Origin of the sequence: Sphingobium cupriresistens (assembly GCF_004152865.1) — a bacterium.
GTDB lineage: Bacteria > Pseudomonadota > Alphaproteobacteria > Sphingomonadales > Sphingomonadaceae > Sphingobium > Sphingobium cupriresistens.
Map to the genome: position 1 here is coordinate 1 of NZ_SEOO01000019.1, position 83,034 is coordinate 83,034.

The 83,034-nt window shown below is 65.1% G+C and carries 84 protein-coding genes, 1 pseudogene and 1 riboswitch; of the genes and pseudogenes, 33 read left to right on the forward strand and 52 right to left on the reverse strand.

All coding sequences use genetic code 11. The features are described 5' to 3' along the window. Positions 1-128 precede the first annotated feature (128 nt). A pseudogene (locus EWH12_RS12405) lies at positions 129-494 on the forward strand (cryptochrome/photolyase family protein); the annotation flags it as partial. Here the strand turns inward: EWH12_RS12405 and ybaL are convergent. The 3 genes from ybaL to EWH12_RS12415 all read right to left on the reverse strand — a co-directional run bounded on the left by ybaL (position 491) and on the right by EWH12_RS12415 (position 2,772). Next, complete coding sequence (gene ybaL, locus EWH12_RS12410; RefSeq protein WP_066604006.1) at positions 491-2,128, reverse strand: YbaL family putative K(+) efflux transporter; 1,638 nt, start codon at positions 2,126-2,128, stop codon at positions 491-493. The pseudogene EWH12_RS12405 and the gene ybaL sit on opposite strands and share 4 nt — an antisense overlap. Positions 2,129-2,195: 67 nt before the next feature. After that, a complete protein-coding gene (locus tag EWH12_RS22905) occupies positions 2,196-2,321 on the reverse strand; it encodes a hypothetical protein (RefSeq protein ID WP_277986027.1) in 126 nt (41 codons plus the stop codon). Positions 2,322-2,376: 55 nt separating this feature from the next. Continuing rightward, the gene (locus tag EWH12_RS12415; protein WP_066604008.1) at positions 2,377-2,772 is read right to left on the reverse strand and encodes a hypothetical protein; all 396 of its coding nucleotides are present in this window, start codon (positions 2,770-2,772) and stop codon (positions 2,377-2,379) included. A gap of 330 nt (positions 2,773-3,102) precedes the next feature. Between EWH12_RS12415 and EWH12_RS12420 the strand changes: the two genes are divergently transcribed. After that, positions 3,103-3,360, forward strand: coding sequence for an RNA-binding protein (locus EWH12_RS12420; RefSeq protein ID WP_129926781.1), 258 nt, complete (start codon positions 3,103-3,105; stop codon positions 3,358-3,360). Here EWH12_RS12420 and EWH12_RS12425 read toward each other — a convergent pair. Then, positions 3,311-4,561 (reverse strand): nSTAND1 domain-containing NTPase, encoded by a 1,251-nt coding sequence (locus EWH12_RS12425; protein ID WP_165363625.1) that lies wholly within the window; start codon positions 4,559-4,561, stop codon positions 3,311-3,313. The genes EWH12_RS12420 and EWH12_RS12425 overlap by 50 nt on opposite strands. Before the next feature lie 105 nt (positions 4,562-4,666). Here EWH12_RS12425 and EWH12_RS12430 point away from each other — a divergent pair, with 105 nt between their 5' ends. From EWH12_RS12430 to EWH12_RS12445, 4 genes are all read left to right on the forward strand, one after another. Next, entirely contained in the window at positions 4,667-5,542 is an 876-nt protein-coding gene (locus EWH12_RS12430) for a DDE-type integrase/transposase/recombinase (RefSeq protein WP_129926783.1), read from the forward strand. A gap of 226 nt (positions 5,543-5,768) precedes the next feature. Further along, a complete protein-coding gene (gene rplU / locus EWH12_RS12435; protein ID WP_066604011.1) occupies positions 5,769-6,134 on the forward strand; it encodes a 50S ribosomal protein L21 in 366 nt (121 codons plus the stop codon). Between the two features lie 34 nt (positions 6,135-6,168). Beyond that, positions 6,169-6,438, forward strand: coding sequence for a 50S ribosomal protein L27 (gene rpmA / locus EWH12_RS12440; RefSeq protein ID WP_066604014.1), 270 nt, complete (start codon positions 6,169-6,171; stop codon positions 6,436-6,438). A gap of 304 nt (positions 6,439-6,742) precedes the next feature. Then, positions 6,743-7,318 carry a GNAT family N-acetyltransferase gene (locus EWH12_RS12445; protein WP_129926784.1) on the forward strand — a complete coding sequence of 192 codons (576 nt, stop codon included), beginning with the start codon at positions 6,743-6,745 and terminating at the stop codon, positions 7,316-7,318. A 14-nt stretch (positions 7,319-7,332) separates the two neighbouring features. On the opposite strand, the gene EWH12_RS12450 is transcribed toward EWH12_RS12445, so the two are convergent. Continuing rightward, positions 7,333-7,866 (reverse strand): GNAT family N-acetyltransferase, encoded by a 534-nt coding sequence (locus tag EWH12_RS12450; protein ID WP_129926785.1) that lies wholly within the window; start codon positions 7,864-7,866, stop codon positions 7,333-7,335. A 31-nt stretch (positions 7,867-7,897) separates the two neighbouring features. Beyond that, positions 7,898-8,749 (reverse strand): metal-dependent hydrolase, encoded by an 852-nt coding sequence (locus EWH12_RS12455; RefSeq protein WP_066604032.1) that lies wholly within the window; start codon positions 8,747-8,749, stop codon positions 7,898-7,900. A gap of 54 nt (positions 8,750-8,803) precedes the next feature. On the opposite strand from EWH12_RS12455, the gene EWH12_RS12460 reads away from it, so the two are divergent. The 4 genes from EWH12_RS12460 (at position 8,804) to EWH12_RS12475 (ending at position 12,700) form a co-directional block, all read left to right on the forward strand. Then, positions 8,804-9,421, forward strand: coding sequence for a TetR/AcrR family transcriptional regulator (locus tag EWH12_RS12460; protein WP_066604035.1), 618 nt, complete (start codon positions 8,804-8,806; stop codon positions 9,419-9,421). A 30-nt stretch (positions 9,422-9,451) separates the two neighbouring features. Then, positions 9,452-10,549: a GTPase ObgE gene (gene obgE / locus EWH12_RS12465; RefSeq protein ID WP_066604038.1), complete on the forward strand. Its 1,098-nt coding sequence runs from the start codon at positions 9,452-9,454 to the stop codon at positions 10,547-10,549. Positions 10,550-10,649: 100 nt separating this feature from the next. Continuing rightward, complete coding sequence (gene proB, locus EWH12_RS12470) at positions 10,650-11,777, forward strand: glutamate 5-kinase (RefSeq protein ID WP_066604040.1); 1,128 nt, start codon at positions 10,650-10,652, stop codon at positions 11,775-11,777. 26 nt (positions 11,778-11,803) lie between these two features. Further along, the gene (locus EWH12_RS12475; RefSeq protein WP_129926825.1) at positions 11,804-12,700 is read left to right on the forward strand and encodes an NAD-dependent epimerase/dehydratase family protein; all 897 of its coding nucleotides are present in this window, start codon (positions 11,804-11,806) and stop codon (positions 12,698-12,700) included. 11 nt (positions 12,701-12,711) lie between these two features. Here the strand turns inward: EWH12_RS12475 and EWH12_RS12480 are convergent, their stop codons facing one another. Next, on the reverse strand, positions 12,712-13,230 hold the full coding sequence (locus EWH12_RS12480; protein WP_129926786.1) for a CvpA family protein: 519 nt from the start codon (positions 13,228-13,230) through the stop codon (positions 12,712-12,714). Positions 13,231-13,241: 11 nt separating this feature from the next. After that, on the reverse strand, positions 13,242-14,609 hold the full coding sequence (radA, locus tag EWH12_RS12485) for a DNA repair protein RadA (protein WP_129926787.1): 1,368 nt from the start codon (positions 14,607-14,609) through the stop codon (positions 13,242-13,244). 89 nt (positions 14,610-14,698) lie between these two features. Here radA and EWH12_RS12490 point away from each other — a divergent pair, with 89 nt between their 5' ends. The 3 genes from EWH12_RS12490 to EWH12_RS12500 all read left to right on the forward strand — a co-directional run bounded on the left by EWH12_RS12490 (position 14,699) and on the right by EWH12_RS12500 (position 18,309). Beyond that, positions 14,699-15,397: an endonuclease/exonuclease/phosphatase family protein gene (locus tag EWH12_RS12490; RefSeq protein ID WP_129926788.1), complete on the forward strand. Its 699-nt coding sequence runs from the start codon at positions 14,699-14,701 to the stop codon at positions 15,395-15,397. Between the two features lie 66 nt (positions 15,398-15,463). Beyond that, the gene (locus tag EWH12_RS12495; protein WP_129926789.1) at positions 15,464-17,800 is read left to right on the forward strand and encodes a patatin-like protein; all 2,337 of its coding nucleotides are present in this window, start codon (positions 15,464-15,466) and stop codon (positions 17,798-17,800) included. Between the two features lie 29 nt (positions 17,801-17,829). Then, positions 17,830-18,309, forward strand: a complete 480-nt coding sequence (locus EWH12_RS12500; protein WP_129926826.1) for a hypothetical protein — start codon at positions 17,830-17,832, stop codon at positions 18,307-18,309. A gap of 4 nt (positions 18,310-18,313) precedes the next feature. Here the strand turns inward: EWH12_RS12500 and EWH12_RS22910 are convergent, their stop codons facing one another. Further along, positions 18,314-18,766: a 4a-hydroxytetrahydrobiopterin dehydratase gene (locus EWH12_RS22910; RefSeq protein ID WP_269076437.1), complete on the reverse strand. Its 453-nt coding sequence runs from the start codon at positions 18,764-18,766 to the stop codon at positions 18,314-18,316. On the opposite strand from EWH12_RS22910, the gene EWH12_RS12510 reads away from it, so the two are divergent. From EWH12_RS12510 to EWH12_RS12540, 7 genes are all read left to right on the forward strand, one after another. Beyond that, on the forward strand, positions 18,662-19,069 hold the full coding sequence (locus tag EWH12_RS12510; RefSeq protein ID WP_066604047.1) for a metallopeptidase family protein: 408 nt from the start codon (positions 18,662-18,664) through the stop codon (positions 19,067-19,069). The genes EWH12_RS22910 and EWH12_RS12510 overlap by 105 nt on opposite strands. Further along, positions 19,066-19,665, forward strand: coding sequence for a heme ABC exporter ATP-binding protein CcmA (gene ccmA, locus EWH12_RS12515; protein ID WP_066604050.1), 600 nt, complete (start codon positions 19,066-19,068; stop codon positions 19,663-19,665). Before EWH12_RS12510 ends, ccmA begins: the two co-directional genes overlap by 4 nt. Then, complete coding sequence (locus tag EWH12_RS12520) at positions 19,662-20,309, forward strand: heme exporter protein CcmB (protein ID WP_129926790.1); 648 nt, start codon at positions 19,662-19,664, stop codon at positions 20,307-20,309. Before ccmA ends, EWH12_RS12520 begins: the two co-directional genes overlap by 4 nt. A 100-nt stretch (positions 20,310-20,409) precedes the next feature. Continuing rightward, positions 20,410-20,634 (forward strand): hypothetical protein, encoded by a 225-nt coding sequence (locus EWH12_RS12525; RefSeq protein ID WP_066604055.1) that lies wholly within the window; start codon positions 20,410-20,412, stop codon positions 20,632-20,634. A 140-nt stretch (positions 20,635-20,774) separates the two neighbouring features. Next, the gene (locus EWH12_RS12530) at positions 20,775-21,665 is read left to right on the forward strand and encodes a DMT family transporter (RefSeq protein ID WP_129926791.1); all 891 of its coding nucleotides are present in this window, start codon (positions 20,775-20,777) and stop codon (positions 21,663-21,665) included. Positions 21,666-21,746: 81 nt separating this feature from the next. Further along, a complete protein-coding gene (locus EWH12_RS12535; protein ID WP_129926792.1) occupies positions 21,747-22,697 on the forward strand; it encodes a cupin-like domain-containing protein in 951 nt (316 codons plus the stop codon). A 107-nt stretch (positions 22,698-22,804) separates the two neighbouring features. Next, a complete protein-coding gene (locus tag EWH12_RS12540) occupies positions 22,805-23,344 on the forward strand; it encodes a hypothetical protein (protein WP_129926793.1) in 540 nt (179 codons plus the stop codon). A 14-nt stretch (positions 23,345-23,358) separates the two neighbouring features. Here the strand turns inward: EWH12_RS12540 and EWH12_RS12545 are convergent, their stop codons facing one another. After that, positions 23,359-23,637 (reverse strand): chorismate mutase, encoded by a 279-nt coding sequence (locus tag EWH12_RS12545; protein ID WP_066604061.1) that lies wholly within the window; start codon positions 23,635-23,637, stop codon positions 23,359-23,361. Between the two features lie 105 nt (positions 23,638-23,742). On the opposite strand from EWH12_RS12545, the gene EWH12_RS12550 reads away from it, so the two are divergent. Both EWH12_RS12550 and EWH12_RS12555 read left to right on the forward strand, forming a co-directional pair. Continuing rightward, a complete protein-coding gene (locus EWH12_RS12550; RefSeq protein ID WP_129926794.1) occupies positions 23,743-24,771 on the forward strand; it encodes a polyprenyl synthetase family protein in 1,029 nt (342 codons plus the stop codon). Positions 24,772-24,962: 191 nt separating this feature from the next. After that, positions 24,963-25,742 (forward strand): TSUP family transporter, encoded by a 780-nt coding sequence (locus EWH12_RS12555; RefSeq protein WP_066604064.1) that lies wholly within the window; start codon positions 24,963-24,965, stop codon positions 25,740-25,742. Between the two features lie 21 nt (positions 25,743-25,763). Here EWH12_RS12555 and EWH12_RS12560 read toward each other — a convergent pair whose 3' ends face one another. Then, positions 25,764-27,374, reverse strand: coding sequence for an ATP-binding protein (locus tag EWH12_RS12560; RefSeq protein WP_129926795.1), 1,611 nt, complete (start codon positions 27,372-27,374; stop codon positions 25,764-25,766). 161 nt (positions 27,375-27,535) lie between these two features. Between EWH12_RS12560 and hrpB the strand changes: the two genes are divergently transcribed. The 5 genes from hrpB to EWH12_RS12585 all read left to right on the forward strand — a co-directional run bounded on the left by hrpB (position 27,536) and on the right by EWH12_RS12585 (position 34,193). After that, positions 27,536-29,989, forward strand: a complete 2,454-nt coding sequence (gene hrpB, locus EWH12_RS12565; RefSeq protein ID WP_129926796.1) for an ATP-dependent helicase HrpB — start codon at positions 27,536-27,538, stop codon at positions 29,987-29,989. A 55-nt stretch (positions 29,990-30,044) separates the two neighbouring features. Further along, complete coding sequence (locus tag EWH12_RS12570) at positions 30,045-30,323, forward strand: ETC complex I subunit (RefSeq protein ID WP_129926797.1); 279 nt, start codon at positions 30,045-30,047, stop codon at positions 30,321-30,323. Between the two features lie 120 nt (positions 30,324-30,443). Next, a complete protein-coding gene (locus EWH12_RS12575; RefSeq protein WP_066605577.1) occupies positions 30,444-30,686 on the forward strand; it encodes an acyl carrier protein in 243 nt (80 codons plus the stop codon). A gap of 104 nt (positions 30,687-30,790) precedes the next feature. After that, complete coding sequence (gene spt, locus EWH12_RS12580) at positions 30,791-32,053, forward strand: serine palmitoyltransferase (protein ID WP_129926798.1); 1,263 nt, start codon at positions 30,791-30,793, stop codon at positions 32,051-32,053. 121 nt (positions 32,054-32,174) lie between these two features. Next, on the forward strand, positions 32,175-34,193 hold the full coding sequence (locus EWH12_RS12585) for an ATP-binding protein (RefSeq protein ID WP_129926799.1): 2,019 nt from the start codon (positions 32,175-32,177) through the stop codon (positions 34,191-34,193). Here the strand turns inward: EWH12_RS12585 and EWH12_RS12590 are convergent. The 28 genes from EWH12_RS12590 to EWH12_RS12725 all read right to left on the reverse strand — a co-directional run bounded on the left by EWH12_RS12590 (position 34,150) and on the right by EWH12_RS12725 (position 65,731). Continuing rightward, positions 34,150-35,028, reverse strand: a complete 879-nt coding sequence (locus tag EWH12_RS12590; protein ID WP_066604078.1) for a hypothetical protein — start codon at positions 35,026-35,028, stop codon at positions 34,150-34,152. The genes EWH12_RS12585 and EWH12_RS12590 overlap by 44 nt on opposite strands. A 111-nt stretch (positions 35,029-35,139) precedes the next feature. After that, positions 35,140-35,787, reverse strand: a complete 648-nt coding sequence (locus EWH12_RS12595) for a DUF938 domain-containing protein (RefSeq protein ID WP_066604081.1) — start codon at positions 35,785-35,787, stop codon at positions 35,140-35,142. After that, positions 35,784-37,358: an aminomethyl-transferring glycine dehydrogenase subunit GcvPB gene (gcvPB, locus tag EWH12_RS12600; protein WP_129926800.1), complete on the reverse strand. Its 1,575-nt coding sequence runs from the start codon at positions 37,356-37,358 to the stop codon at positions 35,784-35,786. The genes EWH12_RS12595 and gcvPB overlap by 4 nt, the downstream gene beginning before the upstream one ends. Further along, positions 37,355-38,713, reverse strand: coding sequence for an aminomethyl-transferring glycine dehydrogenase subunit GcvPA (gene gcvPA / locus EWH12_RS12605; protein ID WP_129926801.1), 1,359 nt, complete (start codon positions 38,711-38,713; stop codon positions 37,355-37,357). The genes gcvPB and gcvPA overlap by 4 nt, the downstream gene beginning before the upstream one ends. Before the next feature lie 132 nt (positions 38,714-38,845). Continuing rightward, the gene (gene gcvH / locus EWH12_RS12610) at positions 38,846-39,217 is read right to left on the reverse strand and encodes a glycine cleavage system protein GcvH (RefSeq protein WP_066604088.1); all 372 of its coding nucleotides are present in this window, start codon (positions 39,215-39,217) and stop codon (positions 38,846-38,848) included. Positions 39,218-39,241: 24 nt separating this feature from the next. Continuing rightward, a complete protein-coding gene (gene gcvT / locus EWH12_RS12615; protein WP_129926802.1) occupies positions 39,242-40,393 on the reverse strand; it encodes a glycine cleavage system aminomethyltransferase GcvT in 1,152 nt (383 codons plus the stop codon). Between the two features lie 178 nt (positions 40,394-40,571). After that, a riboswitch (glycine riboswitch) is annotated at positions 40,572-40,671 on the reverse strand. Between the two features lie 53 nt (positions 40,672-40,724). After that, entirely contained in the window at positions 40,725-41,885 is a 1,161-nt protein-coding gene (locus tag EWH12_RS12620; protein WP_129926803.1) for a deoxyguanosinetriphosphate triphosphohydrolase, read from the reverse strand. A 54-nt stretch (positions 41,886-41,939) separates the two neighbouring features. Beyond that, the gene (locus EWH12_RS12625) at positions 41,940-43,829 is read right to left on the reverse strand and encodes a tetratricopeptide repeat protein (protein ID WP_129926804.1); all 1,890 of its coding nucleotides are present in this window, start codon (positions 43,827-43,829) and stop codon (positions 41,940-41,942) included. Positions 43,830-43,957: 128 nt separating this feature from the next. Further along, positions 43,958-45,403, reverse strand: a complete 1,446-nt coding sequence (gene ftsZ, locus EWH12_RS12630; RefSeq protein WP_129926805.1) for a cell division protein FtsZ — start codon at positions 45,401-45,403, stop codon at positions 43,958-43,960. A 107-nt stretch (positions 45,404-45,510) separates the two neighbouring features. Then, entirely contained in the window at positions 45,511-46,794 is a 1,284-nt protein-coding gene (gene ftsA / locus EWH12_RS12635) for a cell division protein FtsA (protein ID WP_088184765.1), read from the reverse strand. A gap of 5 nt (positions 46,795-46,799) precedes the next feature. After that, the gene (locus EWH12_RS12640) at positions 46,800-47,759 is read right to left on the reverse strand and encodes a cell division protein FtsQ/DivIB (RefSeq protein ID WP_242496041.1); all 960 of its coding nucleotides are present in this window, start codon (positions 47,757-47,759) and stop codon (positions 46,800-46,802) included. Then, a complete protein-coding gene (locus EWH12_RS12645) occupies positions 47,752-48,702 on the reverse strand; it encodes a D-alanine--D-alanine ligase (RefSeq protein WP_066604109.1) in 951 nt (316 codons plus the stop codon). Before EWH12_RS12645 ends, EWH12_RS12640 begins: the two co-directional genes overlap by 8 nt. Further along, a complete protein-coding gene (gene murB, locus EWH12_RS12650; protein WP_066604111.1) occupies positions 48,699-49,613 on the reverse strand; it encodes a UDP-N-acetylmuramate dehydrogenase in 915 nt (304 codons plus the stop codon). The genes EWH12_RS12645 and murB overlap by 4 nt, the downstream gene beginning before the upstream one ends. Continuing rightward, the gene (locus EWH12_RS12655; protein ID WP_129926806.1) at positions 49,595-49,792 is read right to left on the reverse strand and encodes a hypothetical protein; all 198 of its coding nucleotides are present in this window, start codon (positions 49,790-49,792) and stop codon (positions 49,595-49,597) included. Before EWH12_RS12655 ends, murB begins: the two co-directional genes overlap by 19 nt. Continuing rightward, on the reverse strand, positions 49,792-51,219 hold the full coding sequence (murC, locus tag EWH12_RS12660; protein WP_129926807.1) for a UDP-N-acetylmuramate--L-alanine ligase: 1,428 nt from the start codon (positions 51,217-51,219) through the stop codon (positions 49,792-49,794). The genes EWH12_RS12655 and murC overlap by 1 nt, the downstream gene beginning before the upstream one ends. Positions 51,220-51,343: 124 nt before the next feature. Further along, positions 51,344-52,525, reverse strand: coding sequence for an undecaprenyldiphospho-muramoylpentapeptide beta-N-acetylglucosaminyltransferase (murG, locus tag EWH12_RS12665; protein WP_066604115.1), 1,182 nt, complete (start codon positions 52,523-52,525; stop codon positions 51,344-51,346). Continuing rightward, on the reverse strand, positions 52,522-53,724 hold the full coding sequence (locus tag EWH12_RS12670) for an FtsW/RodA/SpoVE family cell cycle protein (protein ID WP_129926808.1): 1,203 nt from the start codon (positions 53,722-53,724) through the stop codon (positions 52,522-52,524). Before EWH12_RS12670 ends, murG begins: the two co-directional genes overlap by 4 nt. Positions 53,725-53,771: 47 nt before the next feature. Further along, the gene (murD, locus tag EWH12_RS12675) at positions 53,772-55,106 is read right to left on the reverse strand and encodes a UDP-N-acetylmuramoyl-L-alanine--D-glutamate ligase (protein ID WP_129926809.1); all 1,335 of its coding nucleotides are present in this window, start codon (positions 55,104-55,106) and stop codon (positions 53,772-53,774) included. Between the two features lie 3 nt (positions 55,107-55,109). Further along, entirely contained in the window at positions 55,110-56,183 is a 1,074-nt protein-coding gene (gene mraY, locus EWH12_RS12680; protein ID WP_066604121.1) for a phospho-N-acetylmuramoyl-pentapeptide-transferase, read from the reverse strand. Next, positions 56,183-57,577: a UDP-N-acetylmuramoyl-tripeptide--D-alanyl-D-alanine ligase gene (locus EWH12_RS12685; protein WP_129926810.1), complete on the reverse strand. Its 1,395-nt coding sequence runs from the start codon at positions 57,575-57,577 to the stop codon at positions 56,183-56,185. The genes mraY and EWH12_RS12685 overlap by 1 nt, the downstream gene beginning before the upstream one ends. A gap of 114 nt (positions 57,578-57,691) precedes the next feature. Beyond that, complete coding sequence (locus tag EWH12_RS12690; protein ID WP_129926828.1) at positions 57,692-59,146, reverse strand: UDP-N-acetylmuramoyl-L-alanyl-D-glutamate--2,6-diaminopimelate ligase; 1,455 nt, start codon at positions 59,144-59,146, stop codon at positions 57,692-57,694. Continuing rightward, entirely contained in the window at positions 59,146-60,849 is a 1,704-nt protein-coding gene (locus EWH12_RS12695) for a peptidoglycan D,D-transpeptidase FtsI family protein (RefSeq protein WP_129926811.1), read from the reverse strand. Before EWH12_RS12695 ends, EWH12_RS12690 begins: the two co-directional genes overlap by 1 nt. Continuing rightward, positions 60,849-61,499 carry a colicin transporter gene (locus EWH12_RS12700; protein WP_066604127.1) on the reverse strand — a complete coding sequence of 217 codons (651 nt, stop codon included), beginning with the start codon at positions 61,497-61,499 and terminating at the stop codon, positions 60,849-60,851. Before EWH12_RS12700 ends, EWH12_RS12695 begins: the two co-directional genes overlap by 1 nt. Then, positions 61,496-62,452, reverse strand: coding sequence for a 16S rRNA (cytosine(1402)-N(4))-methyltransferase RsmH (rsmH, locus tag EWH12_RS12705; protein ID WP_129926812.1), 957 nt, complete (start codon positions 62,450-62,452; stop codon positions 61,496-61,498). Before rsmH ends, EWH12_RS12700 begins: the two co-directional genes overlap by 4 nt. After that, entirely contained in the window at positions 62,449-62,946 is a 498-nt protein-coding gene (locus EWH12_RS12710) for a division/cell wall cluster transcriptional repressor MraZ (protein ID WP_066604133.1), read from the reverse strand. The genes rsmH and EWH12_RS12710 overlap by 4 nt, the downstream gene beginning before the upstream one ends. A gap of 186 nt (positions 62,947-63,132) precedes the next feature. Next, on the reverse strand, positions 63,133-64,344 hold the full coding sequence (locus EWH12_RS12715) for a GldG family protein (RefSeq protein WP_242496042.1): 1,212 nt from the start codon (positions 64,342-64,344) through the stop codon (positions 63,133-63,135). 41 nt (positions 64,345-64,385) lie between these two features. Further along, positions 64,386-64,694, reverse strand: a complete 309-nt coding sequence (locus tag EWH12_RS12720; protein ID WP_129926829.1) for a hypothetical protein — start codon at positions 64,692-64,694, stop codon at positions 64,386-64,388. A 41-nt stretch (positions 64,695-64,735) separates the two neighbouring features. Continuing rightward, on the reverse strand, positions 64,736-65,731 hold the full coding sequence (locus tag EWH12_RS12725; RefSeq protein ID WP_066605594.1) for a cysteine synthase A: 996 nt from the start codon (positions 65,729-65,731) through the stop codon (positions 64,736-64,738). A 204-nt stretch (positions 65,732-65,935) separates the two neighbouring features. On the opposite strand from EWH12_RS12725, the gene EWH12_RS12730 reads away from it, so the two are divergent. Together EWH12_RS12730 and EWH12_RS12735 are read left to right on the forward strand one after the other, a co-directional pair. Then, positions 65,936-66,907: a cell wall hydrolase gene (locus EWH12_RS12730; protein ID WP_129926814.1), complete on the forward strand. Its 972-nt coding sequence runs from the start codon at positions 65,936-65,938 to the stop codon at positions 66,905-66,907. A gap of 360 nt (positions 66,908-67,267) precedes the next feature. Then, positions 67,268-67,396, forward strand: a complete 129-nt coding sequence (locus EWH12_RS12735; RefSeq protein ID WP_066604140.1) for an entericidin A/B family lipoprotein — start codon at positions 67,268-67,270, stop codon at positions 67,394-67,396. Positions 67,397-67,583: 187 nt separating this feature from the next. Here EWH12_RS12735 and tatC read toward each other — a convergent pair whose 3' ends face one another. The 9 genes from tatC to EWH12_RS12780 all read right to left on the reverse strand — a co-directional run bounded on the left by tatC (position 67,584) and on the right by EWH12_RS12780 (position 74,796). After that, on the reverse strand, positions 67,584-68,363 hold the full coding sequence (tatC, locus tag EWH12_RS12740) for a twin-arginine translocase subunit TatC (RefSeq protein ID WP_066604143.1): 780 nt from the start codon (positions 68,361-68,363) through the stop codon (positions 67,584-67,586). Then, on the reverse strand, positions 68,360-68,821 hold the full coding sequence (tatB, locus tag EWH12_RS12745) for a Sec-independent protein translocase protein TatB (protein WP_066604145.1): 462 nt from the start codon (positions 68,819-68,821) through the stop codon (positions 68,360-68,362). The genes tatC and tatB overlap by 4 nt, the downstream gene beginning before the upstream one ends. Before the next feature lie 27 nt (positions 68,822-68,848). Then, positions 68,849-69,091 (reverse strand): twin-arginine translocase TatA/TatE family subunit, encoded by a 243-nt coding sequence (locus tag EWH12_RS12750; protein WP_066604147.1) that lies wholly within the window; start codon positions 69,089-69,091, stop codon positions 68,849-68,851. 27 nt (positions 69,092-69,118) lie between these two features. Further along, on the reverse strand, positions 69,119-69,712 hold the full coding sequence (gene scpB, locus EWH12_RS12755) for an SMC-Scp complex subunit ScpB (protein ID WP_129926815.1): 594 nt from the start codon (positions 69,710-69,712) through the stop codon (positions 69,119-69,121). After that, positions 69,709-70,485, reverse strand: coding sequence for a segregation and condensation protein A (locus tag EWH12_RS12760; RefSeq protein WP_066604150.1), 777 nt, complete (start codon positions 70,483-70,485; stop codon positions 69,709-69,711). Before EWH12_RS12760 ends, scpB begins: the two co-directional genes overlap by 4 nt. Positions 70,486-70,487: 2 nt before the next feature. Continuing rightward, positions 70,488-71,501 (reverse strand): beta-N-acetylhexosaminidase, encoded by a 1,014-nt coding sequence (gene nagZ, locus EWH12_RS12765; protein WP_066605597.1) that lies wholly within the window; start codon positions 71,499-71,501, stop codon positions 70,488-70,490. Positions 71,502-71,568: 67 nt separating this feature from the next. Beyond that, positions 71,569-72,291, reverse strand: coding sequence for an SPOR domain-containing protein (locus EWH12_RS12770; protein WP_066604152.1), 723 nt, complete (start codon positions 72,289-72,291; stop codon positions 71,569-71,571). A 10-nt stretch (positions 72,292-72,301) separates the two neighbouring features. Continuing rightward, positions 72,302-74,026 carry an arginine--tRNA ligase gene (argS, locus tag EWH12_RS12775; protein ID WP_129926816.1) on the reverse strand — a complete coding sequence of 575 codons (1,725 nt, stop codon included), beginning with the start codon at positions 74,024-74,026 and terminating at the stop codon, positions 72,302-72,304. A 161-nt stretch (positions 74,027-74,187) separates the two neighbouring features. Next, on the reverse strand, positions 74,188-74,796 hold the full coding sequence (locus EWH12_RS12780; protein WP_066605600.1) for a hypothetical protein: 609 nt from the start codon (positions 74,794-74,796) through the stop codon (positions 74,188-74,190). 188 nt (positions 74,797-74,984) lie between these two features. Here EWH12_RS12780 and ispH point away from each other — a divergent pair, with 188 nt between their 5' ends. From ispH to rnhA, 3 genes are all read left to right on the forward strand, one after another. After that, complete coding sequence (gene ispH, locus EWH12_RS12785; protein ID WP_129926817.1) at positions 74,985-75,944, forward strand: 4-hydroxy-3-methylbut-2-enyl diphosphate reductase; 960 nt, start codon at positions 74,985-74,987, stop codon at positions 75,942-75,944. A 3-nt stretch (positions 75,945-75,947) separates the two neighbouring features. After that, positions 75,948-76,925: a homoserine kinase gene (gene thrB / locus EWH12_RS12790; RefSeq protein ID WP_129926818.1), complete on the forward strand. Its 978-nt coding sequence runs from the start codon at positions 75,948-75,950 to the stop codon at positions 76,923-76,925. Positions 76,926-77,030: 105 nt separating this feature from the next. Beyond that, entirely contained in the window at positions 77,031-77,477 is a 447-nt protein-coding gene (gene rnhA, locus EWH12_RS12795; protein ID WP_129926819.1) for a ribonuclease HI, read from the forward strand. Between the two features lie 94 nt (positions 77,478-77,571). On the opposite strand, the gene EWH12_RS12800 is transcribed toward rnhA, so the two are convergent. Together EWH12_RS12800 and EWH12_RS12805 are read right to left on the reverse strand one after the other, a co-directional pair. Then, positions 77,572-78,354 (reverse strand): nucleotidyltransferase family protein, encoded by a 783-nt coding sequence (locus tag EWH12_RS12800; RefSeq protein WP_129926820.1) that lies wholly within the window; start codon positions 78,352-78,354, stop codon positions 77,572-77,574. Between the two features lie 100 nt (positions 78,355-78,454). After that, the gene (locus tag EWH12_RS12805; protein ID WP_479725513.1) at positions 78,455-79,984 is read right to left on the reverse strand and encodes a peptidoglycan DD-metalloendopeptidase family protein; all 1,530 of its coding nucleotides are present in this window, start codon (positions 79,982-79,984) and stop codon (positions 78,455-78,457) included. A 232-nt stretch (positions 79,985-80,216) separates the two neighbouring features. On the opposite strand from EWH12_RS12805, the gene EWH12_RS12810 reads away from it, so the two are divergent. After that, positions 80,217-81,122: an O-fucosyltransferase family protein gene (locus tag EWH12_RS12810; RefSeq protein WP_129926821.1), complete on the forward strand. Its 906-nt coding sequence runs from the start codon at positions 80,217-80,219 to the stop codon at positions 81,120-81,122. A gap of 2 nt (positions 81,123-81,124) precedes the next feature. Here EWH12_RS12810 and EWH12_RS12815 read toward each other — a convergent pair whose 3' ends face one another. After that, positions 81,125-81,865, reverse strand: a complete 741-nt coding sequence (locus EWH12_RS12815; protein ID WP_129926822.1) for a BNR-4 repeat-containing protein — start codon at positions 81,863-81,865, stop codon at positions 81,125-81,127. A gap of 55 nt (positions 81,866-81,920) precedes the next feature. Next, positions 81,921-83,034, reverse strand: a 1,114-nt coding sequence (locus EWH12_RS12820; protein WP_129926823.1) for an IS1634 family transposase, incomplete at its 5' end; no start/stop codon positions are given.

Sequence of the window (83,034 nt, forward strand, 5' to 3'; positions counted from 1 at the left end):
GGACATGCTTAGCCAAGCACGTCTCACGACCAAGGCCTGGCACCAATTCCTCGATGACTTTATCAACGATCCCGAGCTCGCCGCGCGCTTCAAGGCCCATAAGCCGCGGTAACAATCGGACGGTTACGGTGCATGTCTGGTATCTGGAAGTCTATGCCGACGCCTATGAATGGGTCGAGCTGCCCAATACGATCGGCATGAGCCAGTTTGCCGACGGCGGCCTGCTGGGATCGAAGCCCTATGCGGCGGGCGGCGCGTATATCAACAGGATGTCGGATTATTGCGGCACATGCCGCTATGACGTGAAGCAGCGGATTGGCGAAGATGCCTGTCCGTTCAATGCGCTCTACTGGGATTTCCTGGCGCGTAACGAGAGTGCGCTGGGACGCAATGTCCGGCTCGCCATGCCATACCGCAACTGGGCGCGGATGGACGAGCAGAACCGCGCCGCCACGCGGGCGCAGGCGGCGCGGTTCCTGGCTTCACTGGATTAGGCCGCGCCGCACAGCGCCAGCATCCGGTTGGCCAGTTCACGTTCGCCCATCACGACATGGGGGACGCCCAGCCCCTGAAGATAGTCGACCTCCGCATCGCTGTGCGCGCGGGCGACGACATCCAGATCAGGATTGAGGTGGCGGGCATGTTCGTGGATCGCCCCGCCCTCAAAGCCTTCGGGCACCGCGATCAGCAGGCGGCGCGCCTTGGTCACGCCGGCGGCGTTGAGATGGCGGTCCTCCAGCGCATTGCCGCGCACAACGGACAGGCCGGCCTCCTGCGCCTCATCCGCCTTCTCCGGGTCATCCTCTATCACGATGAAGGGGATGTCGCGCCGGGTGAGGCCAAGCGCGATCAGCTTGCCCACACGGCCATAGCCGATGAGTATGATATGGCCGACCGCGGGCCGGGCCGCAGCGACCCGTGCGGCTTCATCGTCCACCTCCTCCTGCTTGCGGTCGCGCACGACCAGCGAGAAGAGGATGGGATTGAGGAAGATCGACACGATCGCGCCGGCCAGGATCAGGTCGCGGGCGTCGGCCGGGAGGACGCCAAGCCCGGTGCCGAGCGAGGCGAGGATGAAGGAAAATTCGCCGATCTGCGCCAGGCTGACCGCGATGGTGAGCGCTGTGTCGTTGGGATAGCGGAACAGGCGGACGATGGCATAGGCGGCGATCGATTTGCCCACGACGATGATCGCGACGGTGGCCAGCAGCGGCAGCGGCTGTTCCCACAGGACGGCGGGATTGAACAACATGCCCACCGACACGAAGAACAGCACGGCGAAGGCGTCGCGCAGGGGGAGCGTTTCCTCCGTCGCGCGGCGGCTCAGGGGCGTTTCGCCCAGGATCATGCCGGCGAAGAAGGCGCCCAGCGCGAACGACACGTCGAACGCATAGGCCGCGCCGAACGCCACGCCCAGCGCGATCGCCAGGACCGCGAGGCGGAACAGCTCGCGCGATCCGGTGTGGACGACCCAGTGCAGCGCCCAGGGGATGACGCGGCGGCCCACCACCAGCATCAGCGCGACGAAGCCCGCGACCTTGAGCAGGGTGCCGACCAGCGGCGCGATCAACGCCCCCGCGCCCCCGCCCGCGTCGGCGCTGTTGATGACGTTGGCGAGCGCGGGCAGCAGGACGAGCGCCAGGACCATCACCAGATCCTCCACGATCAGCCAGCCGACCGCGACGCGGCCGCGCCGCGTTTCGACCAGGTCGCCGCCCTGGAGGGCGCGCAGCAGGACGACGGTGCTGGCGACCGAGAGCGCAAGGCCAAAGACGATCCCGCCCATCAGCGGCCAGCCCATGAGGTGAGAGAGGCCCATGCCGAGCAGGGTCGCCACCGCGATCTGCACCAGCGCGCCGGGCACCGCGATATTCTTGACCGAAAGAAGATCCTTGAGCGAAAAATGCAGGCCGACGCCGAACATCAGCAGGATGACGCCGATTTCGGCCAGTTCGTTGGCGAGGCCCGCATCGGCGACGAAGCCGGGGGTGAAGGGGCCGACCATGATGCCGGCGACGAGGTAGCCGACCAGCGGCGAGAGTTTGAGGCGATGGGCGATAGCGCCCATGATGAAGGCGACGACGAGACCGGCGACGATAGTGCCGATCAGGGGCGTGTGATGGGGCATGGGTGGCTTTCGATATGCGGCTGCCGACGGCGCGCTATGGGCCGCGCCGTCGTACAGTCTAACATGATTATTCTCGGACGGTCATCATCACCGCGGACAGACCTGCGGCGGCGACGGCCAGACCGGACATGACGGCGGGCATGAACCACCAGGGCGGGCGGCGACGGGTGCGCCGTGCTTTCCTGCGAGCCATGGGATGCTCCTTCTTCCGACGAATGCCCGCAAGGTGCGGGCGAAGACGCGAATCGTCAGGAAGCGGCAGGCGGCGCACGGGCGCGACGGGTGCGCGCCGGGGCGAAGGAACGGGGATTTTGGGAAGGACGAGCGGCGGAAGCGATCCGCCTAACGTGAAGGCCGGCCAGCAGGATGATCGCGAGGGCGAGAGCGAGAATCAGGGGCGGCGCGCCGTCGCCATCGGGGCGCGGCGCAGCGACTAACTGCGCGGCGGCCTGGGCGCGCGCCTTGAGCACGACGTCAGTGGTGGCGGGATTGAAAGCCGATCCCGTGGCGCGGCTGAGCGGTGGCCCCAGCGGCGCCAGCGCGGACAATAAAGTCACCAGAATCAGCGTCCACAAGGCGATCAGGACAGGCAGGCGCAGGATCGCGACCTTCCCATTCCATCCCTGCCCCATGGCGTGCCGCATATATAGTCGCTATCCCTTGTTCGCCGCCAAGATAGGCCTGGTGACGCGGTAAAACCACCCCCATCCTGCGCCGGGTAGTGTCTCAGTTTGAATTTTGACGCCTGCCCTGTCGCATCCGGCCGTCACTTCTTGTATGCTTAGCGGACAGGATGGAGGCGATATGGTAGGCTGGGAAAAGATATTGGCTATGCCGGGCGCGAGTGGCACCGCCGCCGACTTTGCTAGAATGACATCATTGTCGGAGGGGCATATCCGCCGTGTGCTTAATCACATGACTACTACCAAACAGGTTGCGCTTGTGAGTTCCTCTCCCAATGTGTGGCGCGTCTGATGCCTAAAGGCCCCCACGGAGAGAAGCGCCCCGCCGATGTGATCGGCAACGCCATCAAAATCGCCCGTATTGCTACGGGCGAGGAAGAGGATGAACGCGAGCCGCTCAAATCTGCCGCCGCCGAGCTAGGCAGCAAGGGCGGCAAGGCGCGGGCGCGATCCCTGAACGAAGCGGAGCGCAGCGCAATAGCGAAGAAGGCTGCATCTGCTAGGTGGAAAAAAGATTCCCCTGCTCCGGTTGAGAAAGAGCGTTCATAGCATCCTCGGACAGGAAGCCATCTGTAATTCCGCGCATAATGACGTAAGGCTGCATCGCAGGATTGCGAAAGCGATAGCGATGGGTTCGCGCGCCGCCCTGTTGAGTTAACACGTTGCCTCTCTTGGCACTCGCCAATTCTTTTAGATTATCGTTAAAATACTCGACTTTAGTCTCTTTCTTGAGAACTGATGACAGCGGGATTTCAACTTCTTTTGGTGTAAAGTAACCTACCTCATCAGACTGCGCCATCGCACACGCCATTAGAATCTGTCTATACCTTGCACGTGTATGATTGCTGTGAGTAGCCACTTGATATTCTGTCTTTAGGCTATTTTGGTTACTATTCACGACAGCATCAATTGCGGCGTCTGCATCGGCCTCACTAATTCTTAGCGACCTGCGATTTATGGCAGATAGAACAGCTTCCCGGCCTAAGCCATGAGCAAAGGCTGGCAAGCCTTTCGTGAGATTGATGATCTTCCATTTCGCATCGCCTTCAATCGTCATTCCCAGTTGCCGAATACGACCTTCCACAATGTCTTTGGTTTCTTCGGTGTCCATGCGGGGCATAAGCACCTCCTCTGTGCACCGAGTTATGGATTGATGGCCTTCAATGAGATCAGCCACGCTATCACTGATGCCGACTATAATGACGGTGGCTTTGATGCCATCATCCGATAGAGCCTTGATAGTTTCTGCCATCAATCGCGATGTATCTTTGTCTTGAACAAGGTTAAACTCGTCTATTACGATAATAGGAATATCATTTTCATTAAATAATGATAATTCACGCACGACATCTGACGGCTTAACCCCTTCTGAATAAAGATCAGATACAGTGTTCAGTCTCTGGCCATCTTCAGTATCTGCGATGAACTTTATTTCTCTAAAAACTTCCATCCATATTGTTGAAAATGTATCTGATGAGAATGCTGCCTTTCTAACATAACGCACTACAGAGGTTCGAACCGGAACCATTAGTTTGATAATTTGGGATATGGAGGTTTTACCAACACCCGGTTCGCCATAAATAATGGCATGGCGCCCGCGTTCTCCGATCACATCAAGCAGCTTTATTATCTGTTCACGACGCCCGGCGAACATATCAGCCAAGGTGATCGGGGCAGATGGCGTAAATAGCTCCGACGCCTCAAAACGCTTCGCTCGCCAATCATCCTCGGTCATCGCCTGCTTTGCCATATAAATGCCCTTACTTCTCTTAGTAAGGTGCATACTAAGGGAAGTGACGGTTGAAAAGGGTGAAATATGCTTGCAGATTTGAATTAAGTTCATTATGAAATCGATATGAACAAGCTGCCCCACGCCAAGCGCATCCAAATCCTCGCCATGCTGTGCGAAGGTTCCTCCATGCGCTCGATCAGTCGCGTTGCAGACGTGTCGATCAACACGGTTTCGAAGCTGCTGGTCGAAGCTGGCGAGGCAGCTCTGGCGATCCATGACGAAATGGTCCGCAACGTGAAGGCGTCGCGTATTCAGTGCGATGAAATCTGGTCGTTCTGCCATGCCAAGGAAAAGAACGTCGCAACGGCGAAGGCCGCGCCGGAAGGCGCTGGCGACGTGTGGACGTGGACCGCCATTGATGCCGATACGAAGCTGATCGTCGCCTATCATGTCGGCAATCGTTCTGGCGAAGATGCCATGTATCTCATGGATGATCTGCGCGGACGCCTCGCCAACCGCGTCCAGCTCACCACAGACGGGCATCGCGCCTATCTAGAGGCGGTGGAAGGGGCTTTCGGTGCGGACGTGGACTTTGCCCAGCTTGTGAAGCTCTACGGCCCTACGATTGCCGCGCCAGGCCGCTATAGCCCCGCTGAGTGCATTGGCGCGAAGAAGGTTCGCGTCGAAGGCAATCCCGACATCAAGCATGTCTCGACCAGTTATGTGGAGCGCCAGAACCTCACCATGCGCATGTCCATGCGTCGCTTTACCCGCCTCACCAACGCATTCTCAAAGAAGCTGGACAACCACATTCACGCGCTGGCGCTCTACTTCGTGTTCTACAACTTCACCCGCATCCATAAGACGCTGCGCATGTCGCCTGCGATGGCTGCTGGCATCACTGATCGCCTCTGGGCGCTGGATGATGTTATTGCCAAGATTGACGCCATGGCACCGGCCCCCAAGGCGCGCGGGCCTTACAAAAAGCGGGAGGCATGATATATAGGTGGCGAGCCAGCGGAAGCCGCGTCGTCACTTCGGGTGGTCGTGCGCCTAGGTCCGCTGGCTCGCCTGCCAAAATTCAAACTGAGACACTACCCTGCGCCGCCATCGGTTGACAGGTGCGAGTCATTCCACTAACGGGCCACATTCCCGCGCGGGTCGGCTAAGGCGTCATGTCTTTGGTGAGCTGCGTAAAGCAGATTTGAACGAGAAGAGACAAGCCATGTTCGCTATCGTGCGCACAGGCGGCAAGCAGTATCGCGTCGCCGCCGGAGACAAGATCGTCGTTGAAAAGATGGCTGGCGAAGCCGGCGACCAGGTGACGCTGGGCGATGTCCTGCTGGCCGGCGAAGGCGGCGACCTGAAGGACGTAGCCAAGTTGACCGTTGCGGCGGAAATCATCGCGCAGGCGAAGGGCGAGAAGGTCATCGTCTTCAAGAAGCGTCGCCGTCACAATTATCGCCGCAAGAACGGCCATCGCCAGAATCACACGATCCTGCGCATCCTGTCGATCGGCGGCGAAAGCAAGAAGGCCGACAAGGCCGCCGCCAAGACCCAAGACGCAGCGCCGGCTGCTGCCGAAGCCTGATCGCTTCCGGCCAGATATTCCAGGAGTTTAGACAATGGCACATAAAAAAGCTGGCGGTTCGTCGCGCAACGGTCGCGATTCTGAGTCGAAGCGCCTTGGCGTGAAGAAGTTCGGCGGTCAGGAAGTGATCGGCGGCAACATCATCATTCGCCAGCGCGGCACGCGCGTCTATCCGGGCCGCAATGTCGGCATCGGCAAGGACCACACGCTGTTCGCGCTGAACGAAGGCCGCGTGGTATTCCACACCGGCAAGCTTGGCCGCAAATATGTGTCGGTCGATGCACTGGCCCAGGCGGCCGAATAACGGACGATCGATGACGGATCGTCCCCCGCAATAGGGGCGATCCTCCCGGTAGGGCTTTGACAGCAACTGCCGGTTTTCGAGGGAAACAAGGGGCGCTCCTTTCATGGGAGCGCCCCTTTTCCGTTGCCCGTTCCTTGCCGGAACGATGCTGACAGACAAGGGTGCATTTCTCTTCCGATTTCCCTCAAGCCTCTGGAACTCCACGTCTTCTCGCGCGTCTTGCGGGCGGGGATTCATCCAGAACCGCGCGTCGCGAAGTCGTCATGATTGGCGGCTAAGGGCGCAGACAAGAGGAGAGACGAGAATGTTTGCCCGTACCCCCCGCCTGCTCCTGCGTCCGGGCTGGATGGAAGATGCCGCCACGCTGGCCCAGACGATCAACGACCCGGCGATTCTGCGCAACCTGTCGCGCGCGCCCAGCCCCTATGGACTGGACGACGCGCAGGCGTTTCTGGCCCTGCCGCAGCATCCGCACCTGCCGCGCCTGCTGGCCTTCACCCGCACCCAGGGCGCGCCGCGCCTGGTCGGCGGATGCGGCGTGCATCTGGACGAGGATGGCGCGCCGGAACTGGGCTATTGGATCGCCCGTCCCTATTGGGGCCTGGGCTTTGCCACCGAGGCCGCCCGCGCCGTGCTGGGCATGGCGCGCGCCAACGGCGTCCGCGCCATCCGCGCCAGCCATTTCGCCGACAATCGCGCGTCGGGCAACGTCCTGCGCAAGCTCGGCTTCCGCTTCACCGGGCAGACCGCGCGGCGCTACAGCCTGGGCCGCGACGCTATGGTCGATTGCCTGTTGTTCGAGGAAGGCGATGCGGGGCGGCAGGATAATGACCCGGCCATGGACCTGTACCGCGATGCAGTGGTGCCGATGGCGGCCTGATTGGGCGCCTCCCTTTACAGGGGAAGCGCTTTAGGTCGATCGAACAGCCGCGTCGGCTTCCCGCCCAGTTCGGTGTCGGTCAGCATCTGGAAACCCAGTTTCTCGGCGACCTTGATCGAGGCCATATTGCCGGGATCGATGATGCAGCGGATAGACGGCGCTTCCAGATTGGCGTCGCTCCAGGCGAGGATCGCCTGCATCGCTTCGGTGGCGATCCCCCTGCCCCAGGCTGGCGGACCGAGCACCCAGCCGGCTTCCGGCACGCCCTCCAGTTCGGCAAGGCCCCTTTCGGCGTTCAGCAGGCCCGCTTCCCCCAGGAAGGCGCCGCTGTCGCGCTCCTCGATCACCCACATGCCATAGCCGAGCAGCGACCACATGCCGGCATAGCGCAGGATGCGGAACCAGACCGCCTGGCTGTCGAGCGGGACGCCGCCAATGTGGCGCACGACGGCCGGGTCGGCCCAGAGCGCGCGGCAGGCGTCATAATCCTCGACCCTGTGGGGGCGGAGGATCAGGCGGGTGGCTTCGAGTGCGGGGGCATCGGTCATGCGCCGATAAGAGCCCCCTGCCCGCGTCCGGTCAAGCGGTCGAAGGCAATGCGCCGTCCGGCTGCGCATTGGCGTAGGGGCTGTCGGCGAGAGCGATGAGCGCGCGGTCGTCGATCGCCCACGGATGGAAGCCGGGCAGGAAATAGCCCAGCCACGGCCGCACGACCCGGCGCACGATACCGGGCCGCACCAGCGCATAGCGCAGCAGCCCGCCCCAGGCGCGTCGCCCGGTAATGCCGTCCTGCCGCAACAGGTCCATCATCCCGCGAGCGCGGTGGTGGAGGAAATGCCTGGTCACGACCAGCATCATCGCCGTCTTGACCCACCAGCGTTTGACGCGGCTCCAGTCGCGCGTGGCATGGACCCAGGTGTCGTGCGCCACGCCCTTATGCTCGATCTCCTCGATCGCGTGCCAGCGCCACAGCGCCGCGCTCTCCGGGTCGGCGCCGTCGAGATGGCGCGGGTCGCGAAGCAGTTCATGGGCGAGGATGGCGGTGAAATGCTCCAGCGCCATGGTCGCGGCCAGGCTGGCGATCGGCGGGCGCTGTTTGGCCAAGTCCAGCACCATCGTCACATCGGCGTCGAGGCGGGATACGTCATAGCCATGGTCGGTCACCTGCCGGTTGAAGGCGATATGTTCGCGGCTGTGGACGACTTCCTGCTTGGTGAAGGCGGCGATCTCGCCCGCCAGCCGGTCCGGCGCGCCGTCGCGGAAAGCGCGGACGCTTTCGATGAAAAAGGCTTCGCCGCGCGGGAAGGTGATCGACAGCGCATTGAAGAAAGCCGTGGCGATCGGGTCGCCGTTCAGCCAATGTCGCGCTGTTGCACGGTCTCGCCCGAAACGGCGGTCGCGCGGCGTGATGGTGAGGTCGGTCGGGGTCATGGGGATGTCTCCGGTCGTTACTTACATTGATGTAAATAAGAGTTGCTTACAATCATGTCAATAAAACGCGCGCGCCTCAGCCCGGATGAAAGCCGCCTCATCGCCGTGGAGGCGGCCCGCGACCTGCTGATCGAGGCGGGTCCGCAGGCGGTGACGCTGAAGGCCGTGGCGGGGCGGGTCGGACGGACGCACGCCAATCTGCTGCACCATTTCGGATCGGCGGCGGGATTGCAGAAGGCGCTGGCGGCGCATCTGGCCGACACGATCACCGCCAAGATCGGCGAGGCGGTGGACGCGGCGCGGCGCGGCGAGGTCAGCCCGCGCACGATCGTCGACATGACCTTCGATGCGTTCGATCGGGAAGGCGCAGGCGCGCTGGCGAGCTGGATGCTGGCGTCAGGAAATGAGGATGCGCTGGACCCGGTGGTGGAGGCGATCCACCGGCTGGTCGACAAGCTGGCGGCGAGCGCGCTGACCCCGCATCTGGCCGAACTGATCCGGGACAATACGCTGATGCTGGTGCTGCTGGCGCTGGGCGATTCGCAGCTGGGCGGCGCGATGGCCGCCGCGCTTGCCCTGCCGCGCGAAAAAGCGCGCGAAATCGCCACGCGCAGCCTGACTTTCGCGCTGATGCAGGAGGCTGCTGCCATAGCGGCGCAGGCCAAGGTTTAACTTTTCCCCTTTTGCGGTTATGGGCCGCCCATGCATTTTCTCGATCAAGCCAAAATCTATATCAAATCCGGCTGGGGCGGCCCCGGCGCGGTCAGTTTTCGCCGCGAAAAATATGAGGAATATGGCGGTCCCGACGGCGGCAATGGCGGCAAGGGCGGCGACATCATCTTCGAAGCGGTGCAGGGCCTCAATACCCTGATCGACTTCCGCTATACCCAGCATTTCAAGGCGCAGCGCGGCACGCCCGGCATGGGCAAGAACCGCTATGGCGCAGGCGGCAAGGATCTGATCATCAAGGTGCCGGTCGGCACCCAGATATTGTCCGACCCCAAGCCGATCGAAGGCAGCGAGGACGAGGACGGCAATTGCGACTATGAGGACCAGGACGTCCTGGCCGACTTCACCGAGGTCGGGCAGCGCGTCACCTTCCTGCGTGGCGGCGACGGCGGCCGGGGCAACATGTCCTACAAGACCAGCACCAATCGCGCGCCGCGCCAGCATGGCACGGGCTGGCCGGGGCAGGAAATGTGGGTGTGGCTGCGGCTGAAGCTGCTGGCCGATGTCGGGCTGGTGGGGATGCCGAATGCGGGCAAGTCTACGCTCATCAATCAGGTGACCAACACCAAGGCGAAGGTCGGCGCCTATGCTTTCACCACCACCAAGCCGCAACTGGGCGTGGTGTTGCACCGCGACCGCGAGTTCGTGCTGGCGGATATTCCCGGCCTGATCGCCGGCGCAGCCGAGGGCGTGGGCATCGGCGATCGCTTCCTGGGGCATATCGAGCGGTGCCGCGTGCTGCTGCACCTGATCGACGCGACCACCGACGATCCGATCGAGGCCTTTCATATCGTCACCGAGGAATTGGCCGCTTATGGCGAGGGGCTGGACGAAAAGCCGCAGATCGTCGTGCTCAACAAGGGCGACCTGCTGGGGCAGGAGCTGATGGAGGATATTGCCGGCCAACTGCGTGACGAGGCGGGCGTCGAGGACGTGTTCATCATCTCCGGCGCGACCGGCGAGGGCGTGGGCGCGCTGCTCGACGCGGTGCTGCTGGTAATGGACGAGGATGCGCGCGACGCGGAAAGCGAGGGCGCGGACGAGGGCGACGGGACATGGTCGCCGATCTGACGGCGCCATAGCCCTACCTCCCTTTGGTTCGAGCCTGTCGAGAACCATGCGCGAGGGTTCTCGACAAGCTCGAACCGAACGGATGTTGTTTTAGACCGCCATGAACGCCTTCTCCGGTTTCCCCCCTGCCCTCGTCCGCCGCCTGGTCGTCAAGATCGGCTCCGCGCTACTCGTCGATCCGGCGGGCGCGGTGCGGGTGGACTGGCTGCGCACGCTGGTCGCCGATGTCGCGGTGCGTCGCGCGGCGGGGCAGCAGGTCATCATCGTGTCGTCGGGCGCGATCGCGCTGGGCGCGCGGCGGCTGAAGCTGCCCAAGGGCGGGCGCGGGTCGTTGGAGGATGCGCAGGCCGCGGCGGCGACGGGGCAGATCGCCCTCTCGCAATGCTGGGCCAGCCTGCTCGACGAAAAGGGCATCACCGCAGCCCAAATGCTGGTGACGCTGGACGACCTGGAAAATCGCCGCCGATACCTGAATGCATCAGCCACGCTGGAACGGCTGATGGCGCTCAATGTCGTGCCGGTGGTCAATGAGAATGACAGCGTGGCGACGGCCGAAATCCGCTTCGGCGACAATGACCGGCTGGCGGCGCGCATCGGACAGGCGGCACGGGCTGACGCGGTTGTGCTGCTTTCCGATGTTGATGGGCTTTACACCGCCAACCCGCACGCCGATGCCAGCGCCATGCTGATAGAGACGATAGAGACGATCGACGCGCGGATCGCTGCGATGGCCGACGACGGGTCGGCGTCCGGCATGGGGTCGGGCGGCATGGTGTCGAAAATCCAGGCGGCGCGGATCGCGACCGGTGCGGGCGCGCATCTGGCGATCATTTCGGGCAAGGTCGACGCGCCGCTGTCGCATTGGGCAGGTGGCGGCAAAGGGTCGATCTTCCTGGCCGCCCAAGGAAAAGGCGCGCGCAAGGGCTGGCTGGCCGGTCGTTTGACCACGCGCGGGCGGATCATCGTCGATGCAGGCGCGGAAAAGGCGTTGGACAAGGGCAACAGCCTGCTGCCCGCTGGCGTCGCCAGTGTCGAAGGCGTATTCGATCGCGGCGACGTGGTCGACATCGTCGCGCAGGACGGCCGGGTGATCGCGCGCGGGCTGATCGAATATGACAGCGAGGCCGCCGTGAAGATCGCGGGCAAGCGCAGCGAGGATATCGCTGCGCTGCTGGGTGAAATGCCGCGATCGGTGCTGGTCCATCGCGACCATATGGCGATGGTCTGAGAGACATGCAGCAGATGCGGATCGCCATGACGGGCGCGACGGGGTTCGTCGGCGCCGAGACTTTGGAGCAGGCGTTGGCGGACGGACTGCGCGTCAATGCGCTGACCCGCCGGGCGCAGCCGCCGCGCGCGAAGCTGAAATGGGTGCATGGGTCGCTGGACGATGCCGCCGCGCTCGATGCGCTGGTGCGCGACGCCGATGCGGTGATCCATATCGCAGGCGTGGTGAACGCGCCCGACCGCGAGGGTTTTGAGGCGGGCAATGCGCGCGGCACGATGGCGGTGGTCGATGCGATGCGGAAACGCGGGATCAAGAGGCTGATCCATGTGTCATCGCTGGCGGCGCGCGAGCCGGGCCTGTCCGACTATGGATGGTCCAAGGAACTGGCCGAGAAGCATGTGAAGGCGAGCGGGCTGGATTGGACGATCGTCCGCCCGCCAGCGATTTACGGGCCGGGCGACAAGGAAATGCTGGAGCTTTTCCGCATGGCCAAGCGCGGCATCATGCTGCTGCCGCCGGGCGGGCGCTTGTCGGTGATCCATGTGCGCGATCTGGCGGCGCTGTTGCTGGCGTTGACGCAGGAGCGCGAGAACAGCCTGACGCGCACTTATGAGGTGGATGACGGCACGCCGGGCGGCTGGGATCATCAGGATTTCGGGGCCGCGATCGGCCAGGCTGTAGGGCGGACGGTGCGGACCTTCGCCACGCCGGGATGGCTGCTGAACATCGCGGCGCGGACCGACCGGATGGTGCGCGGTAAAAAGGCCAAGCTGACGCCGGATCGGGTCGATTATTTCTGCCATCCCGACTGGGTCGTCGCCAAGCGCAAGCAGCCGCCCAAGCGGCTATGGTTGCCGCAAGTGAAGACGCAGGATGGGTTGACGGCGACGGTGGCGGCCTATCGGGAGAAGGGGTGGCTGTAACCGAACGGAGGTTACTGGTTTTCCATCGCAGGCTTCTTCGCCCGCTGTTCCGCCAGAAATTCGCTGATCGCCTGGCCGCTGGCGTTGAGCAGCGGGTAGGTGCGGGCGTCCGACAGCCAGTCGGGGCGGCGCGCGCCGCTGCCGTAGAATGTGTCATAGACCAGGCTGAAGGCGAGAAAGAGCAGGGTCGCGCCGATCAGCCCTTTGACCGCGCCGAAGCCGCCGCCCAGCACCCGGTCGACCGGTCCCAGCACCGATTGGCGGGTTCGGCGGCCGATGGCGTGGGCGATCATCTTGCCCGCGCCGAAAGTGACGCCGAACACCAGCACCAGCGCCAGGATCGCCGCCCCGCTGGGGGCGCCAACAAAGGGCGTCAGCACTTCGGCGACGGAGGCGTGGAACAGGCGGATGCAGAAGATCGCCAGCACCCAGGCGATGAGCGAGAGGGTTTCCAGCACGAAACCACGCATGAGGCCCAGCACGGCGCAACCCCCGATGGCGAGCAGGACGGATATGTCGATGGCGTTCATTGCCAGCGTGGCTATCCGCGTCCCAGCATCTGGTCAACAAGCTGCGCGAGGGTACGGAAACCACTGACTGCGATTCCCTTCACCCCGTCGGCCGCGGCGGCGGGGAGGAAAGCGCGGTTGAAGCCGAGCTTGGCCGCTTCGCGCAGCCGCAGCGGGGCATGGGCGACAGGGCGGATTTCGCTCGATAGCGCAATCTCGCCGAACAGGATAACGTCCGACGGCAACGGCTTTTCCGACAGGGCCGACACCAGAGCGGCGGCGACGGCCAAGTCCGCGGCGGGATCGGACAGGCGATAGCCGCCCGCGACGTTCAGATAGACTTCGCAGGTCGAGAAGCTGAGGCCGCAGCGCGCCTCCAGCACGGCCAGCACCATGGCCAGCCGCCCGCTGTCCCAGCCGACCACCGCACGCCGGGGCGTGGCGCCGCTCGACAGGCGCACGACCAGCGCCTGGATTTCGACCAGCACCGGCCGCGTCCCTTCCAGCGCGGGAAAGACGGTCGCGCCCGTCACCGTCTCGTCGCGCTGGGTCAGGAACAGGGCCGAGGGGTTGGCGACTTCCTCCAGCCCCTCGGCCACCATGGCGAAGACGCCAATCTCGTCCGTGCCGCCGAAGCGGTTCTTGATCGCGCGCAGGATGCGATATCGGTGACTGCGCTCCCCTTCGAACGCCAGCACGGTGTCGACCATATGTTCCAGTACGCGCGGGCCGGCGATGCTGCCATCCTTGGTCACATGGCCAACCAGGATCAGCGCGGTGCCGCGCTGCTTGGCGAATTTGATGAGTTCCTGGGACGAGGCCCGGACCTGGCTGACGGTGCCCGGCGCGCCCTCGATCAGGTCGCTATGCATGGTCTGGATCGAATCGATCACCAGCAGGGCGGGCGGCGGCCCTTCGCTCAGGGTCGTCAGGATGTCGCGCACCGACGTCGCGCTGGCGAGCATGACCGGCGCATTGCCCAGGCCCAGTCGCTGCGCGCGCAAGCGGACCTGGTCGGTCGCTTCCTCGCCGCTGATATAGGCCACCGATAGACCGCGCGCGGCGACCCGCGCCGCTGCCTGCAACAGCAGGGTCGATTTGCCGATGCCCGGATCACCGCCGATCAGCGTCGCGGAGCCCGCGACGATACCGCCGCCCAGCGCCCGGTCGAACTCCGCGATGCCGGTGCTGGTGCGCGGCGGCAGTTCGACCTTGCTGTCGAGGCCGATCAGCGCGATCGCGCGGCCGCCATTTTGCAGATCGTGGCGCGAGGAGAAGACGGTTTCGGCCGCTTCCTCGACGATGCTGTTCCACTCGCCGCAATCCTCGCACTGGCCCTGCCAGCGGGCCGCGACGGCGCCGCATTGCTGACAGACGAATTTGCGCTTTGCCTTAGCCATGGTCACGATATGGCGGGCAAGTGCGAACAATGCAAGAACATCGATCGCGCCGCTGGAAACATCCGGCGCGCTGGCGCATTGTTACGGCCATGAAAACTATTCGCGTCGCGAGCTATAATATCCGCAAGGCCATCGGCACCGACCGGCGGCGGATGCCCGAACGAGTGCTGGAGGTGCTGGCGGAGGTCGACGCCGATATTATCGCTTTGCAGGAGGCCGACCGGCGTTTCGGCGTGCGGTCGGCTGCTATCCCGCCACGGCTGATGGACAGCCAGAGCGATTATAAAGCGGTGCCGCTGGACGTGCAGGCCGATTCGATGGGCTGGCACGGCAATGCGCTGTTGGTGCGCAAGAGCGCCGAACTGGGCGCGCATGACGTGCTGCACCTGCCCTATCTGGAGCCGCGCGGCGCGACCATGGCGGAGGTGACAACGGGCGGCGCGAGCGTGCGCGTGTTCGGGATGCATCTCGACCTGTCGGGACTGTGGCGACGCAAGCAGGCCGCCGCGGTGATCCATGCCGCGGCTCAGGGCGCGGCGATGCCTACGGTGCTGATGGGCGACTTGAATGAATGGAGCGCGGGGCGTGGCTGCCTGGCCGACTTTGCGCGGCACTATAGTTTCGCGCCCTGCGGCCGGAGCTTCCATGCGCGGCGGCCGGTGGCGCGGCTCGACCGGATCATGCATTGCGGCAAGCTGACGCTCAAGGATTGCGGCGTCCATGAAAGCGGTGCGGCGAGGAAGGCGTCGGACCATCTGCCGATCTGGGCCGAGTTTGCGGTTGGGTAGCCGCTGCCTCCGTTGTTTTGACTTGTCGGCCTCGACAAGTCCGCCGCCCTCTGCGACGTTTGCCCCATGAAGGAGCGGGAATTGCGCCTGGCGCTGGTCTGCTACGGCGGCATCAGCCTGGCGATCTACATGCATGGCATCACCAAGGAGGTGTGGCATCTGGCGCGCGCCAGCCGCGCCTTTCATGAGGGCGCGCCGGGCGACGGCGGCGGCAGCGAGGCGGTCTATGCCCAGGCGCTGGCGGCGATGGAGGCGGCCAGCGGCGTGCGGCTGCGCGTGATGCCGGACATCATCGCGGGCGCCAGCGCGGGCGGGATCAACGGCATCTTCCTGGCGCAGGCGATCGAGACGGGTCAGTCGCTGGAGCCGCTGACACGCATGTGGCTGGACAATGCCGATGTCGACCGGCTGCTGGACCCCGACGCGCGCCCGGCCCGCGCCATGACCAAATTCTGGGCGACGCCCCTGGTCTGGATGGCGGCGCGGCGGCCAGGCGATGCGGTGGAGCGCACCGTGGCCCCGGACACGCGCGAAGAAGTGCGGATGAAACTCTCCCGTTTCATCCGGTCGCGCTGGTTCGAGCCACCCTTTGGCGGGGAGATATTCTCCACCATGTTGGTCGACGCCTTTGACGCGATGGCGGCGACCGGCAATGGTCCGCCGCTGCTACCCGACGGGCATCCGCTGGACCTGTTCGTCACCGTCACCGATTTCGAGGGGCATCCGCAAAGCCTGAACCTCAACAGCCCGCCGCAGGTGATCGAGACCGAGCATCGGCTGTCGATCGGCTTCAAGGCGCGCGGACGCGGGGAGCGACCGTTCGCCGATCCGGCCGAACTGGTGTTCGCGGCGCGCGCGACCGCCAGCTTCCCCGGCGCCTTCCCGCCCTTCACCGTGCGCGAACTGGACCGGGTGTTGAAGCGCCGCCATCGCGCCTGGCCGACGCGCGATGCCTTTCTGGGCCGCGCCCTGCCCCGCCATGCCGCGCGCGGGACAGCCGAGGACGCGGTGCTGATCGACGGATCGGTGCTGGCCAATGCCCCCTTCGCGCAGGCGATCGGCGCGCTGAAGAACCGGCCGTCGCGGCGGGAGGTGGACCGGCGCTTCGTCTATATCGATCCCAAGCCGGGGCACCGTTCCATCCGCCTGAACAAGGAGGGCGAGCAGCAGGATGCGCCAACTGGGGCGGACACGCCGCTGCCTGGCTTCTTCCGCACGATTTTCGGCGCGCTGTCGGACATTCCGCGCGAACAGCCGATCCGCGACAATCTGGAGGCGATCGACCGGCACAGCACGCGCATCCGGCGGATGCGGCGGATATTGGACGCGCTGCGTCCCGGCATCGAGGTGGAGGTGGAGAGCGCGATCGGCAAGATGCTGTTCCTGGACCGGCCGACGCCCACGCGCCTGTCCGCCTGGCGCGCCAAGGCGCAGCAGCGGGCGGCGAGCGCGGCGGGCTTCGCCTATCCGGCCTATGGGCACCTGAAATTGTCGGGCATTGTCGAATCGCTCTGCGCGCTGCTGTTCCGCCTGAGCGGCGAAGACAGCGCCATGATGCGCGAAAGCTATCGCCAGGCGATCTGGGCCGATATCCGCAAGGATGGCGCCGACCAGTTGAGCGCTGAGAGCGGTTCGGCCTCCGCCCCGGTCGCCTTCTTCCGCGCCCACGACCTGGCCTTTCGCATCCGCCGCCTGCGCTATCTGGCGCGGCGACTGGCCGACACGCTGGAACTGGACGCGCAGGCCGACGATCCTGCGGTGCAGGGGATGCACGACGCCATCTATGGCGCGCTGACGCTCTATGCCGAATGCGAGGATAGCGACTTTCATGGCCCCGACGTCGCCGCGGCGGCCAAGGCGGTGTCGACCGATGCCGCCGCCGCGCTGGCGGCGGTGGCACAGGCGTGGGGGTTGAAGGCGCGGGACGAGGCGGCCGACCAGATGCTGGCGGACGCCTTCGCGGCGCTGCCCAAGACGGGGCGGCGGACGATGCTGCTCGCCTATCTGGGCTTTCCCTTCACCGATATCGCCACCCTACCGTTGCTCCAGGGTGACACTCTGGATGAATATGATCCGGTGAAAGTCGACCGGATTTCGCCGGAAGATTGTGGCGCGATACGCGGCGGTGGCGCGGCCGCCACACTCAAGGGCATTGAATTCAACAACTTCGGCGCGTTCTTTAGCAGGGTCTATCGCGAGAATGACTATCTGTGGGGCCGATTGCACGGCGCCGAGCGGCTTCTGGACATCGTGATTTCGGCAATGCCCGCAGCAAGCCGCCTTTCGCCCGACGCTCTGGCCGACTATAGGCGGGCCGCGTTTCTGGCGATCCTGGACGAAGAAGAGTCGCGGCTGCCCCATGTAGCCGATTTGATCGCCAGCTTGCGGGAGGAGATCGGGTGAGCGGGCGTTTGGGTCTGGTTCCTGTGGTGCTGATGCTGGCCTTGGTCGCCGGTTGTCGCGGCTCGTCCGCCGACAATGCCCAGGCCGACAATCGCCCGTCGCAGCCAGTCGCCACCGTCGCCTCGATCGAACCAGAAGCCGCCCCCCTGCAGCCCCCCGTCGAACCCGTCATCGCGCCGGTGAAGGCGTTACCGGTCGTAACCGTGCGCGCGCAACCGGCGCCGCGCAACGCGCTGGACCTGCCGCCGTCCGACGATGGCGGGTCGGCGCTGCCCTTTCCGCAGGAAGTCACCAGCTTCATGGTGGGCCGCGACGGATGTGACCATTTTCGTGGCGAAGAACCCCATGACGCCGAACGGCGCGCCTATATCGCCGAAAATATCGCCGAATTGTGCAGCGGCACCGACGCGAAGCTGGCGATGCTGCGGCGGCGCTATGCGGGCGATCGGTCTGTGACGGCGGCCTTGCGGGGTTATGAGGACCGGATCGAGGGCGTCTCCAACTACTGAATGCTCAATCCGCCAGCGCGTCGATCGCATGGGCGAGGTCGATGTCGCGTTGTGACAGGCCGCCCGCGTCATGGGTGGTGAGAAGAATGTCCACCCTGTTATAGACATTCGACCATTCGGGATGATGATCCGCCTTTTCGGCCAGGATCGCGACCCGCGTCATGAAGCCGAAGGCGCCGACGAAATCGGTGAAGGTGAAGCGGCGCGATATGCCTTCCGGCTCCGCCACGCTGGTCCATTGCGGCAGGTCGGCCAGCGCGACGGCGCGATCCTCTTCGCTCAGTTTGCCAATCATGTCCCTATCCTCATGAAATGCCTTGGGGCCTGAAATGCCTTGGGTTATGTGGCAGGCATGTCGCACCCCGGTCAACCGCTCCGCTTCGCCCCGACCCCCCAGGAGATCGAGACGCTCGCGCTGGAGGCGCTCAGTCGCCTGCCCGACCCGTTCAACGCGCATCTGTCCGATGTCGTGCTGTTCGTGGAGGAGTTCGCGCCAGCCGACATCTTGAAGGAAATGGAGATTGACGACCCGTTCGGCCTGACCGGCCTGTATAGCGGCCGTCCGGTGGGCCAGGAGGCGCAGACCGGGGACGTGCCCCCGACCGTACATCTGTTCCGCCGCCCGCTGCTCGACGAATGGGTCGAAACCGGCGTGCCGCTCGACGCGCTCATCACCCATGTTGTGGTGCATGAGATCGGCCATCATTTCGGCCTGTCCGACATCGATATGCATGTGCTGGAGGATATGGTCGCCTCATGAGCGGGGCGGCGCTGCGCCTGCACGGGCTGGCCTGTTTGCGCGGGGGGCGGATGCTGTTCCGGGACGTTGATTTGTCGCTGACGGCGGGGGGCGGCGCGTTGCTGACCGGTCCCAATGGCGTGGGCAAGTCCAGCCTGTTGCGAGTCATCGCCGGGCTGCTGCCGGCCTTTGCAGGCACGGTGGAGCGAACCGGCGGGATCGCGCTGACCGACGAGCGTCTGGCGCTGGACGCCGACCTGCCGTTGCGCCCAGCGCTCGATTTCTGGGCTAGGCTGGATCGGGCCGACGGCCAGGCGGTGGCGGCGGCGCTGGACGCGATGGCGCTGACAGCGCTGGCCGAGGTGCCGGTGCGGATGCTGTCGACCGGGCAGCGCAAGCGTGCGATGCTGGCGCGGGTGATCGCCAGCGGGGCGGCGATCTGGCTGCTGGACGAGCCGGGCAACGGGCTGGACACGGCGTCCACGGCGTTGCTGGGCGCGGCGGTGGCGACGCATCTGGCGGCGGGCGGGATCGTGGTCGCAGCCTCCCACCAGCCGCTGCCGATCGACGCGCCGGTGCTGATCGTGCTCGGCGACTATCAGGCGGAGCCGGCATGAGGCTGCTCTGGCTGCTCGCCGCGCGGGATTTGCGCCAGGCCTGGGCGTCGGCGGGGCTGTGGCTGCCGGTCGCGTTCCTGCTGCTGGTCGCCAGCCTCTACCCCTTTGCGGTCGGGCCGGATGCCGCGCTGCTGGGGCGCACCGGCGGCGGAATGCTGTGGATCGCCGCGCTGCTCGCCAGCCTGTTGCCGGTCGACCGGCTGGTCGCGCCGGACCGGGACAGCGGCGTGCTGGACCAGATCGCGCTGCGCGGCATCGGCGAGGAAATGGTGGTGATCGCCCGGCTGGCGGCGCATTGGCTGGGCTTCGGCCCGCCGCTGATGCTCGCTACCCTGCCCGCCGCGACGCTGCTGAAGCTGGACGGGGCGACGATCATGCAACTGGAGATCGGGCTTTTGATCGGCACGCCCGCGCTGGCGGCGCTGGGGCTGCTGGTGGCGACGCTGACCGCCGGGCTGCGATCGAGCGGCGCGCTCGCGGGATTGCTGGCGCTGCCGCTGGCGGTGCCGCTGCTGATTTTTGGCGCGGGGACGCTGGGCGATGGCAGCGGCGCAGCGCTGAAGTTCTTGGGCGCGGCGTCGCTGCTGATGGTGGCGATCACGCCCTTCGCTGGCGGGGCGGCGATCCGGGCGGGGCGGGAATAGGCATTTCGCGACGTGACTCCCGTTCATTGACGAACGGCGGCGAATCTGGCAATTTCCCTTACGGCAGCCGAGAGAACATCGGCGCCAGGAGAGGATGCTCATGAACCGAATTCAGACGAATTCCGGCAATATCTTTCATGCGCTGCTGATGCGATGCCTGGCTGACCGGCATCAGCCGACTGACGAGGAGATCGACCTTGTCGCGGGCAAGATATGGCATGAGAGCCGCGGATCGGCGACCGGCCAGCCCTGGCTGGACGTAGCGCGCGGCAGCGATGCGCACCGGCAGATGATCCAGGCGGCGACGATGGCGCTTACCCCCTAAGCGCGAGAGACGGCGCCGCTGCGATAGCCAAGGCGGGTCACCTGCCCAATCGCCATTTGCAGGGATGAGAGGGCGAGCCTCTGTCCCCTCCTCCTTTGCGCCTGCTCGACATCGCCCTGCCCTTGCGCCAAAGGCGGCGGATGTTCGGTATCGTCGCATCCATCCTGTTCGTCCTGATCTGGTCAACCGGCTTCATCGTCGCGCGGGCGGTGGTGCCGCATGGCGCGCCGGAACTGATCCTGGCGGTGCGCCTGACCGCAACGACGCTATTGCTGGGCGGGGCGGCTCTTTACGCGCGGCAGGCGTGGCCAAGGGGCAAGCGGCTGGGACTGCATCTGGCGGCGGGGGCGATGCTGCACGGCCTGTACCTGACCGTCAGTTGGTGGGCGGTCGGCCGCGGGATGCCGGCCGGGATCATGTCGCTGCTCGGCGCGACCCAGCCTTTGATGGTGGCGGTGGCGAGCGTCGCGCTGATGGGAGAGCGGTTGCCGGGGCGCAACTGGGTCGGGCTGGCGATCGCAATCGGCGGGGTTGTGTGCGTGCTGCTGCCTGCGCTGGAGCGCAGCAGCGCGGGGGCGACCGGGCTGGTCCCGGTGGTGGCGGGGGTGATCGCGGTGATCGCCATGACCGGCGGGACGCTGATCCAGCGCGGCCAGATTGCGGGCGACCCGATCCTGATGTCCGGCGCGGTGCAGAATTTGGGCGGGGCGATGGTGGCGATCGCCGCGACGCTGATCGTGGCCGAATGGCGCTGGGACAATGATCCTATGTTGTGGATCGGCCTTGGCTGGTCGGTGCTGGGGCTGTCGGCGGCGGGGCTGTCGCTGCTGGTGTGGCTGGTGCGGCATCAGGGGCCGACGCGCATGTCGATGCTGTTGCTGCTGGTGCCGCCGCTGGCCGCGATCGAAGCGTGGCTGCTGTTTGGCGAGCGGCTGGGGCCGGTGCAGATCGTGGGTTTCGCGCTGGCGCTGGGCGGCGTATTGCTGGGCCGGTCGCAGGGCAGGAAGGCCGAGTTGGTCGAGCCGGCCTGAACGGCGCGGTCTTGGAATAGCCCGTCACGCAACCGTCATTTTCTGCAACATCGCTGTCATGAGCGCGCGATAAGGGGCGGCATGAGCAAGCGCCCGCCTTCCCTTCCCGCCCAGGCCCATGACATGCGGATGCAGATGGCGCTGCGACAGATTGATTTCGGCGCAGCGCCGCGCCTGGCTGCACCCGCGCCCGCCCTCAAGCCGCAGGCTGCCGAAGATAGTCTGGCGCTGAAGCGGCGCGACTGGCTGCTGTCGGTGCAGGAGCGGCAGCGGGCGCTGTCCCCCTATGCTTCGGGCCTGTTGACCGCCGAAAATCTGTCGGGCGAGGATTTCCTGCACAGCTTCTACGCGCCGGGGCGGCCAGTGCTGATCAAGGGCGCCATGGCGGACTGGCCGGCGCTGGAGCGGTGGACGCCTGATTATCTGGCCGAAACGATCGGCGACGCGCAGATCGAATATCAGGGCGGGCGATCAGGCGCGCAGGATTATGAGCTGAAGAAGGATCGGCACCGCAAGCGCGCGCCCTTCCGCCAGTTCATTGCCCTGGCGCGGGCGGGTGGCAACGACGCCTATCTGACCGCGTCGAACAGCGCCGCCAATGCGCCGGCGCTGGCGCCGCTGGCGGCGGACCTGGGACATCTCGACGCCTATCTGACGCGCGCGCCGGGTATGGTCTGGATCGGCGGCGAAGGCACGTTCACGCCGCTGCACTTCGACCTGACCAACAATCTGCTGGCGCAGGTGACGGGGACCAAGCGCGTGATCCTGATCCCGCCGTCGCAGACGCAGCGGCTGGCGCACACGTCGCATGTGTTCAGCGATGTACGCGATATTACCGATCCCGCGCGGTTGGCGCTCTACCAGCAGGCGCAGGACGTGCTGCGCTATGAGGTGCTGCTGACGCCGGGCGACCTGCTGTTCGTGCCCATAGGCTGGTGGCATCAGGTGCGGTCGGAGAGTTTCGCGACCATGCTGACCTATACCGGCTTCCATTGGGACAATGGCGGGCATGAGAGCTATCCGGCTGGGTAGTCGCCCAATGGCCCGACCTCATTCTTCCCACCGAAACGGACCGGGTTGCGTCTTCGCCCAAAGGCTCCATCACCTATGCTTCCGCTGTCGAAACGACAGGGGGAACGATGATGTTCGCGATTCGCTTAATGGCCATTGCTTGTTGCGTAACGCTGCCTGGATGTGCCGGTCTTGTGACGGCGTGGAAAAGTGATCCGTTACAGGTCTATGCTATGGAGAATCCGGCCGTTTACACAATGACCGGCGATCGCCGGACGGCCGTGTTGATGGACACGAATACGGCAAGGCGCTTCTGCGCGGAATCTCTGCCGGATGCCGCGGTCGCTTATGGCGCGACATCCACTGCCGGACTCACAGCGAAGGGAATAGACGCAAAATTCTCCGACGCCGTGACCGCCACTTTGCTCCAGACGTTTCAGCGAACACAGGATGCTGAAATCTATCGTCAGATGGGTTGGAATAGCTGCCTGGCCTGGGCGCAGGGCGCGATCACATCCGAGCAATATCATGCGCTTTTGCAGCTGATGGTCACAGGCGGTCTGGATACCATGAAAAAACGCGCGGAACCTGCCCCAATAGCGGCGCCAGCGCCATCTCCGGCGGCCGCAGGCGCCGGGCCAGTCAAAGCCCCGGTCGGCAGAGACTGACCGCCAGTAAAGCCCTACCCCTCGCGCAATTGTTCGTGGTGGCGGATCACCTCGTCGATGATGAAGCGCAGGAATTTTTCGGTGAAGTCGGGATCGAGCTTCGCATCCTGCGCCAACTGGCGCAGGCGGGCGATCTGGCGCTCTTCTCGGCCAGGATCAGCGGGGGGCAGATCGTGAGTCGCCTTATGCTCGCCGACCGCCTGGGTGACCTTGAACCGTTCGGCCAGCATGAACACCAGCGCCGCGTCGATATTGTCGATGCTTTCGCGATAGCGGTTCAAAGTCTCGTCCACGTGGGGCCTCCGGTTCCAGATGGCGCGCTTTTTGCCGCATCCGGCGCGTCGCGCAAGCTATTCCCGCTTGCCTTTCACATTTTGCATCGCCACATGGGCGCGGTCATGACAGCACCCGCCCCCGGTAACGTCCACCCGATCGGCCGCGCCAACAGCGCCCCCTCGCTCGCCCCCATCATGGCGCTCGTCGCCGACGGCATGAACCAGGTCAATGCCGTGATCCTGGACCGGATGCAGTCGCGCATCCCGCTGATCCCGGAATTGGCCGGCCACCTGATCGCGGGCGGCGGCAAGCGATTGCGGCCGATGCTGACCTTGGCCTGCGCCGACCTGGTCGGCTATGCCGGGTCGCGCCATTACAAATTGTCCGCCGCGGTCGAGTTCATCCACACCGCCACGCTGCTGCACGACGATGTCGTCGACGGATCGGGGCTTCGGCGGGGGCGCAAGACCGCGAACATCATCTGGGGCAACAGCGCCAGCGTGCTGGTGGGCGACTTCCTCTTCTCCCGTTCCTTCGAGTTGATGGTGGAAGCCGAGTCGCTCAAGGTGCTCAAGATCCTGGCCAATGCGTCGGCGGTGATCGCGGAGGGCGAGGTCAACCAGTTGACCGCGCAGCGCAAGATCGACACCAGCGAAGAACAATATCTGGACATTATCGGCGCCAAGACCGCCGCCCTGTTCGCCGCCGCCTGTCGCATTTCCGCCGTTGTCGCCGACCGCGACGAGGCGGAGGAGCAGGCGCTGGACGTTTATGGCCGCAATCTGGGCATCGCATTCCAGTTGATCGACGATGCGATCGATTATGAATCGGACGGCGCGACCATGGGCAAGGATGCGGGCGACGATTTCCGCGACGGCAAGGTGACGTTGCCGGTGATCCTGGCATATGCGCGTGGGGATGAGGCGGATCGCGCTTTCTGGAAGGCGGCGATCGCGGGCCACAAGATCAGCGACGAAGACCTGACCCATGCAACCGGCCTGCTCCGCCAGACCGGGGCGATCGCCGACACGCTGGCGCGCGCGCGCCATTATGGCCAGCGGGCGATTGACGCGCTGGGGCGCTTCGAGGCCGGCAAGGCCAAAGCGGCCCTTACCGAAGCGGTGGAGTTCGCTATAGCGCGCGCCTATTGAGGGAATAAGCGGGTTTGCTCGTTTCCTGTCGCGATACTGACTTTAATGGTCCGTTCGTCCTGAGTAGCCACTGAGCGAAGTCGAAGTGGCGTATCGAAGGATTGAGCTTGGCGCGGATGCTTCGATATGGGGCTTCGACTTCGCTCAGCCCCTACTCAGCACGAACGGGAGCATAATAAGGCTTCCTGGTCTTGATCCTGTCCCCCGAAACCATCGCCTTCCTCATGGCCGCAGCAACGATGGCCGGGTGCATCGACGCGATGGCGGGCGGCGGCGGGCTGATTACTCTGCCCGCGCTGATGGCCGCTGGCATACCGCCGGTGCAGGCGGTGGCGACCAACAAGCTGCAAAGCTGTTTCGGCACCTTTGGCGCGTGCGTCGCCTATGCGCGGCGCGGGCATATGGACCTTAAAACCTACAAGGGGCCGATCATCGCCGCCTTTGTCGGGTCGGTGGCCGGAGCATGGCTGTTGCAGCGGGTCGATCCGTCGATCCTGGCCGGGCTGATGCCCGCGCTGCTGGTCGCGATGGCCGCCTATTTCACCTTCTCGCCCAAGCTGGGCGACGCCGATCGCCATGCGCGGGTCGGCATGGCGGGCCTGACGGGCCTTGTCGGCGTAGTGGGCTTCTATGACGGCTTTTTCGGGCCGGGCGCGGGCGCCTTCTACACCACCATCTTGCTGGCGCTCGGCGGCCTGTCGATCCTACGCGCGACGGCCCAGACTAAGGCCGCCAATTTCGCGAGCAATGTCGCGGGCCTGCTGACCATGGTCGCGGGTGGCCATGTGATCTGGGTCGCGGGCCTGTGTATGGCGGTGGGCAGCCTGTTCGGCGGGCAGATCGGGTCGCATCTGGCGATGCGGTTCGGGTCGCGGCTGATCAAGCCGCTGCTGATCATCATGTCGCTGGCGCTGACCGCCAAGATGCTGCTGGACCCGCAGAACCCGATCCATATCTATCTGTTCGGATGATGCTCCGGCCGTATCTTTTGCCTATTCCGCCTGCAACAGCGTCGCGACGCGGCGGTGCAGTTCATCCATAGCGAAGGGCTTGGTCAGCACTTCCATGCCATGTTCGATGTGACCATGGTTCAGCACGGCGTTTTCGGCATAGCCGGTGACGAACAATATCCGAAGATCAGGACGCAGCGTGCGGGCGGCGTCGGCGACCTGGCGACCGTTCAGCCCACCGGGCAGGCCGACATCGGTGATGAGCAGGTCGATCCGGCCGCGTGATTCCAGGATGCGCAGGCCCGATGGTCCGTCCGCCGCCTCCAGGCAGGCATAGCCCAGATCCTGCAGCGCATCGACGATCAGCATCCGCACCGACGGTTCATCGTCGATCACCAGCACCGTCTCGCCCGCCTCCGCCTCGACAACCGGCTCGGCGATGTCGGGCGAATCCACATCCTCCTCGCCGCGATGGCGGGGCAGGTAGATGCAGACCATCGTGCCATCGCCGGGTTCGGAATAGATGCGGACATGGCCGTTGCTCTGCCGCGCGAAGCCATACACCATGGAGAGGCCAAGACCCGTCCCCTGGCCGATCGGCTTGGTGGTGAAAAAGGGGTCGAACACCCGGTCCAGGATCGCCTTGTCGATGCCGGTCCCGGTATCGCTGGTGCAAATGGTGACATATTGGCCCTGCGTCAGGCCATGATCGCGTGCGGTGCGATCGTCCAGCCAGCGATTGCCCGTCTCGATCGTGATCTTGCCCCCGGCGGGCATCGCGTCGCGCGCGTTGATGCAGAGGTTGAGCAGCGCATTTTCCAGCTGGTTGGCGTCAACCAGGGCGGGCCACAGGCCAGAGGCGGCGATCGTCTGCACCTCTATCTGCGGGCCGACGGTGCGGCGGACCAGTTCGGAAAAATCGCCCAGCAGCCGATTGACGACGGTGGGCTTGGGGCTGAGCGTCTGGCGGCGGGAGAAAGCGAGCAGGCGATGGGTGAGCGCGGCGGCGCGGCGGGTCGCGCCCTGCCCGGCGGTCAGATATTTGTCGATATCGCCCGTCCGCCCCTGCGCCAGCCGGACGCCGATCATTTCGAATGCGCCGGAAATGCCGGCCAGCAGATTGTTGAAATCATGGGCCAGACCGCCGGTCAACTGGCCGACCGCCTCCATTTTCTGCGCCTGGCGCAGCGCGCCTTCCGCTTCCTCCTGCTCCGCCAGCGCTTGCGCGATGCGGGCTTCGAGCGTGTCGTTAAGGTCGCGCAGCGCTTTTTGCGCCTTCACTTGCGCGCTGATATCCTTGAACAGCACCGCGACCTGCCGGTTTTCAAACGGGCCTACGCGGAAGGAGGAGACGTCGAGATAATGGCCTGTCTTTTCCAGTTCGCGCTGGAAACGGATCGGCTTGCCCGTGCGAAGCACGCTACCGTATAATTCGACCCAGCCGTCCGCTTCGTCCGGCACCATTTCGCGCAGCTTTTGCCCCACGACATTGGGAATGCCGGCATTACGTTCATAGGCGGCGTTCGCCTCGACATGGATATAGTCGCTCAAGGGACCATGGGGACCATCGAAAAATTCGATGATGCAGAAGCCGTCCTCCATCGTTTCGAACAGGATGCGATAGCGTTCCGCGTCCCCGATCAGGCTGTCCATTCCCTTTATCGTCCCTTCGTATGCGCGGCATTCCTGTTCGCGACCGACGAACATGGATCAACAGCTTTGGCCGCGGAACGTGTCGCAAGGCAACTGTTTCCACGATGGCTCGCATTTTGCGCGACTTGCGGTTTGTGGCAATCAGCGCGAGAGGAGGCGCGATGAGCGACCTGCCGATCCACGATGTGCTGCCCGACCTGCTCGCCGCGTTGCGGACGGGCGTCAATGCCGTGCTGGTGGCGCCGCCGGGCGCGGGCAAGACGACGGCGGTCGCGCCGGCGTTGCTGGACGAGCCATGGTGCACCGGACAGGTGTTGCTGCTGTCGCCGCGCAGGCTGGCGGCGCGGGCGGCCGCGGAGCGGCTCGCCGAGATGCTAGGCGAGCAGCCGGGCGACACGGTCGGCTATGCGACGAGGATGGACAGCAAGGTGTCGGCGCGCACGCGGCTGCTGGTGCTGACCGAGGGTATTTTCGTGCGGCGGATACAGGATGATCCGGAACTGGCGGGCGTGTCTGCGGTGCTGTTCGACGAAGTGCATGAGCGAAGCCTGGACAGCGATTTCGGCCTGGCTTTGGCGCTGGACGCGCAGGGGGCTTTGCGGCCGGATTTGCGGATCGTGCCGATGTCGGCGACATTGGATGGGGCGCGCTTTGCGGAGCTGCTGGATGGCGCGCCGGTGATCGAGAGCAAGGGGCGTATCCAGCCGCTGGAACTGCGCCATATCGGGCGCGCGGCGGAAAAGAAGATCGAGGATGAGATGGCGGTTGCGATCCGCCGGGCTTTGGCGGAGGAGGCCGAGGGCGACCTGCTGGCCTTCCTGCCTGGCGTGCGGGAGATCGAGCGGACGGCGGAACGGATCGAGGGCATCGCCGAGGTGCATATGCTGCATGGGTCGCTCGATCCCGGCGCGCAGCGGGCGGCGATCCGGCCGTCCCGCTCCGGCGCGCGAAAGGTCATTCTTGCAACCAGCATCGCCGAAACCAGCCTGACCATCGACGGGGTGCGGATCGTGGTGGACAGCGGGCTGGCGCGGCGGCCGCGTTACGACCGGGCGGCGGGCGTGACGCGGCTGGTGACCGAACGGGCGAGCCAGGCGTCAGCGACCCAGCGCGCGGGTCGCGCGGCGCGGCAGCGGCCCGGCGTCGCCTATCGCCTGTGGGAGGGGGCGGCGAGCGCGGGGATGCCGCCTTTCGACCCGCCGGAGATTTTGGAAAGCGACCTGTCGAGCCTGTTGCTCGATTGCGCGCTATGGGGCGTGAGCGATCCGGGCGCGCTGCGCTGGCTAGATCCGCCGCCGGCCGCAGCGGCAGAGGAAGCGCGCAGGCGGCTGACCGTGCTGGAGGCGCTGGACGAGGACGGACGCATCACGCCGCATGGCAAAGCGCTGGCGACGCTGCCCCTGTCCCCGCGCATCGCGCACATGCTGATGCGCGCGGGCGAGATGGGGCTGGCGGAGGTAGCGGCCGACGTCGCCGTGCTGCTGGGCGAGCGCGGCGTTGGTGGGCAAGACACGGACCTGACGTTGCGGCGGCAGCGCTGGCGGCGCGAGAGCGGCAAGCGGGCCGACGCGGCGCGGGGGTTGGCGCGGCGCTGGGCGAAGCTGGTGAAGCGTGGGCCGGGCGATGGCGGCGGCGATCATGCGATCGGCCTGTGCCTCGCCCTTGCCTTCCCCGATCGCGTCGCCAAGCGCCGCTCCGCCGATGGCGCGAACTGGGCGAGCGTGGGTGGGCGCGGCTTCCGGCTCGATCCGCTGTCGCCGCTGGCGCGCGAGGACTGGCTGGCGATCGGCGAAGTGCAGGGCAGCGCGGCGGGCGCGCGGATATTGTCCGCTGCGCCGATCGCCGAGGCGGACGTGATCGCTCTGTTCGGCGCGCATATCACCGAGTACCGCACCGTGAAATTCCGCCCGGCCAATGGCGGGATCGAAGCGTTGCGCGAGCGGCGGCTGGGCGCGGTGCGGCTGTCGTCAGGGTCCGATGACCGCCCCGATCCGGATGCCGTGGTCGCGGCGCTGGTCGATGGCGTGCGGCAGAGCGGGATAGACCTGCTCCCCTGGTCGGAGGCGGCCCAGTCATTGCGGATGCGGGGCGGCTTTGCCGGGATCGAAGCGCTGTCCGATACGGCCTTGATCGCGACGCTGGATGATTGGTTGCCGCCACTCCTGATGGGCAAGCGGCGATTGTCGGACATCGACCGGTCCCTATTGTCAGGCGTGCTGGAGGGTTTGATCGGCTGGGATGGCAAGAGCGAGCTCGACCGGCTTGCGCCGGCCGACTTCCGCTCACCAGCAGGTAGCCATCATGCGATCGACTATGCGGCCGAGGGTGGGCCACGAGTGGAATTGCGCGTGCAGGCGCTGTTTGGCCTTGGAGAACATCCCACTGTGGGCAGCCAGCGCATTCCGCTCGTCCTGTCGCTGACTTCGCCGGCCGGACGACCGATCCAGACGACGCGCGACCTGCCCGGCTTCTGGGCGGGCAATTGGCGCGACGTGGCCAAGGAAATGCGCGGCCGATATCCGCGCCATCCCTGGCCCGATGATCCGGCAGCGGCGAACGCCACGTTACGCACCAAAAATGCCGAGGCCAGAGGACATGGCCCCCGGAAGTCTTGACTTAGGCGCGCGCGCTGGTGCAACGCAGCATGACGAATTACCGGAGTCTTTCGCGATGAGCGCGCGCATTTACCAGATCCAGAAGAACGCCCTCCAGTCCGGCAAGGCGCTGACCCATAAATGGGTGCTGGAATATGCGCCCGCCGAAGCCAAGCAGGCCGATCCGCTGACTGGCTGGGCCGGTTCGGGCGACACCAGGCAGCAGTTGAAGCTGAGCTTTCCGTCGCAGGAAGCCGCGATCGCCTATGCGGACAAGGAAGGCGTTGCATACACCGTCATCGCAACGCCGCCCAAGAAGCTGAAATTACAGGCCTACGCCGACAATTTCCGGTAAGCGGTCTTTATCGCGCCTCTCAGATCGGGCGCGATGCTGCCCGATTGACGCCTTATTCGCTTGCCATAGGGCTGGACGGAGCGGCAAATGCCGCGCTTTGACGGAAAGATTTTCACGATAATGACGGATCGCAACGCAATTTTCGACAGCATCGCGACGCAGGTCGCGCCCTTCAACAAGAAGGGTGTCGAACTGACCGAAGCCACCACCTTTGCCGGCGACCTGGAATGGGACAGCCTGACGGTGATGGATTTCGTCGCGGCGATCGAGGATGCGTTCGACATCATCATCACCATGAACATGCAGGCCGAAATCGAAACCGTCGGCCAGTTGGTGGACGCAGTCGCCAAGCTGAAGGGTTAAGCCCCCTCCCTGTCCCCGTTCGGTTCGAGCCTGTCGAGAACGATGCGCTTGGTTCTCGACAGGCTCGAACCGAACGGAGGTTTAGAACCGAACGGATTTTATATATGACCGACGCCGCCGCCACCGCGAACGATGCGCACACCCCGGCAGAAACGCCTGCCGCGCGCGACCTGTTTTCCAAGTTCGATCCCTTGATCGCCGAGCGCGAGGCGCTGCTGGCGACGGGCGTGCGTGATCCTTTCGCGATCGTGATGGACGAGGTGAAGTCGCCGACCCAGGCCGTCATCAAGGGCAAGGACACGATCCTGCTCGGCACCTATAATTATATGGGCATGACGTTCGACCCCGATGTGGTCGCAGCTGGCAAAAAGGCGCTGGACGAGTTCGGCGCCGGCACCACCGGCAGCCGCGTGCTGAACGGCACCTATCAGGGCCATGCCGAAGTCGAAACCGCGCTGCGCGAATTTTACGGGACCAGCGGCGCGATGGTCTTTTCGACCGGCTATCAGGCCAATCTGGGCGTCATTTCGACGCTGGCGGGCAAGGGCGACTATGTCATTCTGGACGCCGACAGCCATGCGTCCATCTATGACGGTTGTTTCCTGGGCGACGCGGAAATCGTCCGTTTCCGCCACAACAGCGTCGAGGATCTGGCCAAGCGCCTGGCTCGCCTGCCCGCCGACGCGCTGAAACTGGTGGTGCTGGAAGGCGTCTATTCGATGCTGGGCGATGTCGCCCCCCTGCCCGAAATGGTCGCGGCCGTGCGACAGCATTCCAATTGCATGATACTGGTGGACGAGGCCCATGGCATGGGCTTTTTTGGGCAGAACGGCCGGGGCGTCTATGAGGAGCAGGGCGTCGAGGCCGATGTTGATTTCGTGGTCGGCACCTTCTCCAAGTCGGTCGGCACCGTCGGTGGCTTCTGCGTCTCCAACCATCCCAAGTTCGAGATTTTGCGGCTCGTCTGCCGCCCCTATGTCTTTACCGCGTCGCTGCCGCCCAGCGTCGTCGCCACTGCGGCGACCAGCATCCGCAAGCTCATGCACGCGGGCGAAAAGCGCGCCCATCTATGGAAGAACAGCCAGCGCCTGCACAAGGGGCTGACCGACCTCGGCTTTACCCTAGGCACGAAGACGCCGCAGTCGGCGATCATCGCCGTGATCCTGACCGACCAGACTCAGGCGGTAGCGATGTGGCAGACGCTGCTGGAACTGGGCCTTTACGTCAACATGGCGCGCCCGCCCGCGACCCCGGCCGGCACCTTCCTTCTGCGCTGTTCGCTGTGCGCCGAACATAGCGACGAACAGGTCGAGCAGATCATCGGCATGTTCGAAGCCGCAGGCAAGGCGACCGGGGCGATCACTTAATCGCGCCGCTGCTGTACGAAACGCCCAACCGATCGCTTCGCGCGACCGAATGAGAATATGCCGTGGAACTTTTGATTGATGATGTTTCGCGGTTAAGCTTGTTGGTCTAGTGTAACGGTCCATGGCCGACAGCGACCATCAGTTTGCAAGGGACCAGGACGGGTGGGCCAGAGGCTGGCGCGCGCTGACGCGGCGCGTGCTGCCGCTGCTGCTCGCCGCCTTGTTGATCGGATCGCTGGGCGCGCTGCTTTATAGCGCCAGCGATGCGTCGCGCGAACATGCCCAGGCGCTGGCCGAACAGCAGAGCAGTTTCGAGGTGATCGCGCTGGCGCGCGGCTTTGAGGCGCGCATGGCCCGCGCCGAAGTCACGCTGGCGCGCTATGTCATCAGCCTGGAGCCCGATACCGGGCGGCTGTTCCAGGACCAGTGGCGCGGCGCGGCCAGCCAGTTGAAGGCGCTCAGCTACGCCACGCGCCGGTCGGGCTGGCAGCATGGCAATGTCGAAACGCTGCATTATGCCTTCATCCAGCGCGGCAAGACGCTGAGCGAAATCGGCCTGCGCACCACATACGACCAGAAGATGGCGGCGCTGGGCCGTTTTCATCAGGCGGGCAAGACCCAGGATCTGCGGCGCATCACCGCGCTGCTGGACCTGGTCATCAAGGCGGAGAATGACCGGCTGCGCGAACGCAGCCTGGCGGTGACGCTGGCGGGCGACCGCAGCGAATGGGTGGGCAAGACGTCGCGGCTCGTGGGGCTGGCGATGCTGGTGTGCATATTGTTCGGCGTCTGGTTCGCCAACACGGCCTTTCGCGAACGGCGCACGGCGCGGCGGCTGGCGGAGGCGGAAACCGAGCGAGCGGACCGGCTGGAGGCGGCGGTCGCGGCGCGCACGGCCGAACTATCCTATGCCTATGAGCAATTGAAGCTGGAAGCGGCGGAGCGGGCGGCGGCCGAACATGATCTGCGCCAGATGCAGAAGATGGACGCGGTCGGCCAGTTGACCGGCGGCATCGCCCATGATTTCAACAATATGCTGGCCGTCGTGGTCGGCGGGCTGGAACTGGCCAAGCGCAAATTCCGGTTGAAGCCCGAAGAAGCCAGCCGGCATCTGGACAATGCGATGGAGGGCGCCAATCGCGCGTCCGCGCTGACGCGCCGGTTGCTGGCCTTCGCCCGGTCCGAACCGCTGCTGCCCAGCGCGGTCGATCCCGATGCGCTGCTGTCGGGCATGGCCGACCTGATCGACCGCACGATCGGCGACCAGATCACCGTCCGCTTCGCCCAGGGCGCGAGCGGCTGGTGCATCTTCGTCGATCAGCATCAGATGGAAAATGCGATCCTGAACCTGTGCGTCAATGCGCGCGACGCGATGGACGGACGTGGCCAGTTGACGCTGGCGACCGGCCAGACGGCGTTGGCGGCGCGCGAGATTGGCGAATGCGCGGCAGGCGACTATGTCACGGTGACCGTCACCGACGATGGCTGCGGCATGACGCCGGACGTGCTGGCGCGTGTGTTCGAACCCTTTTTCACCACCAAGCCGGTCGGCAAGGGCACGGGCCTGGGCCTCAGCCAGATTTTCGGCTTCGTGCGTCAGTGCCGGGGCGAGGTTCGCATCGAATCGGAGCCAAGCCAGGGCAGCAGCGTGCATCTCTACCTGCCGCGGTCCATCGTCGCCGGAGAAGTCGCCAATGGGGAGGTCAGCTTGGCGCGGGCGCCGGTGGAACAGCCCCCGACCCGCATTTTGGTGGTGGAGGACGATCCCCGCGTGTTGAACCAGACGATGGCGGCGCTCAGCGAACTGGGCCATCTGCCGATCGCCTGCGACCATCCGGCCAAGGCGGCCAAATTGCTGGCCAATAATAGTGATGTCGGCCTGATCATCAGCGACGTGTTGATGCCCGACATGACCGGGCCGGAAATGGTGAAGGCGCTGCCGGCCCGCTTCCGCCATCTGCCGGTGCTGTTCGTCACCGGCTATGCCGGCGACGCCAATGACAGCGCCGATTTCGAGGGGCATGAGGTGCTGCGCAAACCCTATACGCTGATGGCGCTGGGGCAGGCGTTGACCCATACGCTCAGCAGTCAGGCTCTCAGCGAATCGCGCCACCCCGGAACAGCCGCGGCAGCAGAATGACAGCGCCGAGCAGCGGCCAGCGCCGCTGCCAGGGCTTGATCGCGATCTGCGTGCCCGCGTGGCGATTGATCTTCCAAGCCAGATAATCGATGCCGCCGGCATAGGTGAAGCTGGCCTTGGCCAGACGGATTACCGACAGGCGCTTGCCGCGCCGCTGGAGGCTGCGCCAGTGCGCGGGCGTATCAGCTGGCGAGGATGGCAGGCCATCGGCGAGCGCGGCGTCGCCAACGCGGCGATAGCGATCGGGATCGGCATCGACGATCGAGAGGGAGCGGCCCGTCTTTTCGGCGCGCAGTTCGGCGTTATAGGTCAGGGTGAAGCCGGTGCGCCATAAGGCGAGCGCATCGCCCTGCCCCTCCGCCATCGGCCGCGCCAGCGACAGCAATGTCGGCGCGGCCTGCGCGACGGCGGCGATCGCGCGCTGGCGGGCGAGGTCGTCGGCGGCCCAGAGCAGGCGCGAGGGCTGGGCGAAGCGCGCCCAGACCGAGACATTGTCGGCCTCCATGCTGTTCAACCGAGCGAAGTCGGCTTCGGACAGCACGGCATATTTGGCGATCAGCCCCTGATGTTCGAACGGGAAGACATTGGGCGGGATCATGCGGTTGGCGCGCGCCAGCCAGCTTTTGCCATAGGCGGCGGGATAGTCCGACACGATCAGGTAGAAATCGAGCATCAACCCGTCGAGATTCTTCTCCCGCAGGCAGGAGCCGTAGAAGAGAACCGCGCGGGCCGCCTGCGGATATTTGGCTGCCAGTGCGCCCGCCATGGCGGCGGCGCGGGGATCGGCCGGAGCGCTGAGTTCGGCGGTGACGAGGGGGAGGAGTTGGCTGGGCATTGGAGCGTGCAAAAGAGGCTGAACCTATCGTCCGTTCGGGCTGAGCCTGTCGAAGCCTTACCCTGCTTGAAAGGAGTACGGCCCTTCGACAAGCTCAGGGCGAACGGATATTTAGAGCCATCCCTTACGAAAGAGCAATGACAGGTTATTCGCGGGCATGTCGATCAAGCGATCGAAGCGCAAACCCTGTACGTCCGCTGCCGTAACCACCTCCTCCAGCCGGCGCAGTCCCCAGCGCGGATCGCGTGCCTTGAGCGAAGCGTCGAAGGCGAGGTTGGATGGCGCAGTATCTACGCCATCGCAAATATAGGGGCCGTAGAGATAAAGCAGGCCGCCGGGCGGCAGCGCCTGCCCTGCGCCCTTTAGCAGCCCTAATGTCGCGGCCCACGGGCTGATATGCGTCATGTTGATGCAGAGGATGGCGTCGGCCTGTGCGATCGGCCAGTCGCCCGCAGCGTCCAGCAGGATCGGCGGGTGGAGATTAAGCAGGTCCGCTTCGGCGCGCCAGGCCGCGATCGACGCCAGCGCAGCGGGATCGGGATCGCTCGGCTGCCAGTCGAGCGAGGGGAAAGCGACAGCGAAGTGGACAGCATGTTCGCCGCTCCCGCTCGCCACCTCCAGCACCAGGCCGGAAGACGGGAGCTGGTCGCGCAAGACCGCGACGATGGCGTCGCGGTTGCGCTCGGTCGCGGGCGCGTAGCGTTTATCCGCGACGGCGGGGCCGGAACCGGGTTCCCACGGCTCCGGCCTGTCGATCATTCGGCAGCGACCGCCAGCGCAGGGTCGGTCCAGGTGAGGACCGGCTTGCGCGCCGCGAGGGTTTCGTCGAGGCGCCGGCGCGGCGCGTGATAGGGCGCGCCCTTGAGCGCTTCGTCCCCCGCCTTGGCGCGTTCGGCCAGACTGCGCAGCGCCAAGATGAACTGGTCCAGCGCCGCCTTGCTTTCGGTTTCGGTCGGTTCGACCAGCATCGCGCCATGGACGACCAGCGGGAAATACATGGTCATCGGGTGGAAGCCTTCGTCGATCAGCCCCTTGGCGATGTCGAGCGTGGTGAAGCCCTCGGCCAGCCCCTTGTCGCTGAACAGCGCCTCATGCATACACGGGCCGCTGTCGCCGAAGGGCGCGTCCAGCACATCGTCCAGGCTGCGCAATATATAGTTGGCGTTGAGGACGGCGTCCTCCGCCACCTGGCGCAGTCCGTCCGCGCCGTGGGACAGGATATAAGCCAGCGCGCGGGTGAACATGCCCATCTGCCCATGGAAGGCCGACATGCGGCCGAAGCTCTGCGGCATCTCCTCGCCGACATTCTCCTCCTCGATCAGGTGGATGCTGCCGTCCGCCATGCGCGCGGTATAGGGGAGCGGGCCGAAGGGCGAGAGCGCTTCGGACAGCACCACCGGGCCGGAGCCGGGGCCGCCGCCGCCATGGGGGGTGGAGAAGGTCTTGTGCAGGTTGATGTGCATCGCATCGACGCCCAGGTCGCCGGGGCGGACCCGGCCGACGATGGCGTTGAAGTTCGCGCCGTCGCAATAGACGAAAGCGCCGGCGGCATGGACCGCGTCGGAAATCGTCTTCATGTCGCGTTCAAACAGGCCGCAGGTGTTTGGATTAGTGATCATCACCGCTGCGACGTCGGGGCCGAGGCGGGCCTTGAGCGCTTCCAGATCGACGCGGCCTTCCGGGGTCGCAGGGATGTCCTCCACCTTGTAGCCGCAGAAAGCGGCGGTGGCGGGGTTGGTGCCGTGCGCGCTTTCGGGGACCAGCACGACTTGGCGCGCATCACCGCGCGCTTCCAGTGCGGCGCGGATGCACAGCAAGCCGCACAATTCGCCATGGGCGCCCGCCTTGGGCGTCATGGCGACGCCATGCATGCCGGTCAGTTTGATGAGCCAGACCGCCAGTTCATTGATGACGCCCAGCGCGCCCTGCACCGTCGATTGGGGCGCGAGCGGATGGAGGTCGGCGAAACCGGGCATCCGCGCGACCTTTTCATTGAGGCGCGGATTATGCTTCATCGTGCAGCTGCCGAGCGGGAACAGGCCCAGGTCGATGGCGTAATTCTGGCGGCTGAGGCGCGTATAATGGCGCACCGTTTCCTGCTCCGACAGGCCCGGCAAGCCGATGGCGTCGGTGCGGGCGAGTTTGCCGAGGCGGCTGGCGACGCTGGGTGCTGGCGCGAAATCGACGCCGGTCGTAGCGGTCGAGCCGATCTCGAAGATCAGCGCCTCTTCCAGCATCAGCGCGCGATTGCCGGTGGCGGTTGCGGGGGCCATATGGGCTTCCTTGACGGGGGTGGGCGCGGTGGGGCGACCTTCCTTGAGCATCGTCATGCCAGTTCCTCCTCCAGCGCTGCGGCAAGGCTTTCGATATCCTCCGCCGTGACGGTCTCCGTGACGGCGACGACAAGGCCGTTGCCGATCGCAGGCGTCTGCGGGAAGAGGCGGCCGAGCGAGACCCCGGCCAGCACGCCCTTGTCGGCCAGGGTGCGCACGACGTCGCGTGCGTCTTTCGACAAGATCAGGGTAAATTCGTTGAAGAAGCTGTCGTTCAGCAGCGTGACGCCCGGCACCTTGGCCAGGCGATCGGCGGCTTGGCAAGCAAGGCCATGGTTCAGCGTCGCGAGTTCGCGCAGGCCGCGTTCGCCCAGCAAGGTCATATGGATACTGAAGGCCAGCGCACAAAGCCCTGAATTGGTGCAGATGTTCGACGTCGCCTTCTCCCGCCGGATATGCTGTTCGCGGGTCGAAAGGGTCAGCACGAAACCGCGCTTGCCCGCCGCGTCCACCGTCTCGCCGCACAGGCGGCCCGGCATCTGCCGGACATATTTCTGCTTACAGGCGAACAGGCCCAGATAGGGGCCGCCAAATTGCAGGCCGACGCCGATCGACTGGCCTTCGCCCACGACGATGTCCGCGCCCATGGCGCCCGGCGCCCGACAAGCGCCCAGCGCGACCGGCTCCGTCACCACAGCAACCAGCAGCGCGCCCGCCGCATGGGCGGCGTCGGCGAGCGGGGTCAGGTCGGCGATGCGGCCGAGAATGTCGGGATATTGGACGACGACGCAGGACGTATCCTTGTCGATGCCCGCGATCAGCGCGTCGATGTCAGTCGCGGCGTCCAGCGTGGGCGCTTCATGGGCCAGCGCGTCGCCGGTGAATTTCGCCATCGTTTTGGCGACCGAAACATAATGGGGGTGCAGGCCCGACGACAGGATCGCCTTGCCCCGCTTGGTGATGCGCCGCGCCATGCCGATCGCTTCCCAGCAGGCGGTGGAGCCGTCATACATGGAGGCGTTCGCCACGTCGCAGCCCAGCAGGCGCGCCACTTGCGTCTGGAATTCGAAGAGCACCTGCAACGTGCCCTGCGCGATTTCGGGCTGATAGGGGGTGTAGGCGGTCAGAAACTCGCCGCGCTGAATCAGATGATCGACGCTGGCGGGGACATGATGCTTGTAGGCTCCTGCCCCCAGGAAGAAGGGCGCCTCCCCCGCCGACAGATTCTGCCGCGCGAGCGCCGCCATATGGCGCTCGACCGCCAGTTCGCTGGCGTGGGGCGGCAGGCCGGCGATGGCGCCGGTCAGCCTGGCTTCGGCGGGCACATCCACGAACAGATCGTCGATGGACGCCGCGCCGATGACGGACAGCATGTCCGCGCGGTCAGTGTCGGTTAGGGGTAGGTAACGCATATCATACAACTCCCCCCTCGCCCCATCATCTCCCTTCCCGCTTGCGGGAGGGGCCGGGGGAGGGTCTGTTACGGAGATGACGCCACACGCCCTCCCCTAACCCCTCCCACAAGCGGGAGGGGAGCTATCAGGTCAAAGTGCCGCCACGAACTTCTTGTAGACGGCCTCGGTCATCAGGCCTTCCAGTTCGCTGGCGTCGGTGATGCGCAGCTTGAAGAACCAGCCATCCTCTTCGGCATCGCTGTTCACCAACGCGGGTTCATCCTCCAGCGCGGCGTTGGATTCGACCACTTCGCCCGAAATCGGCGCATAGACGTCGGACGCGGCCTTGACCGATTCCACGACGGCGGCGTCGTCGCCCTTGTCGAAGGTCGCGCCTTCAACAGGCAGTTCGACGAACACGATGTCGCCCAACTGCTCCTGCGCATAATCGGTGATGCCGACGGTGGCGATTTCGCCCTCGACATCGATCCATTCATGCTCTTCGGTGAAATAACGGCTCATTATGCTTCTCCCCTCGGAAAAGGATTAAACTTTGCGGCGGTAACGATGCGGAACGAACGGCATCGGCGCAACCGCCGCGGCGATGCGCTTGCCGCGCACTTCGATCTCCAGTTTTTCGCCGATCACGGCATGGGGCAGGCTGACCCAGCCCATCGCGATCGGTGCGGCGACGGACGGCGCGAAGCCGCCGGAGGTGACTTCGCCCACCAGCACGTCGCCAGCATAGATTTGCGCGCCTTCGCGGGCCGGCAGGCGGCCTTCGATCTTGAGGCCCACCCGCTTGGCGCCAGGGCCGTCGGCCAGTTCCTTCAGCACGCGGGCATGGCCGATAAAGCCCCCCTCCTCGCGACGGCGCTTCTGAATGGCGAAGCCCAGGTCCGCGCCGATCGTGCTGACCGAGGGCGAAAGGTCATGGCCGTAGAGCGGCAACCCCGCCTCCAACCGCAGCGAATCGCGCGCGCCCAGGCCGATCGGCTTCACCTGCGGCAGCGCGCACAGCGCATCGGCCAGAAGGGTGACGTCATCGGCGGGGATGCTGATTTCGAACCCGTCCTCGCCGGTATAGCCCGAACGGCTGATCCACAGCGGAACGCCGCGCCAGATGAAAGGTCCGGATTGCATGAACAACAGGTCGGCGGTTTCGGGGATGAGCGTGGCGAGCGCCTCGCCCGCTTCCGGCCCCTGGAGCGCCAGCAGCGCCTGGTCGGCCATGTGGTTCATGACGACCGCGTCGGGCAAATTTTCGATCATCCAGCCGATATCGTCATATTTGGTCGCGCCGTTGACAACCATATAGATGGCCGCGCCGTCGAACGCCTCATCGCCCAAGCGCGACACCATGAGATCGTCCAGGATGCCGCCCTCCTGATCGAGCAGCATCGAATAGCGCTGGCGAAAGGGCTTCAGCCCCTTGATATCGCTGGGCAGCAGATATTCCAGCGCGTCATCGACGCCGTCGCCGGAAAAGCTGAGCTGGCCCATATGACTGACGTCGAACAGGCCGGCATGTTCGCGAGTCCAGGCATGTTCCGCCATGATGCCTTCATATTGGATCGGCATGTGATAGCCAGCGAAGCCGACCATCCGCGCGCCACGGGCACGGTGCCAGGCATCGAGCGGCAAGGCCTCCAGCGGCAGTTCCTCTGCGATTGTGGCGATATCGTCATTGCCGGACATGAAGCGTCCTTTCCGTGCGGGGTTGATGGCGACCGATGCAAAGGCCCGGAGTCGGACCTGTCTTATCTGCCACCCCCTCTGTCACGGAACCTGAGAGCTTTGACCAGCGGCCTTGCGGCCACATGGCTTACCCCTTCGGTGGGACAGTCATGCGACTGTCCGCTTTCCAGAGTGCCTTGCGCGCGATGCGGTCCTTTGACCTGAGAGATTCCGGGGCGGTTGCTCCTTCGGTGACGGGGTGGCCTCCAAGGCTTCCCATGCTCTCCCGCATCATGCCCGACGAACGAATCCGCCGGAGACCTGTCCGCATTGCGTCAATCGCAGGGGCGCGTCAATCGGCCAGCGCCATCGCCCCATAGATTTCCGCATGGCGCTTTTCGGCGTAACGGTCGGTCATGCCGGCGATGAAGTCGGCGATGTGGCGGCTGCGGGTGGGTTCCTGCCCGACGCAGTCGTCACGCCATTCGGGCGGCATGAGCGCGGGATCGGCCTGATAGGCGCGAAACAGGTCGGTGACGATGACGCGCGCCCGGTCGGCGGCGGCGAGCTGTTCGGGATGATGATAGAGGGTGGCGTACATGAAACGCTTGAGGTCGCGCTCCTGCGCCGCAAGGTCCGGCGAGAAAGCGACCAGGGTGCGGCCGAGCGCGCGGACATCCTCGACCGTCTCCACGCCCGATGCGGCGATGTTGGCGCGGGTCGATTCGATCAGGTCGGTGGCCATCACGCCGATCTGCTCGCGCACCAGCTCGCGCAGCAGCCGGTCCTCCGCCACGTCGGGATAGCGTGCGCGCACGCGGTCCCAGCAACCGCGCACGAAGGGCACCTCCATAAGCTGCTCCAGCGTCAGCAGCCCGGCGCGCAGGCCATCGTCAATATCGTGATTGTCATAGGCGATGTCGTCGGCAATCGCCGCCAGTTGCGCCTCCAGCGAGGCATGGCTGGTCAGGTCGAGCGGGAAGAGCGCGTCCAGTTCGCGCATCGCCCAGCCGGGCTTAGCGATCGGGCCATTATGCTTGGCCAGCCCTTCCAGCATTTCCCAGCTGAGGTTGAGGCCGGCAAAGCGCGGATATGGGCTTTCCAGCAGCATCAGCGTGCGCAGCGTATGGGCGTTGTGGTCGAAGCCGCCATGATCGTCGAGCGCGACCTCCAGCGCATCTTCACCGGCATGACCGAAGGGCGGATGACCGATGTCGTGGGCGAGGCACAGCGCTTCGGTCAGATCCTCGTTCAGCCCCAAAGTGCGCGCGGTGGTGCGGCCGATCTGGGCAACCTCCAGACTGTGGGTCAGGCGGACGCGGAAATGATCGCCGTCAGGCGAGACGAACACCTGCGTTTTGTGGCGCAGGCGACGGAAGGCGATCGAATGGATGATGCGATCGCGGTCGCGCTGGAAGACGTCGCGCGGTCCGCGCATCTCGCCGCCCGCTTCGGGATGGAGGCGGCCGCGGCTGGCGGCGGGATGGCAGGCATAGGGGGCGAGGATCGTCATGACGGCCCTCTTAGAGCCTTCTCCAGTTAGCCGAAACAGCCGACTGCAAAATGCTTATTCGCCCCCAAGCTTCTCCACGACCTCCCCTGCTTCGCTTTTCCAGGCGAAGGCGTCGGCGCCGTCGGCCTTCAGACTGGCCTCCAGTTCCTTGGCGCGGGCGAAGCTGGCGAAGGGGCCGACCAGCAGACGATTCGTCCGCCCCCATCCGGCGCTCCAGCCGTCCTGTCGGGACAGAATCGTATATTTTTTGCGCAGATTGTTCATGGTGAAGCCCAGCGCCGACTTGCTCTGCCCCACTCCGACCTGCAGCCAGTTACGCGAGGGATTGTCGGCCAGGCGCTTCTTCTCCTCGGCGTCCTTCTTCGCCTTGGCGTCGACGTCCGCCTTGGCCTTCGCGGCCGCCTCCTTCTTCGCCTTGTCGGCGGCGGCCTTGGCCGTGGCCTGTCGCTCGGCGCGGCGGGCAGCCTGGATCGCGGCGATTTCGCTGAGGTCGACAGCGGCGACGCTCGACTGACGCTCGGCTTCGGGCACATCGATCGCGCGGATGATGTCCGCCAGCGTGCGGGTGGCTTCCGGGTCTGGTTGAGGCGCCGAGGGCGGCGGCGCGGCGGGGAGCGCCTGCACCATAGCGGCAGGAGGCGCGGCGGCAGGCGCACTCGACACGGCAGTTGCGGACGGAACCGATGCCTGGGCCAGCGCGATCGCGTTGAGTTGCGACCCGGCGTTGGCGGGCGGCGGCGCGCGATCGATCGAATCGAAGCCCGGTGCGGGCGGTCCCTGAACGGTGGCGTTGGGCGTAGCGGGCGATGCGGATGCCTGACGAACAGGCGCCGGTTCGGGTGGGGCGGCTACGGACGAAGGGGGCAAAGGCTGCACGACCGGGGACGGTGGCGGCGCGCTGGGTTGCTGCCGCGCAGGTGGCGGGGTCGGCGTGGGTTCCGGCGCGGACTGGATCACCTTGGGCGGCGTCGTCTGGGCCTGGGCCAACCGCGGCTGGGCAGGACGACGGGACGCCGCAAGCCCTTCGGCGCGGGCAAGGCGGGCGGCTTCGCGCTGCTGGCGGCGCTGTTCGGACCGGCTGAGCGGCTTGGTCTTGGCCGGAGTGGCGGAGGCGACGGCGACCGGCGCTGCGGCGACGGCGATGCCGGGCGCAGGCGGGGTCGGCGTGATCGCGGCGATGCTGGCGCCGATCTGCGCCGGGAAATGGCCGAAATGCACCGCCGCGGCCTTTTGCGCGGCGGTCAGATAGGGCATTTTCTGCATATAAGGCGTGATGGCGGCGGCGAGTTGCGCGGGCATGGTCTGTTCCGCCACCTTCTTCGCATCGGCCTGCTTGTTGTTCATCGCAAGGATGAACGCGCGGTAACGCCAGGCGGCGCGGTCGCTCTTGTAGAGCAGCGGTTCGAGGATCTTGTCGGACGCGGCCACCTGCCCCGCGATGCCGAGCGAGGCGGCGTAGCGGCGCACCGTTTCGTCATCATTGGGGGTGCGTGCAAGCGCGGCCTGATAGTCGCGCTGAGCGCCGGCCTGATCGCCGGTCATATCACGCGCCAAGCCGCGGTCGGACAGGATCGTGGCGTCGGGATAGCCCAGCCGCCCGGCCTGGTCGAACAGGCGCAGCGCTTCGGCCGGGTTTTGCAGCTTGAGCATCACCCGCCCCAGTCCGGCCTTGATCCGGCCATTGCCGCTTTCGATCGCGTCGGCACGGGCGAAGAAGCCGGTGGCCGCGCGCGGATCGTCCAGCGCCAGCGCCGCCTCCCCCGCGCCGATCAGCGCGACCACGTCGCGCGGGTTGGACGCGAGGCGCGCCAGATTGCTGTTGAGGTCGGCGGCGCCAAGCGGGCGGACCAGTTGCGATTGGTCCAGCTGCGCGTGCGCAGGGGCCGCGAGCAGCAGCGCGCCCGGCAGCCAAAGACCGAGAATCCATGGAGAAGTGCGTGTCACATCCGCGCCTTAGCCCATCCCAGGATGAATGGGAAATTAGCCCAACGAAAAAGCGCGCCGGGTCGCCCCAGACGACCGACAGCGCGCTTTTATCCTAGCCGCGACACAAGTCGCGCGCCCATTCCGCCTTACTGGTTGTTCTGGCGATTGAGGAAGCGGGGGATGTCCACGCCCGGCGCGCCGTCGTCCGCAGCGCCCGGCGCCTTGTCCGTGCCGCGGGTCAGGCCCGCCATCCGCTCGAACAAGGTGCCGCCGGTGGCGACGCGCGGTGCGGGCGCGGCGGGGGCAGCCGGTTCGGCGCTGTCTGCGCCCAGGATCAGTTCGTCTTCCGCCGGATCTTCATCGGAAAAGACCGCCGCCGGTTTAGGGGGGGCGAAGGCTGCGGGTGCGGCAACCGGCTGTGCCGGCGCCGGCGCGGCTGGCACGTCCAGTTCCAGCGTTTCGGGCTGCGGCGCAGGCGCCGGGGCGGGCGTCGGCGCAGGAGCTGCGACAGGCGCGGGTTGTTGCGCGACGGGCGCGGGCTTGGGCGCTGCGGCTTGCGGCACGGACACGGAGGGACGGTTGGCGAAGCTGAAGGGCTGAGTCAGCGGCGCGGCATGGTTGCCGATGTCATTGTCGATGCCGGTAGCGACCACCGACACGCGGATCTTGCCGTTGAGATTGTCGTTGAAGGCGCTGCCCCAGATGATGTTCGCGTCCGGGTCCACCAGTTCGCGGATATGGTTGGCGGCTTCGTCCACTTCCATCAGGCGCATGTCCTCGCCACCGACGATCGAGACGATCACACCCTTCGCGCCGCGCATCGACACGCCGTCGAGCAGCGGGTTGGCGATCGCCTTTTCCGCGGCCTGGAGCGCCCGGCCGTCGCCTTCGGCTTCGCCGGTGCCCATCATCGCCTTGCCCATTTCACCCATGACCGAACGGACGTCGGCAAAATCCAAGTTGATGAGGCCGGGCATGACCATCAGGTCGGTGATGCCGCGCACGCCCTGCTGCAGCACTTCGTCCGCCATCTGGAACGCTTCCTTGAAGGTCGTGTTCGGGTTGGCGATCAGAAAGAGATTCTGGTTGGGAATGACAATCAGCGTGTCGACATGCTTTTGCAGCTCGTCGATGCCGCTTTCCGCAGACTTCATGCGGCGATTGCCTTCGAAGGTGAAGGGCTTGGTCACGACGCCAACGGTCAGGATCCCGCGTTCGCGGGCCGCCTTGGCGATGACCGGCGCTGCACCTGTGCCGGTGCCGCCGCCCATGCCGGCGGCGATGAAGCACATATGCGCGCCTTCCAGCGCCTGTTCGACCGACGCGATGGTTTCCTCCGCCGCCGCCTTGCCGATTTCAGGGCGCGAACCAGCGCCCAGTCCTTCGGTGATTTGCGGGCCTAGCTGGATGCGGCGTTCGGCCGGCGATGCATTGAGCGCCTGCGCATCGGTGTTGGCCACGATGAAGTCCACACCCTCGACATGGGCGGCGATCATGTTCGCGATGGCATTGCCGCCCGCGCCGCCGACGCCGATCACCGCGATCCGCGGCTTCAGTTCGTCCACATGCGGTGGGCTGATTTCAATGCTCATAAATAGTGCTCCCTCAGCTTCCTCGTCAGGAAGCAACGCCGTCATTAAATGTTAACACCAGAAAATAGGGGATTTCACCACCTAATTTCGTCTTCGTCCAATTTCGTTCAATAGTTTGTCTTCATCGCACGCATCATGCGTTGCCACCAGAGCGGGGCGCCCAGACGATGCACCGTTTGCGGCGCGGGCGCCATCGTGCGGAGATCAACCGGGTTGGAAGCGCCGTAAAGCGCGAGTCCCGCCAATGTCGCGAAGGCGGGCCCACTATGCGCTTCGGGCATCGCAGACAAGCCCCTGGGTCGCCCGATCCGCACGGCGCGGCCCAGCGCGCCCTGCGCATAATCGGCAATGCCCTTCATTTCCGCGCCGCCGCCGGTCAGCACCACCTGCCGCCCGGTGGAGTTAAAGCCCATGCCGGCCAGCGCTGCATTCACTTCGGTCATGATCTGGTTCAGTCGTTCGCAGATGACGCCGACCAGCGCGGCGCGGGTGATCTTGCCCCCTTCCGCGTTCGGCCCTGCGGCCTGTCCCGGCACCGCCATTTCGCCATGGGGCGGAGCGATCTCGATCATCTCGCGAAAGTCGCGAGGATTTTGCATGGCCGAGCCATAGAAGCATTTGATCCGCTCCGCCTGGCTGCGGCGGATGCCGAAGGAGGAGGCGATATCGTCGGTGATGTCCGACGCGCCCAGCGGGATCGAGTGCAGGCCGACCAGCATCCCGCCCGCATAGAGCGAGACGTTGGTGACCCCCGCCCCAATCTCCACCAGCGCGACGCCAAGGTCGCGTTCCTCTTCCGACAGACAGGCAAGGCCCGTCGCGATCGGCGCGGCGACGATCGAATTGACGTTGAGATAAGCGCCCCGCACGCACAGGTCGAGATTGGCGAGCGGCGCGCCGTCGGCCAGCACGACATGAATATCCACGCCCAGAAGGTCGGCGTGCATCCCCAGCGGCTTTTTCACCGGCACCTTGCCATTGATGGTGAAGCAGGTGGGCTGGGCATGGAGGACGATGCGGCCGTCGGGGTCGATGCCCTGCTGGCCCGTGGTCAGGAGATCGTCGATATCGGGCTGCTCGATGCGGTATCCGCCCATATCGCGCTCGACTGTGACGACGTCGCTGACCAGGCTGCCGCCCGAAAAGCTGACCCAGACATCCTCGATATTGGTGCCCGCGACCCGCTCCGCCTGCTCGATCGTTTCGCGCACGGCCAGTTCGGTGCGCTCCATGTCGGCGATGAACCCGCGCCGCACCCCCCGGCTTTCGCGCTGGCCGGTGCCCAGTATCGCCAGTTCGCCCGTGTCGGTCCGCCCCGCGATCAACGCGGACACCTTCCACGATCCGATGTCGATCGCGGTGATGAGCTTTTCGACCTTGGGCTGCGCCATGGGACTTAGCCTTCCTCGCCCGGCGTCGCGGCGGCGACATCCTTGGCCGCGCCATCCTTCGTGGCGTCATCCATCGGCTTTTCCTCCACCTGGCCCTGCGGCAGGCGCAGGACGAAGCGATCGGGATCGCGCATGTCGAATTTGACGATGCCGCGACCCAGCAGGCGATTGACGCCATCCATCCGTGCGAAATTCACCAATGCGCCCGCCGAATCCTTGTCGCCCTCCGGCAGGGAGAGCGTCTCACCCGACTGAAAGCGCAGATCCCAGCGCCGGTTCCCGACCCAGGTCGCGCCGGCCAGCATCGGCTTCAAGGCCGGGGCGTTTTCCATCAGCCGGTTGAGGCCCGCCGTCTGGCGATTGGCGTTGGGGCCGACGACCAGCGGCAGGTCGGGCATCGCGCTGGCGGACACCGACTGCAACACCACGCCCGACACGTCGATCAGGTGCAACTGGCCGCCATGCTGCCACACCGCGACAGGATCACGCTCGACGATGTCGACCACCAGCGTATCGGGCAGGCGGCGGGAAATGCGCGCATCCTTGACCCAGCCGAGCTTGAGCATCTCGCTGCGCACCCTGGACAGGTCGAGCGAGAGCATGGAGCGATCCACCTGCCCCAGCGCGATATTATAGACGGACAGTTCGTCCATCCGTTCAACGCCGCGCACTTCGACCTTGTCGACTTCGAAGCCCGCGCGCGCCGCGATGTCCGCCGCCTGCTGCCGCGCCATGCCGGGCAGGCCCATGAAGATGGCGATAGCGATGACAATCGCGCCGAAGATGCCGACGATCGCCCAACTGGCCATGCGTTGCAGCGTGGCTTCGCTGACCGGGAGCATCTCGACCAGCCGGTCCAGGCCGCTCTGGCGCTTCAAGGTCCGGCCGCGACCGCCGTTCGTGGCCCTGCCCTTTGCGCTGCTCAGTCGCGCGGTGCCGCCGCGCCTGATCCGTGCTTCAGCCATCTGTGCTTCCCCCGGCGCGGTTCAGCGCCTCCTCGACAATAGTCTCTACCAGCGTGGCATAGTCAATGCCCAGCTTCGCGGCCTGTTCGGGGACCAGACTCAAGGGCGTCATGCCCGGCTGGGTATTGACTTCCAGCAGGAACAGCCCTTCGATCCCCTGCGTGTCGTCCCAGCGGAAATCGGCGCGCGACGCGCCCTGGCAGCCCAGCAGCTGGTGGGCGCGCAGCGCGATCGCCTTGCAGGCTTCGGTGATTTCGGGCGGCAGGTCGGCGGGGCAGACATGTTCGGTCATGCCGTCGGTATATTTGGCGTCGAAATCGTAGAAGCCGCTCTTGGGGCGCAGTTCGGTGACGAGCAAAGCCTCGTCGCCCAGCACGGCGGTCGTCAGTTCGCGGCCGCGAATATAGGGTTCAGCCAGCAGTTCGGGGAAATCCTGCCACGGGCCGACGCTGTCGCGGGCGATGGGGTTGCCATAATTGCCCTCCGCCGTGACGATCGCGACGCCGACCGAGCTGCCTTCATTGACAGGTTTCAGCACATAGGGGCGCGGCAACGGATCGGCGGCGAAGAGGCTTTCGCTTTCCACGATCTGGCCGCCGGGCATGGGGATGCCGTGGGGCACGAGCGCCTGCTTGGTCAGTTGCTTGTCGATCGCGATGACCGATGTGGCGAGGCCGCTATGGGTGTAGGTGAGGCCCATCAGGTCCATCATGCCCTGCACCGTGCCGTCTTCGCCCGGAACGCCATGCAGCGCGTTGAAGATCACGTCCGCCCTGGTCTCCGCCAGGCGGGCGGCGACATTGCGGTCCATGTCGATGCGGGTGACTTTGTGGCCGCGCGATTCCAGCGCCTTGGCGACGCCCTCGCCCGACGACAGCGAGACGGGGCGTTCCGCCGACCAGCCGCCCATGAGGACGGCGACATGCCAGGGGCCACGGGTCACTTCACGATCCCGACGCGCTGAATTTCCCATTCCAATTCTATTCCACTTTTGTCTTTGACCCGGCGGCGGACTTCTTCGCCCAGCGCTTCGATGTCAGCGCTGCTGGCGTCGCCGCTGTTGAGCAGGAAATTGGTGTGCTTCTCGCTGACCTGCGCGCCGCCCAAAGCCAAACCGCGACAGCCTGCTTCGTCCACTAACTGCCAGGCCTTGTGCCCGTCGGGGTTCTTGAAGGTCGAGCCGCCCGTCTTGCTGCGCAGCGGCTGGCTGTCCTCGCGCGCGGCGGCGATGCGGTCCATTTCCGCCTGGATCGCAGCGGGTTCGCCGGGTTCGCCACGGAAGGTCGCGGACACCACGATCGCGCCATCGGTCAGGTTGGAATGACGGTAGGTATAGGCAAGGTCACGGTTCAGGAGCGTCACCTGTTCGCCCGACCGCAGCACGACCTCGCACGACAGCAATATGTCGCGCGTCTCGCGGCCATAGGCACCGCCGTTCATGCGCACGAATCCGCCGACCGTGCCGGGGATGGAACGCAGAAACTCCAGGCCCGCTATGCCCGCGTCGCGCGCGGTCGAGGAGACGAGGATGCCTGACGCGCCGCCGCCGCAGGTCAGCGTGGTTTCATCCAGCGCCATGACCTTGGCGAAGGGCTTGCCCAGCCGCACGACCACACCCGGCACGCCGCCATCGCGCACGATGAGGTTGGAGCCGAGGCCCAGCGCCATCACTGGCACGTCCGGGCCGAGCATGGCGAGGAAGTCGGACAGGTCGTCCGCATCCTTCGGTTCGAACAGCCATTGCGCCGCGCCGCCCGCCTTGAACCAGACGAGCGGGGCCAGCGGGGCGTCGGCCTTCAGCGTGCCACGAACAGGCGGCAGGGCGATAGTCGCGCTCAACCGCGCATACCCCACAGGTTCATCCAGTTCTTCATGGCCTTGAGGCCCGCTTCATTGGCCTGGGTCGCGGCCATGCTGGATTCGACTTGGCGTTGCGCGGCCTCCACCATGTCGCGCGCGGCCTCCACACCCTGCATCTGGGCGTCGATCATGCGCTTCTGCATTTCCAGGCCGACGGCGAACAGTTCGAACATCAGGCGGTTTCCTTGACCTTCGCGGAGACGGCGGCGGCCAATCCCGCCGCCCATTTGGTGATGTCGCCTGCGCCCAGGCAGATGACCATGTCGTCGGGCTGGATATCGGCCGCGACCAGCGACGCCAGTTCATCCGCATCGGCGACGGTCGTGGCATGGCGATGGCCGCGGCGCTTGAGGCCCGCGACCAGCGCGGCGCTGTCCACATCGTCGATCGGCTGCTCGCCCGCGGTATAGACGGGGGCGGCATAGACGATGTCGGCGTCGTTGAAGGCCTGCTGAAATTCATCCATCAGGTCGCGCAGGCGGGTGAAGCGGTGCGGCTGGACCACGGCGATGACGCGGCCTTTCGCGCCTTCTCGCGCGGCGGCGAGGACCGCCTTGATCTCGACCGGGTGGTGGCCATAATCGTCGATCACGGTGGCGGCGCCCCCCGCAAGCGTGATGGCGCCGACATTGGTGAAGCGGCGCTTGACCCCGCCGAACTTGGAAAAGCCGGTCTGGATCGTCGCGTCGTCAATGCCCATGTGCAGCGCGACGCCGATCGCCGCCATGGCGTTCAGCACATTATGGCGGCCGGGCATCGGCATTTCGATACCCTCGATCTTGCGCGTCGATCCGTCGCGCTCGCGCACCTGAATGTCGAAGCGGTTGCCGCCGGGGAAGCTGACGACATTGTCGCCGCGAATGTCGGCCTGGGCGGAAAAGCCATAGGTCACGATCCGCCGGTCCTGCACGCGCGGCAGGATCGCCTGCACTTCGGGATGATCCAGGCACAGCAGGGCCGCGCCATAGAAGGGGACGTTGCCGACGAACTCGACAAAGGCGTCCTTCACCCGGTCGAAGCTGCCATAATGGTCGAGATGTTCGGGATCGATATTGGTGACGACCGCGATCGTGCCGTCAAGGCGCAGGAAGCTGCCGTCGCTTTCGTCGGCCTCGACCACCATCCAGTCGCTATTGCCGAGGCGCGCGTTGGAGCCATAGCTGTTGATGATGCCGCCGTTGATGACGGTCGGGTCCACCCCGCCCGCGTCCAGCAGCGCGGCGACCATCGACGTCGTCGTGGTCTTGCCATGGGTGCCAGCCACCGCGACGGTGGATTTGAGGCGCATCAGTTCGGCCAGCATTTCAGCGCGGCGGATGACCGGCACGCGGTTTTCCAGCGCCAGCTCGACCTCCGGGTTGCCGCGCTTGATCGCGGTAGAGGTGACGACCACAGCGGCGTCGCCCAGATTTTCCGCCTTGTGGCCGATCATCACGCGGATGCCCTTGGCCCGCAATCCTTCGACCACATAGCCTTCGGCCACGTCCGACCCCTGAACGTCATAACCCAGATTATGCATCACTTCGGCGATGCCGGACATGCCGATGCCGCCAATGCCGATGAAATGGATCGTACCGATGTCCGTGCCGACACCCTTCATTTATTCTCTTCCTCGTAAAAAGATCCGTTCGGGCTGAGCCTGTCGAAGCCCAGTCCTTTCTTCAAAGGAGAAGTGCAGCCCTTCGACAAGCTCAGGGCGAACGGAGGTAGGGCGACTACAATATTCACGCCGGGACACCCTGCAAATTGAGCGTAGTGGGCGTCGGCCCGACCCGCACCGGATCGTTCATGATCGGCGCATGGCCGATGCTTTCGAGCAGGTCGGCCATGTCGCGCGCGGCATTGGGGCGACCGCAGCCGCGCGCGCGCTTCGCTGCGTTCTGGAGCGCGCCCGGCTCCAGCGCCATTTTCTGCATCTGCTTGGCCAGTTCGACCGCGGTGAAGCGGGCCTGCGGTATCGTGCGCGCGCCGCCCGCCTCTGTCATCTCCCTGGCATTGGCGGTCTGGTGATCGTCCATCGCGCTGGGCAGCGGGATCAGGATCGCCGGACGCCCGGCGCAGGTGAGTTCGGCCAGCGTCGAGGCGCCCGCGCGCGCGATCACCAGATGCGACCAGCCCAGCTTTTCGGGCACGTCGTTGAAATAGGTGGCGAGGTCGGCGGGAATTTCCATCTCCGCATAGGTCTTGCGCACGCGATCGATATCCTCGGCGCGGCATTGCTGCGTGACTTGCAGGCGGCGGCGCAATGCTACCGGCAGCATCGACAGGCCTTCTGGCACGACGCTGGAGAGGATCGATGCCCCTTGGCTGCCGCCGATCACCAACACGCGAAACACGCTTTCGTCGGTCAGCGCGGGGAAATCCTCTTCCCGCAGTTGCTTGACCTCTTCGCGCACCGGATTGCCGATCAGGTGGACCTTGGCCGCATAGCCGTCCTTGAGCCGTTCGACATCGGGATAGGCGGTGGCGATGGCGTCGACCCGGCCGGCCAGCAGGCGGTTGACCCGGCCCAGAACCGCATTTTGCTCATGGATGGCGGTCGGGATGCCATCGGCCAATGCGCCCAGCAAAGCGGGCATGGCGGGATAGCCGCCAAAGCCGACGACGGCGGTGGGGCGGAAGGTTTCGTTGAGGCGCCGGGCCATGGCGCGGCCTGCCAGGATCGCATTCAGGGCGCCCGGCCAGCTTGTCGGATTCTTGGTCATGCGGCCGGCGGGCATGATGTGGACCTGCGCCCGATTATCCGGCGCCTTGTCAAAGATGCCGGGGATTTTCGCGCCGCGTTCATCGGTGACGAGTGCGACATGATGCCCACGCGCCATCAGCTCTTCGGCGACGGCATGGGCTGGAATCATATGGCCCCCCGTCCCGCCGGCGGCGAGGACGAAGTGACGGGAAATGCTCATCGACCACTCCATTTGACGACGGTATGCCGGCCCATGAAGGGATTGCGCCGGGTAAAGGCGAGCAACAGGCCGACCCCGATGCAGAGCGCCAGCATAGAGGAGCCGCCATAGCTGATAAAGGGCAGCGTCATACCCTTTGACGGAAATATCTGCGCATTGACGCCCATATTGATGATCGCCTGCAAACCGAACTGGGTGGTGAGGCCTGCGGCGGCCAGGATGGTGAAGACATCCTCCTCATCCAGCAGGCGCAGCAGCACACGCACCACAATGGCGAGGTAGACGCAGGCGATGGCGATGCAGGCGAGCAGGCCAAACTCCTCCCCGATCACGGAAAAAATATAGTCGGTATGCGCTTCGGGCAGGCGGAACTTGTTCTGGCCGCCGCCCGGCCCTACGCCCGTGAAGCCGCCATGGGAAATGGTGCGGAAGGCAAGATCGGTCTGGTCCGGGCCGGTGTCGAGCTGGACGCCGATGCCCAGGAAGTCGTTCACGCGCTGGCGGCCATTTTCATAGAACATATAGACCGCGATCAATCCGACCAGCGCCACCCCGCCCATTGCGCCGATGAAGCGCATCGACACGCCGGACAGCAGCAGCAACACGCCAAGGCAGGCGGCGAAGATGACGGTCTGGCCAAAGTCGGGCTGGCGCATCAGGATGATGGCGATGAGGCCAGTGACGCAGAAGCTCAAGGGCACGACCGGCAGGCTCATATCCTTGGTCCGCAGCGACAGCAGCCAGGCCAGCGCCACGACGAAGACCGGTTTCAGAAACTCCGACGGCTGGAAGCGGAAGCCGGGCAGGTCGATCCAGCGCTTGGCGCCGTTCACGGTCGATCCCAGGAGCGGCACGAACAGCAGCATGATGAAGAAGAAGGCGCAGCCGAATATCGCCAGCCGCCGCGCCTGCGGCCGGGGCAGCATGGAGATGACCAGCATGATCGGCAGGCCGATGAAGACCCACATCAATTGACGGTAGAAATAGATCAGCGGATTGACCGCCACCGACGCCGTCGACCGGTCGATCGCAGCGACGGGGGAGGCTGCGGCGACCGCGACCAGACCGATCGCCATCAAGGTGACGATCAGCGACAGGAGAACACGATCGATCTCCCAGAACCAGATGGCGAGCGCCGTCCGTTCGCGCGGCACGGTGCGGGTGCGGAAACCCTTCACCAGTTCGCCAGCCTTGAACATCCGTGTCGTCCCTTCCCTGCCCATTGCGTCGCCCCCCGGCTTAGTGATTATTCCAGCGCCGCGACAGCGGCGGCGAAGGCATCGCCGCGCGCTTCGAAATCGCGAAACTGGTCGAAACTGGCGCAGGCGGGCGACAACAGCACGACGTCACCCGGCTGCGCGATGCGCGCGGCGCGGCGGACGGCGGCGCTTAACATTTCACTGTCGTCCACCGCCATAGCGGGGCGCAGCAGATCGGCGAACATATGCCCCGCTTCGCCGATGGTGTAGGCGTGGGCGACATTGGCGAAATGGGGGACGCATTCGTCCAGATTGTCGGACTTGGCGACGCCGCCCAATATCCAGTGGATGCGCGGCTTGCCATCCTTTGCGGGCCATGCCGCGAGCGCGGGCGCGGTGGACGCGGCATTGGTCGCCTTGCTGTCGTTGACGTAGAGCACACCGTTGCGGGTGCCGACCGCCTGCATCCGGTGGGGGAGGCTGGCGTAGCTGGCGAGGGCGCTCTGGCGCTGATCCCAATGGATGCCAAGTTCCATCGCAACAGCGTCAGCAACCATCGCATTTTGCGCGTTATGCGGCCCCTGCAACGCTGGCCAAAGGTGCTGATAATGTTCGGCGAAGTCGACTGATGCAACGCGAGTGCGACTGCCAGCGCCAATTGGAAATTCGTCGTCGGAAGGATCGAACAAGCGTGCAATTAGAGGATCGTCGACAGATGCAACAGCAACATGCTCAAAGGACTGCATCGCGAACAATCGCATCTTCGAAGCGACATAGCCCTCGAACCCATCATAGCGATCAAGATGGTCGGGCGTGATGTTGAGTAGCACCGCGACGTCGCAGTCCAGACTGTGGGTCAGGTCGATCTGGTAGCTGGACAGTTCCAGCACATAGATTCCGACGCCGTGCAGGTTCGGCTCCAGCGGCGGCTGGCTCAGGATCGGCAGGCCGATATTGCCGCCCATGACGGTCGGATAGCCCGCCTGTTCGATAATATGGTGGATCAGCGCGGTGGTGGTGGACTTGCCGTTGGTGCCGGTGATGCCGACGACCTTGTGCGGGGGCAGCGTCGGGCGGGCGAGCGCGAACAGTTCGATGTCGCCGATGACCGGCACACCGGCGATCTTCGCGCGCATGGCAATGGGATGGCGGTTCAACGGCACGCCCGGCGACACGACGATGCCGTCAAAGCCGCTGAGGTCGATCTCCATCGGGTCGCCCAGTTCCGCCTTGCCCTCGACTTGGCCGCGCGCTTCCTCGCGGCTGTCCCAGGCGACGACGCGCGCGCCGCTGGCGACCAGCGTTGCGACCGTGGCGAGGCCTGAACGCGCCAGTCCCAGCACGGCGTAGGTCTTGCCCTTGAAAACCTCCGAAACGATCATCCCTTACCTCAGCTTCAAGGTAGCAAGACCGGCGAGCGCCAGCACGAAGGCGATGATCCAGAAACGGATCACCACGGTCGGCTCGGCCCAGCCCAGTTGCTCGAAATGATGGTGGATCGGCGCCATCTTGAACACACGCTTGCCGGTGCGCTTGTAGAAGAAGACCTGGATGATGACCGACAGCGCCTCCACGACGAACAGGCCGCCGATGATGCCCAGCACGATCTCATGATGGGCGGTGACCGCGATCACGCCGATCGTACCGCCCAGCGCAAGGCTGCCGGTGTCGCCCATGAACACGGCGGCGGGCGGCGCGTTGAACCACAGGAAGGCGAGGCCCGCGCCGATGATGGCACCGCACAGGATCGTCAGATTGCCTGCGCCCGGCACATGCGGGATGCCCAGATATTCGGCGAAGTCGGCGCGGCCGACCAGATAGACGATCAGCATGAAGGCCAGGCTGGCGATGATGACCGGCATGGTGGCGAGGCCGTCGAGGCCATCGGTCAGGTTCACCGCATTGCCGAACGCCACGATGACGAAGGCGGCGAAGCAGAAGTAGAACGGCCCCAGTTCGATCGCCGGGCCATTGTAGAAAGGAACGTAAAGTGCAGTATTGCCATGCTGGTTGACGATCATCCAGGCCGCAAAGCCGGCGATCAGAAATTCGAACAAGAGCCGCATCTTGCCCGACAGCCCCTTGTGACTGGCTTTCGTCACCTTGTCATAATCGTCCAGGAACCCGATCGCGCCGAAGCCCAGGGTCACGAACAGGCAAGCCCAGACATAGGTGGACGACAGGTCCATCCAAAGCAGCACCGAAATGACCATCGAGGTCAGGATCATCAGGCCGCCCATGGTTGGCGTGCCGCGCTTGGCGAGGTGCGTCTGTGGACCGTCGTCGCGGATCGGCTGTCCCTTGCCTTGGCGGATGCGCAGCCAGCCGATGAATTTGGGGCCGATGACCAGGCCGATCAGCAACGCGGTGAAGATCGCCGCGCCCGCGCGGAAGGACAGGTAGCGGATGAGGTTGAACACCCCCGCAAATTCCATATTCTGGGCCAGCCAGTAGAGCATCAGTTCGTCTTTCCTTCGCCGGCGTTTTCGCCAAGGGCAGCGACCAGGCGGGAGAGGCCCACGCCGTTCGAACCCTTGACCAATATCGCGTCGCCCGCGCGTATTTCGCTTTGGATGAGGGGGATGGCCGCCGCCGTATCGGCGACATGCGCATAGGGAATGGTGACGCCAAGCGCGTCGGCCAGCGGCGCCATTTCCGCGCCGACCAATATCACATAATCGACCCGGCCCGCGCCCAGCGGTTCGACAAGGCCGGCATGGAGTTCGACGCTGCGATCGCCCAGTTCGCGCATCCCGCCGAGGATGGCGATACGCCGGTCGGCCTTTTCGCGGCCCAACTGCTTGAGCGTCGCGGTCATGGATAGCGGATTGGCGTTGTAGCTTTCGTCGATCAGCAGCGCTTGCCCGCCCGCGACGGGCAGGATGCGCCGCTCGCCCCGGCCCGGCAGGCCCGGCATTTCGGCGAGCGCCAGGCCCGCTGCGGCCAGATCGCCGCCCACCGCATCGACCGCCGCCAGCACCGCGAGCGCGTTAGACACCCAATGGTCGCCGGGCGCGGCGACGGTGAAGCACAGCTCCGCGTCGGGCAGGGTTGCGGTGACCAGCGTACCGCCGCCCGGCGCCGGCACGGCTTCGCGCGCGCAGACGTCGGCCTGTGGGCTGGCGCCGAAGGTCAGAATGCGCGCGGCGTGGCGTTCCGCCCTGTTGTAGAGCAGCGCGACATGCGGGCTGTCATAGGGGATGATCGCGGTGCCGCCGGGTTGCAGCCCCTCGAAAATCTCCGCCTTGGCCTCGGCGATCTTCGCCTCCGTGCCGAAAAATTCGATATGGGCCGGCGCGATCGCGGTGACGATGGCGACATGGGGGCGGACCTGCCGCGTCAGGGCGGACAGTTCGCCGGCATGGTTCATGCCCATTTCGAACACGCCATAAGCCGACCCGCGCGGCATCCGCGCGAGGCTGAGCGGTACGCCGACATGATTGTTATAGCTTTTGACCGATCGATGCACCTGTCCCGGCGCGGCGCGATCGAGCGCCTGGAACAACGCTTCCTTGGTGCCGGTCTTACCGACCGATCCGGTGACGCCGATTACCTTGCCGCCCATACGCTTGCGCGACGCTTTTCCCAGCGCTTCGAGCGCGGCGGCGCTGTCGGGCACCAGGATATGGGGGTGCGCGACGGGTTCGCTGACGATCGCGCCTGCCGCACCCTGCCCGAACGCCTTGTCGATGAATCTGTGGCCGTCGGTCGTCTCGCCCTTCATCGCGACGAACAGGTCGCCCTGCCCGACTTCGCGACTGTCGAAGGCGACGCCCGAAACGGCGAACGGCGCCGACGCGGCGCCGCCTGTGGCCTCAGCGATTTCGGTGGAGGTCCAGAGCGGTTCAGCCACGGCCACCCTCTCCGTTCGCTTCGAGCAGCTTCGAGCGCAGTCGAAAAGCGTCTCTCGATAAGGTCGGGCGCAGTTCTCGACAAGGTCGAACCGAACGGCGGTGGGACATATCGCTCAACCCGCGCACTCCCGCGCCACGGTGACGTCGTCGAAGGGCAGCACGCGGTCGCCGATGATCTGGCCCTGCTCATGCCCCTTGCCCGCCAGCAGGACGATGTCGTCCGCGCCGGTCATGGCGATCGCGGCGGCGATGGCGGCGCGGCGGCCGCCCATTTCCTGCGCCTCCGGTGCGCCGGCCAGCACGGCGGCGCGGATGGCGGAGGGTTCTTCGGAGCGTGGATTGTCATCGGTCACGATGACATGGTCGGACAGTTCCGCCGCGACCTTGCCCATCAACGGGCGCTTGCCCGCATCACGATCGCCGCCCGCGCCGAACAGGGTGATGAGCTTGCCGCGCGTATGCGGGCGCAGCGCCTCGATCGCGGCCTTCAGCCCGTCGGGCGTATGGGCATAATCGACATAGACGGGCGCCCCCGCCTTGCTGATGACGGCGCGTTCCAGCCGCCCGCGCACCGGCTGGACCCGGCCGAGCAGTTCCAGCACCTTGGCCAGGTCTCCGCCGGTCGCGATGATGAGGCCCGCAGCGGTAAGGGCGTTGGCGGCCTGATAAGCACCGATCAGCGGCAGGTTGACCTTATAAATCTTGCCATCCGCTTCGATCTCCAGCGCCTGGCCCAACTGGGTCGGGGTGCGGTTGACCAGGCGCAGCGCCTGTCCCTGCACCCCGACGCTCAGCACACGAAGCCCCCGCTTCGTAGCCCGCGCGATGACCTTGCTCGACCAGCCATCGTCAGCCCAGACGACCGCCGCGCCATCCGCCGAAACGACTTCATCGAACAGCCGCATCTTGGCGTCGAAATAGCGATCCATGTCGCCATGATAGTCAAGATGGTCGCGCGACAGGTTGGTGAAGGCCCCCGCCATCACCGGCAGCCCCTCTGTGCGATACTGGTCCAGCCCATGGCTCGACGCCTCGAACGCGGCATGGGTGATGCCCTCGCGGCGCAGGCCCGACATATTGGCGAGGAAGGTGACGATGTCCGGCGTGGTAAGGCCGGTCGACACCTGATCGACCGAGGTCGTGACGCCCAGCGTGCCGATCGATGCGGACTTATGCCCCATCATCCGCCATAGCTGGCGCGCGAGCTCGACCGTGCTGGTCTTGCCATTGGTGCCCGTAACGGCGACGGTCACGTCGGGGAATGGTGCAAAATAGCGCGCCGCCATCTGCGCCAGCAGGCGGCGGGGATTGGCGTGGGCGATGTGGATCGCGCCGTCGACCTTCGCCTCCGGCCGGGCGACCACGGCGACGGCCCCCGCCTTTACGGCGTCGGCGATATAATCCTCGCCATTGACGCGCAGTCCCTGGAACGCGCCGAAGACGGTGCCGGGCGCGACCTTGCGATTGTCGATGGCGAAGCCGGTCACCGACGAATCGAGGCCGGCGCCCGCGCCAGCCTCTCCCGATATTGCGGCGTCCAGACCATCGACCAGCGAGCCAAGGCGCATCATTCTTTCTCCTTGTCGCCGTGCAGCAGCGGCATCAGGTCGGAAATATCGACGTCGCGGCTCTCGTCCGGCATTACCCCCAGCATCGGCCCGGTCCGCTCGACTACCCGCTTGACCACCGGCGCGGCGGTCCAGGCGGCGGTGCGCAGGCCATATTGCCCCGTCGCCTCGTCCATGATCGCGACGACGACGTAACGGGGATTGTCCATGGGGAAGGCGGAAGCGAAAGTCGTCACCAGCGAAGTCTTGTTATAGCGCCCCTCTTGAGGCTTTTCGGCGGAACCCGTCTTGCCGCCCACCCGGAAACCCTTGGCGTCGGCGCTACGTCCTGTACCCGCCGACACGATCATCCGCAACAGTTGCCGCATCCGCGCGCTGGTGGCGGCGGAAAAGACGCGGCGTCCCTCCGGCACCTCTTCGGCGCTGAGTTTACGTACGGTCGCGGGACGCCAGATGCCACCATTGACCAGCGCGGCATAGGCAGCGGCCAGATGTAGCGGCGTGACGGCGATGCCATGGCCGTAGGAGGTGGTCATGCTGGTGATGCGGCCCCAGTTGGACGGCCAGATGCCCTTGGCGCGCTCGTTAAACTCGATCGGCGCGCGCTGGTCGAAGTCCAGACTGCGGAACATCTTTTGCAGCGGGGCCGCGCCCATTTCGTCGGCGATCCGCGCGGTGCCGATATTGGAGCTGTGGACCAGGATTTCCGGCACGTTGATCCAGCGGCCCATCGCATGATCGTCCTTGATGCGGAAGCCGGCGACGGCCAGCGGCGCGGTCGCGTCATAGCGCTTGCTCATCGACGTCACGACGCCCGCGTCCATGGCCGTGGCGATCGCCAGCGGCTTGAACGAGGAGCCCATTTCGTAGCGGGCCTGCACCATATGATTGCACAGCGGCGACTGGCTGCACGTCTTGCCCGCATAATTTTGCAGCTTGTTGGGATCGAAGACCGGAATGGAGGCCATGGCGATAATTTCGCCGGTATTGGCGTCCATGATGACCCCGCCCGCGCCCTTGGCCCGCGTTTGCACCAACTGAGCATAGAGTTCGCTTTCCAGCGCGCCCTGCACCCGGCTGTCGATCGACACGGCGAAGGGCTTGCCGCGCTGCGCCGGATCGATCAGCCGGTCGTTGAAGGCGGCCTCCACGCCCATGCCGCCCACGCCGTTTGCATTGGGGGCAAAGCCCAACACATGAGCCGCCAATGTGCGCTGCGGATAGAGCCGTTCCTTCTCACGCGGAAATTCGATGCCGATTTCGCCCAGCGCATTCACCGCTGCCACCTGCTCCGGCAGCGCGCGGCGGCGCAGATAGGCCCAGCCGCGCCCACGCAGCTTCCTGTAGAAGGCCGCTTCAGGTTCGTCGGGGAAAATCTCGTGCAGCTTGCGCGCCAGTTCGGCCGGATCCCCGATCAGCTTGGACGGGCGGACCGCGACCGAATAAGCGTCCATCGTGCGGGCCAGCGGCACGCCGTTGCGATCGACGATGTCGGCGCGCGCGGGCAGGAAGGCGGCCAAGCTGCCATCGCTCGTCGTCCCCTGCGCAAAAATGCCGACCCAGGCGAGTCGGCCGATCAGGACGGTGGTGATTGCCAAGAATAGGATGAGCAGCAGCATCAGCCGGTTATGGGCGATGGCGGTCAGGTTGAGCCGCTGCCGCCCCGCCCGCTCCCCGCCTGGCTGGACAATGATCGTGGCCATCAGCGCGCCTCCTTCTTGCGCTCACGCGCCGCCTTGGCGGTCAAATCGCCCAGCGTGCTGTCATCCAGCAGCTTGGCGTCGAGCATCGCCATCCGCTCCGCCTTGCGCGCGATCGGATTGGGCTTGCTCACATCGGCATCGACCTTGGCCTGCTGCGCCGGGGTGCGGGATGCGGGCTTGGGCAGCTTGTCCACGACATCGGCGGCATGGGCCTCCCGGATCACCGCGATATCGCTGCGGATCTGGGTCGCAGCCGGGCTTTCGGGCGCCTTTTGCGGGGCGGACGGCAGGTCGGCGGGGGTTTCGACCATCGCCACCATCACCGGCGGCGCGACATAGTCGGGGCCGTTGGGCTGGATGCCGTCCAAATGCGCCAGCGCCCGTTCGCCGCCCAGATATTGCTGGGCGCTGGGCGTGGCGTACATGAAGTCGTGCTGGTTCCAGCTTTCGAGCTGGCGCATCGAGGCGCGGGCGCTGAATTCCGTTTCCAGATAGCGAATGTCGCCCTTCGCCCCGGCGATCTGCGCGCGCACCTTCATCAGTTCGTTACGCTCGGTCGCAACCTTGAGCGACACCATGTAGGCGCCCAGCGCGCCCAGCGCGACCAAGATCACCCAGATCAGGCTCTGCAACCTCTTGACGGCGATCATGGTTGGGAACTCCGAGAGGAAATAGGGGCAGCGGTGCGGATGGCGGCGCGCAGGGTGGCGGATCGGGCGCGGGGGTTGCGCGCCAGCTCCGCTTCGCTCGCACGCACCGCTTTGGCGGGCTTGGCGAAGGTCGGCTGCGGCCCGGCGGCGCGTTCGGGCAAATGCCTGGACCCCACCCCCTCGCCGCCGCTGCGATTGCGGAGGAACTGCTTGACGATGCGATCTTCCAGACTGTGGAAGGTGACGATCGCGAGGCGACCGCCCTCCTCCAGCAGTTCCTCGGCCGCGTCCAGCGCCCGTTCCAGCTCTTCCAGTTCCTGGTTCACATGGATGCGGATCGCCTGAAAGGTGCGGGTGGCCGGGTCTTTCTTGTCATGCGGCTTGTGGCCCAGCGCGCGGCGGACCACGGCGGCAAGCTGGGCGGTGCGTTCCAGCGGGCGCGCCTCCACGATGGCGCGAGCGACACGGCGCGACCGCGGTTCGTCGCCATAGCGGTAGATGACGTTGGCGATTTCCTCTTCCGACGCGCTGTTGAGGAAATCGGCGGCGTTCATGCCGTCCTGGCTCATCGTCATGTCGAGCGGGCCGTCGGCCTGGAAGGAAAAGCCGCGATTCGCCCGGTCGAGCTGCATTGAGGAGACGCCGATGTCGAGCGTGATGCCCGACACCCTGGCGATGCCGCGTTCGGCCAGCAATTCCACCATGCGCGAAAATTCGCCGGCGATCAGCGTTATGCCATGGGCGTCGGCCACCACCTGCCCTTCGCGAATCGCATCGGGATCACGATCGAAGGCGAAGACCTGCGCCTGGGCCATCGCCATGGCGCTGCTGTAACCGCCCGCGCCGAAGGTGCCGTCGACATGAATCTCGCCGGGGGTGATAGCGAGGGCATCGAGCACTTCGGCAAGGAGGACGGGGATATGGAGGGCGGTTGCGGAAACGGCGTCGTTCACTTGGCCGCCCCTTCCGCGCGCGCATCCATCCAGCGCCGGACCTTGTTGCGGATCAGCGCCGGGCGATCGGGGCTTTCGACCAGCGCTTCGGGCTTCCAGACCTGGAAATAGCGGCCCACGCCATAGAAGAAGATCGCGTCGGTGATGCCGGCTTCGTCCTTGATATCGGGGTGCAGGAAGAAGCGGCCGGCATCGTCGAAATTGACGTCCTCGATCGTGCCGAGGCGGTTTTCGCGTTCCAGATCGGCGTTGAAGTCGCGCCCGGCCTCATAGGCCTGTCGCTCCAGCTTTTCGACCTCATCGAACAGGAACTGCTTGTGGGACAGGCCGAAGCCGGTGGCGCAGCCATTGTCCATATGGATCGACAGGCACAGGCGATTCTGCCCGCCGCTGGCCTGGGTGACCAGCTTGCGCATCTCCAGGGGCAGCACGAAACGGCCCTTGCCGTCCGCGACGCTGAATGCGTTGCCCGAATAGAGAATGACGTCCGACACGCTGGCAACCGACCCCTTTTATGCAGGGCACAGGCCGCCTGTCGCCGGAATCCTGAGAAGACCATCCAGCGTACAGGACTGCACAAAAGCCTGACGAACCCCAATGCTGGTTTACGTACCAAGCATGGGGGGGGACTGCAATGGGAAAGCATGGGCAGTAGTGGGAAAAGACGGTGAAATTTGGGACTAACCGGATTTGTTACCTTTCACGCCGCCATCTTCTCCTTTTGTTCCGGGGATAGATCCCAACCTTTCCCGGCCCAATAGCATCGCACCCATTATCGCCCATATTGTCCCGCCCAAAAGCGCCCAGCGGAACGCGCGGGTGACGTCCTGCGCGTCGCGCATCCAGCGCCGGTCGCCGGGAATGGACGCCCCACCCAGCCACTGAACGACAAGGGCGGGCGTGTCGGCCACCCAATGGCGCGGGTCGAGCGGATAGACGGGATCGGCGAGCCACAACCGGTCGTCGAGCGGATCGGCGTCGCCCAGCAGCAGCACCGCGCCCTTACCGATGCGCTGGCGGCGCAGCAGGGCATCGCTGGACCGCTGCGCGCCGGATAGGGTGATGAGTTGACCGTCGGGCAGGAAATGGCGGACTTCCGTTTCTTCCATGACACCCGACGGCGCCAATCCCCAATGGTCGAGCAGCGGCCCTAAAAGGCTGACGGAGGGCGCGCGGCGGCGATCGCCCAGCGGCAGGTCGGACGGCCAGCGCAGCAGCGGATCGGCCAGCACCAGCGCCGTGCCGCCATCGCGCACCCATCCATCGATCGTGACCAGTTGCGCGGGCGTCAGCGCGCGCGGCTGCGCCAGCAACAGCCGCTGCGCGCGCAACGGCTTGAGCTGAGCCGGGTCGTCCATCGCAATCACGGTGAAGCGGGTGCGCAGGACCGTGACGATGGGCGCGTCCTGTGGCCGCGACTCGCTCCAGAACAGAGGCAGGCCGGTGATGACGGCGAGCTTGGGACGGTCCGGGGCGGGTTGCAACGCTTGGGCGGGGCCGCGCCAGAGCAGCAGCGCGGCCAGCACCAGGAAAATCATGGCCAAGCCCGTTCGCTTCGAGCGCAGTTGCGAGACGAACGGCGACGGGCGCAGCATGGCCCCGCCGAAAATGGTCAGCATCGCGACCGCCAGCAGCCCCAGCGCCGCCATGCCATCCGGCGCGCGTCCCGCGGCCACCGTGCAGAAGAGCAGCGCCATCCCGACGCCACCCATCGCCACCCAAGCCAGCATCGCCGCGCCACGCCGCGCCAGCGGCAAGCCAGTCCCCGCCAGGATCAGCGCCGTCGGCGCGCGCCAGTCCCAGGGATCGGCCTGCCCGGTCAGCCAGGCGCGCCACAGACCGGCCAGAACGATCGCCAGCGGCGGCATCCAGAGCCACAGGAATCGTTTCAACCCCGCCTTCATCGGCGGCGATCCCGGCCCGATTGCATTGTTCAGCGCTGCTGCGTGGGATCGGAATCCATCGGCTTGCGGATATTGGGGTCAGGTTGCAGGTCGGGTACGATCGGCGCCTGCTCCGGCGCGGGCTGCACGCCCAGTTCGGCCAGCGGATCGCGCGGAGAGACGGCGTTGCCGCTGGCGCTGAGCGTCGGCACGACCGGCGGCGGCAGCGCGGCGTCGTCCATTCGCGCCTTTTCGATGACGATATTGGCCAGGCCCACCAGCAACACCACGCCCGCCAGACCGGTCAAGCCGATCTGGACGCGCTGTAACCCTTCCTGTCGGCGGGGTGTTTCAGCCATGGTGACGCTCTGGACCTCTTCGCCGCGACCCGTGTCGGCGGTCATGCAGTCTGCGCGAGCCAGGGGAATACCGTCAAGCCCTTAGATTCCAGCCACTGTCGGTTGTAGAGGGTCGACAGATAGCGGAAGCCGGTGTCGCACAGGATGGTCGCAATCCGCTTGCCTGGCCCCAGCTGACGCGCGAGCGCCACCGCCCCCGCGACATTGATGCCCGAAGACAGGCCCAGGCACAGCCCTTCCTCGCTCAGCAGGCGGCGCACCCACTCCATGCCGTCCGCGTCGGAAATGCGGAACTGGGTATCGATCGGCGCACCTTCCAGATTGGCGGTGATGCGCCCCTGGCCGATCCCCTCGGCCACCGACGACCCTTCGGACTTCAATTCGCCCGTCGCATAATAGCTGTAGAGCGCGGCGCCATGCGGATCGCTGAGCGCGATGGTGATAGCCTCATCCTTGGCCTTCAGCCCCAGGCCCACGCCCGCGATCGTGCCGCCGGTGCCGGCCGCGCAGGTGAAGCCGTCGATCCGGCCGTCCATCTGGGTCCAGATTTCCTCCGCCGTGCCGACGATATGCGCCTTGCGATTGGCGATATTGTCGAACTGGTTGGCCCAGATCGCGCCTTCCGTTTCCTCGGCCAGTCGGCGGGACGTATGGACGAAATGGCCGGGGTTGGAATAGGGGGCGGCCGGCACCGTGACCAGCTCGGCACCGAGCGCGCGCAGCGTGTCCATCTTTTCGCGGCTCTGCGTTTCGGGCATGACGATGATCGTCTTGTAGCCCTTCGCATTGGCGACCAGCGCCAGGCCGATGCCGGTATTGCCCGCCGTCCCCTCGACAATCGTGCCGCCGGGCTGAAGCAGGCCCCTTTCCTCGGCGTCGTTGACGATGAACAGCGCCGCCCGGTCCTTGACCGAGGCGCCGGGATTGGCGAATTCGCACTTGGCGAAAATGTCGCAGCCCGTCTCTTGCGAGGGGCCGGCGAGGCGCACCATCGGCGTGTTGCCGATCAATGCGAGACTATTGAGTTGAAGCAGCATGACGCCACGCATAGCGGAGCGGGCGCGGCTTTGCCAAGCAAGGGAATGATGACGCCAAGAAAGCGGCCATTTCATCGCCCCGTTAATCTTTTCACCCTCCGGCGTCCCATCGCGGCACAGGCTCAAATGCATAGAGGAAAGCGCAAGGAAATTGGGCTAAGGGCGAGCTGGGCGACATGGGGTCGCACGGCGACAAGGCTTGAAATGCGGCTTTTTGCGCAAATGCGGGGATGGAAGGGCCATGGAGCGATCCTTGCGATCGCGCTGCTGTTGCTCGCCGCGCCGCGCCTGATCACCGCCGCGCCGCTCGACATGCTGGATGGCGAGCAGAGCCGATCGCTGGCCGATCCGGCCGAAGATGCGGGCGCAAACTTTCCCGGCTCAGCCTTCTTCTATGCGCAAGGCGCGTTCGATCCGGTGCCCGGCGTGGTTACAGTGCAGAGCGAGCATGTGCTGGGGCTGGACGAAGTGAAGGCCGCGCCCGCCACGGTCTTTCGCGGCCTCACCGGCCTCGACAGCTATCGCGCGCTCAATTGCCTGACATCGGCCATCTATTACGAGGCCGCCAATGAGCCGGACGATGGCCAGCGCGCCGTGGCGCAGGTAGTGCTGAATCGCGTGCGTAGCCAACTCTGGCCCGATACCGTCTGCGGCGTCGTCTATCAGGGGTCGGAACGCCGCGATTATAAATGCCAGTTCACCTTCAGTTGCGATGGGGCGATGGCGCGGGTCCCCGCCGCCGCCGCCTGGGTGCGGGCGCGGCGCGTGGCGCAGGACGCGCTGGCGGGGAAGGTCTATGCCCCGGTCGGCCTGGCCACCCATTATCATACGCTGGCGGTGCGGCCCGACTGGTCGTCCAGCCTGCAGGCGGTGGCGGTGATCGGCGCGCATATCTTTTACCGCAATCCCGGCTTCAACGGCACGCCCGCAGCCTTCGCCGCCCCCTATCTGGGGCGCGAGACCATTTCGGGACCGGCGCGCACCAGCTGGCCCGCGCGCCCGGTGCAGCCGGTCGAGATGCTTGCGGCACCCTATACGCCGCCCGTCCAAGCCCTGCCCCCAATGACGCCGCGCACCGGCTGGACCCCCGTGCCGCCACCGCAAAATGCCGATGATGGCTTGCCGGAATCCACCATCCGGCCGGAATATCGCAACAGCGGCCGCCCGCTCATCTGACGCACGATTTCCGGAACCGGCGATTTTTTTTTGGTTAACGATGAGCCGAGCATCGAAGTAGCTGGAAAAAAGGCATTTTAAAAAATGGTTTTTTTGTACCCGACCGGGAACCGATTTGTGCCATGGCGGGTTCTACATTCCGGATAGCAAATCTTTTGCCCCCCGCTCTTGCTATCCACAAAATATGAGCCCGGAACGTCTCTCCCCCCGACGCGTTCCGGGCTCAGACTTTTTTGGGGCTTTTCTCTTTGAAATCTTTATTCTTTTCGGCTGCGGAACGTATCAGCGAAGCGCGGGTTCTTCCCTCGTCACTGTGATGGCGCCGCCATCCGGTCACAGATTTTGACGAGGAGATTTCCGATGACGAAGAAAATCCTGACCGCGCTGCTGCTCACCGGGTCGCTGATGGTCGTAGCGTGCAACACGGTCGAAGGCGCAGGCCGCGACGTGCAGAGCGCCGGCGAAGCCGTGGAAAGATCCGCGAATTAAGGGTCGCGCAGACCCTATAGGTTACTACCCCGCTCCCTAGCATGGCCCGCCCGTCAAACGGCGGGCCTTTTTTTCGGGTCGGGCGCGGCGCTTTGACGCGAAATAGGGACGTTATTCCCCCTCCCGCCTGCGGGGGGAGGCGAGAAAAAGAACTTCCGATCCTCTTTTCAACCCACCACCGCTTAGTTCAGGCCGAAACCTCTTCCGCCGCCTCTTGCTTGGCCGCCCGGCGATCGGTGAACCAGATCGCGACGATTGTGATTTCGTAGAGCAGCAGCAGCGGGATCGCGAGCATCAGTTGCGACACCACGTCGGGCGGGGTCAGCACGGCGGCCAGGATGAAGGCCGCAACGATCATGTAGCGGCGCATCCCGATCAACTGCGCCCGCGTGACGAAGCCGGCGCGGTTGAGCAGCATCAACAGCACCGGCATCAGGAAGCTGATGCCGAAGGCGAGGATGAATTGCATGACGAGGCCGAGATAGGCGTCCGCGCTGGGCAGCGCCTCGACCTGCAGGCCGCTGCTGTTGCCCTGAAACTCCAGGAAAAAGTGGAAGGCGGTCGGCATCACCACGAAATAGGCGAGGCTCGCGCCCATCGCGAACAGGAAGGGCGTCGCCAGGATGAAAGGCAGCAGCGCCTTCTTTTCCTTGGCATAGAGACCCGGCGCGACGAAGGCCCAGAGTTGGTTGGCGATGATCGGAAAGGACAGGCAGAAAGCGCCGAAAAAGGCGATCTTCACCTGCACGAAAAAGGCTTCATACAGTTTGGTATAGACCAGCTTGCCCCCGCCATCGCCGAACGCTTCCTTGAGCGGATGGACCAGGATCGCGAATAGCTGCTCGGAAAAATAAAAGCAGATCGCCCCGGTCGCCACCAACGCATAGACGCATTTGAGCAAACGGCCGCGCAATTCGATCAGATGGTCCAGCAAGGGCGCCTTGCTGTCGTCGATATCCCCGATCATGCGCCTGCATCACTCTTGCGTGGCTGCGCGACAGGCTCAGCCGATGCCTCCGCGACATAGGGCGGGCCGTCCGCCGCAGGGGGCGCGACAGGCGCCGATTCGGCGACGAAGGGCGGCTTTTCCACCGGCGCTTCGGCCACATCGGGCGGCCGGTCGTTCGCAGCGGTTTCAGACGCGGCCGATTCGCCCGGCGCCGGCAAGGCTTCGGTCGCGGCGACTTCCGGCGGATGCTCGTCCATGATCCGCTTGTTCTGCGCCGCCCACTTCTTTTCCAGCTCTTCCAGCTCCACTTCGCGCACCATGGCGTCGATGCCGGTCCGGAAATGACGGGCCATGCCCTGCGCCTTGCCGACGATCTGCCCCACCTTGTACAAGGCGCGCGGCAGATCCTTCGGCCCGATCACGATCACGGCAATGATCACGATCACCAGAAATTCGGACGAATCGATACCAAACATGCGGGACTACCGGCCTGCGCTAGAGGATCAGGCCTTGGTCTTTTCTTCGGTCGCGCTCGGCGCATCCTGCTCAGGCACGCGATGGCCCTCCAGGCGCGTAGCGGGCTTGGCCGGCGTCACATCGTCGTCGCTATCGTCAGCCATGCCCTTCTTGAAGCTCTTGATGCCCTTGGCCACATCGCCCATCAGGCCGGAAATACGACCGCCGCCAAACAGCAGCATGACGACCAGGAGCACGATGACCCAGTGCATCAGCGAAAAGGAACCCATTTTTTATACTCCTAGCAGAAGGCCTATCTAGGCGTCTTCCTCGTCATTTTCCACAACGGATTGACCGCCCAGACCCTCCAGCGCCAAATCAACCGGGTCGAGCAGGCCTGCGGCGCGCAGATCGTCCATGCCCGGAAGGTCGCGCCGGCTGCTAAGCCCGAAATGTGACAGAAAATCTACGGTCGTCGCATAGATGAGCGGGCGGCCCGGCACTTCGCGCCGGCCGGCGGGGCGCACCCAGCCCGCCTCCATCAACACGTCGAGCGTGCCCTTGGCCACCTGAACCCCGCGGATCGCCTCGATCTCCGCGCGGCTGACCGGCTCATGATAGGCGATGATCGCCAGCGTCTCCATCGCCGCGCGCGACAATTTGCGCGGTTCGTCCTTCTCGCGGCGCAGGATGTGGGCCAGGTCAGGCGCAGTCTGGAAATGCCAGCGCCCGCCCCGTTCGACCAGATTGACCCCGCGCCCGGCATAATGATCGGCCAGCGCGCCCAGCGCAGCGGCAAGATTACCGCCCTCCCCGACATGCAGCTTTATTTCCGCCGGCGTCAGCGGCGTTTCCGCCACGAACAGGACGACCTCCACCGAGCGCAGGAAGTCGTCAGGTTCCACGCTCATGCCACGGCCTCCTGATTCGGCGTCGCGGCGCGCAGGTAGAGCGGCGCAAAAATACCGTCCTGCTGCATTTCCAACCGCCCTTGCCGCGCCAGTTCCAACGCCGCGACGAAGCTGCTGGCCAGCGCCGACTTCGCCCTGGGCGCGTCGAGACCGGGCGGCAGGAAGGATTCGAGCCGGGTCCAGTCGAGCGCAGCGCCCACCAGCGATCCAACCCGATGGATCGCTTCGTCCAAGGTCATCACCGGGCGCGCTGCGATGATATGGACCGCGGGCTGGGTGCGGGCGCGAATCTGGCCATAGGACTGAATCAGGTCATAGAGACTGGCGCGCCATAGCGCCTTCTTGACCAGCCGCAGCCCTTCGGGCTTGCGCCGGGTGAAGACGTCGCGGCCGACCCGGTCGCGCGCCATCAGCCGGGCGGCCGCGTCGCGCATGGCGTGGAGTCGCTGGAGCCGCAATTGCAGCCGCAGCGCCAGGTCTTCGGGGCTGGGATCGGCCTGTTCCTGCCGCGGCAGCAGCAGCGAGGATTTGAGATAGGCGAGCCAGGCGGCCATCACCAGATAGTCCGCCGCCAGCTCCAGCCGCAATTCCCTCGCGCCGTCGATGAAATCCAGATATTGTTCGGTCAGCGCCAGGATGGAAATTTCGCGCAGGTCCACCTTCTGCGTCCGCGCCAGGCTGAGCAGCAGGTCGAGCGGCCCCTCCCAGGCGTCGAAGCTGACGGTGAGCGTTTCCGGGCTGGGGATGGCGGGCGCGATGAAGAGGTCGTCCACGCTCAGGCCGCCACCAACCCCAGCAGCATATCGCGCGTCGCCAGCAGTTCCGCGATCGGCGGCTGGTCCTTTCCGCGCGTCACCGACGCCATCGCCCGGTCGAGTCGCGCGCGCGCCTTGTCCGTAATCGCCGGCAGCAGGTCCGCGATCCCGACCATATCGTCCATCCGGCCCCAGCAGTTGAGCGCCAGGTCGCATCCCGCCGCGACCACGCCGGCCGCAAGGTCGGGGATGCCGCCCTTGAGCGCTTTCATGTCCAAATCGTCCGACATCAGCAGCCCGTTGAAGCCGATCCGCTGCCGGATGATCTCCCCGATGATCGTCGGCGACAGGCTGGCGGGGTGTTGCGCATCCCATTCGGTATAGACGACATGGGCGGTCATCCCGATCGGCGCCTGGTTGAGCGTGCGGAACGGCGCCAGGTCGGTTTCCAGCGCGTTGAGATTGGCGGTCACCACCGGCAGGGCGAGATGGCTGTCGACCATCGCCCGGCCATGCCCCGGCATATGCTTGACGATGCCGACCACGCCGCCTTCGGCCAGCCCCTCCAGCGTGGCGCGGCCCAGCGCGGCGACGCGCATCGGGTCGGCGCCCAGCGTGCGGTCGCCCATGATGTCGCTCGCGCCGTCCTGCCGCACGTCGAGCAGCGGCAGCGCGTCGACGGTGATGCCGACTTCCGCCAGGGTCAGGGCGATGGCGCGGGCATTGGCGCGCGCGGCGGCAATGGCGCTGGACGGGGCGAGGTCATAGAGCCGGTCGAATTGCGCACCCGCCGGGAAGCTGGGCCACACCGGCGCCTGCATCCGGGCCACCCGGCCACCTTCTTGGTCGATCATGATGAGCAGGTCGTCTCGCCCATGCAGGCTGCGCAGATCGTCGGTCAGCGCACGCACCTGCCCCCGGTCCGCGATGTTGCGTTTGAACAGAATGTAACCGGCGGGCTGCGCCTCTGCGAAGAAGGCGCGCTCGTCGCCGGTCAATGTTTCGCCGGACAGGCCGAATATGACGGGTTTCATATGGCCGATGGTAGCGACGCGGAAGGACATTGTCGAAGGAGAAGAGCAGAGCGCCCTTCCCCTCCCCTCAGTTGACGACCAGGCAGCTTTCGCCCGCGACCTTGAGCTTGCCGCAGATCATGTTCGCCTGGCCACCGGCGCTGGCGCGCAGGCGATAGACGGTGCCGCCGCCGACCTGCGCCGGTTCGACTGTCATGGCGAGCGGGGCCAGATAGGCGAAGCGCTTGGACAGTTTGGTCCAGGCATCCTTGGCTCCCGATGCGCTGCCATAGGCGCCGAGCTGGATCATCGCGCCACCGGCGGCGGCCTTGGGCGCTTGCGACGGTTGGACGCCGGTTTCGTCGGTGACGCGCGCGGTCACGCTGGCGGCCGGCTTGTTCGGCGCGGCGGGCGCGGGCGCGGCAGGTGCAGGCGCGGTCTTGGCGATCGGCGCTTCGGGGACGCGGCTGGGATCAATGCGGCCGTCGCGCAGCACGCCTTCGCTGGCGGCGAAGCTGGCATCGCCTTCACCGTCGAACTTCTTGGCGTCGGCTTCGTTGGCGGCGATCTTGTAATCCTGCGTCGGCGCGGCGATCAGCTGCCCCTCGCCCGCAGCGTCGCCGCCATTGCGGTGCTGCATCCACCACACGCCCGCAACCACCGCGCCGATCAGCGCGAGGCCAAGCAGGATCAGGCCCAGCAGCCGCAGCGGCGAGATCGGCTCGTCACCGTCATCGTCGATCGCCGGCTCCAGCCAGGGCAGACGATCTTCATCGTCCAGATCCAGTCGCCCACGCGCATAATCGCTCATTTCCAGCGCCTCACTGCATTTCCGTCAACGCGGTCACACCCATGATGGCGAGGCCGTTGCGGATAATCTGCCCTATTCCTTGGCTCAGGAAAAGCCGCGTGGCGGTGAGCGCCGGATCGTCGGCCAGAATGACGCGCGCGCGCGGATCGTCATTGCCCATATTCCACCAGCCGTGGAAGGATGATGCCAAATCATTGAGATAGAAGGCAATCCTATGCGGTTCACGCGCCAAAGCAGACCCTTCCACCACCCGCGGGAACTGCGCTGCGAGCTTGACGATCGCCAATTCCGCCGTCCCAAGTAGGGACAGGTCGGGCGCGGGCAGCACAATCCCCGCCTCCTCCGCCCGCCGACCGAGCGAGGCGATCCGCGCATGGGCATATTGGACGTAGAAGACCGGATTGTCCTTCGACGCTTCCACCACCTTGGCAAAGTCGAAGTCCATCTGGGCATCGGCCTTGCGCGTCAGCATGGTGAAGCGGACGACATCCTTGCCCACTTCGCCCACCACATCGGCCAGCGTCACGAAATTGCCCGCGCGCTTTGACATCTTCACCGGCTCGCCGTCGCGCAGCAGGCGGACCATCTGGATCAGCTTGACGTCGAACCGCGCCTTGCCCTCGGTCAGCGCGGCGACGGCGGCCTGGATGCGCTTCACGGTCCCAGCATGGTCCGCGCCCCAGATGTCGATCAACTGGTCGGCGGACTGCGCCTTCTGGTAATGATAGGCCATGTCGGCACCGAAATAGGTCCATGCGCCCGTAGACTTCTTGATAGGGCGATCCTGATCGTCGCCGAACTTTGTCGAGCGGAACAGCGGCAGCTCGACCGGCTCCCAATCGTCGGGCAATTCGCCCTTGGGCGCTTCCAGCACGCCGTCATAGACCAGGTCATGCGCGCGCAGCCAGGCTTCAGCCTCGTCCGGCTTGCCCGCCGCCTGCAATTCCGCTTCCGACGAGAAAATGTCATGATGGATGCCCAGCAGCGCAAGGTCTGCACGGATCAGGTCCATCATCTGCGCCACGGCAAAACCGCGGAAAGTGAGCAGCCAGTCGGCTTCGGGCGCGCCCACGAACGCATCGCCATATTCGGCGGCCAGCGCCTGCCCCACCGGCGCCAGATAATCGCCGGGGTAGAGGCCGTCAGGAATGGTCACATCCTCGCCCAGCGCCTCGCGATAGCGGATATGGGCGGAGCGAGCGAGGACGTCCACCTGACCGCCTGCATCGTTGATATAATATTCGCGGATCACCTTATGCCCGGCATATTCCAGCAGCGTGGCGAGCGCGTCGCCCACCACCGCGCCACGGCAATGGCCCATGTGCATCGGCCCGGTCGGGTTGGCGGACACATATTCGACATTGACGGTGACGCCCTGCCCCAGGTCGGACCGGCCATAATCATCGGCGTCGGCATGAATCGCGGCCAGTTCCGCGCGCCAGGTCGGATCGGTCAGCGCCAGGTTGATGAAACCGGGACCGGCGATCGTCGCGCGCTCGACCTCGTCCAGCGCCTGCAGCTTGGTTATGATCGCATCGGCCAGCGCACGCGGATTGGTGCCTGCGGGCTTGGCCAGAACCATGGCGGCGTTGGTGGCGAGGTCGCCATGCGACGGGTCGCGCGGCGGCTCGACCGTCACCGGCTTTCGGTTGAGGCCGGCCGGCAGGACGCCATCGGCCTCCAGCGCATCGAGCACGGCGTCGAGATGGGCGGTGAAACGGGTGTAAAGGGACATTGAATATGGTCCTATCATCGCCCGTTCGTCCTGAGTAGCCATTGAGCGAAGTCGAAAGGGCGTATCGAAGGACTGCATTGCACCCATGCTTCGATACGGGGCTTCGACAAGCTCAGCCCCTACTCAGCACGAACGGCTAAATTTGTAGTTCAGACTGGCTCTTAACGGGTCGCGTTATATCGGAGCTGATCCTGGGTCAGGTTGAAACCCACGAGCAACTCGAAGCTGGTTCGCTGCAACGCCGCCTTGACGTCGGGCTGGGCGAAGGGATCGATCGCGGCGTCGGCGTCGCCCGGCTTGCGCTTCTGCGTGATCTTGGCCTGGATCTCGGCGGGCAGCGTCGCGGCCGACTTGTTCACATAGGAACCGGCCTTGTTCTGCGCGCTGGCGCGATAATCGCCCGCCGCAAAGTTCAGCGTCACCTGGCCGACGCGCTTGGCGACGACGTTGGTGCCCGCCTGCACCACGGCGGAGAAATAGGGCAAGGTGACCTGCCGCGCGGCGCTGGCGTCGCTGCGGCGCGCGTTCACAGTGAAGGTCGCCTCGGTATAGAATTGATCGCCGTCCGCGCAGGTCGAGCGCAGGTTGGTGATGTTCGCCACCACGTCGATCGCCGCCGCGTCGGTGCGGCCGGGAGCGGAAAAGAGCGTGATGTCGCCGGTCTGCGCCGGGATCGCCGCTGTCGGGCAGGCCGAACGCACCGCGACGATGCCGCCGGTGGCGTCGATCTCGCCCCGGCGCGAACAGCCCGCCAGAGCGAGGGCCAGCATGGCGGTCACGGCGATATGAGACACTTTCACAGGCAGATATTCCTTCACATGGCGCAACGGGCCAGAAGCTTTGCGCTTCCTTATCCATCCACCGCCCGCCACGCAACTGCAAGGACGCGGCTTTCGGGTGCGCGTCTTCGTCCGGTTCGCTCTTTCTTCCGGCCGCACATTCGCCTAAGCGGCAGGGCATGACGCACGCGCCCTTCGCCCGCCCGCCGATGAAGCTCCTGATCGCCGCGCCGCGCGGCTTTTGCGCCGGGGTCGACCGCGCGATCATCATCGTCGAAAAGGCGATCGAGGCCTATGGCGCGCCGGTCTATGTCCGCCACGAAATCGTCCACAACAAATATGTCGTCGACGGACTGAAGGCCAAGGGCGCGATCTTCGTCGAAAGCCTGGACCAGGTGCCCGATGGCGTGCCGGTCGTCTTTTCCGCCCATGGCGTGCCCAAGGCGGTGCCGGCCAAGGCGGAGCAGCGCGGCCTGGACTATCTCGACGCTACCTGCCCACTGGTCAGCAAGGTCCATCGCCAGGCGGAGCGGCAGGTGGAGGCCGGACGCCACATCCTGTTCATCGGGCATAAGGGCCATCCCGAAGTGATCGGCACCTTCGGCCAAGTGCCCGACGGCGCGATGACCCTGGTCGAGACGGTCGAAGATGCGGAGGCTTTCGCCGCCGCCGACCCCGACAATCTGGCTTTCCTGACCCAGACGACGCTGTCGGTGGACGATACCGCCGCGATCGTCGCCACGCTGGAACGCCGCTTCCCCACCATCGCCGCACCCAAGGGCGAGGATATCTGCTATGCCACGTCCAATCGCCAGACCGCGGTAAAGGCGATCGCCGCCCGCTGCCAGGCGCTTTACGTCATCGGCGCGCCCAACAGCTCCAATTCGCTGCGGCTGGTGGAAGTGGCGGAGCGCGAAGGCACCCCCGCCCGCCTGATCCAGCGCGCCAGCGAGATCGACTTCGCCTGGCTGGACGGCGTGACCACGCTGGGCCTGACCGCGGGCGCCTCCGCGCCGGAGATATTGGTGCGCGAAGTGGTCGACCGGCTGGCGGAACGCTTCACCGTCGAGGAAGAGCAGGTGGAAACCGCGCGCGAGACGATCGCCTTCAAGCTGCCCCGCGGACTGGAGGCCGCCTGAACCATGGCCGTCTATACCCATGTGCCCGCCGAAGAAATCGCCGCCTTCCTCACCCGCTATGACGCCGGCCGGTTGGTATCGGCGAAGGGCATCGCCGAAGGGGTGGAGAACAGCAATTACCTGCTGGAAACCACCGGGGTGGACGGAAGCGGCCATCGCTATATCCTGACCCTCTACGAAAAGCGCGTGGATGAGGCCGACCTGCCCTTCTTCATGGACCTGCTCGATCATCTGGGCGCGCGCGGCTGCCTGGTGCCGCGCTTCATCGCCGATCGCGAAGGCCGCCGACTCCAGCAGCTTTCCGGCCGCCCCGCCTGCCTGATCGAATTTCTGACCGGCATTTCCGTTACCGAGCCGACCCCCGGACAGGCGCGCGCCGCCGGCGTGGCGCTGGGCGAATTGCACAAGGCGGCGCAGGGCTTTGCGGGCGAACGGCGCAATGCGCTCGACATCGCCGGCTGGCACGACCTGGCGGCGAAATGCGGCGACGATTTCGACCAGATCCAGCCCGGCCTGGCCGCGCGTGTGGCAGCGGAACTGGCTTTCCTCGACGCCCATTGGCCCGCCGACCTGCCCCGGTCGGTCATCCATGCGGACCTGTTTCCCGACAATGTGCTGATGCTGGGCGAAGAGGTGACCGGCCTCATCGACTTTTATTTCAGTTGCACCGATATCCGCGCCTACGACCTGGCCGTCACCCACAGCGCCTGGTGCTTCAGCAATGACGGCGCGACCTGGTATGGCGCGCGCGGCGCGGCGATCGGTGCGGGTTATATGGAGGCCCATGGGCTGAGCGAGGCAGAACACGCCGCCTTCCCGATCCTCTGCCGCGGCGCGGCTTTGCGCTTCCTGCTGACCCGCGCCTATGACTGGATCAACACCCCGGCCGACGCGCTGGTAACGCGCAAAGACCCGCTCGCCTATCTGCGCCGGCTGGATTTTTACGCGAAGGCCGACCCGGCGGCGTTGCTGGGACAATAAGCACAAGCCGTTCGGGCTGAGCCTGTCGAAGCCTTTTCTTCCCTTGAAGAAAGGAAAGCCCTTCGACAGGCTCAGGGCGAACGGGATTATAGGTTTTCCGATTAAATGACCGACCTCCCCACCGTAGACATTTTCACCGACGGCGCTTGCAAGGGCAATCCCGGCCCCGGCGGCTGGGGCGCGGTGCTGCGCTTTGGCGATACGGAAAAGGAAATTTCCGGCGGCGAGGCGCAGACGACCAACAACCGCATGGAGATGATGGCGGCGGTAGAGGCGCTCAACATGCTGAAAAAGCCGTGCAAGGTGACCATCTATACCGACAGCAAATATGTGCTGGACGGCATCACCAAATGGATTTTCGGCTGGCAGAAAAAGGGCTGGCGCACCGCCGACAACAAGCCGGTCAAGAATGTCGAGATCTGGCAATTGCTGGTCAAGGCGATCGCGCCCCATCAGGTGACCTGGCAATGGGTAAAGGGCCATGCCGGCCACCCGGAAAATGAGCGCGCCGATGCGCTGGCCTGCGCCGCGGCGGAGCGTTTTCGGCGGTAGGCCCGCAAGCACGCCGTGTTCCCGCGCAGGCGGGAACCCAGTTCTGCCGCCCGGACTGGGTTCCCGCCTGCGCGGGAACACCTAGCTTTTTTACTTATCGTCGCTTCAGTATCGCCTCGATCAGCGTCACGTCCGTCGGCTTGTCCGCGTCGATGCACGCTTCCGGGCTGTCCATCGCCACCAGCCGCGCAGTCAGGCCGAATTTCCGCCCGATCCGCCCCATGCCGCCGCGCAGCGTCATCACCCGCAACAGAGCGCCCAGCAGGGCGAAAGGCCCGAAGGCGGCCAATATCTTCCACCCCTTTTTGCGGTCCTGCTCCACCTCCTGCCACAGCGCGATCACCGGACGCGCCTTGTTGCTGCCGAACCAGAAAATGTTCGCGCCCGACCACCAGCCATCGCGGAATTTGAGCCAGGTCCGCCGCGAATCGGGATAGCGCGCCAGCAATGTCGCCCGTTCCACCATGGCGACGGCGATGTCCGCGCCGCTCGCTTCCGCCACGAACTGGTCGAGCATCGTCCGGTCGAGCAGCACATGGTCCGCCGTGGTCAGCAGGATCGGAAAAGGCAGGTCGCCCCGCTCCAGCAACGCCAGCAGCGACGAGGCGATCCCCTGCCCGCCCGTCTCGAACCGGACGTGCGGATGGTCGGCCAGCCAGGCGGTAGCCGGATCGGCGGCGAAGACGTCGGGCCGCTGCGTCAGCACGATCACCTGCCCGATCGCGGGATGGTCGAGCAGCGCGCGGGCGGGGCGGTTGATCATCGGTTCGCCCCCGACCGGAACCAGCGGCTTGACCGGCACCCCGGCGGCGGTGGCCAGCGGATCGGCGATGGGGCGTGCGCCCGCGAGCAGGATGGCGGTGATGGAACCAGTCATCGCCGCGCCCTAGAACATTCTGAAGTCGGCTGGAACAGACGACGACTCGCAGAATGCGGAAAAACAGGAAAAGCGGAGCGGGCGGCGTGCGAAAAGCCGCTTATTTGCCCGCCGCCGCCGGAGCCGCCGCGGCCTTTTGCGCGAACGCCTCGTGGATTCCCACGCGCAGCCCCTGATATTGCGCCAGCCGCGCCCGAAACGCCGCCAGTTCCGCCCCCGCCAGTTGCGCAGTGGTGGTGAATTTCACCGACAGCGGATTGACCGTCGCGCCGTTGCGATACAGTTCATAATGGAGATGCGGCCCGGTCGACAGGCCAGTCGATCCGACATAGCCGATCACCTGGCCGCGTCGCACCCGCTGGCCCGGCGCCGCCGCTATGCGACTCATATGCGCATAGCCGGTAGCCAGCCCGCCGCCATGCTGGATGCGGACATAATTGCCATGGCCGCCATGCCGCCCGGCAAAGGCGACCACGCCGTCGGTGACGGCATAGATGGGGGAGCCGTAGCGGGCCGCGAAGTCGATGCCCGCGTGCATCCGCGTATAGCCCAGGATCGGATGGCGGCGCTGGCCATAGCCCGACGACATGCGCCCGGCGACCGGGGCGGACAGCACGCCGCGCCGTTCGCCGACGCCCGACGCCTCGAACCATTCGGTCCGCCCGTCCCTGGTCCATTTGAGCATGTCGACTGACTTGCCGCGCGCACGCTTCAGCCCGGCATAGAGCAGGTCGCCTACCTCCACGTCGCCCGTCTCCGCGCGGCGATATTCCGTGACGATGTCGTAACGGTCGCCCGCGCCGATGCCGCCCAGATCGACCTGCCCCGCGATCACGCGCAGGAAGGCCTGCACCGCCTTGGGCGGCGCGCCGGACGCGCGGGCGGAGCGATAAATGCTGTCGCCGACCACGCCCTGGATGCGCAGCGGCGTATTATCGACGCGGATAGGCACGCGCTTGACCGACAGCACGCCGCCCGCCCGCGTCAGTTCCAGCGCCAGGTCGAGCCGTGCGCGAAACGCCAGCTTGTCGAGCGGCCGGGGCCGGTCGCGGCTGGCGCGGCGGCCCAGGATGATGTCGAGCCGGGTGCCAGGCTTCAACCCGCCACTCATATCGCCGCCGACCATGGACATGATCGTCGCGACGTCGCCGCTGCTGACCCCGGCGCGCGACAGCGCGCGGGGCAGCGTGTCGCTACTGCCGATCTGCGCGCTCAGTTCGATCTGCGGGCGTTCGGGGGTTTCGCGCAGCGGCTGCACCGCATCGGTCGCGCCCATATGCCGGCCGCTGTCCGCGCCCAGTGCGAGCGGCGTCATCATCTGGCTGCGCACTTCGTCATAATGCGCGTCGCTCAGAGGCGCGCCGGACAGGCCGGGAATCGGCTGGAAACTGGGCGAAAGATAAAGGGCGGTGGCGCACAGGCCGAAACAGGTAAAAAGACCGCGGAACCAAGTGCGGCTGCCAACCCGCTCGGCGAGGTCCGGGACCAGTTCGACTTCATCGGCCCATTCGCGCAGGCGTGCCCGCCAATCCTTGGGCGCCGCTATGGGCGCGCGCCCAAGCGCATCGGCCATCCATAGCGACATGGATGCGCCGCCCTGCTGCGACCCGAACTGGCTTTCCTGAAACAAACCCGCGACCCCAAAGGCATCTTTATCATTGCTGCGCCGGCAACGTCCCCCGCGCCATGCGTGAGCGGGACTGTTGTGAACGCACAGGGTTAAAGTCAATTTAATGGCCACATACGCTGCCCAACACGGCGACGGAGCGTGCGCAGATCACGCTTATCCGCTTTCGTTTTGACGACTACTGGAAATTACAGCGGTGTTGCGCGGAAAATGGGGGAGCTTATAGATTGGCGTTATGGATATTATCGAATCAGACGGAACAGACAGCATTTTCATGACTCGGCCAAAGCCGGCACGGGCAGGATTGAATAATCAGAAAATGTGTTTGTTTGGCTTACTCTCCTTTGCGAAGCAAAAGGGAGGCGGCGCGATCCTTCCGTCAAAAATTATTGATTTCAGCGCCAAGAAATCTGAATTGGTTGAACATTCCTGGGTAGACATTGCCGAAGTATTTGACATTGGCAAAGTTAAATCTTGGATGCAGAGTGAAAATCTTTCTCGGCCAAGTTCTCCCGGTCGCATCATGGTACCGTGGAAACAATGTTTTGATTATGGCTGTGAAGCTATAGCCGATCCAGATAATGTAGAGTTTTTCGGGCGTTTTCTAGGCGCTTTACGCGCTTCACCGCCGCTCCGCGACCTAGCGTCGAATATATCAAAATATCTTGGAAATAACACCGCCGCAGTACAACTTAGAGTAGAAGAAGATTGGCAACATCATGCGCGCAAATTGTTGGAAAAGAAACCAGGTGGAACATTTTTGCTTACACCATATGATATTTTGATTAAGGTAGCGAACACTCCTGAATTAAAGGGATACAAGCGTTGGCTCGTTTTTTGTGACCAGAAAGCCATGCCTTGGACCACTGAAGAAATAAAAGATGAAGCGCGTGACAGATTGGGAATCGACTTGATATTTAAGTCCGACCTTATGGATAAGTTTCGATTCCCTGAAAGCAGTATTAAAAATGCCAATCTCGACTTTGAAATTGGATTATTAACTCCAGCTTATGTTGGGCTGCATCAGTCCAGCTTTAGCAATATGCTATACAGGACAGCAAAATTATTATTGGAATCAGAGCCGGCGCATTATTTGTATAGCGTTCCTGGCCCATTTGCTAAAAAGCGAGTCGCTATGTAAAATTACCGGCGCCACATGAGCAAAATGGGCGAAGCTGGCGGCGTGCACGCGCGGGCTTCGGTTTTCGTGCAATCAATGGCACGATCTCGCTTGGCGCTTTGTGCGAAATATTGGATGACTGCTTCGCTTGGCTTTCCGTCCGCCTCCAAAACGGCAACCCTCCTCAAAGTCGCCTGCAGCAATCCTTTTGGTATTGCGGGAATCGGTGGACCTTGCACACGCCTCCCTTTTCCATGCGATGGCGATGCGTTGCCCTTTGTCGACTGAAAACCAACCTTTCGGGGCTTTTCATCAGGAAAGGTCACTATGATGGATGCGCCCTTGGCATCGAACTGCGCAAAACGCACGACATCGCTCCTCATGGCATTGGCTCTACTGGAAACCTTGTTGGGGTTAGCACTTTTCGCTATCATCCTACTGGTCCATCGACCCGACGAAAAGCTCGCCAAACTCAGTGAGTTATGACCATCAGCCGTGTATTTAGAATAGGCGATCTTTGGTGTGCCAGCCTGATCAAGCGACAAACCCACTTTCGTGACCAATCCGCCATTCGCGCCGACATGATCGACCGTTTCAGCGGTTTTTGGATCGAGGATATGGCCAATTCGACGCCCTCCTGCGCCATACCAATTTTTAAAATCTCTGGTTGAAGCATAGCTTAGAGCCGGATTCGGAAGTTTCTCAATTCTGACCCAACTTGAACAGTGCTTTTGGAAAAGGCATTTTTGTTCAATGACATGCACGCACCGGCGCGAGTGTTACCACTACATTTTTGGGTTTGGTTGAGCTTGCAGAGGCTTAGGTTCGCGGCGGCAGTTCGCTGATATTGGCCGGCAGCGCGATGCCGGTTGCCTTGAAGACATTCCCCACCTGGCCCGAAACGTGGGTGCGGGTGGTAATGACCTTGCCGTCCTTTTCGATGGTGGCTTCCTGAAGGCGATCGAGATCGTTGAGGAGCGGCTGCCATTCGGGCTGCAGGCCCTTTTCCTGACACAAGCGGGTCAGTTCCTTGGCCAGCGTCAGAGCGAGGAACGAGACAAACACATGGCCGCGGATAGCGGCATCGGACTGATGGAAGATGGGACGGGTATCGAAGCTCGCCTTGGCGACGCGGAACAGGGCCTCGACCTGAAGCAAATCACGGTAGCGGATGACGGCCTGTAGCGGAGTGATCCTGGCATTGGTGCGCAGCACGCTGATGCCGTCGTAGCGCGCCTCGTCGGCAAGCTTGCCCATGTCGATCTCGAAGGTCTTGCCGCTGGCCTTGAGATAGCGGCGATAGGCCGAGTTGCCGACCAGGGCCTTGTCGCCCTTCTTCAACTGGGTCTGGAGGCCATCGATGATCGCTTGCCGGTCGGCCTTGTCCTTCCTTGCCTCAGCTTCGTTGAGCGTGACGACGTAGCGCTGGGCATCTGCGCCTTTGCCAACGCGCACTTCCTTGACCCACAGCTGGGTGTCTCCTGCCTGTCGCTCGAGGACCAGGGGTACCATCGGAGCAGTGTCGGCAAGCACGACATCGCGGATGACGTTGCTGGTGCGCTCTCGCGCACCCAGGATGTATTCCATCCCCAGCTCTTCAAGGGCGGCGATCGTACCGGCACTGATCATGCCGCGGTCGGCCACGACGCACGAGCGGGTTATCCCAAAGCGGGTACGCAGGCGCGTGACGATGGGCATGAGCACCTTCACGTCGGCCGTGTTGCCCGGGACCATCTCGGTGCAGATCGGACGCCCCTCGGCGTCGATCACCACGGCCAGGATCATCTGGGCAAGCTCGGGCCGGTGGTCCTTGGAATGACCACGCCGACCCAGCGTGTCGCCGCCTGCACCGTAGAACGAGAGCGACGTCGTATCCATGAACACCAGGCTGAGATCAGTGAACAGGTCCCGCCGGCGATCGAACAGCTTCTCC

What these genes read in the sequence shown, in the direction of transcription:
- ftsA (WP_088184765.1), bottom strand. Translation starts at nt 46,794, where the DNA reads ATGGCGCAGCCCAAGGTCGAAAAGCTCATCACCGCGATCGACATCGGA.
- EWH12_RS12750 (WP_066604147.1), bottom strand. Translation starts at nt 69,091, where the DNA reads ATGGGTTCCTTTTCGCTGATGCACTGGGTCATCGTGCTCCTGGTCGTC.
- EWH12_RS12730 (WP_129926814.1), top strand. Translation starts at nt 65,936, where the DNA reads ATGCGGCTTTTTGCGCAAATGCGGGGATGGAAGGGCCATGGAGCGATC.
- ccmA (WP_066604050.1), top strand. Translation starts at nt 19,066, where the DNA reads ATGAGCGGGGCGGCGCTGCGCCTGCACGGGCTGGCCTGTTTGCGCGGG.
- EWH12_RS12590 (WP_066604078.1), bottom strand. Translation starts at nt 35,028, where the DNA reads ATGCCCAGCCAACTCCTCCCCCTCGTCACCGCCGAACTCAGCGCTCCG.
- EWH12_RS12735 (WP_066604140.1), top strand. Translation starts at nt 67,268, where the DNA reads ATGACGAAGAAAATCCTGACCGCGCTGCTGCTCACCGGGTCGCTGATG.
- ftsZ (WP_129926805.1), bottom strand. Translation starts at nt 45,403, where the DNA reads ATGAGCATTGAAATCAGCCCACCGCATGTGGACGAACTGAAGCCGCGG.
- murG (WP_066604115.1), bottom strand. Translation starts at nt 52,525, where the DNA reads ATGAGCATTTCCCGTCACTTCGTCCTCGCCGCCGGCGGGACGGGGGGC.
- EWH12_RS12700 (WP_066604127.1), bottom strand. Translation starts at nt 61,499, where the DNA reads ATGATCGCCGTCAAGAGGTTGCAGAGCCTGATCTGGGTGATCTTGGTC.
- EWH12_RS12490 (WP_129926788.1), top strand. Translation starts at nt 14,699, where the DNA reads ATGAAAACTATTCGCGTCGCGAGCTATAATATCCGCAAGGCCATCGGC.
- murD (WP_129926809.1), bottom strand. Translation starts at nt 55,106, where the DNA reads ATGATCGTTTCGGAGGTTTTCAAGGGCAAGACCTACGCCGTGCTGGGA.
- EWH12_RS12670 (WP_129926808.1), bottom strand. Translation starts at nt 53,724, where the DNA reads ATGTTCAAGGCTGGCGAACTGGTGAAGGGTTTCCGCACCCGCACCGTG.
- hrpB (WP_129926796.1), top strand. Translation starts at nt 27,536, where the DNA reads ATGAGCGACCTGCCGATCCACGATGTGCTGCCCGACCTGCTCGCCGCG.
- gcvT (WP_129926802.1), bottom strand. Translation starts at nt 40,393, where the DNA reads ATGTCCGGCAATGACGATATCGCCACAATCGCAGAGGAACTGCCGCTG.
- EWH12_RS12780 (WP_066605600.1), bottom strand. Translation starts at nt 74,796, where the DNA reads ATGCTGGCCCTCGCTCTGGCGGGCTGTTCGCGCCGGGGCGAGATCGAC.
- EWH12_RS12420 (WP_129926781.1), top strand. Translation starts at nt 3,103, where the DNA reads ATGCCTAAAGGCCCCCACGGAGAGAAGCGCCCCGCCGATGTGATCGGC.
- EWH12_RS12725 (WP_066605594.1), bottom strand. Translation starts at nt 65,731, where the DNA reads ATGCTGCTTCAACTCAATAGTCTCGCATTGATCGGCAACACGCCGATG.
- EWH12_RS12540 (WP_129926793.1), top strand. Translation starts at nt 22,805, where the DNA reads ATGATGTTCGCGATTCGCTTAATGGCCATTGCTTGTTGCGTAACGCTG.
- EWH12_RS12595 (WP_066604081.1), bottom strand. Translation starts at nt 35,787, where the DNA reads ATGATCGACAGGCCGGAGCCGTGGGAACCCGGTTCCGGCCCCGCCGTC.
- EWH12_RS12640 (WP_242496041.1), bottom strand. Translation starts at nt 47,759, where the DNA reads ATGGCTGAAGCACGGATCAGGCGCGGCGGCACCGCGCGACTGAGCAGC.
- gcvPB (WP_129926800.1), bottom strand. Translation starts at nt 37,358, where the DNA reads ATGACGATGCTCAAGGAAGGTCGCCCCACCGCGCCCACCCCCGTCAAG.
- thrB (WP_129926818.1), top strand. Translation starts at nt 75,948, where the DNA reads ATGGCCGTCTATACCCATGTGCCCGCCGAAGAAATCGCCGCCTTCCTC.
- EWH12_RS12415 (WP_066604008.1), bottom strand. Translation starts at nt 2,772, where the DNA reads ATGCGGCACGCCATGGGGCAGGGATGGAATGGGAAGGTCGCGATCCTG.
- scpB (WP_129926815.1), bottom strand. Translation starts at nt 69,712, where the DNA reads ATGAGCGTGGAACCTGACGACTTCCTGCGCTCGGTGGAGGTCGTCCTG.
- ispH (WP_129926817.1), top strand. Translation starts at nt 74,985, where the DNA reads ATGACGCACGCGCCCTTCGCCCGCCCGCCGATGAAGCTCCTGATCGCC.
- EWH12_RS12430 (WP_129926783.1), top strand. Translation starts at nt 4,667, where the DNA reads ATGAACAAGCTGCCCCACGCCAAGCGCATCCAAATCCTCGCCATGCTG.
- tatC (WP_066604143.1), bottom strand. Translation starts at nt 68,363, where the DNA reads ATGATCGGGGATATCGACGACAGCAAGGCGCCCTTGCTGGACCATCTG.
- EWH12_RS12690 (WP_129926828.1), bottom strand. Translation starts at nt 59,146, where the DNA reads ATGCGCCTTGGCTCGCTGGTCGATGGTCTGGACGCCGCAATATCGGGA.
- EWH12_RS12550 (WP_129926794.1), top strand. Translation starts at nt 23,743, where the DNA reads ATGACAGCACCCGCCCCCGGTAACGTCCACCCGATCGGCCGCGCCAAC.
- tatB (WP_066604145.1), bottom strand. Translation starts at nt 68,821, where the DNA reads ATGTTTGGTATCGATTCGTCCGAATTTCTGGTGATCGTGATCATTGCC.
- EWH12_RS12530 (WP_129926791.1), top strand. Translation starts at nt 20,775, where the DNA reads ATGTTCGGTATCGTCGCATCCATCCTGTTCGTCCTGATCTGGTCAACC.
- EWH12_RS12445 (WP_129926784.1), top strand. Translation starts at nt 6,743, where the DNA reads ATGTTTGCCCGTACCCCCCGCCTGCTCCTGCGTCCGGGCTGGATGGAA.
- EWH12_RS12495 (WP_129926789.1), top strand. Translation starts at nt 15,464, where the DNA reads ATGAAGGAGCGGGAATTGCGCCTGGCGCTGGTCTGCTACGGCGGCATC.
- EWH12_RS12455 (WP_066604032.1), bottom strand. Translation starts at nt 8,749, where the DNA reads ATGACCCCGACCGACCTCACCATCACGCCGCGCGACCGCCGTTTCGGG.
- EWH12_RS12575 (WP_066605577.1), top strand. Translation starts at nt 30,444, where the DNA reads ATGACGGATCGCAACGCAATTTTCGACAGCATCGCGACGCAGGTCGCG.
- nagZ (WP_066605597.1), bottom strand. Translation starts at nt 71,501, where the DNA reads ATGAAACCCGTCATATTCGGCCTGTCCGGCGAAACATTGACCGGCGAC.
- EWH12_RS22910 (WP_269076437.1), bottom strand. Translation starts at nt 18,766, where the DNA reads ATGCGCGTTGAACGGGTCGGGCAGGCGACTGAGCGCCTCCAGCGCGAG.
- EWH12_RS12475 (WP_129926825.1), top strand. Translation starts at nt 11,804, where the DNA reads ATGACGGGCGCGACGGGGTTCGTCGGCGCCGAGACTTTGGAGCAGGCG.
- proB (WP_066604040.1), top strand. Translation starts at nt 10,650, where the DNA reads ATGAACGCCTTCTCCGGTTTCCCCCCTGCCCTCGTCCGCCGCCTGGTC.
- EWH12_RS12525 (WP_066604055.1), top strand. Translation starts at nt 20,410, where the DNA reads ATGAACCGAATTCAGACGAATTCCGGCAATATCTTTCATGCGCTGCTG.
- spt (WP_129926798.1), top strand. Translation starts at nt 30,791, where the DNA reads ATGACCGACGCCGCCGCCACCGCGAACGATGCGCACACCCCGGCAGAA.
- rpmA (WP_066604014.1), top strand. Translation starts at nt 6,169, where the DNA reads ATGGCACATAAAAAAGCTGGCGGTTCGTCGCGCAACGGTCGCGATTCT.
- EWH12_RS12770 (WP_066604152.1), bottom strand. Translation starts at nt 72,291, where the DNA reads ATGAGCGATTATGCGCGTGGGCGACTGGATCTGGACGATGAAGATCGT.
- EWH12_RS12450 (WP_129926785.1), bottom strand. Translation starts at nt 7,866, where the DNA reads ATGACCGATGCCCCCGCACTCGAAGCCACCCGCCTGATCCTCCGCCCC.
- EWH12_RS12620 (WP_129926803.1), bottom strand. Translation starts at nt 41,885, where the DNA reads ATGACGATCCTCGCCCCCTATGCCTGCCATCCCGCCGCCAGCCGCGGC.
- ybaL (WP_066604006.1), bottom strand. Translation starts at nt 2,128, where the DNA reads ATGCCCCATCACACGCCCCTGATCGGCACTATCGTCGCCGGTCTCGTC.
- EWH12_RS12720 (WP_129926829.1), bottom strand. Translation starts at nt 64,694, where the DNA reads ATGGCTGAAACACCCCGCCGACAGGAAGGGTTACAGCGCGTCCAGATC.
- radA (WP_129926787.1), bottom strand. Translation starts at nt 14,609, where the DNA reads ATGGCTAAGGCAAAGCGCAAATTCGTCTGTCAGCAATGCGGCGCCGTC.
- gcvH (WP_066604088.1), bottom strand. Translation starts at nt 39,217, where the DNA reads ATGAGCCGTTATTTCACCGAAGAGCATGAATGGATCGATGTCGAGGGC.
- EWH12_RS12510 (WP_066604047.1), top strand. Translation starts at nt 18,662, where the DNA reads ATGTCGCACCCCGGTCAACCGCTCCGCTTCGCCCCGACCCCCCAGGAG.
- EWH12_RS12800 (WP_129926820.1), bottom strand. Translation starts at nt 78,354, where the DNA reads ATGACTGGTTCCATCACCGCCATCCTGCTCGCGGGCGCACGCCCCATC.
- murC (WP_129926807.1), bottom strand. Translation starts at nt 51,219, where the DNA reads ATGAAGGGTGTCGGCACGGACATCGGTACGATCCATTTCATCGGCATT.
- EWH12_RS12520 (WP_129926790.1), top strand. Translation starts at nt 19,662, where the DNA reads ATGAGGCTGCTCTGGCTGCTCGCCGCGCGGGATTTGCGCCAGGCCTGG.
- EWH12_RS12585 (WP_129926799.1), top strand. Translation starts at nt 32,175, where the DNA reads ATGGCCGACAGCGACCATCAGTTTGCAAGGGACCAGGACGGGTGGGCC.
- EWH12_RS12535 (WP_129926792.1), top strand. Translation starts at nt 21,747, where the DNA reads ATGAGCAAGCGCCCGCCTTCCCTTCCCGCCCAGGCCCATGACATGCGG.
- EWH12_RS12570 (WP_129926797.1), top strand. Translation starts at nt 30,045, where the DNA reads ATGAGCGCGCGCATTTACCAGATCCAGAAGAACGCCCTCCAGTCCGGC.
- rnhA (WP_129926819.1), top strand. Translation starts at nt 77,031, where the DNA reads ATGACCGACCTCCCCACCGTAGACATTTTCACCGACGGCGCTTGCAAG.
- EWH12_RS12810 (WP_129926821.1), top strand. Translation starts at nt 80,217, where the DNA reads ATGGATATTATCGAATCAGACGGAACAGACAGCATTTTCATGACTCGG.
- obgE (WP_066604038.1), top strand. Translation starts at nt 9,452, where the DNA reads ATGCATTTTCTCGATCAAGCCAAAATCTATATCAAATCCGGCTGGGGC.
- EWH12_RS12480 (WP_129926786.1), bottom strand. Translation starts at nt 13,230, where the DNA reads ATGAACGCCATCGACATATCCGTCCTGCTCGCCATCGGGGGTTGCGCC.
- EWH12_RS12655 (WP_129926806.1), bottom strand. Translation starts at nt 49,792, where the DNA reads ATGTTCGAACTGTTCGCCGTCGGCCTGGAAATGCAGAAGCGCATGATC.
- EWH12_RS12695 (WP_129926811.1), bottom strand. Translation starts at nt 60,849, where the DNA reads ATGGCCACGATCATTGTCCAGCCAGGCGGGGAGCGGGCGGGGCGGCAG.
- EWH12_RS22905 (WP_277986027.1), bottom strand. Translation starts at nt 2,321, where the DNA reads ATGGCTCGCAGGAAAGCACGGCGCACCCGTCGCCGCCCGCCCTGGTGG.
- EWH12_RS12425 (WP_165363625.1), bottom strand. Translation starts at nt 4,561, where the DNA reads ATGGCAAAGCAGGCGATGACCGAGGATGATTGGCGAGCGAAGCGTTTT.
- argS (WP_129926816.1), bottom strand. Translation starts at nt 74,026, where the DNA reads ATGTCCCTTTACACCCGTTTCACCGCCCATCTCGACGCCGTGCTCGAT.
- gcvPA (WP_129926801.1), bottom strand. Translation starts at nt 38,713, where the DNA reads ATGCGTTACCTACCCCTAACCGACACTGACCGCGCGGACATGCTGTCC.
- mraY (WP_066604121.1), bottom strand. Translation starts at nt 56,183, where the DNA reads ATGCTCTACTGGCTGGCCCAGAATATGGAATTTGCGGGGGTGTTCAAC.
- EWH12_RS12460 (WP_066604035.1), top strand. Translation starts at nt 8,804, where the DNA reads ATGTCAATAAAACGCGCGCGCCTCAGCCCGGATGAAAGCCGCCTCATC.
- rplU (WP_066604011.1), top strand. Translation starts at nt 5,769, where the DNA reads ATGTTCGCTATCGTGCGCACAGGCGGCAAGCAGTATCGCGTCGCCGCC.
- EWH12_RS12560 (WP_129926795.1), bottom strand. Translation starts at nt 27,374, where the DNA reads ATGGACAGCCTGATCGGGGACGCGGAACGCTATCGCATCCTGTTCGAA.